Below are 113,781 nucleotides of genomic sequence, written 5' to 3' on the forward strand. Positions count from 1 at the left end.
GCTTCGCGTTTCCGCCGGTTGCTCACACCGCGCCACTTGGCGTATTCAAAACCACCGGGGCTCTAATCGCCACTGGATGAAAGTTCAGTGGCAGGTCAGGCGGCTTCGGGAACCTGCTTTCGAAGGATTTCGTCAGGAATGTTTTGACTGACAAGATTGCCGGGATTTTTGGTGCGGGTCGTAAAGTTGTTGGCCTTGCGCATTGCCTGAATGACATCCTCACCACCTTTTTCAGCGGTTGCAGTCATATCGTCGGTCAAAGACTTGTAGAGATTGCGATAGAGTTGACCCTCTCTCGTGGGGAGATTTCTATCGAAGGCAATATCACCAATAGCCGTTCTGGCCTGCTTTAACGTATCAAATGAAGCACCCGCTTGAACGTCCGAGAGGATTGCCTCGGCTTGTTTTATCGTCGTCTCGTAGGCCGATCCGGCATTCATTTTGGCTGACTGGCCGAGTTGTTTATATTCTTCCTTGGTGTTTTTCAGAAATTGCGTGGTGTTCGGGGCCTCTGCGCCGATCCCTTGGGTTAGTCGACCTACATCGTCATAAAGTTCATTCTGTCGGCCTTTTACGATGGATTTGAAATCCTGTGCGCGCTGCTGGATTGCGTCACCAGCCTCGGCTGCAGATAGATTGCGGCCACCAGTGGTGCGGTCGATCACATCATCAAAACGCTTGCTTACATCATCGTAGATCTCGCCAACGCGATTAGACATTACGGAGTTGCCGGACAGACGGGATTGCTCTCTGGTTGCAGCGACTGGACCACCAATCATTCCGGGGGTTGGCTGAATACCGATATCACCAAATGATTGCAGGCGTTGTGCTGCCTTGGCTGCGTCGTCAGCAGGCGTTAAACCACCAATCAATCTCGATGGGCGTACGGCATCAACAGCCTTGCCTATACCGCGTGCTACTGCACCACCGACAATGGTGCCGCCTAATTCACCGGTTGCACCGATGCCAAAATCCTGAGCGGCATCGATTACCTGCTCGCCAGCGGTTCGTGTATCTTCATTTCCGAAAATCAAATTTGCGCCGCGTTGGTATATGTCGCGACCTGCAGCATATCCGGTGCCGGCACCAGCTGCTCCGGCTGCAAGCGCGCCTGTGGTGGTCCCGACAACCGGTACAACTGATCCAGCACCTGCGCCTGCGACACCACCAAGAATACCGCCACCGATTGCACCAGCCGTACCGACGATCTCAGGTGCGGCATCGCCTACATCACCCCAAGAAGGTATCCAAGATTTAACATTGAAAACCATTGCCCTGTCGGTCTCCGGGTCGCGCATAACGAACTGATCAGTGCCAACCGGCTGCGCATCAGGATAATATTTGCGAAGGGCTGTCAGGCGGTCTTCTGGTTTCGATAATGCGCCGATTTCGAAGCGCACCGAGGTCGGTACCTCTAACTCTACATCCGAAACATTGATGGGTGTTTGGTCGTCGTAATAGACGACATCACCTTCTTGTTTTGTCCAAGGCGATACTGATGCGGCGCTTGCTGGATCATATCCCGGCACATACTCGTAATCATCGGGATTGAGACCCTGGTCGATCAGTAGTTGTCTATCGGCGTCGGCCAATGTGCTATTTTGTGGAGCAGGCGTGTCGTCAAACATCACCGATTTAATTTCTTTTTTCTTCTTATTATCGGCCATCTTAAATCTCGAATTATGCTCGGCGCGTAAATCCGCCAAAACCTGCCATTCCGCCACGGCGCTTGCGTGGATCGTCGTCATCATTATTTACAAGGCTGCTGGCAAACTGGATCTCAACCGGCGCTGATCCACCTGTGCGGCCACCTTGTAGAGGCGCGACGGTCGGCGTTTTCTCGCCTGCAGCAAATGCTTGAGTAAATCCGGCCAAACCATCCACGATGCTATCTTTGCCATCGAGATCGAATCCCCATAACTGGCGCGTACCGTCCTTGTCGGTGGTGACGCCAATGGCATCATCAATACCGTTGCGAATACCACGTCCAAAACCTGCAATACCCGTTAGTTCATCGCCGTCTTTGTCGAGCATACGCGGGTCGATATTTGGATCAGTAGGAGCAGGAGTGGTTGTTGCTTGTAGCTGCGTTGCCGTGTTTGTGTTTGCCGGTTTGTACGAAGCAACTATCTGTGCTCCATCATCGCCACCAAATGTACGTGCGGCATCGGCTGCATATCGTTCGCGATTGTTATATCCGTGGCCAGCCGTGGGGTTTTCCCATTTAAAATCTTGCGGGCGCTCGTAGGAAATCATTGCGCGTGTGGCCGAAGGGATATCCGTCGCGTTGCGAAGTAAATCACCTGATCGCTTCTCTGCGCCATTTAACTCGTGATGTATGAAATCAAGTTGCGTATCCAGACTGTACACATCACGATCACTTGCTTTGGCAAATCTATGTAAATTAACTGCGCGATCCTGATTCCACTGGCCGATACCGATACTGTCCGACCCGTCTCGTCCATCGCCACGATTACGTGCGCCTGTATTAAGACTGGATTCCTGCATCAAATTACCGACGATACCTGCTGCCTGCGCGTCGGAATATCCGTGTTTTTGTTTTAGATAATTATACGCATATTGTGCGTTTTGGTTCTTCGCTATCGCCATAACCGATTACCCCCTAGGCCTTAGATGCGCAGGAAGTTGGCGCTGTCTGGATAACGGCATATTGGATTGAGGGCGATTGCCGTTGTCGCCAAATACGTTATTCGAAATATCGTCAGCCGATAGATAGTTTCCTCGGAAACCCTTTAATGTCCCGTTCTGATCGAAATAATTAAGTTTATTGATGTTTTGCTGACTGTTCGATTTGAGCATTTCTGCAAGTGCTCTAACGCGCTTGACGTTCTCATCAACCGGCAAATTCGGATTAAATGCGCGGGCCATAATCATTTCGCCCTCCCGTTCGGTAAACTGTGCACCAAGAACCTGACGCAACGTACCCTGCACAACTTCATAGGTCTTTTCTCGGGCGATTGTACCGTCAGTGTTGATGTAAGGTTTTAGGAAAGCAGGAGCGTTTTCGAGGACGATGTTGCCGGATGCATTCGGTGTCGTCTCAAGGATTCGGATTGTTTCATCAAGCTGCGCAATTTGAACCTGATTACGGTTATAATCGTTCGCAGTTGTTTCGTAATTTTTGCCGAATTCCTCGTCGCGCTTCTCCTCGCCCTTTGTTAGCTCGGGCATTCCACCTGCGCCACCGGCTCGCTTCTTGTCATCAATACGAAGCGTATTAATGACGGACTGATCGGTCACAACATTACCTGATGTATCAAGCATTGCTGTACGACCGGTCGCGGGATCGAATACCTGCGTATACAGCGCACCTTCAGGCGAATAATATGTTTCGCCTTTTTGATAATTGACTGGTTTAACGTTTGTGCCGAGCAGTTCTTGTGCTGCCTTGAATTCACCAATACCTGCGTAAAGGCTGGCAACTTGCTGTTTTTGTGTAGATGACAGACCATTAGGACCGGCATCCTGATAGATGCGGGCGATTTGGGCCTGTACCGACTTCGACTTCTCGCCTTCAGCAAGTGCGATTTCATTCGCACGTCGTTTCTGATCGATTAGAGTGCGGTCCTGCGCCGCCTTATCATAATCATCGCCCGCCTTGGCATAGGCCCCAACACCTTTTCCGAGGGCTTCGGCCCAATCCGGTGTACCTGCGCCAAGGATAGCGCCACCGGCGCGCAACATACCGTTGCTCCAACGCTTGCGATCCTCTTGATCCTGTAAACCTAGGAAATCCCAAAACGCATTCGATTTGGATTCAGGTTTTGCTGCAGCAGGCGCTTGCGACGGGTCGGTATAGGTCTCGCCAGTCAGGACGTAAGCCATAGGCGACGGGGTAGGATCAACCTGCTCATCCTCCACGACCAGAAAGGGATCGGACGTAAGACGTGCCTTCTTATCCGCCACATATGGCGCTGGTTCGGTTCGATATTGCGTAGATGAAGGACCTGCAGCGACGTTCTGGCGACCTATTTCGATAGCGGAAGCGGTGTTCGTTCGTGCCTGATCCTGCTGCTTGCGATATTGATCTGCAGCATATGCATCATCGATATAACCGGCCTGTTGTGCTTCGAGATCGGCCAAGCGTTGCGCTTCGATCAATCGCTGACGTTCAGCGGCTTCGGCTTCTTCTCGCTCTCGTTTTCTGCGTTCGTCGGCTGAGATGTTGCCGTTAAAAGTCCGGTCGGCACGGTCGCTTAGCCAGTCCCATACTGATGCCATTAATTTATGCTCGCATTGTTATTGTTATTATTTAGATCGCCAAACGCTGATGGGTGGACCCATTTGTAGCCGTCAATTTCAGTGACGAGGTCAGGTCTGAATTCTTCAATTTCCTGCGCCATCGGGCCGACATAAATTTCGCCATCACCGATGTAATTGTAGGAGTACATTTCCCAACCATTCGGGCTTTTACCTATACGGATGATGTTTTCCTTGGTACGTCGATCCGATAAGAAACCTGCGAATAACGATCCAAGTCCAAGAATATTAGACATTGCAGAGTTGCCGGGTTGTGTCGTTTGCGAGGACTGACTGTTATATCCACCGCCGTTGAGGATGTTCGCAAAATTGCTCAACTGGATAAGCGGGCCTTGCTGCTGTGCATCCCACTGCGCAATCTGGCCGTTTAGGATTTGCTGGTTGTACGCATCCTTAGCGCCACCAATCTGGCCGATTGTTTCAGCCGGAAGCAGGCTATTTTGATAGATATTACCGGCACCTTGTGCTGCTTGTAGCTGCGTATTTGCTGCGTTCTGACTTGCTGATGTACCAGCATTAGCCGCGTTAAGTGCAAGGTTCGCATTGTTCAGGTTGTTGCTGACACCCTGATTATATGCGTTTGATTGCTGGCCGAGTAGCGATGACAGATTACTGATCGACTGCTGATAATTATTGCCGAGACCTTGTGCACCCGCCATCTGCGTATTTGCATTTTGCGCGTATGAATTACCGAGATTATTAGCTGCCGATATCTGATTATTGACACCTTGATTATAGTTGGTCGACATCTGATTATTCGCCTGCAACATCGAATTGACGTCGTTGTTGTATTGGTTGGCGTACATATCAGTGGCTACCTTGCTCATCTGATTGGCAGCGGTATCGGTTGCACTATTAATCTGACTTGCAAACGCGCCAGAGCCATTGCGTCCGAGTGCTGCGGCTTGTCCAGAGAGAGTGGGTAGGGTGCTGTTCTTCAACATATCAGCGATGGATTGCTGATTATTGGCTATGGATTGCTGCAGATACTGATTGTTACCGATGTTCGCACCGGATGCCGTGGATGCAAGGAACGCATCCGTGGGGTTGGCACCCTGCGCTGCGCCAAGTGCAGACTGTGATGCACCCACGCCGGGATTGTTGCCGTTGGCTATGTTGCTGTAGATATTATTGGTCGGGTTCTGGCCATTTTGCACCTGACCGATCAACGAAGCCAGACCGCCTGCCGATGGGTCTGCACCTAGATTAAGACCGCCCATAAGATTGCTATAGGTCTGATTGGCCTGCTGGTTGGCCCCGCCGGTCTGGATCAGGTTGTTTGTCGCGGTCGCGGCATTACCCAACATTGCATTGTTGGTGGCGTTGTTCGCAACGTTCGACGCCATCTGCTGCGCTTGGAGCGTCTCACTTGACTGATTGGCAACGGTTGGGCCTTGCCATACCTGCGGTTTGCCTTGCTGGAGTGCCGTATCGTATTGTGCGTATACCGATTGTAGGTACGGTTTTGCTCCAGACCAAGGCTCAGTCTGGGTCGTCTGCGTCGTCGTTTTTGGTGATGATTGCATCGAAAAATCTCGTGAGCAGGTAGACCCTGCCTTCTTGTTTATTATTATTTATAGAGAATCCGAGCGGAGCCAGAACGCGTATCCATCCCTTTCTCCCAATCAAACAGATGCCGATAGCGCCGTGGGATTTCGCCCACTCAGCGACTATGGATTGTCCTACTAAAACGTCTGACAGATCGCCGGATGCGATGCGCACAAGGCACCATCGACTGCCGTCTGTAAGATCGATAATGATCTGGACTATCGCGATGGATTCGTTGTGGACCCACATCACGGCTTCACGACTATCGAGTAATTTCAGGATTTCTGTTTCGGTCGTGTCGTCATTTGCGATATCAATCACGTGCAGGATTTTGTCGCGGAATTTACCGTAGGTTTCGATTGCGTCTTCTGCCGTATCGACTCTGCGGATCATCAACGCACCCCGCAAAGTTGATAATCAAATACGCCAGAACCGGTTACAACAACTGACGCGGAACCTTCCGAAACTGATGATACGTAGTATGTTGCACTGGATGCCGCTGCATTGCGTGGTGATAAAACGATAACGGTTCCGCTGAAAATCTTAGGATTTTGAATCGTTATGGTGCCTGATGCGGCTACAGTAATTGATCCTGAAACATCGGATACCTGTCGTATCGTCTGGTTGATGATGGAGCGCAGATTGCTCTTATCATCGATATTGCTGATGGGATTAATGGTCGTCATCAGCGACCTCCCGCAGCTACTGCATCCACTTGCAGGGCAGAGATTTTGTCCCAATTGCCTGACACCGTTACGCGGATCGAATGGTAGCGTGCCTGTGATCGGACATAGGCGTAACCGGTAGCGACGGTCGTGGGGTAGGCGCTACCCCAATTGAGTCCCTCATTTGGCAGTTGCTTACTGCCAATCGTAATTTGTGCCGTGCCGTCCGATTGATAGACTGGTCGTACAGCCGTTATTGTAGCGCGGTCGTGCTTGGCGTCTTCAAGACTTGCCGAGATCTGCATTTCAGCGGTCTCGATGGCAGCGGTCATTACAGGACCGCTCAGAGTGTAAACCTTGCCAGATACGTCTAAGCCCCAGACAATCTCGTTCCCGCCTGCCCAAATGTTGGAGTCGAAGGAGGCTGGTACATTGTCAATGGAGCCGTACGCATTGAGTCCATCGATAGTCCACGGCTGAGATTGTGACTGATATAGATACGCGGATCGAGCGTCCGCTTGCGACCATTCTCCGGTCACGTAATTGTAGATAATGCTCTTATCGGGTTGCGAGTTCGTGGCTGACTTTGAGGCGTAAGTCCATATGATCAACGGTTCCGTTGGATCGGAGACGACAGTCATCAAATGCCAAGCGGATGTATCGGCATCATCGCTAAAATAACGGTCTACCTTGCCTGCGCCAATCGGTGCAATCTGCCCGGATTTAAAACTATAAAACCCGTCGCCTGCGTAAAAATAGGTGATGCCATCAACGGTAATAATGGATGATGGTACAGAGCAACCACGACCTTCAACGACCGTCGAAAATTCGAAAATCCACGGCGTCCCGATATAGTGCTGCCGCACAATGGCGTTCTCGCAAAATATCCAGATGTCTTCATCTGCGACGAGGCCGGTCACCGCGCCGACGTTTCGCAAGTCCTGATAATCAGACTGTGTGGCCTGCGAATATGACCAGTCGAAAGGATTATTAATGGCGCTCCATCTAACACGGCTCGGCTGTGCAGCATCGAAAGCATCCATCGTATTTGCGACGACGACAAAGCCCCGATGGGAGACGATATACCGGGCGCGAACGAGTGTCGTTAAATCGGCAAAATTGCCGGTGTCATCCATATTAATGTACTGGATGTTATCACTGTAGTTTGTCGTGATAATCGAAGCGGAATATTGGATTGAATTCCAGCGCTCTTGCTCGGTCGTTGTGTAGCCAGCAGGACGAGATTTATTCAGCCAAGTGTTGGTCGCAGGATTGAAGAGATTTAACCTCGCCGATGTACCGCAGTACACGCGGGCATTACCGAGGCTGTCCGCTCCTATCATCAATCCACGAGCGGGCGTGTCGAGTGCGGTTGATGCATATAGCGCAGCGGATTTTAACGGCAAATACGTTACCGTTCCTTGTGCATTACCCATCGATGGCGCGACATTATTCGCAGTTTTCAAACCGGGATTGCTGATGTCCGCAGCGTCAGGTCGCCAGTGCGGTAAAGGTATATCTATTACCACTGCGTTACCTCCCTCTGGATCGGATTGGTGACGGACGTTCCCTGCTTATGATCTTCGAGAAGCGCGTTGATGGCCTCCATCATCGAGGCTTTGGCGTCGGCTTCGGCCTCTGCATCCTTTGCCCATTTGTATAATCGGGACAGGACGCCGTAGAGATATACGGACGGATAATATGTCAGCAACCAGTTGCTATTAGCGGTCGACGTAAGGGCAGGGACACGCGCATAATATGCGATGGTCGCTTTGCTAATCGGATTGACCGACCGGAAATTTAATAGATTGCCGGATTGATAATAGGTGATCTGGTCGGGATAGATTTTTTTATCAAAAATACCGACTGGTGTGGGTGTTTTTCCATCAACTGCAATTGCGCGTGTTTTTATGTGGTCAGATGGAAGGGTGACAATACCGCTGCTATTGATGTTGATTGTGGCTTCGGTTTCTGCACGATAGTGGATCAGAAATGGTGCGATATCGGACTCAGATAACCGGAGGAGGGTTACTAACAATTGAATACGCCAAAAAGCGCTCTTTTCCATCACTACATGGGCATTTCGCGGCTGCTCGCCGGGCAGCTCGAATTCAACGCCATCATTCAGGCGGTCGCTACCGAAATCACCCATATCATTCCTCACGTCCACATGGATGTCTGCATCAAGCAGCTGGATGACAAATTTCACATCGCCTATGAAAGCGGTCTGGCAAGCGCCTGGAGCCGCCAGCCGCCCGCCCTTCTGTCCGGCAGTCCCATCCGTTCCGTGCTCTCGGGCGAGGTGGAATATCTTTTGAGCGGCGATGCCTGCGTCGATCCGCGCTTCCATTTCGAAGGTGCATTTTCCAGCCCGATCATCGAGCTTGATCTGCATAGCCGCCTGCACGTGCCGATGAAGGTGCATGGCGACATTATCGGTGCGCTCAGTTGCTCCTCGCACCAGTCGGATGCCTATACGATGGAGGATGTCGCCAATGCCCGCGCGGTTGCGGATTTGCTGGCGCCCTATTTTTACGCCATCCGCGCCGCCGAACAGGCCAAACGGTCTGCGATCGAGGAGGCGCGCGCCAATGCCCGCGAGGAGGGGTTGCGGCTGGGTGCCCTGCAATTGACCGAAGCGCTGGAGGCCGAGCGGCAGCGGATCGGCATGGATTTGCACGACCAGACGCTGGCGGACCTGACGCGGCTTGCACGGCGCATCGAGCGGATGAGCCACGCATCGGACGTGTCGGGCGAGATGCTGGAACCGGTGGTGCGCAGCCTGCAGCACTGCATGCAGGATCTGCGCGAGATCATTGAGGAGGCGAAACCCTCCATCCTGCAATTGTTCGGCGTCGTGCAGGCCATCGAGACCTATGTGGATCGCTCCGTGCGCGACAGCGGCTCTTCTATCGACTGGTCGGTTACAGACGAGACGGACGGGCTTGTTGAGACACTCGACAAGACGGTTGCCATCTCGCTGTTCCGCATCGTGCAGGAGGCGGTCAACAACGCCATCCGTCACGCGCAGCCGGAAACGATTTCGGTGACACTGTCGTTGACGGATGGCGGGTTGCGGGTGACCGTGAGCGATGACGGTAGCGGCCGTGGCGAGGGGGCTGTTTCTGGTGGACTAGGCATCGGCAACATGAAAACGCGGGCACGGCTGATTTCAGCCAGATTCGATATTGGTGGCAATGGCAAAGACGCTGGAACCCGCATTACCGTGACGTTGCCGGAAGGCGCTTTCGACCGGCGGGAGGAAATATGACATGGATGTGCTGATCGTTGAGGACGATGCGCTACACCGCGCCTATCTGAACGAGGCGGTGAGAGCCGCCCTGCCGGAATGTGACAAGGTGCTGGAGGCGGCAAACGGCAGAACCGGCGAAAAGCTGGCGCGGGAAAATCGCGCCGCCCATATCGTCATGGATTTGCAGATGAACGAACGCAACGGCATCGAGGCGGCGCGCACCATCTGGAAGGAGCGGCCGGACACCCGGATCCTGTTCTGGTCCAACTATTCCGACGAGGCCTATGTGCGCGGCGTTTCCCGCATCGTGCCCGAAGGTGCTGCCTATGGCTACGTGCTGAAATCAGCATCTGACGACCGGTTGCGGCTGGCGTTGCGCAGCATCTTCATCGAGGCGCAATGCGTGATCGACAGGGAAGTGCGCGGCCTACAGGAAAAAAGCCTCGGCAAGGCGCATGGCTTCACCGATTCCGAATATGAAATCCTTGTTGATGTTGCGCTGGGCCTGACGGACAAGGCGATTGCTCGCCGCCGTAACCTTTCGTTGCGCAGCGTGCAGAACCGGCTTCAAAGCCTCTACGAAAAGCTGAACGTCCATCAGGCGGCCGGTGATGACGAGGCGGAAGGCCGTTATAATCTTCGAACCCGCGCCGTCACCGTCGCTTTCCTGCGCAAGCTGTTGAATTACAGCGCGCTCGAAAGGGCCGAGCGGGAATTGGGCGAATGGGCGACTGGCCGCTGATTATCACGGCAGGAAGGCAAGCAGACGTCTTTCATCGGCCCTAAGGCCCGAGACCGGCTTTGCGCCCACCTTCAGAATACGGCCAAGCTTCTTCTGCGCCTTCTCCTCCGTTGCTATATCGAGAACGGCGGGATGTACGTAGCTCTTGCGGCAAATGGCGGGTGTGTTGGACAGTTCCGTCGCCGCTGCCTGACACATACCCTTGGTGCTGGGTTTTTCGCCCGCAGCCACATGTTCCATCGCATGACAGAAGGCCGCAAGCGTTCCGCCCCAGGTACGGAAAGTCTTGGCGGAAATGCCTTGTCCGCCGACGCGGGAAAGATAGGCGTTGAGATCGCTTGAATCGACGGAGTGAACCTGGTTTTCACTGTCCTGCCAGACGAACAGCTCCTTGCCGGGCAGATCGGCGATTTCCTCGAGGATTTTTTGGAGGCGCGGGTGGCGCAATTGACGCTTCACCTTCTGCCCGCCCTTGGCTGCAAAGCGCAGTTCGATTGTCTCGCCGAAGGACACGTGGCGCTTGAGCAATGTGGTTGCGCCATAGGTACCGTTGGTTTCGAGATAAGAACGGTTGCCGACACGCAGATAGGCGGCATCGAGAAGCAGCGTCAGGGCCGCCAGTGTCATGTCCTGACCGTGATCCTGTTTTGCAATGTCAGCCATCGCGCGTCGCCGGATGGCGGGCAGCGCCTTGCCGAAGCTTTTCAGCTGAAAGAACTTCGTCTCACCGCGCAATGCGTGCCAGTCGGGATGGTAACGATATTGCTTTCGCCCGCGCGCATCGAAGCCCGTTGCCTGCAAATGCCCGGATGGGTCGATGCATATCCAGACATCTTTGTAGGCAGGCGGGACGCCGAGCGATTTGATGCGCTTCAACTCCACGTTATCGGACAGAAGTTCGCCGCCCGGCAACCGGTAACAGAAACCGCGCCCGCGCCTTTCTCGGGCTATGCCCGGCTCCTGATCGTTGACATAGGCGAGTCCGATTTTGGCAAGAAGGCGGGTGGGCGGTTGTGGCATCGTTTTTTCCGGCAGGTTTAAGGTTGCAGGAAACGAGAAACAGGCCGCCTTCGTTCCGGCGGCCTGCTGTTCCGGTCATGACTTTCTCAGCCGGCCTTGGCGATCCGCAAAATTTGCGAGTTGCCGCCGCCGCGCTCTTCGGTCACGGCATAGACGGCCCCATCCGGACCCACTTTCACATCACGAATGCGCGCTTCCAGCGGCAATCGGCTTTCCGTCGCAACCTTGTCGCCGTCAATGTGCAGGATGACGAGGCCCTGGCTCACCAGACCGCCTACGATGAAGGCTCCCTTCCACTCGGAAATCTGGTCGGCGTCGTAAAAGGCCATGCCGGACGGGCCGATGACGGGGTCCCAATAATAAACCGGCTGTTCCATGCCTTCCTTGGCGGTGGCACCTTCGCCAACGGACCGACCGCTATATTCGACACCGTAGGTGATGACCGGCCAGCCATAATTGAGGCCCGCCTTCGGCAGGTTCATCTCATCGCCGCCTTTCGGGCCATGTTCCACTGTCCAGAGCCTGCCCTGCCCATCCAGTGCTGCCGACTGGAGGTTACGGTGGCCATAGCTCCATATCTCGGGGAGGGCGTTCTGCTGGCCGGCGAAGGGGTTGCCCTCGAAGGCCTTGCCTTCGGCATCAATGCGGAAGACCTTGCCAAGCCCGCTCGACAGGTCCTGCGCCTGCACACGCGGCGTTGCGTCTGAACGTTCACCGACGGTGACGTAGAGCTCGTTGTTCTGGCCGAAGACCAGGCGGGAGCCGAAATGCTTATCACCATCATAGGTCGGCATCTGGCGGAAGATCACCGAGACGTCTTCCAGTTTTGCTGCTCCACCCTCTTCGGTCAACTTGGCCGATGCGACGGAGGTGCCGTTGCCGCCATCCCGTGGCTCGGAAAAAGAGAAGAAGATTTTACGGGAGGTTTCGAAATCGGGAGCCAGCGCGATGTCGAGCAGACCGCCCTGTCCGTCGGACGCCACCTCCGGCACGCCCGCGATGGCAGGGCTGGCTTTCCCGTCTGCGACGATGTGCATTGCGCCTTCCTTGGCCGCTACGATCATGCGGCCATCGGGCAGGAATTCCATCGACCAGATATGCGGTAGGCCCTCGGCAATGACGGTTTTTTCGACATCCGGCTGAGTGGCGGCTTGCGGCGCACGGGTCTGACCCTCGAAAGCCGGTTTCTGATCCGGCGCATTGGGCCGTTTCGTCTCGACTGCCGGGGCGGTCTGTGCGTGGGCGGCGCCGGCAAGTGGTACGGCCAGCAGCGCGAATAGCATCGTCGAACTCAGAAATCGGTTGTTGCGGAACATGGGTCTCCCTTCCTTTGTCTGCATCGGGCAGAGAACCATTTGGGGAGGAATTCGTTTCTTGCGATAGTTTCAAGAAAACTTGATGAGGCCGTGTACGGGCGGCATCCTCTTTTTTCATCCATGTAAACTTACAGGGAACCGCAAGCCCACGCCTACGTTTTCCCCCTGGTTACACGGAGGGCGCCGCCATGCAGATCATCGACAACAAGAACATAGACGGGAACAGAGCCAAGCCAATTCTCAATGTTGCGGAGTTTTGCCGCCGTTACCGGCTGGACAAGGCCGAAGAGACACGGTTGAGAAGGCTGTTCGGAGAATTCGCATCCCGGCACGAGCTTTTAATGAACGCTCAGCGCAAGCCGAATTTCCGCTGATCATTCCTCCGGATCGAGAGATTTTCCGAAAATCATGAAAACATCATATCGGGTGTTCTTTCCCGTTATCTGGTGCGAAGGCTTGCGAATGCCGGGCATAGGTTCGGCGCGCAGAGGCCATTTTAGAACCACCCGCTTCGTCGCATGTTCAAGCGCAGCCTCCATAAGCTCTACCTGATCGGGATCGGATCCCACCAGTTCCCGCAGCACCCGCATCTCCTTTTTCACCAGCGCCGTGTTGTGGCGCGGCGGATGCATTGGGTCAACGATCACCACCTCCGGTGAAAGTTCTTTCAGCAGAAGCCGGGAATCGCCCTGCAGCAGCGTCATGCGGGAGGCAGCCTCGGCATAGGCTCCACCCGCCTCCAATGCGCGGCGAATGCCGTCAGCAAGGTGGGCGTGCATACCGGGTGAACGCTCTATCAGCGTAACTTCGGCTCCGAGTGACGCCAACAGAAAGGCATCGCGCCCGAGCCCTGCCGTAGCATCGACGATTTTTGGCGTGCGGCCTTTGGTGAAGCCCGCGGCCTTCGGCAGAGCCTGTCCGCGCCCCTCGCCGGAGCGGAAACGGTGACCGACCGCACCGCCAACAAAATCCACCACGAAGCTTTCGTCTTGTTCTTTCATCGCAGGCCTCAGAAGGGGCAGGGCACGGTATAGGTGACGTCGCGGCCATCCGGGTGACGAAAGCCCACCGCCTCGGCATGCAGCATAAGACGCGGCGCGGCGGCGAGCGCTTCACCTTCTGCATAAAATTCATCGCCAAGGATAGGGTGGCCGAGAGCCTTCATATGCACCCGCAATTGATGGGTGCGGCCGGTGAGAGGGGCAAGTGCGAGCCTCGTGGCGGGAAGCGGCAATCTTTCCAGCACGCGCCAAAGGCTTTGCGCCGGCTTGCCATGGTCGTGGTCCACCCGGTGGCGGGGCTTGTTCTCGGGGTCGATCGCAAGTGGCAGGTCCACCTTGCCCTCTTCACCCTCGACTTCACCCCAGACGACGGCAACATAGGATTTGCGGGTCTGGCGGTTCTCGAACTGGGCGGCGACGGTCGCGTGCGCCTTGCGGTTCAGGGACATCAACACGATGCCTGATGTATCCTTGTCCAGCCGGTTGATCATCAGTGCTTTTGGAAACTGTTTCTGCACGCGCGTCAAAAGACTGTCGGAGAGCGCGGGATCGCGTCCCGGCACCGAAAGAAGTCCGCTCGGCTTGTCCAGCACCAGTAGATCGTCATCCCGGTGCACGATAGTGAGCCACGGTTCGAGCGGCGGATTATAGACGGGGTTGGAAAGCTCAGATGACATTGCGCTTCCTTAGCACAAATCGGGCATGGGGCCAGATGCCCACCGCGCAATATGATTAGTCCGGAATATGAAGATTGACGCGGCCACTGGTCAGATCGCTGATGAGCCGTGTCAGACGCTCGGCTTCCTCTACGGGAACCGAAAGCTGCATATCCGCGCCGGTGCCGGTGAAGTCCTCCTTTTCCACTCGCAGGTTTTGCGTGGCGGCGAGGCGCGATTTTACCAGGGCCAGATCGGAGAACGGGCAGCTCAAGGTCGCGCTGACATAGGCGATGACCGGTGACGTCTCGCCAAGCCGAAGGCAGGCCGCCGCCGTGCCGCCATAGGCGCGCATGAGGCCGCCGCTGCCGAGCAGAATGCCGCCGAACCAGCGGATGACGAGGACCGCGACATTGTCCAGGGCCTGACCGTCGATAGCCTGAAGGATTGGCTTTCCCGCCGTGCCGGAAGGCTCGCCGTCGTCACTGAAACGATAGGTCTGGCCGGTTCGCCATGCCCAGCAATTGTGGTTTGCGTCGAAGTCAGAATGCGCCGCAAGGAAGCTTTTCGCATCCTCCTCGCCAGTGACAGGTGCTGCAAAGGCAATGAAGCGGCTTTTCTTGATATCCTGCGAAAAGGTGACGGGTCGGTCGAGCGTGAACATGCGCGCTTAAATATCGCATATATTCGCGCGCGGAAATCGGTATAAGGCCACAATGGCGAAGATGCGATGGAGCGGGTTTTGAAGAAGGCAAGGCAGGTCGCGATTGTCGGCGGCGGGCCAGCGGGCCTGATGGCGGCCGAAGTGCTGTCTGCGGCTGGCCATGCCGTAACGGTGTTCGAGGCCATGCCGACCGTCGCGCGCAAATTGCTGATGGCCGGAAAATCCGGTCTCAACATCACCCATGCCGAAGACTACGACATTTTCCTCCACCGTTTTGGCGACGCGGAGCAAAAGCTGCGCGCCGCCCTCGATGATTTCACGCCCGGCGCGCTGCGTCACTGGGCGCAAGGTCTGGGGCAGGAGACCTTCGTCGGCACGTCAGGTCGGGTGTTTCCGACGGTCATGAAGGCCTCGCCGCTGTTGCGGGCATGGCTTGCCCGGCTGGAGGCACACGGCGTTATCATCAAGACGCGGCATCGCTGGATGGGTTTTTCCGCAGACGGGCTGGTTTTCGCGACACCGGAGGGCGATGTCTTCATGAAGGCCGATGCCGTTCTTCTGGCGCTCGGCGGCGCAAGCTGGCCGCGTCTGGGTTCGGATGCGGCATGGGTGCCGGCACTCGCGGCTGAAGGCGTGGAGCTTAACCCTTTCCGCCCCGCCAATTGTGGCTTTGATGTCGATTGGAGCGATGTCTTCCGGCAGCGTTTTGCCGGTGAGGCGTTGAAATCCGTCACCACCATTTCCCCGGCCGGAGCGTTTCAGGGTGAGTTCGTGGTGACGCAGCACGGCATTGAGGGCAGCGTCATCTATGCCCATTCCGCCGCACTTCGCGACCAGCTGGAACACACGGGAAAGGCGACACTCGCTGTCGATCTGGCGCCGGGACGTACCGTGGAGCGCCTTGGCCGGGATCTGGCAAAGCTTGGCCGCAAGGAGAGTTTTGCAAACCGGTTGCGGAAGGCCGTGGGCCTCTCCGCCGTCAAGGTCGGACTTCTGCGGGAAATCTTTCACGATATCTCGGCGATGCCGGATGATCTGGTCGCCGCAAGAATCAAACATGCGGAGATACCGCTTGCACGGACGAGACCGATTGCCGAGGCGATTTCATCGGCTGGGGGCGTTGACTGGCAAGGTATCGATGAGAACTACATGCTGAAAAAACTCCCCGGCATTTTTGCTGCCGGGGAAATGCTGGACTGGGAGGCGCCGACCGGCGGTTATCTGCTGACCGCCTGTTTTGCCACTGGCAAGGCCGCCGCCAAGGGCATGACCAAATGGCTCGACGGCTTGGCCTAACCGGCCTCGGCCAGTTTTTTTTCCGCGCTTGGCGTGGTCCTGACGAGGCAGCGCATGATGGCATCCGTGGTGACGGAGCCGAGTGACTTGCCGTTTTCGCCGATGATGACGGCACTGCCGACATCCTCCCTGACGAGCGCGCGCAAGCCTTCCTCGACGGTCATGTCCGCATCGAGCTGAAGACGCGACTGGCCGGTAAACTCCGGCTGGACGATGGCGCCGAGACGAATGACCCGGCCACGATTGACCTCTTCCACGAAGGCTTCGATATAGCTGTCTGCCGGACTCATGACAATTTCGGCGGCCGTACCCTGCTGGATGATCTCGCCGTCGCGCAGAATGGCGATCTTGTCTCCCAGCCGAAGGGCCTCATCCAGATCGTGGGTGATGAAGACGACGGTCTTCTTCAGCTCTTTCTGCAATTCCAGCAGCACTGTCTGCATGTCGACGCGGATGAGTGGATCAAGTGCCGAATAGGCCTCGTCCATCAGCAGGATTTCGGCGTTGTTGGTCAGCGCGCGGGCGAGACCCACGCGCTGCTGCATGCCGCCTGAAAGCTGGTTCGGATAATGGCTCGAAAAGCCTTCCAGCCCCACCCGCTTGATCCAGACGTCGGCTTTTTCTTCCCGCTCGCCCTTGTCGACGCCCTGCACCTCAAGGCCATAGACGACGTTTTGCAGCACGTTGCGGTGCGGCAGCAGGCCGAATTTCTGGAATACCATCGCCGTCTTGTGGCGGCGGAATTCCAGAAGTTCCGCTTCGTTGAGGCGACAGACATCCGTTCCGCCATAAAGGATTTCTCCCGCTGTGGGGTCGATCAGGCGGTTGACGTGGCGGATCAGCGTCGATTTTCCCGAGCCGGAAAGGCCCATGATCACGGTGATCTGCCCGCCCGGCATGGTGATGTTGATGTCGCTGAGGCCGAGCACATGGCCGTGCTTGGCGTTCAGTTCCGCCTTGGACATGCCGCCCTTCACGGCGTCGATGTAGTTCTCCGCCTTGGAGCCGAAAATCTTGTAAAGGCTGCGGATTTCGATCGATTGACTAGCCATGCGCCACTTCCCGGTGTTTTTGCAGGCGAAGGCCGTAGGCCTGGCTGATGCGGTCGAAGATGATGGCGATGCCGACGATTGCCAGGCCGTTGAACACACCGAGCGTGAAATACTGGTTGGCGATGGCCTTCAGAACTGGCTGGCCAAGGCCCTGAACACCTATCATGGAGGCGATGACGACCATGGCGAGCGCCATCATGATTGTCTGGTTGATGCCTGCCATGATGGTGGGGAGTGCAAGCGGTAGCTGCACCTTGAAAAGCTTCTGGCGCTTCGAGGAACCGTAAGCGTCTGCCGCTTCCAGCACGTCCCGGTCAACCATGCGGATGCCGAGATTGGTAAGCCGGATCATCGGAGGAATGGCGTAGATCACCACGGCGATGACGCCCGGGACCCGGCCGATGCCGAGCAGCATGACGACGGGAATGAGATAGACGAAACTCGGCATCGTCTGCATGACGTCGAGAACGGGGTTCACGATACTCTGCAGGCGGTTGGACCGCGCCATGGCGATGCCAATCGGCAAACCGATCACGATCGAGAGCACGGCGCAGACGAAGATCATCGAGATCGTCTTCATCGTGTCTTCCCACATGCCGAACCAGCCGATGGCAAAGAGAATACCGCAACATAGTCCAACAATGGTGGCGCTGCGGCTGGCAAACCAGGCGAGTACGCCGACAATAAGAATAACGACCGGCCAGGGGGTGCCGATCAAAAGCCTTTCCGCCCAGATGAGGAAGCTCTGGAGCGGTGTGAACAGCCCCTCTATCGTGCCGCCATAGGCTCTGGTGAAACCCCGAAACCCCTCGTCGATCACTTTCTTCAGCGCACGCAGGGCATCATCATTCATGGTCGGAAATTTGAAAAGCCAATCCATATCCTGTTCTCCACGACGAACCGGGGCCGGCGGGCAATATCCGCCGCGCTCCGGAACTTAAAAACGGCCGGGCGCCGCCATTGGCGGGCCAAGCTGTCGACCACATATGTCGTGCCGCCCTTTTAGAGGGCAGCCTTGACCTTTTGCGCGACGTCGGGGGAAACCCAGCCCGTCCACAGAGCCTCGTTTTCCTTCAGGAAGTGTTTCGCACCATCTTCGCCGGTTGCCTGATTGTCGGTCATCCAGGCGATCAGCTTGTTGACGGTGTCGTTGGTCCAGGCGCGTTTGTTCAGATAGTCCATGGCCGGGCCGGCGCGGTCGGCAAAGGTCTTGCTGACCAGCGTCTGCACGTCGTCAACCTGCCATGCATTGGGCTTCGGGTCCGCGCAATCGGCAACCGAGGTGCAGCGCTTCCATTCGGCAGAGTCATATTCCGTGCCGAAGCCGAGCTTCACCATCTCATATTTGCCGAGCAGCGAGGTCGGAGCCCAGTAATAGCCTACCCACGGCTGTTTCGCTTCGTAAGCCTTGGCGACCGAGCCGTCGAGACCTGCGGCAGAACCGGTGTCCACCAGGGTGAAGCCAGCCTTTTCACCACCAAAAGCCTTGAAAAGCTGGGCGGTGACGACGGTGCCGCCCCAGCCCTGCGGGCCGTTGAAGACGGCGCCCTTTGCCTTGTCTTCAGGCGAGGGGAAGAGCTCGGGATGCTTGAAGAGATCAGGAATGGTCTTGAGATCGGGGTTTGCATCGGCGACATATTTCGGGATCCACCATCCCTGCACAGCGCCGTCCGACAGGATCTTGGCGGCCGCCACGACCTTGCCGCCCTCAAGTCCCTGTTTGACGATTTCCGGCTGCAGGCTGACCCAGGCCTCCGGCGCGATATCAGGCTGGCCCTTTTCGGCCATGGAGGTCAATGTCGGTACGGTGTCGCCTGTGACGATTTCAGCGCTGCAACCGTAACCCTTTTCCAGAATGATCTTGTCGAGATTGGCGGCGACTTCAGCGGATTGCCAGTTCATGCTGGCGATCGTGACGTTTCCACAGTCCGCAGCAAAGGCTGCACCGCCTGTAAGGGCGAAGCCGGCGGAAAGAATTGTGGCACCCAAAAGTATTTTCATTTTTGTTCCCTCTGGTCGCGGTGTGCGAAGACCCGGGCGCTGACGGCACCGCGACCGCCAGCACCCGCATTGAGCGTTAATAATTACTTTGTTGCCGTTCCGTTTGCGGCAGTTTTTGGCGTATTGAGGATGGCAATCGTCAATCAATCATCACGCTTGTGGGGTGCTTCTGCGAAATTTGCGGCGTGCGAATTCCCCAGTCTTGCCGGTCGCGCTTCTGAAAAGCCGTGAACAACAAGCAGAAGTTTCTGTTTTCTTGGACATTTATTCCGTTCTGTACTACGGAAAATTTCGTCTCTTTTTTGTGGTGATATTGAATGACCAATCTTCGTGCTGCCCCGGTATGGCCGATCGGCGGCGGTGAAACGGGTGAGCTTGTGCGTGGCTTCGACTGGTCGAAGACATCGCTCGGTCCGATTAGCGACTGGCCGCAGAATTTGAGGCAGAAGGCCAATTCCGTCGTCAACTCTCCCATTCCGCAGGTGCTGATGTGGGGTGCGGATCATGTGATGATCTACAATGACGGCTATGCGGAAATTGCCGGCAATTATCACCCGCGGGCGCTGGGCGGAACGGTGCCAGGTATCTGGCCCGAGATCTGGGACTGGAACAGCCGCATTCTGGAGGCTGGCTTTCGTGGCGAGGTCATGGCTTATCGCGACCAGCCGATGACGCTGATGCGGCACGGTCAGCCGGAAGAGGTGATCTTCGATCTGTTCTATACGCCGATCTACAATGATGGCGGCGCGGTGGACGGCGTCCTGTGCACGGTGCTTGAAAACACCGAAAAGGTGAAGGCCGTGGAGGCGCTGGAGCAGAGCCGCAAGGAGCTGAGCCGGCTTACCAATGCCCTGCCGATCCTGGTGGGATATGTCGATCGCGACTATGTCTATAAATTCGCCAATGACGGTTATCTGGAGTGGTTCGGCCGCAGCGCCGAGGAGGTGATCGGCCGCAGCGTTCCGGAAATTGTTGGAGACGCGTTCTTCAGTTCGCGCAGGGCCTATCTCGATCGTGCGCTCGGCGGCGAAAAGATCGTTTCGGATACGGTGATCAGCAGACCGGATGGCAGCAAGCGAGCCGCCGAAATCCGTTATGTTCCCCGCTATATCGCCGATGGCTCGGTTGACGGCATTTATGTGCTGATCATCGATATCGAGGACCGGAAACGTTCCGAGCACGAAATCGTGCTTAGCAATAACCGTTTCCGCGCCGCTGTTGATGCGGTCCACGGCGTGCTTTGGACCAATACCGCCGACGGCATGATGCTGGGTGAGCAGCCTGCGTGGGGTGCACTTACCGGGCAGAGCTTCGACGAGTATCAGGGGTTCGGCTGGGTCGAAGCGGTTCATCCCGAAGACAGGGACCATTCGCTGGAAAGCTGGACAAAAGCCGTTTCCGCGCGGGCGACCTATATTTGGGAGCATCGCGTTCGCCGCCATGACGGCGTCTACCGCACATTTGCGATCCGTGGCGTTCCGATTTTCGACAATTCCGGTGATATTGCGGAATGGGTGGGTGTCCACACGGATATCACCGAACAGCGGCTGGCCGAGAACACGCTTAAAGAACATGCCAGCAATCTGGAACGCGAGATTCGCCACCGCATAAGAGCGGAAGAGCAGCTTCGCCAATTGAATGAAGGGCTGGAAGCGCGGGTCGAGACGGAAATCGCCGAGCGCCGCCAGACCGAAAGAGCGTTGCAGCAGGCGCAGAAAATGGAATCCATCGGCCAGTTGACCGGTGGCGTCGCGCATGATTTCAACAATCTTCTTCAGGTAATCGCGGGCAATCTGCAATTGCTGTCAAAGGACGTGATTGGCAACGAGCGTGCCGAACGGCGGCTGGAAAATGCGCTGGCCGGCGTTCATCGCGGTGCCAAGCTTGCAAGCCAGCTTCTGGCCTTTGGCCGCCGTCAGGCGCTGGAACCGCGCGTTATCAACATCTCCCGCTTCGTTACCGGCATGGACGATCTCCTGCGCCGTTCGCTTGGTGAGGCGATCGAGGTTGAGGTCATCACCTCCGGCGGCCTGTGGAATACCTATGCCGACCCCAACCAGGTGGAAAACGCTCTCCTTAATCTGGCGATCAATGCGCGTGATGCCATGGAAGGGCACGGCAAGCTGACAATCGAGGTCGGCAATGCGGTTCTCGATCGCGATTACGCGCGCAAGCATTCGGAAGTCTCGCCGGGGCAATATGTCATGCTGGCTGTTACCGATACCGGATCGGGCATGTCGCCGGACATTCTGGAAAAGGTGTTCGAGCCGTTCTTTTCGACGAAACCGGAAGGCAAGGGCACCGGTCTCGGCCTTTCGATGGTCTACGGTTTTGCAAAACAGTCCAGTGGCCATGTCAACATCTATAGCGAGGTGGGGCAGGGCACGACGGTGAAGATGTATCTACCGCGTTCCGCCGCCGACGAGGACAGGGAAGTGGTGATACCGACTGGCCCCGTCGAGGGTGGCACGGAAACGATCCTTGTGGTGGAGGATGACGAGGAGGTGCGCAGCACCGTCGTCGAGACACTGAGCGATCTCGGTTACCGCGTGCTCACTGCCCGCGATGCGCAGGCTGGTTTGACGGTGGTCGAAAGCGGCATTCCGATTGACGTCATCTTCACCGATGTGGTGATGCCGGGACCTTTGAAAAGCCGGGAAATGGCGCGCCGGGCGCAGGAAAGGTTGCCTAATCTCGCCGTTCTCTTCACATCCGGTTATACGGAAAACTCCATCGTGCATGGCGGCAAGCTGGATTCCGGGGTGGAACTGCTCTCCAAGCCTTACACGCGCGAAGCGCTGGCGCGGCGCATCCGCCATGTCATCGCCAATCGCAAGCAGGTTTCTCTCGCCAAGACGAGGCCGGTATCATCACCGCGTCATTCCAAAACCCCCGAACCCGCGGAGGTCGTCGGAGACGAGACCAGATCGGTTTGCGTGCTTCTTGTTGAGGATGACGAGTTGATCCGGATGAATTCGACCGAGATGCTGGCCGATAACGGCTTTGCCGTCGTCGAGGCCGGAAATGCTGTGCAGGCGCTAAAGGCGATCGAGACGGAAGAGATCGATGTTCTCGTTACCGACATAGGCCTGCCGGACATGAAGGGCGGCGAGCTGGCGGTTGAGGCATTGCGCCGGAAACCAGGACTAGCCATTGTGTTTGCCACGGGAGACAACCAACTGCCGAACGGGGCGCCGGAAACGGCAGTGCTTTTGACCAAGCCCTATGACGAACAGCAGATCGTCTCAGCTGTCGAACTGGCCCATACGGCAAACACGATGGCGGGCGAATAAACCGCCCGCCATCGTGTCTCAATAACCGCGCGTCATATCGACCGTTTCCGGTAGCGTGCCTGTTTCACGCCATGTCTTGACATTGCCTGCCACTATTTTCGCGGAACTTTCCCGGCTTGTCGGCGCGGAAATATGTGGCAGGACGGTCACTTTCGGGTGCTGCCAGAATGCGGAGGCGGGAGGTAGCGGCTCCTGTTCGAAGACATCGAGAACCGCATGCGAAAGCTGGCCGGAATCAAGCGCCGCGATCAGGTCATCGGCGACGACGACGGCTCCGCGGGCGAAATTGATGAGTGCGGCTCCCTTTTTCATGGCGCCGAGACGGTCGGCATTCAGAAGGCCGCGCGTCGCATCGGTCAGCGGCACCAGACAGACGAGAATGTCGCTTTTTTCCAGCAAGTCCTCCAGCCCGTCATCGCCCGTCAGCGTTGCCACTCCCTCGATTGCCTTGGCCGAGCGGCTCCAGCCGGAAACGTTGAAGCCTGCATGAAGCAGGCGTTGCGCCGCAGCCGTTCCAAGCGCGCCGAGGCCGAGGAGGCCGATGGTCATCTCGCCCGGATGCCGATAATCGAGTTCCTGCCAGAGGGCTTTTTGCTGGTTTTCGCGATAGGCCGGCATGTCGCGTTGCAGGTAATAGGTCCATGCCAGCACGGCTTCCGCCATCACGCGTGAAAGCTCCGGGTCTTTCAGCCTGACGATCGGCGGCGCCTTGTCTCCCAGTTCCAGCACGAGCCGTTCGACACCTGCCCACAGGCTGTGAATCCACGAAAGACCCGGCAAGGCGGCAATGTCGACTGGATCGGGATTGGCGACGATGGCGAAGTCCACCGCGCGTTTCTGCTCCCCGCTCAATTCGGAAAAGGAGAGGATTTCCTCTTCCGGCATGGCGTCGCGAAGCGCTTGCTTCCATATGGCCTCCGCTTGCGCATTCATCCGCGAAACAAGGGCGATGGGTGATGGCATGAAACTGGTCCTGCTTGCTGGCGATTGGTTGGTCTCCATCAATGCGTAATTTTGCGGGCAACGCCATAGGCTGGATGGCAAAATTTGAGCTGCAAAAAAAAAGCGGCCCGGTTTGCACCGGGCCGCTACACCATTCAGGCGTTTTCCTTCACCGGCGGTTTGGCGTCGCCGTAATAGGCCGCGAATGTCTCGTGATAATGCTCAGAACCACCGGGGCCTGCATAACGCTGCAATTCCGTCATATCGGTCTTGTTGAGCACGATACCCAACGTCTTGTTGGCAATCTGTGGTTCGTTGGCCATCAGGTTCTGCACCATCTGGATCGGCGTCTTGCCCCATTCCGTCACGAAGACGAAACCATCGACCTGCGGTGCGAAGGCTTTTGCGTCGATGACGGGAACGACGGGTGCAAGGTCGACAATGATGTAGTCGCAGGCCTCACGCGCCGATTCGATGAATTTGCGCATGCCGGAGGAGGCAAGAAGCTCGCTTGAATGGGCAAACTGGTTGCTTGTGGAAACCGGAAGGATGCCCATTTTCGTGCGGGTATCGACCTTCACTGCCTGCGTCCACGGTATCTCGTCAAGCACGACCTCCACCAGACCGGCGGATTGCCGCGTTGTCAGCATGCGGCTGAGGCCGGGGTTGCGGATGTCGGCATCCACCACAAGCGTGCGCTTGCCGGTGGAGGCGATCAGACCGGCGAGATTGAGCGCCACGACCGATTTACCCTCGTTCGGCAGGCACGAGATGACGCCGATTACCCGGCACTGGCGTTCCTGGATAACGACATCAGCCGTCAGCTTCACGTTGCGCAGCGTCTCGGCAAAGCTTGAGCGCGGGCTGTCGACGGCAAGGCGTAGCATTTTCTGGAACGAGACCTGACCGTTTTCGTCGATGGTCGTGCTCTCGCTGCCGGGGGTGGCGGCAGGGGTACCCGACTTTGCGGTTTCTGCACCCCGTTCCCCGATAAAGGGCAGGTAGCCCAGAAAACGCATGCGCAGATTGTCGCGCACATCGTTGCCGGTGTGGAAAAAGCGATCCCGGAACTCAAGAAGCGCTGCGATGCCGCCGCCCAGCATAAGGCCGAGAATGACGGAAAGCGCCATGGTCATCGTCTTTTTCGGGCTGGACGGAGCTGTCGGCAGACCCGCTTCGGAGATGATGCGGGCCTTGGCGATCGGCAGCGACTGTTTCTGGGATGCTTCTTCGAAGCGGCCGAGGTAGGACTGGTAAAGTGTGCGCAGAGCGGTTGCCCGCTGCTCCAGCTCACGCAATTGCACCATGGTGATATTGGCCTGCGAATTGCGGCCCGCCACGCGGTCGATATTGTCGCGAAGCGATTGCACACGGGAATTGGAGACGTCGTATTCGTTCTTCAGGCTGCCCGTAACCTGCTGCAGTTCCTGGAAGATCTGCCTTGCAATCTCTTTCTTCTCACTCTCCAGCGCTACCGCCTGAGGGTGGTCGGCGCCGAATTGCTGGACGACGCCCTGCAATCGGTCAGAGATCGTGATGTAGCGCTTGCGAAGGTCCTGAATGACCGAGTTATCGGCATCCCGCGCGGAAACGACTGCATTGTCAACGGCTGCATCCGGTCCCCGGTCGATGATGGATTTGTACTGGCCATAACGTGCAGCAGCCGTCGCGACATCCGCCTGCGCGGCAATCAGCTGGCCGTTGAGATCGGCCAACTGGCCTTCCGACATGAGCTCGCCGCGCGAAGAAACGATATTATTGTCCGTCTTGAATTTTTCGACGGCAAGCTGGGCGGCCTGCGCACGCTGGTTCAGGTCGCTCATGCGCTCCTGAAGCCACACGGAAGCGCGCTCGCTGGCGTCGAAATTGGCGTTCAGCTGTTCGGTCAGATAGGCCTGCGCATAGGTCTTGGCGATGAGCGCGGCAAGCTGCCGATCCGTCGAACGGGTGGAAATGGCGATGACCGAACTGCGGCCGACACGCTCTACGATCAGCGATTGTTGCAGCACGGCGGCTGCCTTTTCGCGGCGTCCGGCGCGGATTGCCGCTTCGGAGGCCGGCGGATCTCCGGGCAGGATGAGATCGACGATACCGCGCACGGAAGATTTCACGAGATCGACCGGCGACAGCGACGGATTGACGATGGTGTCGTTCTCGTCGAGCTTGGCCTTGTCGACCACGGTCAGCGCCATTTCCTTGGATTTCAGAATTTCCACAGCACTGGCGATACGGTTGTCGACGATCTGGGCGGCAGGTATCGGCGATTCCTCTTCCGCGTAACGGGAAAGGCTTTCATCCAGAAGCACCTGAGTCATCGCGGTGTAAACGGGGGTTGCAAGCACCAGATAAAGGCCGGCCAGAACCACAGCGGCGATGACCGAGGCGGCAATGACATTGGCGCGGCGCACCACGGCTGCCCAGAGGCGATCGAGGTCAATAAATGTGTCGGCATCCTTGCCGGGATCCGGAAAACCGATGCTGGATTTAAAGGTCTTGTGGTGCATGGACCTACCTTGTGAATTAAAAATGGTACGCGGGAAGCCGAGCAACGCTCGGCTTCCCGCCCCCCGTTATTGATGTGCCGACCGCCTCCCCGGCAGCACGATTAAAGTCAGGCCGCCTGAACGCGGCTTTCATGGTTTGCGACGAGTTCCTTGACGGAAGCGAGAACCTGCGCCTCCATGTCGGCACGCATCAGCGAGAAAGCGACATTGGCGGCGATGAAGCCCTGCTTGCTGCCGCAGTCGAATGTGCGACCGCTATACTTCTGCGCATGGAAGGCCTGCTTCTCAGCGAGCCGCTTCATGCCGTCAGTCAGCTGGATTTCGTTGCCCGCGCCACGCTCCTGTTTGGCGAGAATGTCGAAGATTTCCGGCTGCAGAATATAACGGCCGTTTAGATAATAATTCGAAGGCGCCCTGGATGGTTCCGGCTTCTCGACCATTTCGGTCACCGCAAAGCCGTGATTGACCTTCTGGCCGACACCAACGACGCCGTAGGATGACACTTCTTCCGGCAGGCATTCCTCAACACCGAGGATATTGCCGCCGACTTCGTCGTAGAGTTCCATCAACCCGGCAATGCAGCCGCGTGCGCCATAGGAAACCATATCAGGCAAAAGCAGCGCAAAAGGCTCCTTGCCCACCAGTTCGCGCGCGCACCAAACCGCGTGGCCGAGGCCGAGCGGCACCTGCTGGCGCGTGTAGCTGACTGTGCCTGCGACTGGCAGCATCTTTTCAAGCTGCAGCACCTGCACCGTCTTGCCGGAGCGGGTGAGCGTGTTGATAAGCTCGGGCGCGCTGTCGAAATAGTCTTCGATGGCGGTCTTGTTGCGGCTGGTTACGAAAATAATGTGCTCGATGCCGGCCTGCATTGCCTCATCGACGGCATATTGCACGACCGGCCGGTCGACGATCGTGAGCATTTCCTTCGGCATCGCCTTGGTGGCGGGCAAAAACCGCGTGCCGTTGCCGGCTACGGGAATGACGGCTTTTCTGACAGTTTTGTTCAGGTCCATCGCGTTCTCCTTCATCAAGGTTTGATCTGTCCCCAGTCCGCTTGCAGATTTTTCGCGCACAGATTTGTCCGCTCACAAATTTTACGAAATCTGCCTTTTCACCCCAGTATTTGCTGCGGGCGCAAACATCGCGTTCCGCAACCTCTTCAGCCGCACGGCAATGGGCATTCTCAAATGGCCCAGCACGGCGGGATCTCTGATCGTTGTCTTCAGCGCGCCGATAATCGAGCGGCGCTTGATGTCTTCCACCAATGTCAGGAAGTTACGGGCCAGTTGCAGGCTACGGCTTCTGGCCTGCTGCGCATCCATGGCGGCGGGCAACAGCGCGTAGTGGCTCAGAAACTCCTGGTCCGCCCGCATCATTCCTTCGACGTGGTGGATTTCAAGGACGCGCGAGATCGAACCTTCGCGAATATTATAGATGTAGCCCGGTTTCGGCTCGATGACGCAGAGGCCGCCGGCGGCAAGCGCCGAGGCAAGCAGGATGTAATCCTCGCCGATGCGGATGTCCTCGCGAAAACGCAATCCCTCGCTATTTAGGAAATCGCGCCGGAACATCGGCTTCATGTAGCCGAAGTTGAAGGTGGAGCGGAAAAGGATGTTGGAGGAAATGAAGTCCTCAAGGGTAAGGACGGGTCTTTCCTCCAGAAACTCTTCCGAGAACATCGTTTCCATCGGCCTGCCGTCCGTATAAGCGACATCGAGATTGTCTACAGCGATCACTGCATTCGCCGCATCTGCCCGGCACATCATGCAGGCGGAACGGTCGGGGCGGATGACGTCGTCCGAATCGAGAACGGCGATAAAGCGTCCGGTTGCTGCGTCGATACCGGCATTGCGCGCGCCTCCCGGTCCGAGGTTCTGTTCAAGGGCAAGCAGCCGGACACGCGGATCGTTGGCCGCAATGGCCTCGACGAGCGAGATCGTCTCGTCGGCGGAGCGGTCATCCACGACGATCACCTCCAGCGTCACGCCCTGCTGGTCAAGCGCACTTTGAATGGCGGCTTCGATCGTCTCGGCGGCATTATAGGCGGCAATGACGAAGCTGATATCGGGCTGAGGGTTAAGGTTCTCCATCAGGTTGCCTCCACCGCGCCGTATTGGCGGATTTCGCGCACTCCGAAGGCGCCGCTTACCGAGCCGAGATGCAAGGCGCCGCGCAGGGCATAGCGGTTGCGGCGCACGGCGTTGAAACCGTTCAGGGCGGCAAAGACGGCGCAATAGAGAACTTTCGATCCTGCCTTCAGCACCTGCATCACGCGTCTTGCGCCGGGTTTCTTTTCGGCAAGCACACGGCCATGGGTCTGGCCGGAGCGGAAGCGACGTTTGGCAAGCCACATGAAACGGGCGCGGTTTTCCGGCACCGGCTCGGAGAGCACGGCCTTTTGCGCAAAGACGATGCGACCGCCCGAAGCATGGAGATGCGAGAAGAAATGCGTGTCCTCACCGCCGCTCTGGCCGAGCGCCAGCGCAAAACGCCGGTCCTTTACCGATGGGGCGTCCATCTTGAGAAGCGTGTTGCAGGTGTAGCCGGTGATGATCTCGCCATTCACCCAGACGGGCACGGTCGAGTGAAAATCGCCACGTTTCATCCAGCCCGGCGCATTCTCACGGTAAACCGCCGTCACTGGGCCAAGAACGACATCCGCGCCGGTTTCGCCTGCCTTTTCCAGAAGTGCGGCCAGCCAGTGCGGCGGGGCGGTCTCATCATCGTCGATAAAGGCCAGATAGTCTGCCCGGCATTCAGAGAGGCAGGCGTTGCGGGCAATCGAGATATTCGATTTCGGGCAATGGACATAGGCGATCTCGAAAGGCGAAGTTTCACGCAGCCGATCCACACTTGCCTTGGCACTCGGTTCCTCATCATTGTCGGCAACGATCAGGCGAACTGTCACGCCTTCGGGCACTTCCAGTTCGAAGAGTGACAGAAGTGTGGCGACCAGCGCCGGACGTCTGTAGGTACAGATGCCGATATCGACGGTCTTTGAATTGTGTGGTTCGGTGACGATGAGGTCGGTCATGAGACAGCCTTTTTTCCCCGGAATTTCAGGAGTTCCAGCCAGAAGCCGGTGGACCACGCCAGATGCATCACCATTGCGGAAAAGGCGGCGAGCGGGCCGTATGGGTTTTTCTGACCTATTGCCATCCACAAGCCATAACCCACACATGCGGCGATCCAGAGGCCGAGCGGAATAAGTGCTGCCCAATGCACAAGCGACAGCAGGGCAAGCACGAAGACCGGCAGGACAGCCAGCGGAATCATCTGGCGGATCTTCGGGATCGAGCGATGTTTCAGCAGGTTCTTTGCCCGGCCACGGCCATAGGCGAGATATTGCTTGAACAGAGGCATGACGCTGGCGCGCGGATAATAGGTCATGCGGGTCTTGTCGGTCATCCATATACGGAAACCGGATTTGCGCAGCCGGAAATCCAGTTCGGCATCCTCGTTGTGGCTGAAGCTTTCATCGTAACCACCGACCGCGTCGAAGGCGGCGATCCGCATCAGCGCGTGGTGGCCATGGTCGATCCAGTGTCCCTTGGCGCCTTCGCGGTGCTTGGAGCCGCCATTGCCGAGTTTGGAATTCTGCGCAATCGCCGTCGCTTTCTGGAACAGGCCGTGCCCGACCGTATCCATGGCGACCACGACGGAATCCGCGCCGGTGCGATCCGCGTCCTCGATTAGCCGCTGGCAATAATCATCCGGATAATCGCCATGGGCGTCGATGCGGATGAGGTAGTCGAAATCCTCGCCGAAAGTGGATACGGCCAGGTTTATACCGGCGCTCTGGATGCGCTTGGGATTGGGAAGGAGCGTAACGCGGTCATCCGTTACGGCGAAGGCGGAAACGATGTCGCGCGTGCCGTCCGTGCTGCCGCCATCGGCAACAACGATGCGGAAAATACGTCCGTCCATCGCGCCGGTGAATTTTCGCAGCAAGGCCTCGATCGTCTTTGCCTCGTTGAGGCAGGGAATGACGATCAGAGTTTTGATGCCGGAATGACCAAGACCTTCCATGATTTGCCCCCTACGCACTACACGGGTGAAAACGCAGCTTCACGGGCATGGCCGGAAGCGGATTTTGTAAGAGAGGACAATTGCTGGACCAGCTGACGGCAATCGTCGCGGTCGGTCAGCCATTGTTTCTTATCGAGTGCCGAGAGGGCGTCGAAGGCGTCCGTATACGTTTGTGGAGTCATAGTGTTGAAAAGAGCGGCCAGATCATCTGCGCCGGCATTTTGCAGAACAAAACCGATATTGCGCTTTTCGATGAAACGAGCCGTTTCCGTGCCTGCAAGTGCAATCGGCAGGGTGCCGTAAAGGCATCCCTCATAGAGCCGATTGGGCAGCAGCCAGCTTGAATTCTGGCCTTCCTCGAAGAAGTCGATCGCCCAGGTGAACTGCACTTCATTATAGATGGTGGCCAGATCTTCAGGGTTCTTGTAGGCCCCGTGGAAATGCACATGCGGCGCGGCAGCCACGAAACCATCGAAATCCGCAAATTCCGAATAGGCCGGCCGGCCGCGCAGGATGATCTCGACCTTGCCATCCATGCGCTTTGCAAAATCGGCGAGGATTTCGAGCGATTTGCGGCATCGAAGCGCCCCAAACCAGCCGATTTTCCACGGTTCGCCGGAGGCAGGCGGGCGCGGTTGTGGGGTGGCTGCTACAGCGGCATCAAGCGCCAGCACCCTGTTTTCCTGCAACAGCACGGGAAGGTTCAGGCCGGAAACGGGTTTGAAATAATGCTCGACGAAAGCTGGAGAACTCGTCATCAGCAGCTTGGCATCCCGGGCGAAATAGCGCTGGGCCGCATTGAGAAGCTGCCCCGGCTTGCCCTCATTGAGAAGCAGGCGGTGAATGTCGAGACATTCGTAAACCAGTGCCGGCTGGCGGTCGTAAAGCGACATGGCCCGTTTTGCGAGAGCCAGCATTTCCAGGTTTCTGGCAAGAATGACGTCGGGCGTGGGGGTGCCGCGTAATGTTTTGCCGAGCGAGAGGCTGGCTTTGGCGACGGCTGCCATGCGCTGAAGAAACTGCCCATCGGCGGTTTCTCCGAGAATGACCGGCACCACGCCCTCGATCTCTGCAAGCCGGTTCTGTCCGCGCCGGAAGCCCGCCAGCGTGACCCGCGCGCCGCCCGCAACCAAGGTCAACACCCGCCGGCGAATGGCGGGGTCCGACAGATCATGCGCGAGATAAAGAACATGGATCATGCATGGGTTCCGGTTGGTTTCATGCGTCAAGGACGCCGAGGCTCAGGTTTAAAAAGGCAATCAGTTAAGGGCGCAGGCGATGGATTCGGGAAACTGGCATTTGTCGCCGAGCGCCGTGAAGGCGAAGCGGTCAACAATCATCTGTGTTGCGCCGGAATAGGAAAAGGCACCCATCCAGTCCTTCAACGTGTCGGTTCCCCACAGGCTGAAGAAAATCTTCTGGGCATTCTGCGGAATCTTGGTCTCATCCGTGACTTCGTGAACGAGCTTGCCGTTGACGTAGTAACGCAGGCGCTGAGGCTCCCACACGAAGGCGTAATCGTTGAAGCCAGCATCAGCTCCGCCTTCTACCGGCACCAGTTTCTCATTGCCGCCCTTGGCGGAAATATACTGGTTCAGCTGCACCTTGCCCGTATTCTTGCCCAAAACCTCGAAGTCGATTTCATCATGGGGCTTTTTGTCGGTCGGGCCGATATAGGTGAAAAAGGCGGAGTTCAACCCGGAGCCGGTAGCGGCTTTCATCCGTGCTTCATAGGTGCCGTAGCGATAACGCCCCTTGGTCTGGATTTCACCGCAGGCGAAGTTGCGGTCGCCGGACTTTGCTTCCTCAAAACCAAGCGTCAGCTGGCCGTTTTCCACCGTGGCCAGTTTCTTCGACCAGGTGCAGTTCTGATGCGCACCGTTGTTCCAGCCGTCGGAGACGTACCAGAACGACCGGTCCATCTGATCGAAATTCTCGATGAAGGATGCACCGTTGCCTTCTTGTGCCTGGCTCGGTGTCGTGAAGGGTGTCGCCAGCAGGGCGGCGGCGAGAAGAATGCGTGTCTGAACGCGGGTGACAAATGTTGTCATTGGTTCACCTCTGTCGTTGCGAATAAAGTGTTTCGGATGTGGGCGGGCCGATCATGGAGGCCCGTTTTGCAGCGAATTCGGACGTTGTCTTGCGTTTGCCGTTCCGGCTTCCGGTCAGCACGGCATAGACGGCCGGCAGGTATTTGCGGGTTTGTGCATTGCTCACCACCAGAATGACAAAGGCGGACAGCGTGGCGATGACATAGAAGGCGGGGTAGAAATCGGGTCCGCCCTTGTTCCAGACCATCCACATGATGACGAGCAACGGATAGTGAGCGCAGAATATCCAGAAGCTGAGGCTTCCGGTCTCGGAAAGCCGCTTGCCGAGCCTGCTCCGGATCAAAAGCGCCGACGACGCCCAGAAACCGAGCGCGCCAAAAACAGCGAGCAAATTGCGCGACATGTTCAGCCAGAAGGTGAACTCCGGGCCGGTGAAATAGAGGCCTGTTGCCAGCATGGCCGCAGCGACAAAGGTCAGCGCCATGATCGGGAAGGCGTAGGGATCGAGTGCCTTGACATCGACGCGGTGCAGCGCAAGTGCGATGCCCAGCGAGAAGCTGAACAGGATCGATTTCTTCTGGACGATGAAGATCGTCAGATCAGGCATGGCGGTTATGAAGAGCAGGATAGCGAGGGTTGGCAGCGCAAAGCGGCGCATGAGAAATGCAAGCACCGGCGACAGCAGGATGCAGACGAACAGGTCACGCAGGAAATAAAGCGGCACGTTTACCGGCAGTTCTTCGAGCGCCGTGCCATGGCTGATGATTTCACGCGGGCTGGCGTTCCAGAGGTCCGGGAAATAACCCACACCAACGTCAAACAGCTGGATAAGCAAAATTGCGGCAAACAACGCGCCATTCCACAGCAGGAAGGGCAGCAGTACCGTTTTCGACTTCGAACGGATCGTCGCCGGATAATCGAACCCGCTCATGCCGCGACGAAACAGCAGATAGCCGGATATCGCGCTGAGACAGGGCACACCGATGCGAAACAGGGCGTCGCCCAGAAAAACACGCAGCCAGTCGAAGAAGCCGTAAAGGCCAAGAAAAGGGCTGGTTTCGGCATCGTGCGGCACATGGACGAACACGATTCCAGAGATCAGCAATATACGCATCAAATTGATACGGGAGGATAGGTTCTGATCGACAGTCACATCAGTCACCCCTATTGGGCGGCGTCCACCCACGCCGCGTTGCAACCAGAGCGAACTTAAGCCCGCACTCGTAAGTCTGGTTTCGACTTTAGGGTAAAATGTGGCGACGCGGGAAAAACACAAGCTTAGATATTGCGGGTGATTGTCTGGCGTTCCGGCATTCCGTGCGACTTAAAAAAATTAAGCAACTGAAAATATTTAATTTTTTCTAGATTTAAGTCGTCGCTAAAAATCGCCAGAGGAAGCGTTATTATCATTGTACGCGATATTGCATCGCAAAAAAATGGTTTTGCCATGCCGTCACGGAACACATATCCGTGACGGGTGAGACCTGTTAACGGCCGAAATGAGGCGCTTTCAGTGACGAGCCGCTAACCTTGGGTTGCGTTTTCACGCATTCGCCGCGATTTGACCATCCCGAGGATTTTTCCAAGCAGGGCGCGTTCCGTCAACAAAATCAGCACCGCATAGATGATACCGCCGACTGCGGCGCCAACGAGGACCTGAAGCGTTGCGCTAGGGATGCGTTCGGCAAGGATGTGAAGCAGGTAACGCACCGAAACGGCCATGACCAGCGCTGCAATCATCGGTCTGCTGCTGACATAGAGGCCGCTAAGAAAGGGTGTATCGCTTGCCTTGAACACCGCCCATGAGTAGGCAACCAGCGTCACCGCATTGACGATGCAGAGCCAAATCATCGCGTCGATCAGGCTGCCGTAGACGGCTGCAGCCCAGACGGCAACCGTGGTGACGATGGCACGGATCGTGGCCGACCAGAACAGAACACGCCCATAGCCGGCACCCTTGAGATAGGGGATAAAGGTGCTGCATGGGGTCAGAATGGCTTTCGAGAGGGCAAGGAGACCGAGAACCGGCCAGGCATAAGCCCAGTTCTGCCCGAAAATCACCAGCATGGCCGGTTCGGCTACCGCCCAGAGGCCGAACATCATTGGCGCAAGCAGCACGGTCAGAACCTGCGTGCTGAACATCAGGGCATCACGCCGGCGCTGCGGATCGTCCATCATACGGCTGAAGGCGGGAAACAGCACGCCCATGACGGCCGACAGCACGACCTGATTGGGAATGCTGGCAAAACGGTTGGAGGCGGAATAGGCGCCCGCATCGGCAAGGCCGAGATGCCGGGCGATCACCACCATCGGCGACTGGAAGGTGACGAAATTGGCGATTTCCGATCCCATCAGGCCGGAGCTGAAACCGAGAAGCGGCACCAGACGGCGCGGTTTCATGACGAAACGCGGGCAATAGCGGGAAACGGCATATAGCCCGACAAGCCTGATGAGTGCGGCGGCGAAAAGCTGGATGATGAGCGCCCAGACTCCGAAGCCGAGAAGCGCCATAGCCACGGCCACAACCGCCGCGATGCTTTCAGACGCCATGCTCCACAGCGCGTCCTGGCTGAAGTTCATGCGCCGGGCAAGCAGTGAATAGGCGACATCACCCGCAAGTTGCAACGGAATGAGAAAGGCCATGATACGCAGCAGATAGGCACTTTCCACCGCACCCAGAAGCTCACCGAAGAACTCCGCGAAAATGTAGAGCGCAGCGGCCATGGTGCAGGAAATCGCCAGATTTGCCCAGAAAACGGTATGGATTGTATCCATATCCTCTTCTTTCTCGACGATCAGCGCCGAGGTCAGCCCCGCTCCGGCTATCATGGTCAGGAATTGTACAACCGTTAAGCCGACTGCAACCACACCAAATTCTTCCGGTGTCAGCAGTCGTGCAAGAATGGGAACGGTGACAAATTTAAGCCCGAATGTCCCTGTCTTAGACAAGACGCTCCAGCCGACATTCGTGGTGATGGTCTTTACATTTGGAGCTGGGGGCATACAAGCATCCTGTTTCTGGAGGCCGGCGGGGAGGAACGCCGGTGGGGAGTTGCCGATACCATCGGGGCCGCTTTTAGGATCGGGCCCGACACTTCTTGATCAACGCAAGGGGCGAAACAATGGCAAGATTTACTGTCGTCATTCCCTATTACCAAAAGCAGCACGGGATTCTTGGACGTGCGCTCGCATCGGTTTTTGCGCAGACTTACCAGGATTTCGATCTTGTCATCGTCGATGACGAATCGCCATACCCGATAGACAATGAGCTTGCAGAACTTTCGCAAGCGCAGAAAGAGCGGATTCTCGTCATTAAGCAGGCCAATGGCGGGCCGGGTGGTGCGCGTAATACCGGTCTCGACCACGTTCCTGCTGGCAGCGATTACGTCGCATTTCTTGACTCGGACGACATCTGGACGCCCGATCATCTCCAGAATGCGGCCTTCGCGCTGAAGACATTTGGCGGCGAGTGCTATTGGGCATCCATGCAGACAAGTGACGAATTTTATTATCATTTCGCCATTTCCGAGCTGGAAAAGAACGAGGGCGCCGCAAGGCTTTCCGAGCGGCCTCTGGTGATCGAGCTGCCGGATCTGGCAAGCGTGATGCTGCGCAACTGGAGCTTCCTGCATCTCTCCTGCATGGTGATCGGCCGCCCGCTTTTTGAAAAGATACGCTTCGATCCGGCGCTCCGGCTTGCGGCGGAAGATGTGCTGTTTTTCTGCGATTCCATCCTCGCATCCAAGCGCACGCTTCTGTGTGACGATGCCGGTGCCATGCGCGGAATGGGCGTCAATATCTTCCACAGCATCGACAATACCTCGCCGGAATTCCTGCGCCAGCAGTTCAATACCTGGGTTGCGCTCGATACGCTGGAGGGGCGATTTTCGCGGCGGCCGGACGATGTGGCCTCGATCGCTTCCTATAAAAATACGGCGCGCAAACAGGCGCTCTGGAGCCAGGCGGGCAATCTGAAACGGCGCAAGGTGCCCGAATTCGGACTGCTGCTGAAGTGGGCGATGCGCGATCCGGCACTCCTGCGAGCGGCTTTCGAGCTCGGCGCAGGCAAAATAGTGCGGACAAGATGATCGAATTCTTGCCTGCAAGAATTTATATGTTTTTCACCCAGGAGTGACTTCATGAAACCTTACCACTGGGAATCGCATCACGGAAATTTTGGCGACGATCTCAATCTGTGGCTGTGGGACTTTCTGCTGCCCGGGCTGCGGGACGTGCATGACGATGTGATGCTCGTCGGTGTCGGCACGGTTCTCAATGATACATTGTTGCCCGCAAAGCAGCGCAAGCTTGTGATCGGCAGCGGTTATGGCTACGGCGCGGTGCCGGATACAAGCACCGGATTTTGGGACATTCGCTGCGTGCGCGGCGAAAAAACCGCAGCCAAATTGGGACTTTCTCCCGAAAAGGGCATTGTCGATCCCGCCGTGATGGTGACCGAGATGCCAGAGTTCAAAGGCCTGCCGAAACTCTACAAGAAAACCTTCGTTCCCCATTGGGAATCGGCGGAATTCGGCATGTGGGAAACGGTTTGCGAACCGGCGGGACTGACCTATCTCGACCCGCGCGGCGAGGCGATGTCGGTCATCCGCGCCATCGCCCAATCTGAATTTATCGTGGCCGAATCCATGCATGGCGCCATTCTTGCCGATGCGTTCCGCGTGCCATGGGTGGCGGTGAGCACATCTCCCTCGATCAACAGTTTCAAGTGGAGCGATTGGGCAGGCACGGTCGGTGTGGAGTATCAGCCGCGTTACGTGCCAGTCTCCACCCGCGCCGAGGCGGCGAAAAAGGGGTCGCGTTTCTGGGGTATGAGCTTCCCGCCGCCGCCAGCCCCCGTCATTGCCGAGGCTGGATCCGGTCCGGCGCATGAGGGCGATGTGCTGGTGCGGCCGCAGGCAAGCCAATCCCTGTCGCTGCGCAAACTGGCCAAGCAAGTGCTGGCAGCACCTTCCACGCTGGCGCTCTGGCAGGCAAGCCGTGCCGAACCGCGTCTCAGCCCGGATGGCAGGCTGGAGGAACGCAAGGAGCGTTTTTCCGCTGTTCTGGAAACGGTCAAACGCGATTATCTCTGAAGGCGGGTTGCCTCAGCAATTCCGCACACAGTCACCCCGGACTAGATCCGGGGTCCAGCGCGCTCAAGTCCTTGATCGCAAAAGACTCTCTTCATGGCGCAGACGCGCCATGACTGGATGCCGGATCTAGTCCGGCACGACGAATGAGAGAATATCGAACTTGCCATCATCGTCGCGGCTGGAGGTTTTCCCTCAGGAAACCGGCGTGCCGTCCAGCAGATAACGAATATCCCGAACCGGCGCCGGTTTGCGAAAACGGGCGGTCTTGTCGGTCCAGATGCCGCGCGTGATGGCCGGCAGGGCAGGCAGGCGCGCAAGAGCGTGGCTCAACGCGCCGCCCATCCCTTTCTGCTTTTTCGCATCGAGAAAATGGCGAAGCTCGAATTTCGCGCGGATGTGCTTTTCGTGCTCGAGCAGGATCGCCGTCTCGCTGGCCGACAGCTTGCAGCTGGTGAGAATATCCTTGTCCGCTTCGTATAAACGGCGAAGATCTTCCGTGCTGTGACGGCCGCTCAACGAATTGCCGCGGACAATCGCCCCGTAACCGCAATGACGGATGACCTTGTAACGGGCAGCGGCGGCAAGCGCGCGGGTATAAAGTTCGTAGTCTTCGCCGAGACGCAGGCGCTCGTCGTACCGCAACGCATGTTTGTCCAGAAAGGCGCGGCGGATCACCGGTTTCAGAAAGCCGGTTTCCCCGCGTTCCACGCCGGGTCTGGAAATATTGCCTTCCACGAACTCCGTCAGCGACAGAAACCGGGCCTGTGGTTCGAAGCGGGCCGGCTGCATGGACGACGCGCCCGGAACCGATTGCTGGATGAAGGCGATATTGTCGGCCACCAGATCCCAGTCGTCATTTTCCAGCATGGCGGCAAAACGGCCTCTGAAAAAAAAGTCGTCCGCATCGAGAATGCTGATGAGCGGCGCGGATGAAATCGAGATCGCATGGTTGCGGGCGGCCGAAGGGCCACGATTGACATCGAATCGCACGACCCGCAAACGGCCGGTGCCGTCATCCGCCGCATGCGCGACATCGCTGGTCGTATCGGTGGAGCCATCGTCGATCACCATGACTTCGGCGACCTCCGGCTCCACAAGGGCGGAGCGGATGGCGATATCTATCGTATCAGATGCATTTTTCGCAGCGATGATGACGCAAATGGGCTGTGAACCGCTCACCATGTGTTGTCCTTCTGCTGTGACGAACCGTCAGGATTTGCTCAGCAGAAAGTGTCAGGGGTGTGGATGCAAGTGATTTTTTTGCGGCGCAATAAAAGAATGTGCGTGAGAGGTCACATATCGGTCAGTTTCGCGCCATGTGGCGGGGCGCTGCTTACCGTGTCCGGCGTCATGATCTCGGCGCTGCGATCAAGCGCGAAGGTTTCGCGCATCCGGCGTTTCTCCCGGGCGACCAGAACCAGAAGTGCAATAAAATAACCGGTTTGCAGAATGACGGCGCAGATGAGGGTCTGGATGAATGCCGTATAGAACGACCCGTGGATGAAATATGTAGCGACCGCAAAGGCAAGCAATGCACCAATCATGCTGAAAAATACACGAGGTGCATACATGGTGCTCTCCTCCCGAGAACGATTTCTCCGTTTTTGGCTGCGCTGCGGCATTTTTTTTCTTTGCAAGAATATACGATGAGACCGGTGTTGTTTCAACACACATATACTTCTTCTATCTCCCACGGCATGAAATTTCGGTAATCTTGATTGGTAAATTCCTTGGTAATCGGCGATTTGCCCGAATCGGTGTCCTCCGCCAGCGCAGATTCTTGCGTCTGACAGGCTGCAGAACCCGTCCCTGCAAGGCGTTAGCGGCCTTCTCTCCTGCATAGCAGACTTCGTTAACCATCCAGCCTTTAAAAAGTCGGTATTGATTCCTCGAAGAGCAAGGTGCCCGCGTGACGACGAATTCGGAAGTAATCGCCTTTCCGGCAAAGAACCGTATTGCCAACGTAAAACGGTGCGCAACCATGCTCGACCGGCTGCATGGTGTGGAGGCGAATGATTTCTGGCGCAGGGAATGCCGTGAACTGGCCGCCTATCTGACGGGCCTCGGCTATGAGGACGCCGCCATGCGGCGCGAGGTCATGGAGTTTCAAAATGCGGTGCAGGCGGAGTTGTGGGCGGGGGATGCCACGCCCGAGGCGCGCCGCGACAGCCATTGAGGCTTTAAAAGTTTCGCATAAAAAAGCCGGCAGGTGTCGCACCGCCGGCTTTTCTGTTCGTATCTGTTTTTGATCAGGATGCGCCGGCACCGCGCGTGCGGGCAATGCCGTCGAGCGCGGGCTTATATTTCGGATCAAGCCGTGCCGCATGCGAATAGGACTTTGCGGCTTTCGCCATCTCGCCGCGGCGCTCATAGACCAGTGCCTGGTTGGCCCATGATTCTGCGACGTTGCCATCAAGCGAAATGGCGTGGTTGAAATCGGCGAAAGCGTTTTCGTCGTCATTCAGCGCGACATAGGAAAGACCACGGCCGTTATAGGGTTCCGGCGAGGTTGAGGACAGCGAGATGGCCTTGGAGAAGTCCTCGATGGCCTGGGCATGCTGGTTACGCAGCTGGTAGATCAGGCCACGATTGTGCCACGCGCGGCCATCGGTGGTTTCGAGTTCGATGGCGCGGGAGAAGTCGTTGAAAGCTTCGTTGACGCGGCCGGACTGGCGGTAAAGATTGCCACGGCCGATCAGGGCTACGTCATAGCTCGCATTGATCTGCAAAGCGGCGTTGTAATCCTGCAAGGCCTGCTGCTGCTGGCCGGAATTGCGATACACGAGCGCGCGGTTGGCATAGGCCTGATAAAAGCGCGGGTTCAGTTGCAGCGCCTTGTTGAAATCCTCGATGGCGCGGCGCGAATCGCCGGCGCGGCCGTAAGCGGAGCCACGGACGTTATAGCCTTCCGGATCCTGCGGATTGGCGTTGATGACCGAGGTGAGCGAGGCAATGTTTTCCTGCGAGCCCTGGGCACGGTCGATCCTGAAGACATCGTCAGTCTGGTTGGACGTAGCGCAGCCGGAAAGACCGGCAAGGACGGTACAGACGACAAGGGAAACACGGAATCTCTTGTTGTTTTTCAGGAGCACCCGGCGCGTGGAGGCATCGGAGTTTTTCACAACACAGGCATCAACAGCGGTCATTCGGTGGGGGTTCCCTCGCAGGCCGGTCTCAAGATCATTCTCCGGCCACAAACACAAAGAGCGGCGGCGAATTGATCGCCCCCGCCCAACAAGCATTCAAAAACGTCCAAAAGACGGCCTATTAACGGCCTGCGCGCGGAGCTGCAACCAGACCTTCGCGCTGTGCGCGCTTGCGTGCCAGCTTGCGAACGCGACGAACAGCTTCAGCCTTTTCGCGGGCGCGCTTCTGGGAAGGCTTTTCGTAATAATCGCGCATTTTCATTTCACGGAAAATGCCTTCGCGCTGCATCTTTTTCTTGAGAGCGCGAAGCGCCTGATCAACGTTATTGTCGCGGACTAGTACCTGCACGTGAAACCCGTTCCTTTTGTTTGGTTGTCTTGCTGTGAGAATAAAGGCATTCGCACGCAAATAAAATCGTTCGTTCGGCCGTCGAGCCTAGCGATTGGTGACGTGCAATATCAGAACATTTGCAGCAAGTCCATACGGTACCGCATATTCAACAGCCAAAATCCAGCTATCCCGGCATTCTGCCTGCAATGTCGAAACAAAAGCATTGCGGCGTCGCAAAATGGATATTGCCTCCGATGCCGATTTGCCATGTGTATAATATGTGCCGGAGCTATGCTTTCGGCTTCTGGCCGGTTCTTGAGGAGCAGACTGCGAATGCGCAAATATTCCGTTTTTGCCGTGGCGCGCGAGGCGTTGCGGAGTCATAAGGGGTGGGATGCGCAATGGGCGTCGCCCGAGCCGCGCAAGGAATATGACGTCATCATCATCGGTGGCGGCGGCCACGGTCTTGGGGCCGCCTATTATCTTGCCAAGGAACACGGCATTACCAATATAGCGGTGTTGGAAAAGGGCTGGCTAGGCGGCGGCAATACCGGCCGCAACACCACCATCATCCGCTCCAATTATCTCTATGAAGAGAGCATGGATATCTACGAGCATTCCCTGAAATTATGGGAAGGCCTGAGCCAGGATCTCAATTACAACGTCATGTATTCGGCGCGCGGCGTTATGATGCTGTCGCACAATATTCACGACCAGCAGTCCTTCAAGCGCCATATCAATGCCAACCGTCTCTATGGAATAGACAATGAATGGCTGACGCCGGAACAGGCCAAGGCCTATTGCCCGCCGCTCGAGATTTCCGGCAATGCGCGTTATCCGATCAACGGTGCTGCCCTCCAGCGGCGCGGCGGCACGGCGCGTCACGATGCGGTGGCCTGGGGATATGCGCGTGCGGCTTCCGATCGCGGCGTGCACATCATCCAGAATTGCGAAGTCACGGCCATCAGGCGCGGACCTGATGGCGCGGTCACGGGCGTCGAGACCAATCGCGGTTTCATTGGCGCAAAGAAAATCGGCGTTTCCGCCGCCGGCCACTCCTCCGTTCTGATGAAAATGGCGGATGTGCGTGTGCCTCTGCATTCCAACCCGTTGCAGGCGCTGGTATCAGAGCCGCTGAAGCCGATCTTCCCCTGTGTCGTCATGTCCAATACGGTACATGCCTATATCTCCCAGTCGGACAAGGGCGAGCTGGTCATCGGTGCTGGCACCGACCAGTATAATTCCTACTCCCAGACTGGCGGCCTGCAGATCATCACGCATACGCTTGACGCCATCTGCGAGCTGTTCCCGATTTTCCGCCGCGTCAAGATGATGCGCCAATGGGGCGGCATTACCGACAATACACCCGATCGCTCCGCCATTCAGAGTGTGACGCCGGTGCCAAATCTCTTTGTCAATTGCGGTTGGGGCACGGGCGGTTTCAAGGCGACACCGGGCTCGGCCAATCTGTTTGCGCATCTCATCGCGCGCGGCGAACCGCACCGTCTGGCGGCGGGGCTGACGCTCGATCGTTTCCGCACCGGACGCCTCATCGACGAGGCCGCTGCCGCCGCCGTGGCGCACTGATGCTGGCGGCGGTTATGCTTTCGGCAAACATGGGTGTTGCGGCGGCGGTCGTGCCGGCGGGCAATCTCATCCCCGAGATGGGGGATTTTCGTAGCCAGAAAATCCAGAGAATGCAGGGTGAACGCGACTGGCCTTTCGTGGCGGAAAAAGGCCTTTTGCTCTGCGCCCCGAGTCTCGCGGACAAGCTGGTCTATTTCGTCGGCGAGAAGGAAAATGGTGCGCAGGACCAGCCCTTCGCGATCGACACCGACATGATGGCGGTTGCCATCATCAATATGGGTCGGGCCTCGGCGCTGAAACCATTCGATAATTTCGAGCAGCTCTTGAAGCGGCTTTCCCCCTTCGTTGCGATGGGAAAGCGGCTGTGTGACCAACCCGCCGGAAGCATGCTTCCGGAAAGTTCTCTTTGAAGGTGGAGCCACGATGCTTCTGATCCATTGCCCTTATTGCCGGGAAGACCGTTCCGAACTCGAATTTCGCTGGGCGGGCGAAGCCCATATCGCCCGGCCGGAAAACATTGCCGATATTTCGGACGAGGCCTTTGCCGAATATTTCTTCATTCGCGACAATGACAAAGGTCTCGTTTTCGAGCGCTGGCGCCACATTCACGGTTGCGGCCGCTTTTTCAACGCCGCCCGCGATTCCGTCAGCGATAAATTCCTGATGACCTACAAGGCAGGCGAGCCGAAACCGGATGCCGACGCGGTTCTTTCCGCCCAAAAGGGAGCTGCGCAATGAGCGGCGATTATCGTATCAAGGGCGCCGGTCGCCTGACACCTGCCAGAACGGCACGCTTCACCTTCGACGGCAAGATCTATCAGGCGCTGGAAGGCGACACGGTTGCATCCGCACTTCTGGCGAATGGCGTGCATCTGATTGGCCGTTCGTTCAAATATCACCGCCCGCGTGGTTTCCTTTCCGCCGGCCCGGAGGAGCCGAATGCGCTGATCGACGTATCGCGTGACAGCCTGCGCAAACAGCCGAATGTGCGCGCCACGGTGCAGGATGTATTCGACGGCGCCATCATCGCCTCGCAGAACCGCTTTCCGTCGCTGTCCTTCGATATCAGTGCGATCAACGATTTCCTGTCGCCGATGTTTGCGGCTGGTTTCTACTATAAGACCTTCATGTGGCCGAAGGCCGCGTGGCACAAGATTTATGAACCGATCATCCGTCGCGCAGCCGGTCTCGGCAAGGCGCCGACCGAGCCGGATGCGGATCATTATTCCGGCCGCTATGCCCATTGCGACGTGCTGGTGGCCGGCGGCGGTGTGGCCGGGCTGACAGCGGCGCTCGCCGCTGCAAAAACTGGCGCCAGCGTCATTCTGGTTGATGAGAATGCCGAAGTTGGCGGCGCGCTGCGTTTTGATACCGGTGCGGTCATCGACGGCCTGTCCGGATATGACTGGGCGCAAAAAGTTTTCACCGAACTGAAATCGCTGCCCAATGTGCGTGTTCTGACCCGCACGACAGCGTTCGGTTATTACAACCACAATTTCGTGGCGCTGGCCGAGCGTGTGACCGATCACCTCGCCACGCCGGCCAAACACCAGCCACGTGAAAGACTGTGGCAGGTCCGCGCCAAGAAAGTCGTTCTGGCGGCAGGCGCGATCGAGCGGCACATGGTCTTTGCCAATAATGATCGTCCCGGCATCATGCTGGCTTCTGCTGCGCGCATCTATCTCAACCATTACGGCGTGACCGTCGGCAATAATGTCGGTGTCTACACTGCCCATGATTCTGCCTATGAGACGGCATTCGATCTCAAGAAAGCGGGTGTGAAGATCGCCGCTATCGTGGATTGCCGCGAGAACCCCGATCGGCGGCTGCTGGACGAGGCGCGGGCGCTGGGCATCGAGGTACTGGCGGGTCACAGTGTTTACGATACGTCAGGGCGGCTGCGCGTTTCTTCCATGAGCGTTGGCCGCAATGGCGGCTCTAACAAGCGCAAGATTGCCATCGACGCGCTCGTCGTTTCGGCGGGCTGGACGCCTTCGGTGCATCTCTTCTCGCAATCGCGCGGCAAGCTGAAGTTTGACGCGGCAAACCAGCGGTTCCTGCCTGACATCCATGTGCAGAATTGTGTGTCAGTCGGCGCCTGCAACGGCACGGACGATCTCGCCGCATTGATCGCCGAGGCTGCTGCCGCAGGCGGCGGTGCAGCGGAATTCTCCGGCGAGAATGCGCGCGCCTGGACCGGCGGCATGATCGGCGCTGCGGAAGGGGCAGGCGAAGGCACCGGCGTCAAGGCCTTCATCGATTTCCAGCACGATGTCTGCGCCAAGGATATTCGCCTGGCCGTGCGTGAAGGCATGCATTCGGTCGAGCATATCAAGCGCTTCACCACCAATGGCATGGCGTCCGATCAGGGCAAGATGTCCAACATGCATGGCCTTGCCATTGCCTCGGAAGCGCTTGGGCGGGATCTGCCGAAGGTCGGTCTCACCACTTTCCGCCAACCCTACACGCCGGTCACCTTCGGCACGCTCATCAACCATTCGCGCGGTGCGCTGTTCGACCCGACCCGCAAGACGCCGATGCATGACGAAGAGGCTGCGGCAGGCGCCCTTTTCGAGGATGTCGGCAACTGGAAGCGCGCATGGTTCTTCCCGCGCGGCGGAGAGGATATGCACGAGGCGCTCAACCGCGAATGCAAGACGGTGCGGACAAGCGTCGGCGTGTTCGATGCCTCCACGCTCGGCAAGATCGAGGTGGTCGGCCCCGATGCGGCTAAGTTCCTGAACCTCATCTACACAAATGCCTGGGACACACTGAAACCCGGCCGTTGCCGCTATGGCATCATGACGCGCGAGGACGGTTTCGTTTACGATGACGGTGTTGTCGGTCGTCTTTCCGAGGACCGTTTCCACGTGACGACGACGACGGGCGGCGCACCGCGCGTTCTCCAGCACATGGAGGATTATCTCCAGACCGAATTCCCCGAGCTGAATGTCTGGCTGACATCGGCGACCGAACAATGGGCGGTGATTGCGGTGCAGGGACCGAAAGCGCGCGAGGTGATCGCGCCTTTCGTCGAGGGTATCGATATTTCGCCCGAAGCCTTCCCGCATATGGCGGTCGCGGAAGGCACCTTCTGCGGTGTGCCCACGCGTCTCTTCCGTGTATCATTCACGGGTGAGCTTGGTTTCGAAATCAACGTTCCGGCCGATTACGGCGCTGCCGTCTGGACCGCGATCCGTGAACGGGCCGAAGCGGTGGGCGGATGCCTTTATGGCACCGAGACCATGCACATCCTGCGTGCCGAAAAGGGTTACATCATCGTCGGACAGGATACCGACGGCACCGTGACACCTGACGATGCGGGGCTTGCCTGGGCCGTTTCCAAGAAGAAGACGGATTTCGTCGGTATTCGCGGTCTGAAACGCCCGGATCTCATGCGCTCCGGTCGAAAGCAGCTTGTGGGCCTCAAGACGAAGGACCGGCTGACTGTTCCCGAAGAGGGTGGCCAGATCGTTGCTGATCCAAACCAGCCGAAACCCATGACCATGCTCGGCCATGTCACTTCCGCCTACTGGTCGGAAAATCTCGGCCACTCCATCGCCTTTGCGCTGGTGGCGGATGGCAGGGCGCGCATGGGCGAAACGCTCTACATCCCGCTTGCCGATAAAACAATTGCCGTCGAAGTGACCGACATGGTCTTCCTCGACAAGGAAGGAGCCCGTCTCAATGGCTGACACACTTCACGCAAAACGCAAATCCGTACTCGAGGATTTCCACGGTGGTTCGCCCTTCGTCTCGCTGAAGCCCGCCGCCTCGGCGTCGCGGCTGTCGCTGCGCGCAAGGGAAAGCGCACTGCCGGCCCTCTCGGATGCACTCGGCCTGTTATTGCCCAACAGCCCGAAAAGCTCTGTCACATCGGGTTTGCGCTCCGCTCTCTGGCTTGGTCCGGACGAATGGCTGGTGATCGATCAGGGCGAAAGCGACCTGATGGCGGCGCTCGCCACCGTTCCCGGCCTGTTTTCGGCGACCGACGTTTCCCACCGCAACACGGCTGTCATCGTTTCCGGCCCCGGCGCGGAGGCAGCTCTGAACGCCGGTTGCCCGCAGGATCTGTCTATCGCACAGTTCCCGATCGGCGCCTGCTCGCGAACGGTTTTCGGCAAGGCGGAAGTGGTGCTGCTGCGCGTGGCTGACGATACGTTCCGGGTAGAGTGCTGGCGCTCCTTCGCCGAATATGTCGGCGGCCTGTTGCAGGAAGCGGCGCAGGACGTGGCGGTCTAGCTTTTCCACCCCTGCCATTCCACCCATCGCCCATGGAAATCGGCGCGGCCGATTTCCTGTTTCTTACCGGTCGGCCAGATTTGCAGGGTGATTGCGGCGCTTCCCGGCGTCGTATCTGCCTCCATCTGCAGGCGGGCAAGCGGAGCCTCAGGGGTGGCACGGCTTCCAGCCTCGGCGATCAGCGTTTCGCCGGCCTCTTTCAGCGCATCGGGCAGATATTGCCAGGCGACGGAATGGTAGACCACATGGGCAGCGCCCGAATGTTGCGCGGCAAGGCGGCGTTGCAGCCAGTCAATTGCGTCAGCCTTTTCAACGTGCAAGCCGTTCTCCACCGCAATACGCAGGGCGGCCGCCGTGCGCTCCAGCCTGTCGGTCTGATCGGCCCAGACATATGACATCAGCCGCAACCGGTCCTCGGCAGACGACGGATCGAGTGGGTTAAGATCGCAGCCGGCGCGCTCGATGACCTCTATCCGCTTGTCGGGCGGGGTGTCTCCGCGCCATTCCGGCGACATGGACACTTCGGATTGCCTGCCCCAGGCAAGATCGCCAAGACGATACTGGTAGCGGTCAAATTGCAGGTTCAGACCGGCGCTGGCGCCGACCTCTGAAAGGACCAGCGGCTTGCCCAAAAGCTCCGCAATGGAAAGAAAACCCGGCAGCAGCACAGCGGAACGGCGGACTTCGTTGGTCTGCGGCGGCGATTTCAGCCTTTCGAGGATGAAGCCCGAATGGAAGCGCAAGGCACTTGCGCAAGCCTGCCAGAGCGCATTCTCGTCTTCGGGTGCTATATCGACAAGAGGAGTGATCTTGTCCTCGATGACAAGCGCATGCAGGGCACCGGCAAGCCGCAGTGGAACGGAATCGCCGGACGGGCCGACATCGCCAGGCCAGGACAAAATCATCTCGCCAACGTCCGTCTGGCGATCCAGCCGCGCCGCCACCGCGCGGCAAAGCCGTGCGGTAAAGGGCGAACCGAGGCTGTCGCAGGCTCTTGCCTGTGCGAGAAACGCGTCTCTTACGGCTTCATCATGCATTGGGCCGTCTCCTTTGCGCAGTCCGGCGTTACTTTGCCAGACTGGCCTCGCCGTTGACGAGGGCTTGATCATTAAAACCAAAATTGCGCATCAGCACACGGTGCTCGTCTGATCCGATATAACAAAGAAGCGCCGCATCGACCGCGCTCTGGAGTTCCCGGTCGGATTGGCGGAAAGCAAATGCGCCTGAGGCTGCTGGTCTCTCTTTCGGTAAAACAGAGACAACTTCCAAATCGAGCTCTGGATTTTGCTGCATAAAACCGAGATGGGCCATGGCCACGCTGGCATAGGCGTCGGCACGCCCATCCAATACGGCCTGAGCGGCCTCGTCGTAAGTCTCGCAAATGAGAATGCGGTCATCGGGCACGCCCGCTTCCATAATTGCGCGATGTTGTATCTGATCACGGATCGCGACCAGCGTACATTCCGGATTTTTTGCTGCCGATGCGTATCCGCCCAGATCTCTGAGGTTGCCCTTCCTCACCAAGAGTCCATCAGGCAACGCCCAGATGGGATGGCTGAACGTCACGATCTTTCTGCGTTCAGCGGTATCGAAGAGGCCAGTAGTCATATCCCAAAGGTTTTCGTTCAGCCCAGGCAACAATTGCGAGAATTCGGTTTCGATGAATTCAATGTCATGAATACCAATCATGGCTAGAATGACTCGCGCCAACTCCACATCGCACCCGGTCACATCGCCGCATTCGTTCCTGTAGTTGAACGGAGGTTCTATCAAATATGCGAATCTCACAGACACTCCGATCTCAAATTGGGATTTACTTCGCCATCAGGCGTCTTGCGGCCTGTCCTCGGGGTTGAATTGGGTGATGGTTGTCCAGCGGGCAGTGAGCGCCGGTTTTTTCTCGTTTTCTATCTCCACCGTAACATCATAGGTCGTTACCAGCATGGCGGCGCCGCGAAACCGCGCCTCGGCCAAAGTGAAACGGCCACGCACCCGTGCTCCGCTTTTGACCGGCGTGACGAAGCGGACGGCGTCAAAGCCGTAGTTGATGCCCATGGTCGTTTCGCGAATGCGGGGCAGGGCATCGTAATTCAGAGCCGAAAGCAGCGAGAGCGTCAGGAACCCATGCGCGATAGTGCCGCCAAAGGGGCTTTCCGCCTTGGCGCGTTCCGGGTCGGTGTGGATGAACTGTTCGTCCAGCGTCGCTTTTGCGAAGGCGTCGATCATTGTCTGGTCGACGGTGATCCAGTCGGAAACGCCCAGCTCCGTGCCGACGAAATTTTTCATTTCCGCCAGCGCTATTTCCTTTGCCATGTTACCTCTTCTCGATTGCCTTTCGGAACTTATAAAGGTGCCGGGGCCAAGCGATCAACCGCGCAGATAAAACACTACCGAGCGGGCAGGCAGGAAGGCCGGATTGCCGAAATCCGTGCCGATCGCTTGCCAGTCGTCGCCCGGCAGGGTGAAGGGCACGATCTCATGGCTGCGGTTGATGAGCACGGCAAGCTCCGCGTCGTTTTCGGTCTCGTGGTCCGGCGTGGCAAGCACCATGGCGAAAGCCGGCATGTCCGGCCTTTCCCATTCCGCGACGATCATCGGTTCTCCGCCGGGGGCAAGCCATGTCACATCGCCGTTGCCGGAGAAAAACTCGGTTTGCGAAAACACGCCGAAGCGTTTGCGAAGTGCTGCAAGAAATGCCGTGTGGTCAGTCAGCTCCTGGGAGAGCGACGACCAGTCGACCCATGTTATCTCGTTGTCCTGGCAATAGGCATTGTTATTGCCATGCTGGCTGCGGCCACCCTCATCGCCGGCGGTCAGCATCAACGTGCCGCGACTGACGAAGAGCGTGGAAAGCAGCGCTTTCACATCCGCGTGGCGGGCGGCCACGACGGCAGGATCGTCCGTCAATCCCTCCAAACCATTGTTCCAGGAATGATTTTCATTATGCCCGTCGCGATTGTTCTCGCCGTTTTTCTCATTGTGCTTGTGTTCGTGGCTGACGAGATCGAACAGGGTGAAACCGTCATGGGCGGCAAGGAAATTGACGCTGCGGCTTTTCGAACGTCCATGGCGGGAAAAGATCGGCGAAGAGCCGGAAAGCGCATTGGCCAACGCCCCGGTCGTTCCCGCATCGCCGCGCCAGAACCGGCGCATGTCGTCGCGGGCGCGGTCGTTCCATTCCAGAAAGCTCTCCGGAAAATTGCCGAGCTGATAGCCGCCGGGGCCGATATCCCATGGTTCGGCGATCAGCACGCGGTCGTATAGTACCGGGTCAGAGTGCATGGCGGCAAGCGTTTCGCTGGCCATGTCGAAGCCACTAGCCGTTCGTCCCAATATGGGCGCGAGATCGAAACGGAAGCCATCGATACCGGCATTGAGAACGAAATGCCTGAGGGAATCGATAATGAGCTGGCGCACATAGGGATGATCGCAGGCCACCGTGTTGCCGGTGCCGGTGTCATTGACCAGCACGCCCGGCTTTCCTTCCGGGTGACGGAAAGCGGTGAGATTGTCCAGTCCGCGCAAAGACAGGATGGAGCCTTCGCTGTCGCTTTCACCCGTATGGTTGAAGACCAGATCGAGAATGACGCCGATGCCTTGCGCGTGCAGGGCTGCAACCGTGTCGCGCAGCTCCCGCACTCCGCCGGGGCAGAGGCGCGGATCGAGCGCCATGAAGCCAACGGGGTTGTATCCCCATGCATTGGAAAGGCCAAGCGGCGGCAGGTGGCGCTCGTCGATCCAGGCGGTGATCGGCATCAGCTCCACCGCATCGACACCGATTTTTTTCAAATGCGCGATAATGGCAGGATGAGCCAGCGCTGCCACCGTGCCTCTCAGCTCTTCCGGCACGGCAGGATGCAATTTGGTGAAGGATTTAACCGCGAGTTCGTAAATCAGCCCGCCTTCGGCAAAGCGTGGCGGCTGGCGCCTGACCTGCTCATATTGCGACAGGATCGCCTTCGGCATGATCGCGCCCGTGTCTTCGCCATAGGCCAAAAGCGCGGCATCATGCCGGAATGGCCGGTCTATCTCCGTGGCATAGGGGTCTAGCAGCAGTTTTGCGGGGTCGAACCACAGGCCATGTTCGGGGGCATAAATACCGTCGGCGCGGTAGCCATATCGCGCACCGGGGCCGGTCTCGGCAACTGTCAGCCGGTGAATGTCATTCTCATCGCGCCTCATTGGCAAACGCGCCGTCTCTTTTTCGCCCGTCGCATCAAAAAGGCAAAGGTCGATTTGTGAGGCGTGCCGGGAATAGACCGCAAATTCCGTTCCGTTTTCCGTCTGGGTTACGCCTTTGGGGAAAACGGCTGGTTTCTGCATGGTCTCTCTCTCCGGAAGATGATGATATCAAGTCTGGCGGGGAGGTTAGTCAGTAACCTCAGGCGGCCTCCTGGCCGCCTGCCAAGTTTTTCGCTATGCCCGTTGCCGGAAACGGTGCGTGCAATGCAAAACCTTACGTGATGACGGTCGGTTCGTTGCGGCCGGTATGGGCCTTGATGCCGGCGATCGTATCGGCAACGGAAATAAGGTCGGCAAGCGCCGCCTGCGTTTCGATGCCGTGACGGGCCGCATCCGGCTCATAGCGCTCGACGTAAAGTCTGAGCGTTGCGCCCGCAGTGCCCGTGCCGGAAAGGCGCAGCACGATGCGCGAACCACCTTCGAACAGGATGCGGATACCCTGGTTCTTGCTGACGGACTGGTCGACCGGGTCGAGATAGGCGAAATCATCAGCAGCTGCGACCTTAAGATTGCCGTAGCTGGTGCCTGGAAGTGTTGCGAGTTTTTCGCGCAGGATGGCCACCAGCGTGTTTGCTGCGTCCGAATCCACTTCCTCATAATCGTGGCGGGAATAATAGTTGCGGCCATATTCGGCCCAGTGCTTGGTAACGATGTCCTTCACGCTTTCCTTGCGGGCGGCGACAATGTTCAGCCAGTAGAGCACGGCCCACAGGCCATCCTTTTCGCGCACGTGGTTGGAGCCGGTGCCGAAGCTTTCCTCACCGCAGATTGTAACCTTGCCGGCATCCATGAGGTTGCCGAAAAATTTCCAGCCGGTTGGCGTCTCGTACATGCCAAGCCCAAGCTTTTCGGCGACGCGGTCGGCTGCGGCACTTGTCGGCATGGAACGGGCGATGCCGGAAATGCCGGCGGCATAACCGGGCGCGAGCCGCGCATTGGCGGCGATGATCGCCAGGCTGTCGGACGGGGTGACAAACATGCCCTTGCCGACCACCATGTTGCGGTCGCCGTCGCCATCCGACGCCGCGCCGAAATCGGGACCTTCCGGGCTCATGACATCGTCGTAAAGCTCCTTGGCGTGCACCAGGTTCGGGTCAGGGTGGTGGCCGCCGAAATCGGGCAGGGGCGTTGCGTTGCGGACCGAGCCCTTCGGCGCGCCGAGACGCTTTTCGATGATTTCCACGGCATAGGGGCCGGTGACGGCACTCATTGAATCGACGACAACCTTGAAGCCGCCGGCAATCAGGGCGCGAATGGCGGCAAAATCGAACAGTTCTTCCATCAAAGCGGCATAATCGGCGACCGGATCGATGACGTCGACCGTCAGTTCATCCACCTTGAAGCTGCCCACCTTGTCGAGATCGACGTCTGCAGCGTCGGAAATCTTGTAGCTATCGATGACCTTCGAGCGGGCATAGATCGCGTCGGTGATCTTTTCCGGCGCTGGGCCGCCATTGCCGATATTGTATTTGATGCCGAAATCTTCGTTCGGGCCGCCGGGATTATGGCTGGCGGAAAGCACGATGCCGCCGAAGGCTTTGTATTTGCGGATGATATTGGAGGCGGCGGGAGTGGAGAGAATGCCGCCCTGACCGACCAGCACCTTGCCGAAACCGGCGGCGGCCGCCATCTTGATCGCCTTCTGGATGACTTCGCGGTTGTAATAACGGCCATCGCCGCCGATCACCAGCGTCTGGCCCTGAAAGCCCTCAAGCGAGTCGAAGATCGACTGGATGAAGTTTTCGGCATAATTTTCCTGGGCGAAGACGGGTACCTTCTTGCGCAGGCCGGATGTGCCCGGCTTCTGATCCTGAAAGGGTGTCGTCTGAACGGTCTTGATCATTGTTTCAATGGCCTCTCGAAATAAGCTGGCTGTAAAGCGCGGCATAGAGCGCAGCGCTTTTTTCCCAGGAAACATCGGATTTCATTCCGAGTTTCTGCATTTGTGTCCATAGTTTCGGGTCGTTGTAATAACGGATGGTTCGACGGATCGCCTGTTTCAGACCGTCGAGCGTGACGGGTGAGAATTGTACACCGGTCGCCGATTTATTGGCGATGGCGGCATGGTTGGCGTCGATCACCGTATCGGCAAGGCCGCCGGTTCGGGCAACCACGGGAACGCAGCCATAACGCAGCGCGTAAAGCTGGGTAAGGCCGCAGGGCTCGAAGCGCGAGGGGATGATGATCGCATCGCAACCCGCCTGCATCAGATGCGACAGCGGCTCATTATAACCGATGGCGACACCGACGCGGCCATGGTGGCGGGATGCCGCCGCCAGAAGCGCGCCTTCCAATGCCACATCGCCGGCGCCCAGCACGACCAGACGGCCGCCGAGGGAAACGATTTCGTCCACGGCTTCCGCCATGAGATCGATGCCCTTTTGCCAAGTCAGCCGGGAGATGACGCAGAAGAGCGGACTGTCATCCTGGTCGATGCGGAAATGTTCTGCGACGGCCTTCTTGTTCAGCGCGCGGTTCTTGAGATTGGTGACGGAATAGTTGTCGTGGATCAGATGGTCGGTGGCCGGGTTCCAGACATCGGCGTCAATGCCGTTGACGATACCGTGCAGCACATGGGCGCGGCTGCCGATCACCCCTTGCAGCCCCATGCCGAATTCCGCGGTCAGGATTTCTTCCGCATAGGATGGGCTGACCGTGCTGAGTGCGGTTGCCGTCTGCAAGCCGCCCTTGAGGAAGCTGACATCGTTATAATATTCGATGCCTTCCATGCCGAAGGCGTGGGCGGGCAATTCGAGCTTGCTGAAGATATTGGCCCCGAACTGACCCTGAAAAGCAATGTTGTGGATGGTGAGAAGGCTCGGAATCTCTGGCGTTTCGGCATAACGCATATAGACCGGGGTCATCGCTGCCTGCCAGTCATGGGCGTGCACCATATCCGGCCGCCAGCCGGGAAGCACACCGGCGCCGATTCGTGCCGCTGCCAGCGAGAGCGCCGCAAAGCGCTTCCAGTTATCGGGATAATCCTTGCCGGTCTGGCCGAGATAGGGGCCGCCGGAACGCTCGTAATAGGCGGGCGCGTCAAGGATCAGAAGGTCTAGCCCCTCATGTTCGACTTCAAGCAGATCGGCCTTTTCGCCAAGCAGATCGGTGAACTCAAAACATTTGACGGGATCCGTCACGGCGGCTTTCACCGCCGGATATCCGGGTATCAATGTGCGCGTTCTCACACCATAGGCTTCGAGAGCGATGGGGAGGGCGCCGGTAACGTCGGCGAGCCCTCCGGTCTTGATCAGGGGATAAATTTCGGATGAAACCGAAAGGACATTCATGGGCTCTACAGGTCCAGCTTGTCGATCATCGATTGGGTGATAAGGCAAATGCCGTTTTCCGTGCGGCGGAAACGTTTGGCATCCAGTTCGGGGTCTTCTCCTACAATCAGTCCTTCCGGAATGACCACTCCATGGTCGATGACGACGTTGCTGAGCTGGGCGTGGCGCCCGATCTTTACACTCGGCAGTACTACGGCATTCTCAAGGCGGGAGTATGAATTGGCGCGCACGCCTGTGAACAGAAGGCTACGGTTGAGGGCGGCGCCGGAAATGATGCAATCGCCCGACACAACCGACGACACGGCAGAACCGCGGCGGTCCTCATCGTCATGCACGAATTTCGCCGGCGGAGTGATTTCCGCATAGGTCCAGATCGGCCAGGACTTGTCATAGATATCGAGGTCAGGCACCACATCCGTCAGGTCGATATTGGCCTGCCAATAGGCATCGATGGTTCCGACATCGCGCCAGTATGGTCCGTGCTCGAAATCCGAACGCACGCAGGAGTCCGCAAAACGGTGGGCGACGGCTTTGCCGTGCTGGACAATGTAGGGAATGATGTCCTTGCCGAAGTCGCGGCTGGAGGTGGGGTCGGCGGCATCGCGACGCAGCGCTTCCATCAGGAATTTCGTATGGAAGACGTAGATCCCCATCGAGGCAAGCGCGAAATTCTCATTTCCGGGAATGCCGGGCGGATCAGCCGGCTTTTCGATGAAGTCGATGATCTCGTCTTTTTCGTTCACATGCATCACGCCGAAGCCCGACGCTTCCTTGCGTGGCACTTCAAGGCAACCGATCGTTACATCCGCGCCGGAATCGACATGCTGTTGCAGCATGTATTCGTAGTCCATCTTGTAAATATGGTCGCCGGCCAGAATGACCATATATTCAGGCGCATAGGGCTCGATAATGTCGATGTTCTGGTAAACGGCGTCGGCGGTGCCTTCGTACCATTGCGTTTCGGACACGCGTTGCGAGGCCGGCAGAATGTCAAAGCTTTCGTTACGCTCTGGACGGAAGAAGTCCCAGCCGCGTTGCAGGTGGCGGATGAGGGAGTGAGCCTTGTATTGCGTGGCGACGCCGATGCGGCGAATGCCGGAATTCAGCGCGTTCGAAAGTGCAAAATCGATAATGCGGGCCTTACCGCCAAAATAAACCGCTGGTTTTGCCCGGCGGTCTGTCAATTCCTTCAAACGGCTTCCTCTACCGCCCGCGAGAACATAGGCCATTGCATCACGCGCCAGGGGCTGAACTCTTTTTTCCGACATGGTTGTCCTCCCGTTCTGTCTGTCAGTTTTCCGGTTCGAGCATGATCGTTGCCAAGGGCGGCAGGACGAGCATCGCCCCGATTTCCCCACCGGCATTGACCGCCTGAACGCGTCCGCCATTTCCCTTGCCGCTGCCGCCATAAATTTCGGCATCGGTGTTGAGAATCTCCCGCCACCGCCCCGCAACAGGAAGCGGCACATAATAGTTTTCCCGGTAGACCGGGGTCAGATTGCAGATGACCGCCACCGGTTTTTCGCCGGGCGCCGAGCGCAGCCAGGCGAAGACGGAATTCTCGTGATCGTCGACCACCAGCCATTGGAAACCTTCGGGTTCGCAGTCACGGGCGTGCAGAGCGGCTTTCGAACGGTAGGTGAGGTTGAGATCGCGCACGAGGCGGCGCATACCCTCATGCATCGGATATTGGCGAAGGTTCCAGTCGAGCGATCCCTTTTCGCTCCATTCGCTCCACTGGGCGAACTCCTGCCCCATGAACAGCAGCTTCTTGCCGGGATAACCCCACATGAAGCCGTAATAGGACCGGAGATTGGCAAATTTCTGCCAGTCGTCGCCGGACATCTTGGCGATCAACGATCCCTTGCCGTGCACTACTTCGTCATGGGAAAGCGGCAGCACGAAATTTTCGGTGAAGGCATAAAGCAGCCCGAAGGTCAGTTCCTGATGGTGGAACTTGCGGTGCACCGGCTCACGCGAGAAATAGCTCAGGGTGTCGTGCATGAAACCCATATTCCATTTGAAGCCGAAACCGAGGCCGCCCTCGTGAACCGGCTGCGACACTTTCGGCCAGGAGGTGGATTCTTCAGCAATGGTCATGACGCCCGGATGGGTGCCGTAGACGAGCGAGTTCATCTTCTGCAGGAAGCGGACGGATTCCAGGTTCTCGCGCCCGCCATATTCGTTGGGGATCCACTCGCCTTCCTTGCGGGAATAATCGAGATAGAGCATCGAGGCGACGGCATCGACGCGCAATCCATCGAGATGGAATTTTTCGGCCCAATAAAGCGCGTTGTTGACGAGGTAGGACAATACCTCAATGCGGCCGAAATTGTAGATGGCCGTGTTCCAGTCGGGGTGAAAACCCTGACGCGGGTCGGCATGTTCGTAAAGCGCTGTCCCGTCAAACAGGCCTAGGCCGTGCTCGTCGGTTGGAAAATGCGCGGGAACCCAGTCGAGGATCACGCCGATGCCGACCTTGTGGGCGCCGTTGACGAAGCGGGCGAAACCTTCCGGATCGCCGAAACGGGCGGTCGGGGCATAAAGCCCGGTCGTCTGGTAACCCCAGGACGGATCGTAGGGATGTTCGGTGATCGGCAGAAACTCGATATGGGTGAAGCCCATATCCGTGCAATAGGGAATGAGCTGGGTGGCCATTTCGTCCCAGCTGAGGAAGGTGCCGTCCTCGCGACGCCGCCAGGAACCGGCGTGCACCTCGTAAATGCTGATCGGCTGCCGGCGCTGGTCCACTTGCGCCCAATGTTCCCGGTGGGCCTGATCTTCCCATTTCTGCGCCAGTTCTGGTGCGGTGACGGAGGCGTTCTTCGGCCGCAGTTCACCACGCCGTGCATAGGGGTCGGCCTTCAGCGGTAGAAGCTCGCCGTTTGCGCCGAGAATCTCGAATTTATAGGCGCAGCCGGCATAGACGTCAGGTGCGAAAATTTCCCAGATGCCGGTATCCTTGCGGAAGCGCATCACATGCCGTCGACCATCCCAATTGTTGAAATCGCCGACGACGGAGACGCGCCGCGCATTGGGAGCCCAGACGGCGAAGTGGAAACCTTCGACGCCTTCAAGCTTGAGCGGATGAGCGCCCATCTTGTCGAACAGTCGCAGATGCGATCCCTCGCGGACGAAATAATCGTCCATCGGTCCAAGAACCGGACCAAAGCTGTAGGGGTCGGTCACTGCCCATTCCGCATCGTCGCGACAGGCGCGATAACGCACCGGCTGACGCATGGTGAGATCGACCGGGCCTTCGAAGAAACCCTCAGGATCGAGCTGCTTCAGTTCGCCGACGAAAGATCCGTCCAGTGTGAGGACAGACACTTCTTCAGCCCCCGGAATGAAACACCGTGCAGAAAAACCTCCCGGCGTTTCGTGAACGCCGAGAAGTGCAAAGGGGTTGGAATGCAAACCGCTCTTGATCGCCTCGATTTCAGCCTTCGTGATTTCGCCAGTCTTTTTCTCTTCGGCCGAATTGAGCGGTTTTTTCATCAGGCTCTCCAGATATCGGCGGCGTATTGCCGGATCGTCCTGTCGGACGAGAACCAGCCCATACGCGCCGTGTTACGGACTGTTTTCGCATACCAGCTTTCCGGATCGCTCCAGATCGCATCCACCTTGCGCTGCGCTTCGGCGTAGGCGTCGAAGTCGGCCGCGACCATGAACCAGTCGCTGTTGTAAATGCCGTCGATCAGCCCGGCAAAGCGGGAGCGGTCGTCGGGTGAGAATACGCCAGAGGCGATGGATGACAGCGCCTGCGACAGTTCCACCGACTGTTCAATAATCGCGCGGGGGTTGTGGCCCTCGGCGCGCGCTTTCGACACCTCTTCCGCCGTCATGCCGAAGATGACGATGTTGTCCTCGCCGACATGTTCGAGCATTTCGACGTTCGCACCATCCAGCGTGCCGATGGTGAGCGCGCCGTTCAGCGCAAACTTCATGTTGCCGGTGCCCGAGGCTTCCATGCCGGCCGTCGAGATCTGTTCGGACAGATCGGCGGCCGGAACCATGATTTCCGCAAGCGAGACGTTGTAGTTCGGAATAAATACCACTTTCAGAAGCCCGCGCACGGCCGGATCGTTGTTGATGACCCGGGCAATATCGTTGGCAAGTTTTATGATCAGCTTCGCGTTGTGATAACTCGGCGCTGCCTTGCCTGCGAAGAACTTAACGCGCGGTACCCAATCCAGTTCCGGGTGAGAACGGATCTGGTCGTAAAGCGCCACCGTTTCGATAAGGTTCAGAAGCTGGCGCTTATATTCATGGATGCGCTTGATCTGGATGTCGAACATGGCCGAGGGATCGACACGGATGCCCATGCGTTGCGCCACCGTATTGGCAAGCCGCACCTTGTTCAGACGCTTCACTTCGGCAAATTTTTCGCGGAAACCGGCATCGTCGGCGAAGCGGTCGAGCGCTGTCAGCTTTTCCGCATCGTCGAGGAAATCGTCGCCGATCGCTTCCCGGATCAATCCGGTCAGGCCGGGGTTGCACTGCATCAGCCAGCGGCGCGGGGTGATGCCGTTGGTCTTGTTGTTGATGCGCTCGGGATAAAGGCTGTGCAGGTCGGCAAAGACCGTTTCCTTCATCAGTTCGGTATGAAGTGCCGAGACACCGTTGATGGAATGCGAGCCGATAAAGGCGAGATTGCCCATGCGCACGCGCCGCTCACCGTTTTCGTCGATCAGCGAGATGGACCGGATCTGCTGATCCGGCATCTTCTTTTCCTTGCGTGCGTAGACCAGCGTATTGGCATTGATCGCATAGACGATCTGCATGTGCCTCGGCAAAAGCCGCTCGAGCAGCGGGACGGGCCAGCTTTCCAGCGCTTCGGGCAAAAGCGTGTGGTTGGTGTAGGAGAAGGTGCCCTGCGTGATCTTCCAGGCTTCGTCGAATTCAAGGCCGTGGACATCGCATAGCAGGCGCATCATTTCGCAGATGGAAATGGCCGGATGCGTGTCGTTGAGCTGGATCGAAACCTTGTCGGGCAGCGAGGTGAAATCCGGATATTGCTGCAGGTGACGGCGCAGAATGTCCTGCAGGGAGGCGGAGGAGAAGAAGAACTCCTGCCGCAGACGCAATTCCTGGCCGGCCGGGGTCGCATCGGCGGGGTAGAGAACGCGCGTCAGGCTTTCGGCCTTGTTGCTTTCCCGCAGCGCGCCAATGTGGTCGCCGGCATTGAAGGCGGCAAGCAGAATGGGGTCGATAGGCTGCGCCGACCATAGGCGCAAGGTGTTGACGCGGGTGCCGCGCCAGCCGACGACAGGCGTGTCGTAAGCCATGGCAATGACGCGTTCGGCCGGTTTCCAGACGAAGCGCTGCGGCTCCTCATATCCACCGATGGTTTCCACCGATCCGCCAAAGCCGATTTCATACGAGCTTTCGCGGCGTTCGAATTCCCAGGGATTGCCGTGCGCCAGCCAGGTCTCCGGCAATTCCACCTGCCATCCGTCCGCCATCTGCTGGCGGAAAAGGCCGTGCACATAACGGATGCCGTAGCCATAGGCGGGAATATCGACGGTTGCCATCGATTCCATGAAACAGGCAGCGAGACGGCCAAGGCCGCCATTGCCAAGTGCCGCATCCGGTTCCAGTCCCGCAATGACATCGAGATCGACGCCGAGCGAAGAAAGCGCGTCCCTGATTTCGTGCATCAGCCCGATATTGGAGATCGCATCGCGCATCAGGCGACCGATCAGAAACTCGAGCGACAGGTAATAAACGCGCTTGGAATTGTTGGCATAGGCCTTGCGGGTGGAGGCCATCCACTTGTCGATGATGCGGTCACGGACGACGAGAATGGTCGCGGTCAGCCAGTCGTGCGGCTTGGCAACTTTTACGTCCTTGCCGATACGGTAGGTGAGGCGCTCGATGATTTCCGCTGCCATGATTTCCGGGTTGGAACTGCGCGGGGCGGGACGGGGAAGATCGGCGGCGTTTAGATTATTGATCATTGGTCGGTCAGCACCTTGGTGGGAGGAGAGGGTCTGATGAGGTCGATCCGGTTTGCCTTTACTGATGCCAGTTTATGCATCGATATGGAGGCGTGGCAACAGCATTTTTTGTGGAAATTTGAACGGCTTAGGGTAATGAAAAATAACACTTTTTCTTCAGCGTCCCGAGGATCGCCAAAGGCATTGCCTGCCCATTGTCCGTCATTCATGAACGGGTTTACATGGTCGTTGCGATGCAGGGCATCGTTCAAGAAAGGGAGAGGGGCTGCAACACTTCTGAAATGGTTCACCGGTCCTGAAATCTGTTTCGGTCTATCGGATCACACACTAGCCTTCGCGGCGGAGATAATTCAATGAAAATAAACACGACGCTGCCGCAGCCGCGCCCACCGGTGGCGGCCAAACTGAAAAAAATGGCCTCGGTCGTCATGAAATGCGACGTTTACGGCAGGGAAAAAGGTTCAGTGGTCATACCGCCGGCGCGGATCGTCACCCGGGTATTTGGCGGCACCGCACACCACGGGGTGCAATCGAAGGAAAAGGGTTCCGAGCTTAGCGCTATGCCCTCTTCAAGCCCACGCCAGTAAAGCGTTGGCGGCTTGTCGTCGCTTGACCAGCGGAAGGCGTGCAGGCAATCGCCATCCATCAACACGGCGCTGAACCGCAACGCGGAAGAAACACCCGCCGCGATCATCTTTTCCAGGCAGAGGCGCAGCGCGGTGGAAATGGCCCGAACCGGGTCCGCATCAAGGCCGTGGCCGGCGGCAATCAGGAAGATGGCTTCGCTGTCGCCGGTGCCGCGCCGGGCGGAATAAATATCATCGGGTATGAGGGAATCAATGTCGCGCCTGATCTGCTCGTAGCCGCCGATCTGGCCGTTATGCATGAACAGATATTGACCATGCGCAAAGGGGTGGCAATTGGCACGGGATACTTCGCCTGATGTGGCGGAGCGGACGTGGGCCATGAACATGCCCGAGCGAAGCTGGTGGCAAAGGGCGGCCAGATTGGCGTCGGACCAGGCGGGTCTGGTGTCGCGAAAAACGCCGGGCGTTCCGCGCTCGCCATACCAGCCAAGACCGCAACCGTCGCCATTGACGACGGTTTTAGCTTCCCTTGCGGCCATGGACTGGCTGACCAGCGACGCTTCCGGCTCGATCAGAAGACTGTCGAGCCAGACCGGTTTACCGGAATAGGCAAAAAGGCGGCACATTCATGCAGCTCTGTTCAGGGCCTTGTTTCCGAGCGCGAAGCCGACAGCGGCCTGGGCGTGAATGGCGGTCGAATCGTAACCCGGCAAAGGCAGGGCATCGGGATCGATCAGCAGGGAAATTTCGGTGCAGCCGAGAATGACGGAATCGACGCCGAGCGCACGGGCTTTCTCGATGACCGACATGTAGCGCTCGCGCGAGCACGACTTGATCTCGCCCTGGCACAATTCGCCAAAAATGATGTCGTGGATGGCGGCCCTGTCTTCCTCATCCGGCACGACCACATCGACGCCGTGGCGGCGCATGCGGTCGGTGTAGAAGCCATGTTCCATCGTGTAGCGCGTGGCGAGCAGAAGCGGCTTGCGGCGTCCATCCGCCTTCAATGCGGTGGCAGTTTCGTCAATGATGTCGATGAGAGTGACGCCCGACATTTTTTCAACGGTTTCCGCAACGAGGTGCATGGTGTTGGTGCAGATCAGCACACAATCGGCACCCGCATTGGCAAGACGCGCACCCGCAGCGCCCAAAAGCGCGCCGGCCTCATCCCAGCGGTCGGCCTTCTGAAGGGCGACAACCTCGGAAAAATCGAGCGAATGCATGACGATATCGGCCGATACGAGCCCACCGCGGCTGTCACGAACGGCCTCGTTGATCATGCGATAATAGGTTGCGGTGGATTCCCAGCTCATGCCGCCGATCAGACCGATCCGTTTCATAGACGTTCCCTTATAAAAGTTTGATTGATGACAAGAATGCCATTGCCGCGATGAAAACGGCATGCGTTTTTTCAGGGATTTAGAAGACAGATTGCAAATTATGGGCGTGCATTATGCTCAGCTCGCAAATTTCTTGCGCCACTACGTTAACCGGTGCATTCTGAAACAATGATTGACGACCGTGACCGCCGAATCCTTGCAATTCTCCAGGAGAATGCAGAAACACCTCTCGCCGATATCGCGGATGAGGTGTCGTTATCGCTTTCCGCCTGTTCCCGCCGTATCACGCGTCTGCGTGCGGAAGGATATGTGACCGGCACGATGGCGCTGCTCGACCGGCGGAAAATCAACCTGCCGACCACGGTTTTCCTGCTCGTGAGAACCGGCCTGCATGCGGAGGACTGGCTGGACCGGTTCCATGCCGCCGTCAGCACCATACCGGAGATCGTCGAGGTGCACCGGCTGACCGGCAATTTCGATTATATTCTGAAACTCGTGCTTCCAAATGTCGAATATTACGACACCATCTACAAACAGATCCTCCGGCGGGTCGAGCTTTACGACATGTCCGCCTATATCTCCATGGAGACGGTGAAGCTGTCGTCTTCACTCCCGACGACGCATATCTGATCGCAATATTTGGTCTTTTTTCAGCGCTCGGCTTCAAAACGGAAACCAAAGCGGAAACTTCGGGTCTCGCCCGGTTGAAGGGTGATGTCCGCTTCAAGTTGCGGCTGGTTGAAAGCGTTTGTCGGTGTTTCCACAGGTTCGAGCGCGATGGATTTTCGCCTGTCGCGGGCAAGCGTATCGCCGGTAAAGACATGCATGTGGCCGCGCTCCTGCCAAACGGTCAGGCTCGAACCATCGTTCCGGTTTTCGATCCTAGTCTCGTAAAGCCCGTTTGCGGATGGGATCAGATCGGTAAAGCAGACATCCAGCACATGGCCTGCGAGCGGCGCGGCAGAAAGAAACGCTGCATCGTCCCGTTTGAGAATGCCCGTCTCACTGTCGGTGAGTGGTATCAAATTCTCGTCCGTTTCGATCGCTGTTCGCGACGGTAGGGTGAGAAGGAGATCGTCGATGGAGGATATGCCGGGCAGACGGAAATAGGGATGCCAGCCGGCCGCAAAGGGCAAAGGCCGGTCGTCGCCATTGATGCCGCGTATATCGATGGTAACCGCATGGCCGGCAAACCGGTATTCCACCTCGATGGCGAGATGGTAGGGATAGCCCTTGAATTCGGCCGGCAATATCTCGGCACGAAAGACGATAATGTGCGCGTCGTTTTCCTCGAAAGATCGGTCGAGGGCGAAGGGCAGGGCACGGGCAAATCCGTGGAAGACGAGGTCCTCGTGGGCAAGCACCGGCTCGATACGGTGCATCTCCCCGCCAAATTTAAATTGGCCCTGAGGAATGCGATTGGTGAAGGGGGCGAGAATGCCGTTTCTCACGCCGTTCTGCGACTGCAATTCCTGAAGCGACGAATAGCCGTCGACAAGGTTTTTTGCATTGCCATCGGCAAGTCGTGGCCGCCAGCTCAGAAGGGTCGCGCCCTCATAAGCGATCTCGGCGCTGAAGCCGTTTCCGGAAACGGTCAGGCTGGCAATCCCCGTGCCTGTTGCGGAAGTGGTCATCGGGAAATTGTCCTTCATGCAAGCGTCTGCGGCCGTCGGGCCGATTGCGCCGCCGATTCGCCCGATCATCTTCGCTGCGGAGACATTTCGCAATGGCCATGACGGTGGCACACCTTAATGACCTCGCGTCAGCTCGGCCTCTAAGGTTTTATTGCCCTGGCCATGGCGCAAATCATTCCGTGAAGGTGCGTTTCGCGCCGGTGAAAAATTCCATTAGGGCGGCCTGATCCTCGCCGCCAAGTCCCGCCGCTGTCAGCATGCGGTGCACCTCGGCGCAAACCGCCGTCAGCGGCATGGCCGTGTTGGTGCGTCGAGCCAGATCCTGCGCGCCGTTCAGGTCCTTGACCATATTGTCGATGCGGCCAGTGCGGCGGTAATCCTTCGCCACGTAACGTGGCATATATTCCTGAAGGATTGCGCTGTCGGCGCGGCCGCCTTTCAGCGCCTGCGGAATTTTGGTGGCATCGACGCCGGCATCCAGCGCAAGCTGCGTTGCTTCCGCTACGGCAAGGAAGTTCAGCCCGCAAAGAACCTGATTGATGAGCTTCGTCGTCTGGCCTGCGCCGCTTGGACCCATATGGGTGTAGTTGCTGGCCACGTGCCGCAGCACGCGATGGGCATCGGCCACATCCTTTTCGGTGCCGCCGGCCATCAGGGTCAGTTGCCCGACGAGTGCCTTCGGCGCGCCGCCGGAAAGCGGGCTGTCCACCCAGCGCAGCCCCTTTTCAGCCGCATCCGCCGCCAGTTCTTTTGTCGCTTCCGGATCGATGGAGGACATGTCGATGATCAGCGTGCCGGGCCTGGCCCCCGCCGCCACGCCATCTTTGCCGAAAACGGCGGCGCGGACGATTTTCGGCGAATTGAGGCTGAGGATCACGACATCGGAGAGCGAAGCCGCTTGCGCCGCCGTCTCGGCGCTATGCGCACCAAGGCTGGTCAAAGCCGCCACCTTTTCCGCGTCCAGATCGAAAACCGTCAGGTGATTGCCGGTCTCGATCAGCCGCGTACCGATCGCGCCGCCCATCGCGCCAGCGCCAATGAGGGCGATTTTGTTCTTCTCGGTCATGGTGCTCACGGTCTCCTCCCAAAGCGTCGTGGTTACGGCTTCTTCAAAGCGAGGCGGTAATGCCGCCGTCGACGTAAAGAATATGTCCGTTCACGAAAGACGAGGCATCGGACGACAGGAAAATGCAGGCGCCGACAAGCTCTTCGACCTTGCCCCAGCGGCCGGCGGGCGTGCGTTTTTCAAGCCATGCTGAAAACGTCTCGTCTGCCACCAGGGCCGCGTTGAGCGGCGTGTCGAAATAGCCCGGCGCAATGGCGTTGCACTGCAGGCCATATTTCGCCCAGTCCGTCGCCATGCCCTTCGTCAGATTGCCGACGGCGCCCTTGGTGGCGGTGTACGGCGCGATACCGGGGCGGGCGAGAGCGGTCTGGACGCTGGCGATGTTGATGATCTTGCCACGTCCACGGCTGATCATATGACGCGCGACGGCTTGCCCTGCGTGGAACACCGAGGCGATGTTTGTCTGTAACAGGCGCTCGAAGGCGTCGGCCGGAAAATCCTCCAGCGGTGTGCGGTGCTGCATGCCGGCATTGTTGACCAGAATATCGATGGGGCCGACTTCCGCCTCGAAACCGTCGATGGCCTTGCGCACCGCGTCATGATCGGTGGCATCGAAGGCGAGCGTCTTGGCACCCTTGATGCCTGCGGCGGCTGCTTTCAGCTTTGCCTCGTCGCGGCCGTTCAGCACCACTTCGGCTCCCGCCTCCACCAGGCCCTGCGCCAGCGCAAAGCCGATGCCCTGCGACGAGCCGGTGATCAGGGCGCGGCGGCCGGAAAGATCGAACAAATTAAGGCCCACTGTTTCCTCCAGTCTCTCGACATTGCTTTCATGCCGGTTTATGTTATCGATAACATTCATCCCTTTCAGACGTGGATGTCAAGGCTTAAACGCCTGTTTCCGGTACGCAACATGCGCGCGGGGAGGCTGCAGGGCGGCGGAGACGCGGCCGGCGGCAATGATTGGGATAGGGATTATTTTGTTGCGCCGTTTAAGGCGCGATATCGAACGGGAGATATTTATGAGAGCGATTGTCGCCCACGGGGCAAAGGATGTGCGCATCGAGGAGCGGCCGGAGGAGGCGCCGGGGGCAGGAGAAGTGCGTCTTCGTCTGGCTCGGGGCGGGATTTGCGGCAGCGATCTTCACTATTACAATCACGGCGGTTTCGGCGCGGTACGGCTTCGCGAACCAATGGTGCTGGGACATGAGGTCTCCGCCATTGTTGAGGAGCTGGGCGAGGGCGTCGAGGGGCTGAAGGTTGGCGGTCTGGTCGCGGTTTCGCCGTCCCGTCCGTGCAGGACCTGCCGCTTTTGCCAGGAAGGCCTGCACAATCAGTGCCTCAACATGCGCTTTTATGGCAGCGCCATGCCGTTTCCGCATATTCAGGGCGCTTTCCGCGAGGTTCTCATCGCGGATGCCCTGCAATGCGTTCCGGCCGACGGTTTGAGTGCCGGTGAGGCAGCTATGGCGGAACCGCTGGCGGTAACACTCCATGCCACCCGCCGCGCCGGCGATTTGCTCGGAAAACGCGTGCTCGTAACCGGCTGCGGCCCCATCGGCATTCTCTCCATCCTGTCTGCCCGCCGTGCCGGTGCCGCTGAAATCGTCGCGACCGATCTTTCGGACTTCACGCTTGCCAAGGCGCGGGAAGCGGGCGCGGACCGCGTCATAAACAGCAAGGATGAGCCTGATGCGCTGGCGGCGTACGGCGCGAACAAGGGAACCTTCGACGTTCTCTATGAATGCTCCGGTGCCGCCGTTGCACTTGCGGGCGGGATTACGGCGTTGCGTCCGCGCGGCATCATCGTCCAGCTTGGCCTTGGTGGCGATATGAGCCTGCCGATGATGGCGATTACTGCCAAGGAACTCGATCTGCGCGGCTCTTTCCGGTTCCACGAGGAATTCGCGACGGGCGTCGAACTGATGCGCAAAGGCCTGATCGACGTCAAGCCGTTCATCACCCAGACGGTGGACCTCGATGACGCCATCTCGGCCTTCGAATTTGCCTCCGACCGCAGCCGTGCCATGAAGGTGCAGATCGCTTTTTCGTAAGCGCCTGTTGCGCACGCCGGTTTGTCGACGTCTTGATCGGCGGTGGATTAATCCCCGCCGATTTTTCATGCGCGCGCTTCCATCTACAACATGACGTCTTTGATGTTATCGATATCATTTCGTGCGTCGCGGGCCGGGAAAGTGTGCCAGAGGGCGCAGCCCTGATTCCCGGCAGACGCTGCCTCTTCTGATTTGCACATATTGACGCAGGTCAAAAAGGTGATTTGCCGATTGCCATTTTTTGCTTTATCGAAATTTCAGAAATTACTGAAAATACAGGAAGCAAAGAAATGCCCACCAATCTTTCTCCGCTCGTTCAGTCCTTCGTGCTGCATTTCGGCGAGATGGGCAGCCGCTGGGGCATCAACCGCACGGTCGGCCAGGTCTATGCTTTGCTTTACATCTCGCCGAAGCCGCTCTGCGCGGACGACATTGTCGAGTCGCTCGGCATTTCCCGTTCCAATGTGTCGATGAGCCTGAAGGAGCTTCAGGCATGGAACCTTGCAATTCTCAAGCATTTCCCCGGCGACCGGCGCGATTTTTTCACGACGCCGGAGGATGTGTGGCAAATTCTGCGCACCCTTGCCGAAGAGCGCAAGAAGCGCGAGATCGACCCGACACTCAGCGTGCTTCGTGAAATCCTGATGGAGAAGCCGGAAAACGAAGAGGAGCGGCATGCGCAGAAGCGCATCGATGAGATGAAAACGCTGATCGAGCAGCTCACCGGCTGGTATGACGATGTGAAGAAGCTGGAGACGGAGCGGTTGGCTTCGCTTCTGGCACTCGGCTCGAAGGTCACGAAGCTTCTGGAGGCCAAGGACAAGATCGTCTCTCTTGCCAGACCCCGTGCCAAGAAGGACAGGTGAGGAGATCGTCCGTGAGCATGTCCGCAGAAATCCGGCAATCCGCCAATGGCGATGATGCAGACTGTCCAGTTCCAGCGGCGGTCTCTACCGATAAGGCACGGCGGCGCTTCTTCGGTAAATCCACCAATGACAAGGGTGTCGGTATGGCGGAAATCGAAAAGGCACCCGCGGTAGGAAGATCGGTCGCCCTGCTGCATGTCCTGCCGGCTCTGCTCTGGTTGCCCCAGGCGGGTTTGCTTGCATTTTCGGTCGGAAATATTGCCGACGGTGCGCCGATGACGGCGATCCTGCCGGCGGCCGTGGCTGTTCTCATTCTCGGTCTCATCAAGGCATGGCTGGAAAAAGTTGCTGCGAGACTGTCGTTTCGCGCCGCGCGTGCCGCCCTTTCGCGGCGGCGGCTGCAAGCGCTTCATGCCGTTGCGGAGGTGTCGCCGCTTGATCTGGCGCGCACGGCCTCCGGCGAGGCGGCAAGCGTCATCGCGGAGGCAGCCGAAGCGCTGGTACCTTATCTCTCCAGGTTCCAGCCTGCGCGGATGAAAGCTACCATTGTCCCCTTGGTTTTCGTGCTGGCAATCCTGCCATTTACCTGGATTGCGGCGCTTGTTCTGCTGCTTTCCATGCCCACTATCCCGCTTTTCATGGCGCTGATCGGCTGGCAGGCGAAAGCTGCCAGTGAAAAGCAGCTGGCCGAGGCCGGCAACATGAATGCTTTCCTGCTCGATCGCCTGCGCGGCCTGGAAACGATCCGCGCACTGGAAGCCGTTGATCTGACCGCTGGACGCCTGCGGACGGACGCAGAGAACCTCAAGAAGCGGACGATGGCTGTCCTGCGGATCGCCTTTCTGTCCTCGGCGGTGCTGGAGCTTTTCGCTGCCCTCGGCGTTGCCATGACCGCCGTTTATATCGGTTTCCATCTCCTCGGCTTTCTCGATTTCGGCGCGTGGGGCGAGAAGCTGACACTTGCGGAGGGGCTGTTCATCCTGCTTCTGGCGCCTGCCTTTTTCGAACCGCTGCGGGAGTTGTCCGCCGTCTGGCACGACCGCGCATCCGGCGAGGCGGCGCTGGGCGCGCTCGACACATTGACGCGGGCTGGCAAAGCCATCGTGGGTGAGGGTAAGGAGGTCGCAATGGCCCCTTTTCCGACGCCCGGTCTGGTGGAGTTGGCTAATCTCTCCTTCGCCTATCCGAATGCTCCGCCTGTCATTCGGAATCTAAACCTTACGGTCCAGTCAGGTGAGACAGTCGCGATTCTTGGGTCTTCCGGTTGTGGTAAATCCACTGTACTCTCCTTGATTGCCGGCTTGGCCGAGGCTGACGGCGGTACAATAGGGATCGGGGGCGTAACGCTTGGTCATGCGACTGCCGATGGACTGCGCAAGACAATCGGCTGGGTCAGCCAGAAGCCGTTCTTTTTTGCCGGTTCCCTGAAGGCGAATATTCGCTTTGGCCGCGCCGGTGTCAGCGAAGGCATGGTCGAGGAGACGCTGCGCTGCACCGGGCTGGATGCATTGTCGAAAGCACGCCGGCATCTGCCTATAGGAGACGGCGGCTACGGTATTTCGGGCGGGGAGGCGGTGCGCCTCGCCATTGCGCGTGCTTTCGCCGATCCGGCGACGCAGCTTGTGCTGGTCGATGAACCGACAGCGCATCTTGACCGGGAGACGGCTGCGCTCGTCACCGAAAACCTGCTGCAACTCGCAAAAGGCAGGACATTGATCGTCGCAACCCATGATCCTGTGCTCGCCGCGCGCATGGACAGGGTCGTGGATATGACGACGATCCATTCGAGGGGGCAGTCATGATCGCGCGTTTTGCCATATTGAAACCTGTCATTTCCCTGTTCTGGTCGGCGCGTCGCGGCATGCTGCTCGTTGGCGCGGTTCTGGCAGCAACGACGGTGCTGGCGGGTATAGGCCTTCTCGGCGTTTCCGGTTGGTTCATTACTGCGACCGCGATTGCCGGTCTGGTCCCCGCGACAGCCTATGCTTTCGACGTCTTTGCGCCATCGGCGGCCATCCGTCTGCTGGCGTTGTCACGCACCGCTGCCCGTTATGGCGAACGCATGACCACCCATGAGGCGACGCTGTCCGTGCTTGCAGCGCTTCGCGAAAAGCTGTTTCGTGGCTTTGCCGCACCGCAGGAGGCGAAACATCTGGAGGCGAGGCCCGCCCGCCTGCTGAACCGGCTGACTGCGGATATCGACGCGCTGGATTCGCTTTATCTGCGCGTGCTGGTACCCGCCGCCGTCGCAATCCTCGCCGCAATCGCAACAGGCATCGGTCTTGCCCTCCTCAATCCGCTTGCGGGCGTTCTGGTTGCCCTCTTCCTCGTTGCGGCGGGTATTGGCATTTCAGTGCGATCGGCGTTGACGGCGGAAAAATTTGCGCGTCGCCGGGCAATCGGGCTTGAAGCGCTTCGTGCCCGCACGGCGGACTTGGTCAACGGGCAGGTGGAATTGCTCACGACTGCCCGTCTCTCCGCGCAGGTTGCGGCGATTGAACGAGCCGACAATTATCTGCTCGCCTGCGATGACCGCTTGAACCGGATCGAAACCAATGCCGGTTTTTCATTCGGCATCTCAGCGGCGGTTCTTTTGAGTGCGGCTCTCCTCGGCATGGCCTGGCTTGCGGAGCAGGGCGTTGTGACCGCGCCGACTGCCGCCCTCGGCCTGCTCGTCTGTTTCGCCGCGCTGGAGCCCTTCACGGCGCTGCGCCGTGGTGCAATGGAACTCGGGCGCACGCTTTTTTCGGCAAGACGCATTGCGCCGCGTCTTTCCGCCGAGGCAGCCGCCAACTGTCCGCGCGTGCCTGCCATGGGCCTGGTGGCTGAACTTGATGGTGTGCGGCTGGAGCGGGATGGGAACGAAAATCCTGTCCTGACGAATATCAACCTTGCAATCGCCGCCGGAGAGACGATTGCGATTATCGGGCCGAGCGGTGCAGGCAAGACCAGCCTCATCCAGCTTCTGGCTGGTGAAGTGCAACCGGCGGCGGGCAGGGTCAGCGCTTTGCCTTGCTCGCTCATGACGCAGAGAAGTCAGCTTTTCCGAGACAGCATCGCTGATAATCTGAGGCTGGCAAAACCTGCCGCGACCGAGCGTGAACTGTGGGATGCCCTGCAATCGGCAGGCCTTGGCGAGCATGTCAAAACCCTCGCCGCAGGGCTGGATACGAGACTTGGCGAGGCGGGGCAGGGTCTCTCCGGCGGGCAGTCACGACGGCTCGCCCTTGCCCGTTTCCTTCTACGCGACAAACCACTCTGGCTTCTCGACGAGGTGACGGAAGGGCTGGACGGCGAAACCGCCCGTGACGTGCTCGGCCGGCTGTTTGCAAGGGCGGAAGGCAAGACTGTCGTGATGATAACCCACAATCGCCGTGAGGCGGAATTTGCCGATCGCATCATCGTGCTGAGAGAGGGGCGCCAACTTGATCAATGTCAAAGCGGCACCCCGGAATACGACGTAATGCTGCAAACATTGCGTCCGGACTGAGTGATTTTTTAGGGCCGGCGCCGTTTCGTAACAGAAGGCCGGCCTTTCCTGAAAGGTGGGGTAAAAACATGGAACTCGACATCGTGGCGCTATCGCGCCTGCAATTCGCTGTTACCGCTTTATATCACTTTCTATTCGTTCCCCTGACGATCGGACTGTCCGTGGTGATCGCCATCATGGAAACGGTCTATGTCATGACCGGCCGCACCATCTGGCGGCAGATGACGAAATTCTGGGGTACATTGTTCGGCATCAACTTCGTGCTTGGTGTTTCCACCGGCATCGTCATGGAATTCCAGTTCGGCATGAACTGGAGTTATTACAGCCACTATGTCGGCGATATCTTCGGTGCGCCGCTGGCGATCGAAGGAATGATGGCTTTCTTTCTGGAAGCCACCTTTGTCGGTCTGTTCTTTTTCGGCTGGGACAAGCTGTCCAAGCTCGGCCATCTCATCGCAACATGGTGCGTGGCGATCGGCTCGAACTTCTCGGCGTTGTGGATATTGATCGCCAATGGCTGGATGCAGAACCCGACGGGATCGGCCTTTAACCCCCAGACCATGCGCATGGAGGTGACGGATTTCTTCGCGGTGCTGATGAACCCGGTCGCCCAGGCGAAGTTCGTGCACACGGTTTCTGCGGGTTATGTCACTGCCTCCATCTTCGTGCTCGGCGTTTCCGCCTGGTACGTGCTGAAAGGCCGCCATGTCGATCTCGCCAAGCGGTCGATGACGGTTGCCGCTTCTTTCGGCCTGGCTGCTGCACTGTCGGTCGTCGTGCTGGGTGATGAAAGCGGTTATCTTTCGACCGAACACCAGAAGATGAAGCTCGCCTCGATCGAAGCCATGTGGGAAACGGAACCGGCACCCGCCCCCTTTACTGCCATCGGTTTTCCTGATCAGGAAGCCCGCGAGACGCATTTCGCCGTGAAAATTCCGTGGGTGATGGGCCTTATCGGCACGCGCTCGCTGGACACGGAAATCCCCGGCATCAACGATCTGGTGGAACTCGCAAAGACCCGCATCCGCGATGGCATCAAGGCCTATGATGCGCTGATGCAGATACGTGCCACCGGCAAGGGCGCGGAACTGCCCGAAGAGGTGCGTGGCACCTTTGCGGAACTCGGCCACGAGCTTGGTTACGCCCTGTTGCTGAAACGTTATGTCGACGATCCGCGCCAGGCAACGGAGGAGCAGATTGCCAAAGCCGCCGCCGATACCATCCCGCATGTGCCGACGCTGTTCTGGGCGTTCCGCATCATGGTCGGTCTCGGCATGTTCTTCATCCTGTTGACGGCGACCTTCTTTTATCTCTCCGCCCGCCGCCGGCTGGATCACTATCCGTTCTTGCTGAAGGTGGCCGTCTTCGCCATTCCGCTGCCGTGGATTGCTGCGGAAATGGGCTGGGTGGTCGCGGAATTCGGCCGTCAGCCATGGATCATCGAAGGCGTGCTGCCGACGGCCGCCGCCGTCTCCAGCCTCAGCGCCTCAACGGTTCTGATTACGCTTCTCTGCTTCATCGCCATCTATACGGTGCTGTTCATCGTCGAAATGGGGCTGATGCTGAAGGCGATCCGCAAGGGGCCGGATCCGGATCACGAGCCGGAAGCGCCGCTCGTTCCTGAAAAACTCGTCGCTGCGGAGTAAACGATCATGATATTGCATCAACTCATCGACTACGAAGTCCTCCGCGTCATCTGGTGGCTGCTGCTTGGCGTGGTGCTGATCGGTTTTGCCGTGACCGGCGGTTTCGATCTTGGCACGGGCGCGCTGCTGCCTTTCGTTGCGAAAACGGATCTCGAGCGGCGTGTCGTCATCAATTCCATCGGCCCGGTATGGGAAGGCAATCAGGTCTGGCTCATCCTTGGTGGCGGCGCCATCTTCGCCGCGTGGCCGCCGCTTTATGCGGTGTCGTTTTCAGGTTTTTACCTGGCGATGTTCGCCACACTATTTGCGCTGATCCTGCGGCCGGTGGGGTTCAAATACCGCTCCAAGCGCGAGAGTACGACATGGCGCAATACCTGGGATTGGGCGCTGTTTGTCGGTGGCTTTGTTCCCGCCCTGATTTTCGGTGTGGCGATCGGCAATGTGCTGCAGGGCGTACCCTTCCGCTTCAACGATGACCTCAGGATTTTTTACGACGGCACGACTTTGTTCGAGCTTCTCAACCCTTACGCAATCCTTTGCGGCCTCGTTTCTGTTTGCATGCTGGTGATGCATGGTGCGGCCTGGCTGGTGCTGAAGACCGAAGGGCCGGTCGCTGCGCGTGCCCGCAGTTTCGGCAGCATTGCAGCACTTGCCACCACAGTTCTCTTTGCGCTTGGTGGCGTATTGTTGTGGCTCGGTATCGATGGGTATCGCTTCACCTCGGAAGTTGTGACCGACGGTCCGTCCAATCCGTTGTCAAAGACGGTCGAGGTCGCAAGCGGCGTCTGGTTTGCGAATTACGCGGCCCATCCATGGATGATGCTGGCACCGGCGCTCGGTCTTGCCTTCCCGCTCGTCGCCTTCCTGTTGTTAAGGGGCGGGCGTGAGGTGCTGGCGCTGCTTTCCAGTTCGCTTGCCATATTCGGCATCATCTCGACGGTCGGTCTGACGATGTTTCCCTTCATCCTGCCCTCTTCGATCGATCCGAAATCGAGCCTGACGGTCTGGGACGCATCGTCGAGCCATATGACGCTGTTCATCATGCTGGTCGTCGCCCTCATCTTCATCCCCATCATCGTCGCTTACACTTCATGGGTCTATCGCGTGCTGTCGGGCAAGGTGGATGAAAAGGCGATCCGTGAAGACAGCGGCCACGCTTATTAATATCGAACAAATACAAGGAGATCGAACATGTGGTATTTCGCCTGGCTGCTCGGCCTGCCTCTCGCCGCCATTTTCGCCGTCATGAACGCCATGTGGTATGAGCTGATGGAAGAAAACGCCAGAAAGGCCGAGGCCAAGCCGGAAAAATAACGCTTCGGGGCACGGGGCAAAAAAGGGCGGCGTCCTATCTGGATGCCGCCCTTCTTGTAGAAATCGCCGCGATTGACACGCGCGGTTTCAGTGGATCGCGATACCGCGCTTGTCCGCTTCTTCCTTGATGATGTCTTCAACCAGCGCTCTCTTGAGATTTGGGTTTCCCAGAAGATAGTCGTCGGCAATCTCGAAAATCGATTTCGGATTCTCGGTCCTGTGCAGGGTGTCGAGGTCCTGGCCGATCTGCTCTCGCAAGTTTGAATAGTCGTCCATCGCGATTCTCCCGGTCACTAGTTCAATGCAGAAGTTCTGCCGGAACCTTGCCGCCGTTTTCAGACAGCTTCTTGATGACAGCCTTGTGCAGCCAGATGTTCATTGTGGCTGAGTCCGAGGTATCACCGGTATAGCCGAGTTCGCTTGCCAGTTCCTTGCGAGCGGTTAGGCTGCTGTCCAGATCGAGCGCTTTCAGAAGATCGACGATCGAATGTTTCCAGTCGAGTTTCTGTCCGTTCTGCTTGACCGCCGCGTCCAGAATGGAGGCGACATCGACGCTGCCGGTGGATGCCGGAGCAGCGGCTGTCGGTGCGGGTGCTGCTGGCTGAGCCGGAGCGGCCGGGCTTGCGTCTGTCGTGGGCGCGCCAGCTGGCGCCGAAGTCTGCGGTGCAGCCTCTGCCTTGCCAAAAATCGCGTTCCTGATCTTGTCGAAAAAGCTCATTGTGTCCTCCCTCTATCGGCGAAATGCGCGCCCGATGGCAATGAGAATGCATGCGCCGATGAAACCGGCGATAAGGTATCCAATCCAGCCTCCGAGCGAAATGCCCACAAGCCCAAGCAGGAAATTGGCGACGATGGCGCCAACGATGCCGAGAATTATGTTCATGAAAAGACCCATGTTGCTTTTCATGAACTGTTCGGCAAGCCAACCGGCTACGCCGCCGATGATGATTGCTGCAATCCAGCCGATTTGTGCGTCTTCCATAACAGGCCTTTCCTTTGTGAGAGAGGTCCGCAGGCATATGGACAGGCTTTTGCGCGCACTGATCCCCCCGCCTCTTGACCCCAGGCAGGGAATTAACGGCCAATCGAGGATTTTGTTCCGGTCTCCTTGCTTTCGTCAGCTTTGGCTTTGAAAGTCCAGCCCGATATCCAGAACCGGCGCGCTGTGGGTCAGCCAGCCGACGGAGATGAGATCGATGCCGGTTGCTGCAATGGCTGCTGCGGTTTGAGGGGTGATGCGTCCGGAGGCCTCGGTGATGGCGCGTCCGGCGACGATCTGCACCGCCTCGCGCAGCTGTTCCGGCGGCATGTTGTCGAGTAGAACCGCGTCGACCCCTTCCTCCATCGCTTCGCGCAATTGCAAGAGCGTATCGACCTCCACCTCAATCTTGACCAGATGTCCGACACCCGCCTTGGCGCTGCGGATAGCGTCACGCACGCCGCCGGCCACGGCGATGTGGTTGTCCTTGATGAGAACAGCATCATAAAGGGCAAAACGGTGGTTCATGCCGCCGCCGGCGCGCACGGCATATTTTTCCAGCGCCCTGAGGCCCGGCGTCGTTTTGCGGGTGCAGGCAACCGAGGCTTTGGTGCCGGAGATGGCGGCAGCGATTGTGGCGGTGACGGACGCGATGCCTGAGAGATGGCCGAGAAAATTAAGGGCGGTGCGCTCCGCCGTCAAAAGACCGCGCGAGGGACCCTCGATCGTCGCGATAATATCGCCCGGAGTGACCGCCGCGCCATCCTGCACCTGCCGCCTCATCACGATTGTCGGGTCCACCAACTCGAAAGCCAGTTCTGCGGCGTCAAGACCGGCGATGACACCCGGTTCACGCGCCGCCATGACGACGACTGAGCGATGACCGGCGGGGATGACTGCGGCGGACGTGATGTCGCCCGCCAGACCCAGGTCTTCCAGAAGGGCGTTGCGGACAAGCGGCTCCACGATAATGCGTGGCAGAGGGGTGAGGGTCATGTCAGGCGCTCCGCGCAATGCTGGAAGAAAAAAGATTGGACGATGAGAGGTCATGGGCAATGGCGATGACATCGGACAGGCAAAGCCTGCGCCTTGTGGCGGTCGCGTCCTTTTCCGAGAAGTCGTTGCGGAAATGGGCCCCGCGCGATTCTCTTCGCAAGGCGGCGAAGACGGCGATTGCGAGCCCGACGATGGCGGGATCGGATGCCGGGCCGTTCTGTTCGGCCAGTGGGAGAAGTTCGCTGATCGCGCTGATCAACCCCGCTTCATGTCTGGCGATGCCGAGATGGCGGGAGACGATGGGCCGGACGATAGACGGGTCTGCTGCCGAAAGAACAGGCGTTGCGAATGGCGTGACAGCTGTCACCCGTTTTGATGCCGGTCGGGCGGCAATATCTTTTGCCGCACGCATGCCCATGGCAGCCGCCTCCAGCAGGGAGTTGCTGGCCAGCCGGTTAGCCCCGTGAAGACCGGTGCAGGCGGTTTCGCCCGCAACCCATAGGCCCGGCACGGAACTACGGCCATTACCATCCGTGGCGACGCCGCCCATGTGGTAGTGCACGGCGGGACGGACGGGCACGAGTTCGCGGGCGGGGTCTATACCAGCCTCGCGGCATAGCAGGTCGATTGACGGGAAACGCGCCGAAAAACCGCTGCCGATCGCCTTGCGGGCATCGAGAAAGACTTTGCCGCCGCGCAGGATTTCCCGGTCGATGGCGCGGGCGACAATATCGCGGGAGGCAAGTTCTGCACCCGGAACGGTCGCCATGAAACGTTCGCCGCTTTCATTGAGAAGAACGGCACCTTCGCCCCGCACCGCCTCGCTGACCAGAGCCAGCGGCCGCCGGGGAGAGGAAAGCGCCGTTGGGTGGAACTGGACGAATTCCATATCAGTGAGGATGGCTCCGGCGCGCGCGGCGAGCATGATCCCCTGTCCGAAATTGCCGGTGGGATTGGTGGTGGCCTCATACAGCCCGCCGAGGCCACCGGTTGCAAGAATGACGTTTGTGGCCGGCAGAACAAAGCTGCCCTTTTGCCCGGCGCAGATGAGACCGGTTATGGCCCCGCCCTCTGTCAGCAGCCGGCGCACCTCCGCACCTTCCAGGACTGCGATGGACGGCGTGTTGAGAACGGCGGCTGCAAGAGCCCTCACAATGGCCGCACCCGAGCCGTCACCTTCGGCATGCAGGATGCGCCGGCGGCCATGGGCGGCTTCCAGCCCGAAAACGAGCCTGCCTTGTGCATCGCGATCGAAACGAACTCCGGCTCGTTCCAGGGCATCGATGACGGCGGGGGCGGTGGAGACGATATCCGCTGCCATAGCCGCGTCACAGAGGCCGTCGCCTGCGGCGAGCGTATCGGCAAGATGCAGTGCAGTGCTGTCGTCAGCGCCAAGGCTTGCGGCAATGCCGCCCTGCGCCCAGGCGCTGGACGTTTCGCCACCGAGCGCGCCGCGGGTCAGAAGCAGGACCGGTTGCGGTGCGAGCGTCAATGCTGCCATCAGGCCGGCAATACCGCTGCCGACGATGACCGTCCTGCCCGCATATTGCGACAGAGCGTCACTCATACCGCCAGCATCCTTTCCACCGCGCGGCGGGCGGCGACCGCAACAGCCGGATCGATTGTCACCTCGTGGCGGTTTTCTTCAAGCGCTGTGCGGATATTGCCGAGCGTGATGCGCTTCATGTGCGGGCAGAGGTTGCAGGGGCGGATGAATTCGACATCGGGATGATGCACGGCGACATTGTCGCTCATCGAGCATTCCGTCAAAAGCACCACGCGGGCCGGTCTTTCCCGGCCGACGTAATCCGACATGACAGCGGTCGAGCCGGAAAAATCTGCGGCCTCGACGACATCGGGCGGACATTCGGGATGCGCGAGAACGGTGATGCCGGGATGGCTTTCGCGCAATTCCCTGATGTCGTCGGCGGTGAAAAGCTCATGCACCTCGCAATGGCCGCGCCATGCGATGAGTTCGACATTGGTCTCCCGCGCCACATTCTTCGCCAGATATTCGTCCGGCAGCATCAGCACGCGCGGCACGCCGAGCGATTCCACCACCTGGCGGGCATTGCCGGAGGTGCAGCATATGTCGGAAGCCGCCTTCACCGCCGCCGAGGTGTTCACGTAAGTGACGACAGGAACGCCGGGATAGGCCTTGCGCAGAAGTGCGATGTCTTCGGGCGTGATGGAATCGGCGAGCGAGCAGCCGGCGGCCATATCCGGAATAAGCACGGTTTTTCCCGGATTGAGCAGCTTTGCCGTCTCGGCCATGAAATGCACGCCGGCGAGAACGATCACATCCGCTTCTACTTCCATTGCCTTGCGCGCAAGGGCGAGGCTATCGCCAACGATATCGGCAACGCCGTGGAAGATTTCCGGCGTCTGGTAATTATGGGCGAGGATGACGGCGTTGCGCCTGCGCTTCAGATCGAGGATCGCCTCCACATCATCCTGAAAACCCATCCATTCCGCCTTGGGAATGACGCGGCTGACGCGGTCGTAAAGGCTTGCGGCAGATATCTGTTCGTTCACGGCACTCTCCCATTTATACTCTATTTGAGTATATCTACGGCAAAGAGATATTCTCATTGTGAGCATATGTCAATTGCGGGAGAGTGGCAGTTTGGTTCCGGAAAGGGCGCGTTCATCCACAACGGTCTGGCGGAATCGGAAGAGTTTTGCAGGGCGTCCGCCGGTTTCGGTCGCCATATCGCCAGTTTCTTCCACCAGCTGCTGCTGTTCTATCAGCCGGCGGAAGTTCTGCTTGTGCAGCGTCAGACCGGCGAGCGCCTCCACCGCGCGCTGCAATTGCAGCAGGGTGAAAGCGTCGGCCATCAGTTCGAAAACTACAGGCCGGTACTTGATCTTCGCCCTCAGGCGCGCGATGCCGGTGGCAAGAATGCGGCGGTGATCGGCAAACATCGGTCTGCCGAAATTGATCCGAGGCTCACTCTGGGCTTCTTCGACCAGTCCGGCCTCATAGAGCAATTCGTAGCGCTGAAGTGTCAGTTCCTCGTTCCAGCCGCCGCCATCAAGGCCGAAGGTGAAGTCGGCCCGTAAATGGCGCTGGCCTTTGCAGGCAGGGTCGGAATCCGCCCAGCAGCGCAGCTTTTCGATGATTGTGTCCAGAACCGCCGGCCGGCCCTGCCGATGGTCTTCCCAGGGAAAATACTCGTACCAGCCATGCCAGAGAGGGCGGCCATTGCCAGGCGGCTCCTGTTCGCGAACCAGCCCGAGATAACCGATCGATATGGTTCTTCCGCCAAGAATGTCATTGTTGCGGTCCCGGTCGGCGAAGGTGTAGAGCTGTTCGAGATAGCCGACGGGATGATGTGTCTGTTCGTGTATCCACTCTCTCAACCCGCTCTGAAGCGTCCTGTGTCCGAATTCAAACGGCCCTGATGGAAGTGCCGCGCCCGCCCGCACGGTCATTACCCGCGGCTCGTCCGTGGTGATGGCGGTGACGACGGCGATGAGTTCGGCGTGGGCAAGCCCTATGGTCACGGCGGGTCCTCTGGTAGATGGCGTCGGTATCGACCTTCTTTGGCACAGGAATGCCTGTTCGCCAACAAGCGGGCGGGGAAACGCGGATGCCGACGCGCATGTAAAACTTTACGTAGCGATCAGACAAAAGAATAAGTGCTTGTGGTTAGTCGCGTATCGTCCTTTATGTTAAGACCCGCGTCAAAAGCATCCATAATGTAGAAGGCCGATGTTAGAGGATATATATCTCGAAGAAACACTTGTGGGTTATTACACCTGGAACGTGGGGCAGAATCTGGTTTATCTGGATGCTGTGGCGGCTCGCCTGCGCGAATTTTCCGAAGAGAAAGCCGCCCGCGGCATTCCCGTGGAGGATTTCATAGATCAGATCGAAAGCGGCTCGCGCGCGCGCGTGGCCAAGGCGGTTTACAACTCGCTGACGAACGGCGTGTTCTATGATCAGCAATACCGCATCGAACTCAAATCCGGCGATTTTCGCTGGCTGCGGACAACGGGCAGGGTTATCCTTGATGGTGACCGCATTCCAATCATGGCGATGGGCACGGTGCGAGACATCACCTCGCGCAAGATTTTATTGATGTAATATTTATCGCGTTCGGTCTGTCTTGAAAAACGCCGATCTATTTCTTGTCGATTTTTTTGATGTTGCGGTGACATGGTTCGGCAGGTTTTCATTTTGCTGTTTCAGATCGTGCTGGTCGCGGGGCTTGGTATAGCCGGCATCCGCATTGCCTCGCTCATGAATGGCGAGGCGGCATATCCAGCGACTGGCCTCTCCGCAAACACGGAAACGCTGTGGACGACCTCTCCGGTCCGGGTCGATCCCCGCCATCAGAATTATGAGCGTATTCCGACCCCGCCCGATCCATACCCCCTGAAAATATACGCGGATCAGCGCCTGCGCGTTGCGTCCAACAATCGCTTCACCTTCAAAGGACAGGAGTTCCGCCTCGCCGGCGTGGAAGACATCGACCGCAACCGGGTTTGCGCCGGACCTGACGGCCGCCGTTATGCCTGCGGCCTGAACGCCTTCAAGGCGCTAGAGAACCGCCTGCGCGGCAAATATCTGGAATGCCGGGTGCTGGAAGAAGGCGGCGGCGTTCCGTCGGTGGAATGCCGGATCAACGGGCAGGATGTGCGGGCGCTCTTGCAATAGTCAACGCGAAGAACAGACAATGCCGCACGAAAGCCCGTGCTGGACAATGGAAATTTGTATTTTAGAAGGTTTGGTGGAGCTAAGCGGGATCGAACCGCTGACCTCTTGCATGCCATGCAAGCGCTCTCCCAGCTGAGCTATAGCCCCATAAGGGTTCCGGCATTTCGTCCGGTTCCGGGAACCGAAGCGGCTGTTGTTCCGTTCGGTGGCGGCTTACTACTTCGGCTAATCGAAGAGTGCAAGCACAAAAAACAGCCCGGCTTCATTTTTTTGTCGCCGGGCTGGTTTATCCAATAAGATCAAGCTTCTTCGTCGTCGCCCGGTACGCCGATGATGCCGGACATGTCGTCGTCATCGTCGTCTTCGTCGGCTTCGAGGAAGGTGTCGTCGTCGTCGCCGATTTCCACGTCGTCGTCATCGTCGCCCAGGTCCGGGATATCGTCGCCGCTGTTGTCGCCGTCGGCGTCTTCCAGCGATACGAGTTCGACTTCCGTGTTTTCGGCATCGACTTCCGCGACTTCTTCTTCTTCAGCCTGCTCGAGCTTTGCCTGAGCGGTGCTTTCTTCAAAGAAGGAGAGCGGCCAGGACTTGCCGCTATAGGGAGAAACGACCGGGTCGCGGTTCAGATCGTAGAACTTCTTGCCGGTATCGGGGTCTGTGCGCTTGGTACCAAGGTCCGCTTTTGCCACTGTCTAAGCCTCAAATTGTCGAATGAGTTTCGGTGTGTACGCCGTAAAACCGGCATAGACGGTAAAATTTCTAGCCGGTCCCCTTAATCGTTGCGGTCTTTCGTGTCAAAGACAAACTTTGGAGGCCGCCCTCCCATGATGCGACTTGTATGTCAGGCTGCTCATAAAGATTGGAGGCCGACGCACTCTACTGTATTAATGATGGACGCACAGGCAGAAAGCTTCATGACCTTTACGATTGCCATAGATGGGCCAGCTGCGGCGGGCAAAGGGACCTTGTCACGCAAGATTGCGGAGGCCTATGATTTCCATCATCTCGACACCGGGCTGACTTACAGAGCCACGGCCAAGGCACTTCTTGACGCCGGCCTGCCGCTCGATGACGAGAAAGTCGCTGAAAAGGTGGCGCTGCAACTCGACCTTGCCGGCCTCGACCGCGCGGTGCTTTCAAGGCACGATATCGGCGAGGCGGCGTCCAGGATTGCGGTGATGACCCCGGTGAGGCGCGCGCTCGTGACAGCGCAGCAGCGATTTGCGGCAAAGGAACCGGGCACGGTTCTGGATGGCCGCGACATCGGCACGGTGGTGTGCCCGGATGCGCCAGTGAAACTCTACGTCACCGCTTCGCCGGGCGTGCGGGCGCGCAGGCGCTATGATGAAATCGTCGCCAACGGCAGCGTTGCCGATTACGACGCCATTTTCGCCGAGGTGAAGAAACGCGACGAGCGCGACATGGGCCGAGCCGACAGCCCGTTGAAACCGGCTGAAGACGCGCACTTGCTAGATACGTCGGAAATGAGTATAGAGGCGGCGTTTCAGGCCGCGCGGATGATTATCGACGCCGCCCTGAAGAAACAGGTTTTTCGCGGAACCGCTTGAATCGGTCCGCGTTTAGTCCGGAATTGCCTGAAGACATGTCCTTGCGCCGGGAAGCCTTTTGAAAAGGCGGGCATGGGTTCGGGTATCAACAACGCTAGCCCACCGGCGCTTTTGTATTCGCTCTCGCGCGGATGCAATCAGGAGATTTCATGTCAGTATCTACCCCCACGCGCGAAGATTTCGCAGCGCTTCTCGAAGAATCCTTTGCCTCTAACGATCTTGCCGAAGGCTATGTTGCCAAGGGTATCGTAACGGCAATCGAGAAGGACGTTGCCATCGTCGACGTTGGCCTCAAGGTTGAAGGCCGCGTACCGTTGAAGGAATTCGGCGCGAAGTCCAAGGACGGCACGCTGAAGGTCGGCGACGAAGTCGAAGTTTACGTCGAGCGCATCGAAAACGCACTCGGCGAAGCCGTTCTGTCGCGCGAGAAGGCTCGCCGCGAAGAAAGCTGGGTCAAGCTCGAAGCCAAGTTCGAAGCTGGCGAGCGCGTCGAAGGCGTTATCTTCAACCAGGTCAAGGGTGGTTTCACCGTCGATCTGGACGGCGCCGTTGCCTTCCTTCCGCGTTCGCAGGTCGACATCCGTCCGATCCGCGACGTTACCCCGCTGATGCACAACCCGCAGCCCTTCGAAATCCTCAAGATGGACAAGCGTCGCGGCAACATCGTTGTCTCGCGCCGCACGGTTCTCGAAGAGTCCCGCGCCGAGCAGCGTTCTGAAATCGTTCAGAACCTCGAAGAAGGCCAGGTTGTTGACGGCGTCGTCAAGAACATCACCGATTACGGTGCGTTCGTTGACCTCGGCGGCATCGACGGCCTGCTGCACGTTACCGACATGGCATGGCGCCGCGTCAACCATCCTTCGGAAATCCTCAACATTGGCCAGCAGGTCAAGGTTCAGATCATTCGCATCAACCAGGAAACCCACCGTATCTCGCTCGGCATGAAGCAGCTCGAGTCCGATCCGTGGGATGGCATCTCCGCCAAGTACCCGGTTGGCAAGAAGATCTCCGGTACGGTCACGAACATCACCGACTACGGTGCATTCGTCGAGCTGGAGCCGGGCATCGAAGGCCTGATCCACATTTCCGAAATGTCCTGGACCAAGAAGAACGTACATCCCGGCAAGATCCTGTCCACGAGCCAGGAAGTTGACGTTGTCGTTCTCGAAGTCGATCCGTCCAAGCGCCGTATCTCGCTCGGCCTTAAGCAGACGCTGGAAAACCCGTGGCAGGCATTTGCCTTCAGCCATCCGGCCGGCACTGAAGTCGAAGGCGAAGTCAAGAACAAGACCGAATTCGGCCTGTTCATCGGCCTCGAAGGCGATGTCGACGGCATGGTTCACCTGTCGGATCTCGACTGGAACCGTCCGGGCGAACAGGTCATCGAAGAGTTCAACAAGGGTGACGTGGTCAAGGCCGTCGTTCTCGATGTTGACGTCGAGAAGGAACGCATCTCGCTCGGCATCAAGCAGCTCGGCAAGGATGCTGTCGGTGAAGCCGCAACGTCCGGCGACCTGCGCAAGAACGCAGTCGTTTCGTGCGAAGTCATCGCCGTTAACGACGGTGGCGTGGAAGTGAAGCTCGTCAACCACGAGGACATCACCTCCTTCATCCGCCGCAACGACCTCGCACGCGATCGTGACGATCAGCGTCCGGAGCGTTTCGCAGTTGGCCAGGTTTTCGACGCTCGCGTCGTCAACTTCTCGAAGAAGGACCGCAAGGTCATGCTTTCGATCAAGGCTCTGGAAATCGCTGAAGAGAAGGAAGCCGTCGCACAGTTCGGTTCGTCCGACTCTGGCGCTTCGCTCGGCGACATCCTCGGTGCGGCTCTGAAGAACCGCAGCGAATAATCGCTAGAGATCGTTTGATATAAAGAACCCGCCGGAATTTTCCGGCGGGTTTTTTGTTGGCTACAGTGTTCGTCGCACAGGCCAATGGGCGGCGCGGAATTCAGTGCATGCCACTCATCTTGAGGTAATAATTTTCCGCACTGTCGTCGAAAGCCGCTGTCCGCGGATTTTCCCCATCGCCAATCTCGTCATTGGCGGCCACCCGCTCTTCCATCTCGTCCTGACCGTCGGGATTTTCGCCCTCCGCCTCGCCATTCGCTTCATCCTCGGAAAATGGACCACGCCCGCGATGCGGCGTTTCCGATTCGTGGTCCTCTTCCGCCGGTGGGTATGCGACGAGCGGTAACGGCGTGCCGTCTTTTGCCAGAGCCGCAGCGATCAGCGATTGCGAAGCCGTTTGTTCCAGCATCGCCATTCTTGCTTCCGGGTCGAGAGCGGCGCGCGGCATGGGCTGGGCTTCTGGCCGGTTGGTAATCGTCTCCGTTTCCTCCCCGGTCGGGTGGGTGGGCGTTGCGAGGGCAGTTTTTTCGGCAGGCTGTTCTTCGAGTGGTTGCGGTATGGCGCCCGGTGGCGTGGCGGAAAGCTGGGCAGCGGTGGTGGCCTTGGCGGGAAGTTTGCCGGCCACTGCAGCAAGGAGCAGGTTTTCCATATCCTTGACGCCAGCCGTGGACTGGCCGGATGGCGGGTTCAAGGTAGTGCGGGTTTCCCGCGGCTCCAGCTTCATCGTGTCCCGATGCTGAAGTGCAGGGCGCATCTCGGCGTTCTCAGCCCGTGGCGGATTCGCCGGGCGGGCATCTGTCGAAGCTTCTTTTGTTGTGCTGCCCGTTTGCGGCTGAGGCGAGCGTACGGTGCTTTCGGCGGCTTTCCCTTCCGGTTTTGCCGCATCGTGCGGAGAGTCGGACATGTCGGCAGGTGGGGCGGGAAGATTGGCCTGCGGGCCTTGCGGCGCTGCCTGCGCCGCAACCATGGCTTTTATTGCGGCGGCGCTTTGGGCAAGCGGGCCGATGAGCATAGGCAACAGCCGGCCGGGCGCGGCGGCGGTTGCCGGTTGTGCTGTTGTTGTGGTGGTCGTTGCCGGGTTTGGGCGGCCGTCAGCACTCTGGCTCGGGCCGTTCTGCTGTCTCGCTTGTACTGGCTGCGCGGTCACCGGATTGGCCGAATTGTTCTGCTGATAAGAGGACACCACAGCCTTCGCCGCAAGATCCGTTCCCTTGTAGCGGGAAAGTTCGATCAGCAGCGCAAGCCTTGCGGCATCCGGCCCGGTTGGCTGTTTCAGGATTTCTGCGAGCATCGAAAGGCTCAACCCCTGCAGGACTTTGCTGACCTGTTGTTCCAGCGCCAGGCGCTGCGGTGCGGGCAGGGCGCGCAGCGCATCCGTCAGACGCATCACATAGGTTTGAATGGCTTCGCCGTCGCGCCTTGGGAGGTTCATCAGCTTGCCAAGCGCCTCCGCCAGAACGGCGGTGCTGCGGGAAAGCTGATATTCGCTGGCGAGAGAGGTGACTGCGGCTTTGGCGAAAAGACTGCTGCCATTGTCGGGAGCAAGATTGCTTGCCTGCGGCTGCACGGCCTCCTTCGGCTCTCCGCGCTGCGTCTGCGAGGCTGCGGCTCCATAGGCGGCATCGGCTGCCGGAATTTTCGGTACAGGCGGTAACATGCTGCGCTCCGTTCCTATCGATTACCGCCGCTGGCTGCGAAAGGGCCAGTCCCTTGGCTCTCTGATCCGCATTTGGCCAATGTTGAAAGATTGCCGCGCCGGTGATGTACAGGTGTCATCTCGCCCGCTCATGCGGGAGCGCCGTGTGCGTCGCTGGCAGGAATGCCAGCTCTTCGCGATGCACACAGAATCATCAACCCTGAGTCTGGGCCGTAGATATTAAGAATTCGCTAACCATAAAAATCGTGTCGATATGGCAATCAGGGAGAGACGCTGATGAACATGCGGTAAAGCCCGTTATCGTCGGAATTGACCGATGAAATATGGTCCGGTTCGCTGTCCGCTGCCTCAAAGGCTTCCGGCGGCATCGCGTCGAGCCAGCTCGCCTTGGGAAAACCTCTCTCGGGACGATTTTCAACGGGGGCGATGAGGTTGTCTTCCTCGCTTGCGGCAACGAAATTGTCGTCATTCGGCGCCAGTGGCGGAGCGGCGATGGAGAGCAGCGCTTGCGCCGCATTTGGTTCGGCATCGAGGCCGGCGCTGCCGGATATGCCGGAAATTTGAGACATGTTTGAACTCACATCATGTTTCGCTCAAGTGACTATCGGTAGCGGCGAGATCATGCCGCCTTCTTCTTCAGCAGTGCATAAATTCCATTGTCGTCTATCGAGATCGGCAAAATGGCGCTGCGGGCGTTATCGACGACTGCCTGAGCATCAAGCAGTTTTTCGGCGTCGTCTTTCTGATCGGCTTCCGTCTTGGTTGCGGCGTCCGTCTCTGCGGGTTCGTTGTCATTTTCAGCCGGGGCCGTTTGGCTAGATGGCGTTGCCGCGAGCACGGAGATAAGGGCGATTTCCGATGAAATATCGACCGGGCCTTGCCCGTCAGTGCCTTGCGCTTTTTCTTCGGCGGCAGCGTCTATGTGTTCCTTCACGACGTCCTGAAGTTTTTGCACATCCTCCAGCTTGCCCTGTGCGTCTCGGGTCTGGATATCCTCTTCCCGCTCCGCCGCAACTTCGGCATCGTTGATTTCGCCCATGCGGTTTTTGCCGCGTTCGGCCTGCAATTCTTCCTTGGTTTTCGGATCGGCAACGTCTTCCAGGCGCTGGATGACCTTCATCGTTTCCCGTGTCATGAATTGGGTGCCCTGCGCCTGATCGTTCAGCGCATTCTTCACGGCGCGTGCCGCATCGCCAAATGGGTTTGCGATTGCGGCGATCATCTGCTGCGCGGAAATACCAAGTTCCTTGAGGCCAGTCGATTCTTCGAGATCATTGACATTTTTGGGTGCGGTGGCGCGCACTGCCATGATTGCTTTCGACATCTGCACGCCGAAATCTTCTTCCTTGCCGCTCAGGCCGGCATTTTGGGCAATGCGTGCGGCAAGTGCTGCCATGGGCGCGGTCTTGGCAGTTACGCCGTTATTCAGGACTTCCACGACCTGCGCTTCCGAAACGCCGAAGGATTTCAGCGAAATCGTCGTGGCTTTTCCTGCCGCATCGGTTTTTTCAAAGCCGTCGGTCAGGGTCAGCGCGTCCTGAAGCCTTTGCGCGAAAGCCGCGTTCGATTCATCGTTTTCCTGGGTGATGCCAAGCGCAGACGAGAAACGGGAGACAAGCGAGGCGAAGGCATCGCCATCAGGCTTCATGGCGCCGAACAGATAGGCGCTTATCTTTTCATTGGCAACGCGATGGCTTTGGTCCGGCTGCGGCTGGGTCTTTATCGTCTCGTCTTTTTTGGTGCCGTTCGCTTTTTCCTGCTCTTCGCGATGGCGTTCCTCAATGGTTTCCACCATCGACCGCATGAGGTCGCTGACTGCAATGCTTGCCGTCTGCTGCAACGGTGTAATCATCTGGAAGTCCCCGGCCACCCAAAGTTGCGGCCGAGAATAGGCAGTTTCGGTAAATCAGTCCTTAAACGAAGCGTGAAACCGCTCAGCTATGGGCGAAGATATCCGTTTCGTCCCAGCCCAGAAGATCGAGCTTGGCACGGGTCGGCAGAAACGCGAAACAGGCATCGGCATGATCGAGGCGACCATCACGCACGAGGCGGTGGGTCAGCTTGTCGCGCAGCGCATGCAAATGCAGCACATCGGATGCAGCATATTCGAGCTGTGCGGGTGACAGTTTTTCTGCTGCCCAGTCGGACGATTGCTGCGCCTTGGAGATGTCGACTTCAAGCATTTCCTTCAGATTGTCCTTCAGCCCGTGCCGGTCGGTATAGGTGCGGGTCAGGCGGGAGGCGATCTTGGTGCAGAAAACCGGCGTCGTCGTCACACCGAACGTGTGGAAAAGAACGGCGATATCGAAACGGCCATAGTGAAAAATCTTCTGCCGGGCAGGGTCTGCAAGCATATGGGTGAGGTTTGGAGCCTCCTTCTGGCCGGCGGCGATGCGGATGACATCCGCCGTACCGTCTCCAGGAGAAAGCTGAACGACACAGAGACGGTCGCGGCGTGGCACCAGCCCCAGCGTTTCCGTATCGATTGCGATGGCGCCAAGGTAGCGTGCGGCATCTGCGGCGGAAATATCGCCTTCGTGATAACGGATGGTTGCTGCCATTGTCTTGCTCCGGGAATGTCCAGTTTGTTGCTCCGGCTATAACGGAAAGACAGGTTCGACGATACCGTTTTGTAGGTCGCTCCGACGCGCCTTGGCGCATGTCCGCTTGGTACTTGCGTTTGCGAAAGTCTCCGGGTTAGGTTTGCGGAAATCCTGTTTCTCCAAATTGTATGAAATTTCCTATGACAAAGAAAATCTATCTCGCCGGGCCGGAGGTCTTCCTCCCGAATGCCCGTGAAATGCTCGACCTCAAGGCCTCGCTTGCACGCGAGGCCGGGTTTACGCCGCTTTCGCCGGGCGATTTGGAAATTCCGCCCGCGGACACGAAAATCGGCCACGGCTGCAACATCAATGCCATAGACGAGCGGATGATGCTGGAAGCGGATGCGGTCATCGCCAATCTCACGCCGTTTCGCGGCATCGCCGCCGATACGGGAACGAGCTACGAACTGGGGTTCATGTGCGCGCTGGGCAAGCCGGTTTTCGCCTACACCAATGTCGCGGCCAATCACTTCACCCGCATCAAGGCGCAATATAACGGTGTTGCCGCAATCGATGAAACAGGGCGCTATCGCGGCCCGGACGGTTTGTCGATCGAGAATTTCGACATGGTCGACAATCTCATGCTGCACGGCGGAATTTTGCGGCGTGGCGGCGTCGTCATCGTTGGCAACGCGACGGCAGAGGCCCTTTATACGGATCTCGAGGCGTATAAGCGCTGTCTGGCGGCCGCCGCTGAAAAATTACTGACACAGACTGATCCCGACAGAACGAATTTAGTGGAGACATCATCATGAGCGGTACCATCCTCATCACCGGCGCCACGTCCGGCTTCGGACAGGCCACGGCGCGGCGTTTCGTCAAGGAAGGCTGGAAGGTCATCGGCACAGGTCGGCGGGCGGAACGGCTGGAGGCGCTGGCGCAAGAACTCGGCTCCGCCTTTCACGGCGCTGCCTTCGATGTTACCGACGAAGATGCCACTAGAAAGGCACTTGCGGCTTTGCCGGAAGGTTTCCGGGACATCGATATTCTCGTCAACAATGCGGGGCTTGCGCTCGGCACCGCACCTGCACCGCAGGTGCCGCTGAAAGACTGGCAGACCATGGTGAACACCAACATCACCGGTCTTTTGAACATCACCCACCATCTTTTGCCCACGTTGATCGACCGCAAGGGCATTGTCATCAACCTTTCCTCGGTAGCTGCGCACTGGCCCTATGCGGGCGGCAATGTCTATGCCGGAACGAAAGCCTTCCTGCGGCAATTCTCGCTCGGTCTGCGCTCCGACCTGCATGGCAAGGGCGTGCGCGTCACCTCGATCGAACCGGGCATGTGCGAAACGGAATTCACGCTTGTTCGCACCGGCGGCAATCAGGATGCCTCGGACAATCTTTACAAGGGCGTCAATCCGATCACGGCCGAGGATATCGCCAATACGATCCATTGGGTCGCCTCGCAGCCCAAACATATCAACATCAACAGCCTCGAACTCATGCCGGTCAACCAGTCCTTTGCCGGTTTCCAAGTGCATCGGGAAAGTTGATTTCCAACGTTTTCTGCGGGAGTGCTAAAAAACAAAGCAGGAATTTTCGAGCTATGCAAAAATGCAATGCTGCATTGCGAGACTTGCTCTGTTAAAAATCGCGGATACCGCTATATTCAAATCATCGAAGCGACGCACTCCTCCTCCCAGTGTCGCTCGATGCGGATCGGTGGTACTCCTCCTCCCAATCACCGATCAAGTTTGAAGCCTGCCGCACCTCCTCCCGCGGCAGGCTTTTTCCTTTTCTGGGCTTCTTTTTCCGATGCATCTTGCGGTGAGGTTTCTGCGCGCCGTCTGCGCCCGGATGACCGATACCCCGCTTTTCCCCTTAAGTTTCCGGGGGATTTCTGATTTTCCCGTCAAGGCGATGATTGTCGAAATCGGGCGCGTGTCGATCACGATTTCGTTATGTCTAGATGAATATGCACAGTTTTGTGGCGGTGCGTGGTGTTGGCCCATTGCTTAGGCCCCGGCCTGTGTTTAAGCATTGGCAAAAGAACGCTTGGGAGTTGCTGACACGCTTGTGTCTGTGCGCCTGAAAGCGGCGGGGAGAGAATGGCAGACTTTCAAGAGGCGCTGAAGCGGTTTCAGCCGATCGCGGTTTCATCGATCGCTGAAGACGAGCTCGGGTTGCGGTTGCGCGGCCTGCAAGCGCAGCTAATCCAGCAAAATATCAAGGCGGTCTGGCTCGATGCATCATCGTCGCTGACCTATTATACTGGCCTGTCGCTTGGTCTTTCGGAGCGCATTCACGGCGCCCTGGTGCCGGCAGAAGGCAAGCCGGTCTATGTCAGTCCGGCATTTGAGGAGCCGAAACTACGGACGATGATCCGTATCGAGGGCGAAGTTGCCGTCTGGGAAGAGGATGAAAGTCCTTTTGACCTGATGGCAAAGCGCATCGAAGCGCTCGGCTGTCCCGGCCACCTTGTCGCGATCGATCCTGCCACTCCTTTCGTTTTCGCATCGGCCCTGATGCAGCGTCTGGAAGGCCGCATCATTTCCGCCCAACCGATGATCGTCGGCCAGCGGCAGGTCAAATCCGCAGCCGAGATTGCCATCATCCAGGCGGCGATGGATGCGAGCTACGGCGTGCAGAAGGCCGTGTTCGAGGGGCTGCGTCCCGGCATATCCACCACGGAAGTGGGCGACTTCGTTAACGCCGCACATGTTGCGCTTGGCATGAAGCCGCTTTTCGTGGCGGTTCAGTTCGGCGAGGCGACGGCTTATCCGCATGGCGTGCCCTATGCGCAGACGCTTGTTGACGGCGACATGGTGCTGGTCGATCTCGGCGGCATCCTTCATGGCTATCGTTCGGATATCACCCGCACCTATGTGTTCGGCCAGCCGACGGAACGGCAGCGTTTTCTCTGGAACGCCGAGCGGGACGCGCAGGCTGCTGCCTTTGACGCGGCCCGGGTCGGGGCTGCCTGCTCGGACGTGGACAAGGCCGCGCGCGACAGCCTGAAAGCGGCCGGTTTTGGGCCGGATTATCAGGTTCCGGGTCTACCGCATCGCACCGGCCATGGGCTTGGACTGGATATTCACGAAGAACCCTATATCGTTGCAGGAAATGCCACGGCACTTCAGCCGGGAATGTGCTTTTCCATCGAGCCGATGCTCTGCGTTTATGGGGAATGCGGCGTCCGTCTCGAGGATATAGCTTATATGACGGAGGCGGGACCACGCTGGTTCTGCCCGCCGGAAAAGAACCTCGACCGGCTGTTCCAGCCGGTCGCCGGGTAATTGGTCGGGAGGCACAGGACCGAACGGCGACACGGGGCTCCGCGTCGTCGCTGACCAGGACAGGTAGGCCCCTTAAAACGGGGTCGCATAAACTCAGAAAAAGAGGGAAAGGACCACCAGATGAAAACGCTGACCCGCAGTTTGCTTATAGCCTCTGCGCTTGCGATGGCTTCCGCCGTGCCCGCCATGGCGAAGACCTTCGTTTATTGCTCCGAGGCATCTCCGGAAGGCTTCGATCCTTCGCCTTACACCGCCGGCGGCACCTTCGATGCCTCCGCGCATCCGGTCTACAACCGTCTGACCGAGTTCAAGAAGGGCACGACCGAAGTTGAGCCAGGCCTTGCCGAAAAGTGGGAAGTTTCGAGCGATGGCCTCGAATACACGTTCCACCTGCGCAAGGGCGTAAAGTGGCACTCCAACGAGAAGTTCACGCCAAGCCGCGATTTCAACGCCGATGATGTGATCTTCAGCTACAACCGCCAGGGTGACACAAAGAACCCGTGGAACCAGTATATCGCAGGCATCACCTACGAATATTACAACTCCATGGAAATGCCGTCGCTGATCAAGGAAATTGTCAAGGTTGACGATTACACCGTGAAGTTCGTGCTGACCCGTCCTGAAGCACCGTTCCTTGCCAATATCGCGATGCCTTTCGCTTCGATCGTTTCGAAGGAATATGCTGATACGCTTGATAAGGCCGGCACCAAGGAAGACTTCAACAACCTGCCGATCGGCACCGGCCCGTTCAAGTTCGTCGCCTATCAGAAGGACGCGGTCATCCGCTACCAGAAGAACGCCGACTACTGGGGCGAAGCTCCCAAGATCGACGATCTGATCTTCGCAATCACGCCGGACGCTGCCGTTCGTCTGCAGAAGCTGAAGGCTGGCGAATGCCACCTTATGCCTTATCCGGCCCCGGCCGACCTCGCCACCATTCGTGCCGATTCCAACCTCAAGCTCGATGAACAGCCGGGCCTGAACGTTGCCTACTTCGCCTACAACACCACCGTTGCACCTTTCGACAAGCCGGAAGTCCGCAAGGCGCTGAACATGGCGATGAACAAGCAGGCGATCATTGACGCCGTATTCCAGGGTGCCGGCACGGTTGCCAAGAACCCGATCCCGCCGACGATGTGGTCCTACAACGACAGCATCAAGGACGATCCTTACGATCCGGAAGCTGCCAAGAAGGCTCTCGAAGCCGCTGGCGTCAAGGATCTGACGATGAAGATCTGGGCGATGCCGGTTCAGCGTCCATACATGCCGAATGCCCGCCGCACCGCCGAGCTGATCCAGTCGGATTTCGCGAAGGTTGGCGTCAAGGCCGAGATCGTCTCCTTCGAATGGGGTGAATACCTCAAGAAGTCGACTGAAGTGAACCGCGATGGTGCCGTCATCCTTGGCTGGACCGGCGACAACGGTGACCCTGATAACTTCATGGGCGTTCTGCTTTCCTGCGCTGCAACCGGCGAAGGCGGTGCAAACCGTGCTCAGTGGTGCAACAAGGAGTTCTCCGAACTGCTTTCCAAGGCAAAGCAGACCACTGACGTTGCCGAGCGCACCAAGCTTTATGAGCAGGCGCAGGTGATCTTCAAGGAACAGGCTCCGTGGGCGACGCTTGCGCACTCCACGCAGTTCGTTCCGATGTCCGCCAAGGTTTCCGGCTTCACCATGAGCCCGCTTGGCGACTTCACCTTCGAATCCGTCGATATCGCTGAGTAATCCCAAACAACAGGACGCGCGGAAGAACTCAGGTTCTTTCGCGCGTCTTTTCAGGAAAAAACCATGATCCGGTTCATTTTCGGCAAACTTCTCTATCTCGTTCCGACATTTCTCGGGATTACCATCGTTGCCTTTGCCTTCGTTCGCGTCCTGCCGGGCGATCCCGTGCTGTTGATGGCGGGTGAGCGCGGCATTTCGCCCGAGCGGCATGCACAACTTGCCGAACAGCTCGGCTTCAGCCAGCCTATCTGGCAGCAATATCTCCATTTTCTGGGGCGGCTGCTTCAGGGTGATCTCGGCAATTCGCTGGTCACCAAGAAACCCGTTCTGACCGAGTTCCTGGCGCTCTTCCCCGCGACAGTCGAGCTTGGCCTCGTCGCCATCATCCTCGCCACACTGATCGGTGTGCCGGTCGGCGTCATCGCAGCCATCCGCCGTGGCTCGTGGTTCGACCAGATCTCCATGACGACGGCGCTGGTTGGCTTCTCCATGCCTATCTTCTGGTGGGGCCTGCTGCTCATCATCATGTTCTCCGGCATCCTGCAATGGACACCGGTGTCGGGCCGTATCTCGTTGATGTATTTCTTCCCTTCCGTCACCGGTTTCATGCTGATCGACAGCCTGATTTCGGGGCAGAAGGGTGCTTTCGCTTCGGCTCTGTCACATCTCATCCTGCCTTCGGTGGTGCTTGCCACCATCCCGCTTGCAGTTATTGCCCGCCAGACACGGTCGGCAATGCTCGAAGTCCTCGGTGAGGATTATGTGCGGACAGCGCGTGCAAAGGGCATGTCGCCGTCCCGTGTCGTCGGCGTTCACGCATTGCGCAACGCCATGATCCCGGTCATCACCACCATCGGCCTGCAGATCGGTGTGCTGATGGCGGGTGCAATCCTGACCGAAACCATCTTCTCCTGGCCGGGCATCGGCAAGTGGATGATCGATTCCATCTCGCGCCGCGACTATCCGGTCGTGCAGAGCGGCCTGCTTCTGATCGCGGGTCTGGTGATGATCGTCAACCTGCTTGTCGATCTCACCTATGGCCTCATCAATCCAAGGATCCGTCACAAATGAGCGATGTGACCACAGCTCCCGGCGTCAGGCTTTCCGACGCCGCCATCCGCCGCCGGATGATCGCCGATTTCTGGTTCTACTTCCGCCAGAACCGTGGCGCCGTCGTCGGCCTTGCCGTCTTCCTTCTTCTGGTTCTGATCGCGGTTTTCGCAGCCGTGATTGCCCCGCATGACCCGACCCAGCAATATAGAGACGCGTTGCTCGTCCCGCCGGTCTGGCAGGATGGAGGCCGTACCGCATTCCTGCTCGGCACCGACGCTGTCGGCCGCGACATGCTGTCCCGACTGATCTATGGCGCGCAATATTCACTGTTCATCGGCGTCGTCGTTGTTTCCATCGCCCTTGTCGGCGGCATTGTCATCGGTCTCGTCGCCGGCTTCTTCGGCGGCTGGGTGGACACTGTCATCATGCGCGTGATGGACGTCATCCTGGCGTTTCCATCGCTGCTTCTGGCACTGGTGCTGGTTGCGATCCTGGGTCCGGGGTTGACCAACGCCATGATCGCGATTGCCATCGTCTATCAGCCGCATTTCGCGCGGCTGACGCGTGCAGCTGTCATGAGCGAGCTTCGGCGTGAATATGTCACCGCCGCCCGTGTGGCGGGTGCCGGCAATTTCCGGCTGATGTTCAAGACGATTTTGCCGAATTGCCTTGCGCCGTTGATCGTGCAGGCAACGCTCTCCTTCTCATCTGCCGTTCTCGATGCGGCGGCTCTCGGCTTCCTCGGCATGGGCGCGCAGCCGCCCGCATCCGAATGGGGCACGATGCTGGCCGAAGCCCGCGAGTTCATCCTGCGCGCCTGGTGGGTCGTTACCCTTCCCGGCCTGACGATTCTCGTATCGGTGCTCGCCATCAACCTGATGGGTGACGGGCTGCGCGATGCGCTCGATCCCAAACTGAAGCGGAGCTAAGCGATGAGCCTGCTGAAAATCAAGAACCTCACCGTCAAGTTCGCCACCGCCACCGGCGCGTTCACGGCCGTCAACGGCATCGACGTCTCCGTGGACAAGCATGAAGTGCTGGCCATCGTCGGCGAGTCCGGTTCCGGCAAGTCGGTATCCATGCTCGCCGTCATGGGGCTTTTGCCCGATACGGCGACGATCACCGCCGACGAGATGATCTTCGACGGCATAAACCTGCTGGCCATGTCGCCGCAGGAGCGCCGCAAGCTGATCGGCCGTGAAATCACCATGATCTTCCAGGAGCCGGTTGCCTCGCTCAACCCGTCCTTTACGGTCGGTTTCCAGATCGAGGAGGTGCTGCGCCTCAATCTCGGCATGGGCCGGTCTGCGGCGCGTGCACGCGCACTGGAGCTGTTCCGGTCCGTCGGTATTCCCGATCCGGAAACCAAGCTCAATGCCTATCCGCACCAGATGTCCGGCGGTCAATGCCAGCGTGTGATGATCGCCATCGCCATCGCTTCCAAACCGCGTCTCTTGATCGCCGACGAGCCGACCACCGCGCTCGACGTGACGATCCAGAAACAGATCCTCGATCTGTTGATGGATCTGCAGGAAGAATACGGCATGGCACTGATCCTCATCACCCATGACATGGGTGTCGTGGCCGAAACAGCAGACCGCGTGGTCGTGCAGTATAAGGGCCGCAAGATGGAGGAAGCGGATGTGCTGAGCCTGTTTGAGGCCCCGCAACATCCCTATACCAAGGCATTGCTTTCCGCGCTGCCGGAACATGCGACCGGCGACCGCCTGCCCACGGTTTCCGACTTCTTCGGCAAGGAGGGCGTTCAATGAGCATCGTTGTCGAAGGCAAGGGCATTACCCGCCATTATCACGTTCCGGGCGGCCTGTTCGGCGGAGCAAAGACCGTGCAGGCGCTGAAAGGCATCGATTTTGCCGTCGAGCGCGGCAAGACGCTCGCCATCGTCGGCGAGTCCGGTTCCGGCAAATCGACGCTTGCGCGCATCATCGCGCTGATCGACCCGGCATCCGGTGGCGAGCTGAAGATCGACGGCCAGCCGGTCGATATCGCAAAGCGCCGTCCCGGCACGGACATGCGCTCCAAGGTGCAGATGGTGTTCCAGAACCCCTATGGTAGCCTCAATCCGCGCCAGAAGGTTGGCGACGTGCTGATGGAGCCGCTTGTCATCAACACCAAAATGCCGGCGTCCGAGCGTCGTGAGCGGGCTGAAGCCATGCTCGTGAAGGTTGGACTGGGTCCCGAACACTTCAACCGATATCCGCACATGTTCTCTGGCGGCCAACGGCAGCGCATCGCGATTGCGCGGGCGCTGATGCTCAACCCCGCACTTCTGGTGCTGGACGAGCCTGTCTCGGCACTCGATCTTTCAGTGCAGGCGCAGGTGCTGAACCTGCTGAGAGACCTCCAGGAAGAGTTCGAGCTGACCTACGTCTTCGTCAGCCACGACCTTTCCGTCGTTCGCTATATCGCCGATGACGTCATGGTTATCTCGAAGGGTGTAGCCGTGGAGCAGGGCACGCGCGAGGAACTATTTGCCGGTCCGAAGCACGCCTATACGCGTCAGCTTTTTGCCGCCACTCCGGTAACGGATGTAGACGCCATCCGCGCCCGCGTAGAGCGCCGGAAGGCGGCACGGCAGGCTGCGACGGCTTGAGATCGACGATTGACCGATGAATAAGTGGAACAGGCCGGATTTCCGGCCTGTTGTTTTTTCAGGGCTTCAAAAGATTGCGGGGGGTACGCTCAGGCGCCGGCCTCTCTCAGCAGACGCACCTGCCGCAGCGTATTCTGCCGGCTACGCTCCAGATGGCGCCATAGGGCGTCGATAATCTGGGCCTTGCTGCGGGCGGCTATGGCGTCGGCAATATTCTGGTGTTCCTCGACAGAGCGGGCGTAGTCGCCAAGGATCGATACGAAAACCGTGTGGGTCTGGTCGAGAATGCGCCCATGCGTGCCGGAAATGACCGGAATGCGCGCGGCCGAAACAAGGGCCGTGTGGAAGCTGCGATCGTGAAACAGCGCTTTGGAGAGATCGTCCAGCGTCGCGCTCTTGGCAAATTCGCGGTGTTTCGCAAGGCTTTCCAGAAGCTGCGTATGCAAGGCTTCGTCCAGCTGCCCGGCATCGAAGGCCACTTCCACAGCGCCTTTTTCCAGCAGCATTCTGGCGGCGTAGAGTTCTTCCACATCCTCCACGGTAAAATCGCGCACTACCATGCCGCGCCTTGAGGAATTGACCACCAGCCCGTCTGCCTCGAGTTTCAGGCATGCTTCCTTGACCGGCGTGGGGCTGATGCCGAGATCGGCGGCAAGTTCGTTGGGCAACAGCCGTTCGCCGCCGCGCAATCTGCCGCTGACGATGCGCGCCCGCAGTTCCTGATGCGCTTGGTCGGCGAGCGTGACTTTGATCAGTGTGTTCATGGCAACACCATCGCCTACCCGCGAGTGACAGGCAATGACAGAATATAAAAAATAAAAAATTTTTTATTTTACAATGGTCGATTTTGCTTTAGCTGTATCCGTCATCGGAAGCTGGCTGCTGGAGGAGGGTGGCCGGGCAACCCCTGAGGCTTCATCTCCTGCGGTCATTGATCGCGGGGCAGTGGCGACATTCCACTGGTTGATCGGTGGAGCTTCGATCAGAACGGAACTTCCGTTTATTCCTCCCCAAAGGCTGCTCAAGCGTCGAGGAATTGACCGATCATGAAAATAACCGCTGTCGAACCTTTCATCCTGCATCTGCCGCTGACATCGGAATCCATTTCCGATTCCACCCACAGCATCACCCATTGGGGCGTCGTCGGCGCAAAAATTACGACGAGTGACGGCCTTGAGGGTTACGGCTTCACCGGCACCCATGCGCACCTGCCGTCCGACCGGTTGATCACATCCTGCATCAGCGATTGCTATGCGCCTCTGCTGATCGGCGAGGATGCATCCGAACATTCGCGGCTGTGGACAAAACTTGCCCGTTATCCGTCCCTGCAATGGGTCGGCCGCGCGGGCATTACCCATCTGGCGCTGGCTGCGGTCGATGTGGCGCTCTGGGATCTGAAGGCGAAGAAGGCCGGCGTGCCACTCTGGCAATACCTCGGCGGCGCGCGCACCACAGGGGTCGAAGCCTACAATACCGACATAGGCTGGCTTTCCTTCAATCTCGAAAATCTGCTGGCGGGCAGCGCCAGGGCAGTTGAAGAGGAAGGTTTTACCCGCCTGAAACTCAAGGTCGGGCACGATGATCCAAATATCGATATCGGACGCCTCGCGGCGGTGCGCAAGCGTCTCGGCTCCGCCGTACGCATCGCTATCGATGGCAACGGCAAGTGGGATCTGCCGACATGCCAGCGCTTCTGCGCGGCGGCAAAGGATCTGGATATTTATTGGTTCGAAGAACCGCTCTGGTACGACGATGTGACCAGCCATGCGCGGCTGGCACGCAACACATCCATTCCCATCGCTCTCGGAGAGCAGCTTTATACGGTGGATGCGTTCCGGTCATTTATCGATGCGGGCGCGGTTGCCTATGTCCAGCCGGATGTAACCCGGCTTGGCGGCATCACCGAATATATCCAGGTCGCTGACCTCGCGCTCGCCAATCGCCTGCCTGTCGTTCCGCATGCCGGTGAGATGAGCCAGGTGCATGTGCATCTGAGTTACTGGCATCCGGCATCGACCATCCTCGAATATATTCCGTGGATCAAGGACCATTTCGAAGAGCCGATCCATGTTCGCGATGGTGTTTACAAGCGCCCGGAGCATCCCGGCGCCAGCACCACGCCTTTGGCCGAAAGCATCGCCCGCTACGGCAAAGCGGTGAAATGAATCAGAGGCGTTCAGCCCGGATTGCATCGGCCACGGGGCGTCGGCGCCGTCAAAGGAATCGTGCGCTATCGAAGACTTGATCGCACCGTCACCCAGAACCTAATCCGGGGTGACGGTGTGGGCATGATGCAGGTTTTGCCAGACTTAGCGCCAGCCGAGTGCAGGAGCCACCTGTTTGAGGATCGTCTCGATAACATGGGCGTTGTAGTCGACGCCCAGCTGGTTCGGCACGGTCAGCAACAGTGTGTCGGCCTCGGCGATGGCTTCGTCGGCTTTTAGCTGCTCGATCAATGCTTCCGGTTCGGCGGCGTAGCTGCGCCCGAAGATCGCGCGCGTCTTGTCGTCGATGTAACCGATCTTGTCGTCACCCTCGCTGCCGTAACCGAAATAGGATCGGTCGCGATCGTTGACGAGAGCGAAGATGCTGCGGCTGACCGACACGCGAGGCTCGCGGGCGTGTCCAGCCTCTTTCCATGCGGCGCGGTAAGCACGGATCTGTTCGGCCTGCTGCACATGGAAGGGTTCGCCGGTCTCATCCGTTTTCAGGGTGGAGCTTTGAAGGTTCATGCCAAGCTTCGCCGCCCAAACGGCCGTCGCATTGGAGCTGGAACCCCACCAGATGCGCTCGCGCAACCCTTCGGAGTGCGGCTCCAGCCGCAGCAGGCCGGGCGGGTTGGGAAACATCGGCCGAGGGTTCGGCTCGGCGAAACCTTCGCCCTTCAGAAGCTCGAGGAAGACTTCGGTGTGCTGGCGCGCCATGTCCTCCTCGGTCTGGCCCTCGGCAGGGCGGTAGCCGAAATAGCGCCAGCCGTCGATCACCTGTTCGGGAGAACCGCGACTGATGCCGAGTTGCAGGCGTCCGCCGGCGATGAGATCGGCTGAACTCGCATCCTCCACCATGTAAAAGGGGTTCTCATAACGCATGTCGATGACGCCGGTGCCGATCTCGATACTTTTCGTTCTTGCGCCAACGGCGGCAAGCAGCGGAAAAGGTGATCCCAACTGGCGGGCGAAGTGGTGGACACGGAAATAAGCGCCGTCGGCGCCGAGTTCTTCCGCAGCAACGGCCAGGTCTATCGATTGCAGCAGGGTGTCTGCAGCAGAGCGGGTCTGCGACTGGGGCGAGGGCGTCCAGTGTCCGAAGGATAGAAATCCGATCTTTTTCATGATGACCTTCCAAATGTTTAGGCTGCAGCTGACTTGAGCCGGCATCGTTATTGTCAGTCATATAGGCTGCAGTGCGGATTCTCCAATCCGCCACGCGTAGACACGGTGTCGCCGAAATGTGAACGACGGTCGTTTCAGGCGATCGTCTTGCGGTCGAGGATGAAGAGATTTTGGTGGGCGCGCGCCGTCGTGAGAATAAAATCCATCAGCGAGCGCACGCGCGGCACATTGGCAAGGTCCTGATGGCTCGTCAGCCAGTAACCCCGCCGCAGTTCCACTTCACCTGCCAGCACCATCTGCAGGTCCGGAAAGCGTGCGGCGATGAAGTTGGGCAATATGCAAAGGCCACGTCCGCTCAGCGTTGCAGTCAACTGCGCAAAAATGCTTGATGACTGGAAGTTGGGTCGGAGGCCGGGCATTACGTCGCGCATGTAATCGAGGCCAGGCGAGAAGATCAGATCCTGCACGTAACCGATAAAGAAATGATCGGGCAAATCTTCGCGCCGGGTGATTTTCGGGTGGCTGGCAAGATAGGAACGCGATGCGTAGATATGCAGCGTGTAATCGACGATCTGTTCGTTGATGTAGGGGCCTGCTTTCGGCGGATCGAGTGTGACCGCCACATCCGCTTCTTTCTTCGACAATGCCATGATCTGCTGGATCGTAACCATCTCCACCATGATGTGCGGATGGGTGACGGCGAAGTCTTTCAACCTTTCCACGAAGAAAAAGTTGGAAAAACCTTCAGGCGCACTGAGCCTGACCACGCCGCGCAGCAGGCTGCCGCTTTCGGAAATATCCGATTGCAATCTTTCCGCTTCCGCCTCGATGCGCTCGACGGTATCGACCAGGCGCCGCCCGACCGTCGTCAGTTCGTAACCACGTGGATTTCGCTCGAACAGTTTGGTTTTAAGCGAGAATTCCAGCCGGTCGATGTGGCGGGAGACGGTGGCGTGGCTGGTGCGCAGGCTACGCGCTGCCGATGAAAGTTGTCCGGTGCGGGCCACCGCCAGAAAATATTGCAGGTCGTCCCAGGTAAAAGGCGTGGCCAATTCGGTCTCCATTGCGAGGTCTGTTCAAAAATGAACAGTTCCTGTTCGCAATTTGATGATGCCCCGCTCTTGTGTCAACGGCCGAATTCGAGAAGTCTACATAGGGAGGCGCTGCTTTGAGGAGGGTGGCGCGACCGTTGTGATGCAAAACCGTGGGACGATCGCCATGCGCCTTCGTTCACCGTTGCACAGACCTATCTGAGGCTCGCAATCATCTCTGGGAGGAGAAGTCATGCGCAAGAGTATCGTTTTATCCACGGCCATGGCACTGGCGGCAGGCACCGCCGCTTACGCTGCCGAGATTTCGGACGGCAAGGTCAAGATCGGCATCTTGAACGACCAGTCGGGCGTCTACGCCAATTTTGGCGGCAAATACTCTTATGAGGCCGCGAAGATGGCGGTCGAGGATTTTGGCGGCAAGGTGCTGGGCGCGCCAGTGGAAGTGGTAACGGCTGACCACCAGAACAAGGCGGATGTCGCCTCCAACATCGCCCGGCAGTGGTACGACACCGAACAGGTCGATTCGATCATGGAACTGACCTCTTCCTCGGTGGGCCTTGCCGTGCAGGCTCTCTCGAAGGACAAAAAGAAGATCACCATCAACACGGGCGCTGCGACCACGGAACTGACGGGCAAGCAGTGCAGCCCCTATGGTTTCCACTGGGCCTACGACACCTATTCGCTGGCAGTCGGCACAGGCGGTGCGCTGGTGAAACAGGGTGGCGACAGCTGGTTCTTTCTGACTGCGGATTACGCCTTCGGTTATTCGCTGGAAGAAAACACGTCCAACTTCGTCAAGGCCAATGGCGGCAAGGTGCTGGGTTCCGTGCGCCATCCGCTGGCCTCTACGGATTATTCCTCCTTCCTGTTGCAGGCGCAGTCATCAGGCGCGAAGGTCATCGGCCTTGCCAATGCCGGTCTCGACACCTCCAACGCCATCAAGCAGGCCGCTGAATTCGGTATCGTTGCGGGCGGGCAGCGGCTGGCGGCCCTTCTCTTTACGCTTGCCGAAGTGCACGGCCTCGGTCTCGAAGCGGCTCAGGGCCTGACGCTGACGGAAGGGTTCTATTGGGACCGCGACGATGAATCGCGCAAATTCGGCGAACGGTTCAAAGAACGCACCGGCGCCATGCCGAACATGGTCCACGCTGGTACCTATTCCGCCGTGCTGCATTACCTGAAGGCCATCGATAAGGCCGGCACCGACGATGCTGACGCCGTGGCAAAGGCCATGAAGGAAATGCCTGTCAACGACGTCTTCTCGAATGATGGCCATGTGGCCGCCAATGGCCGCATGATCCACGACATGTATCTGATGGAAGTGAAGAAGCCGGATGAGAGCAAGCAGCCGTGGGACTACTACAAGGTGCTTGCCACGATCCCCGGCAAGGAAGCCTTCATGGACCCCGCAAAAAGCGGTTGCCCGCTGGTAACGCAGTAAAAAGGGGGAACTTCATGATGATCGCTCCCGCCCCTGCCGGTCAGGGGGAACCCCGCGTCGTGCTTTCGGCGCGCGGTCTCTCCAAGACCTTCGGCGCATTCGCGGCCGTGAAAAACGTCGATCTCGACGTCCATCATGCCCGCGTGCATGCACTTATTGGTCCGAACGGCGCCGGAAAAACCACGGTCTTCAACCTGTTGACCAAGTTTCTCCAGCCGACAGGCGGGGCGATCACCTTCATGGGAACGGATATAACAAAGACGCCGCCGGACAAGGTGGCGCGGCTCGGTCTCGTCAGGTCTTTCCAGATATCGGCGGTGTTTCCGCATCTGACGGTTCTTGAGAACGTGCGGGTGGCGTTGCAGCGGCCGAATAACCTTTCAACGCAATTCTGGCTGCCGCTCTCTTCACTCGACAGGCTCAATGCACGTGCCGAGGAGTTGATCGCAACGGTTGGCCTGACACGGGAAAAAAATGCACTTGCGGCCGATCTTTCATACGGTCGCAAGCGCGTTCTTGAAATCGCCACCACGCTTGCGCTCGACCCGAAGGTATTGCTTCTCGATGAGCCGATGGCGGGCATGGGTGGCGAGGATGTCGCGCATGTCGCCGATCTCATCCGCGAAGTGGCCAAAACGCGCGCGGTGCTGATGGTCGAACACAATCTGAAGGTAGTGGCGGATATCTGCCATCAGGTCACGGTGCTGCAGCGGGGCGAAATTCTGGCGGAAGGCGATTACGCCACCGTATCCGCCGATCCGCGCGTGCGTACGGCCTATATGGGCACGGAGGAGGCGTGATATGGCGGCAATGCTCGAAGTCTCCAACCTGAAATCCTGGTACGGCGAAAGCCAGGCGCTGCACGGCGTCGATCTGACTGTCGGCGAAGGCGAAACCATCACCATTCTCGGGCGCAATGGGGTTGGCAAGACCACGACGCTGCGCACCATCATGGGCATCATCCGCAACCGCAAGGGCGTGATCAAGCTCGGCGGCAAGGATCTGATGCCGGTGCCGTTGCATCGCACCGCGAAATACGGCCTCGGTTTCGTGCCGGAAGAGCGCGGCATCTTCGCGACACTGAGCGTCGAGGAAAATCTGAAACTTCCGCCCGTCGTCGCATCCGGCGGCATGACGCTCGATGAAATCTACGAGCTGTTTCCCAATCTTTATGAACGTCGGGCGAGCCCCGGCACCAAGCTTTCCGGCGGCGAACAGCAGATGCTGGCCATGGCGCGCATCCTGCGCACAGGGGTCAAGGTTCTCCTGCTCGATGAACCGACCGAAGGGCTTGCGCCTGTAATCGTGCAGCGCATCGGCGAGGTGCTGAAGACCTTGAAAAGTCGTGGCATGACCGTGGTTCTGGTCGAGCAGAATTTCCGCTTCGCCAGCCGCATCGCGGATCGTTTCTACCTGATGGATCATGGCCAGATGGTCAGCAATTTTCCGGTGGGCGAGCTTTCCGGCCGCATGGGCGAACTCAATAAAGTGCTGGGGGTTTAACGATGACGATGCTCTTCGGCGTTCCGGTTCAGGCCCTGCTCGGGCAATTGCTGATCGGCCTCATCAACGGGTCGTTTTATGCGCTCCTTTCGCTCGGCCTTGCCGTCATTTTCGGCCTGCTGCGCGTCATCAATTTCGCCCATGGCGCCCAATATATGCTTGGCGCTTTCGTCGCCTTTCTCGGCCTGCAATATTTCGGCATCAGCTTCTGGTGGGCACTGTTGGTGACGCCGCTTGTCGTTGCACTTTTCGGCGCGATCATCGAGCGCCTGCTACTGTCGCGGCTTTACGATCTCGATCCGCTGTATGGGCTGCTCTTCACCTTCGGCCTGGCGCTGGTGGTGGAAGGCACGTTCCGCTGGCTTTACGGTGCGGCGGGTCAACCTTATTCGGTTCCGCGGGAGCTTGCAGGCGGCACCAATCTCGGTTTCATGTTTCTGCCGAACTACCGCGCTTTCGTCGTCGTCATCTCGCTTGTCGCCTGCATCGCCACCTGGGCGTTGATCGAAAAGACGAGGCTCGGTTCCTATCTGCGGGCGGCGACGGAAAATCCGACACTGGTGCAGGCCTTCGGTATCAACGTGCCTGTGCTCCTGACGCTGACCTACGCGCTGGGCGCGGGCCTTGCCGGTTTCACCGGCGTGCTGGCCGCGCCGATCTATCAGGTCTCACCGCTGATGGGCACCAACCTCATCATCGTCGTCTTCGCCGTCGTCGTGGTCGGCGGCATGGGGTCGATCATGGGCGCCATCGTCACCGGCTACATGCTGGGTATCGCTGAAGGCCTGACCAAGGTGTTCTACCCGGAAGCGTCCAACATCGTCATCTTCGTCATCATGGCCTTTGTGCTGCTCATCCGCCCCGCCGGACTTTTCGGAAAGGACGCCTGATATGTCCAAAGCCACTCACAACCCGACAGCCGGCGCGATGCCGCAGGCCGAGGTTTCCGCAACCGCTGGAACCATCAAGACCGTGCTGATACTGGCAGGACTGGCCGTGCTGATCGCTGCACCGATGTTCGTTTATCCGATCTTTCTGATGAAGCTGCTTTGCTTCGCGCTGTTTGCCTGCGCCTTCAATCTGCTGATCGGTTACACCGGGCTGCTTTCCTTCGGCCATGCGGCATTTTTCGGCGGCGCTGCCTATTTCACCGCCTATTCGGTGAAGGAATGGGGCGTCACGCCCGAGATCGGCCTCCTCATCGGCATGGCGGGTGCCGCCCTTCTTGGCCTCGTCATCGGCTTTTTCGCCATTCGCCGGCAGGGCATCTATTTCGCCATGATCACGCTTGCCTTGTCGCAGATGTTTTATTTCTTCTGCCTTCAAGCACCCTTCACCCATGGTGAGGACGGGTTGCAGGGCGTGCCCCGTGGACACCTCTTCGGCCTTCTCGATCTCAACGCGCCGCTGAACATTTACTACACGGTGCTTGCCGCCTTCGTGCTGGCACTTCTCGTCATCTGGCGTTTCGTCAACTCGCCCTTCGGCATGATCCTGAAATCCATCCGCGAAAACGAGCAGCGCGCCATTTCTCTTGGATACAGCGTGCAGCGTTACAAGCTTGGTGCTTTCGTCATGTCGGCGGCGCTTGCCGGTCTTGCGGGCGGCCTGAAGGCGCTGGTGTTCCAGTTCGCAACCTTGACCGATGTGGCCTGGCAGATGTCGGGCGAGGTTATCCTGATGACCCTGCTCGGCGGTATTGGCACCATGATCGGCCCGATCTTCGGTGCGGGGCTTGTCGTCGCACTGCAGAACTATCTCGCGACATCCGATTTCCCGGTCACCATCATCACCGGCCTCGTTTTCATGGCCTGCGTTCTGGTGTTCCGGCGCGGCCTGATCGGTGAATTTTACGCTTCGCGGCTCGGGCGAAAACTGGGTTTTCAGCACCGAGGATAAGAATTTTTTGAAACAGGGGGAAGGCTCCTCCGCGTCCGGGGCGACGCGGCAAGGGCGCCCCATGGAGAATAGCATGGCGGAATTTGACTATATCGTCATCGGAGCGGGAAGTGCGGGATGCGTTCTCGCCAACCGCCTCTCGAAAGACCCGAACAATCGCGTCCTGCTGCTGGAAGCGGGTGGCAACGATAATTATCATTGGATCCATATTCCGGTCGGTTATCTCTATTGCATCAACAATCCGCGCACCGACTGGTGTTTCAAGACGGCGGAAGAACCTGGGCTTAACGGAAGGTCGTTGATCTATCCTCGCGGCAAGGTTCTCGGCGGCTGCTCCTCCATCAACGGCATGATCTATATGCGCGGTCAGGCCCGCGACTACGATGTCTGGCGTCAACTCGGCTGCGAGGGTTGGGGATGGGATGATATCCTGCCCTATTTCCTGAAGTCGGAGGATTTTTATCGCGGCAAGGGAGACATGCATTCCACCGGCGGCGAATGGCGGGTGGAGAAGGCGCGCGTGCGCTGGGATGTGCTTGATGCCTTTCAGCAGGCGGCGGGTGAGGCCGGCATTCCTGCGACCGAAGATTTCAACCGGGGCGACAATGAAGGCGCCGGTTATTTCGATGTGAACCAGCGGTCGGGCTGGCGCTGGAACACGGCCAAGGCCTTTTTGAAACCGGCGCTTGGCCGCCGGAATTTGACAGTCATGACCAAGGCCCATGTCAAGCGTCTCATTGTCGAAGAGGGCCTGGTCACAGGCGTCGAGTTTCACCACGACGGAGTCTTGAAAAAGATGCGTGCACGGCGCGAAACGGTGCTTTCGGCAGGTGCAGTCGGTTCACCACACATTCTGGAGCTTTCCGGCGTCGGCCGCGGCGACGTGTTGCAGGCCGCCGGTATCGACACAGTGACGGAAGTTCAAGGTGTGGGCGAGAACCTGCAGGATCATCTGCAATTACGCATGGTCTATAAGGTTTCAGGCGTCCTGACGCTGAATGAGAGGGCCTCCACCCTGTTCGGAAAGGCAAGGATCGGCCTCGAATATGCTTTGACCCGCTCCGGGCCGATGTCGATGGCGCCGAGCCAGCTTGGTGTCTTCACCCGTTCCTCTCCGGAAAAGGAGACCGCGGATCTGGAATATCATGTCCAGCCGGTGTCACTCGACAAGTTTGGTGATCCGGTTCACACTTTTCCGGCCATTACAGCAAGTGTCTGCAACCTGCGGCCGGAAAGCCGAGGCTCAGTGCATGTGAAAGGACCGGATTTCGCCATGCAGCCGGAAATCCGACCGAATTATCTGTCGACGGAAGGCGACCGCCGGGTAGCCATCGATTCCATGCGGCTGACGCGCCGCATCGTCAACCAGCCCGCCTTTTCGCGGTTCAAGCCGCAGGAATACCGGCCCGGCCCTTCTTTTGAGAATGACGACGATCTGGCCCGCGCTGCGGGCGATATCGGCACGACCATATTCCACCCCGTCGGCACCCTGCGCATGGGCTCCGATGCCGAAAGCGTTGTCGATACGCGGCTGAAATTCCGCAAGCTTGCTGGGCTGCGTGTGGCGGACGCCTCCATCATGCCGAGGATCACGTCCGGAAATACCAATTCGCCAACGATCATGATTGCCGAAAAGGCTGCCGACATGATCCTTGCGGATAATCGCTAAGAGGAGCGTTCCCATGAAGACCGTCGCTTTTATCGGACTTGGCCATATGGGCCTGCCGATGGCCGCCAATCTCGTCAAGGCCGGTTATGCCGTCAGGGGTTTCGACCTTTCCGAGGCATGCCGCGCGGCGGCGAGGGAGGCCGGAATTCCCGTCGCTTTTGATTCTGTCGAAGCCATTGATGCGGCAGAAGTGATCGTAACCATGCTGCCGAAGGGGGAACATGTTGTTTCGGTATATGGCGATCTGGTGCAGAAAATAGCTGCCGGAACGCTTCTCATCGATTGCTCGACGGTGGATATGGACAGTGCCCTGAAGGCACACGAGCTTGCCGCTTCCGCCCGTTGCCCCTCCGTCGACGCGCCTGTATCTGGCGGTACGGGCGGTGCCAGTGCCGGCACCTTGACCTTCATGTGTGGCGGAGAGGCCGAGGCTTTCTCGGCGGCCAAGCCGGTGCTGGAAGCCATGGGCAAGAAGATCGTCCATTGCGGCAAGGGCGGCAACGGCCAGGCGGCCAAGATCTGTAACAACATGATCCTCGGCATTTCCATGATTGCGGTTTCCGAGGCCTTCGTGCTGGGCGAAAAACTCGGCCTTTCACATCAGGCGCTGTTCGATGTCGCCTCCACCTCATCGGGTCAATGCTGGTCGCTCACCACCTATTGCCCGGTGCCGGGACCAGTGCCGACATCACCTGCGAACAATGATTATCAACCGGGTTTCGCTGCGGCGCTGATGCTGAAGGATTTGCTACTCTCGCAGGCGGCCGCGAATGGAGCCGGCGTTGCCACTCCACTCGGCGCCGCAGCATCGACGCTTTATGAGAACTTCGTGGGTGAGGGCGGTGGCGCGCGTGATTTCTCCGCAATCGTCGAAATGCTACGCGGAGGCGAGGCATGATGGACGCCACGCCGTCGGATATTCTGTGGGTACCGCCAATGGAAAGGCTGGAGCACTCGGCGCTTTTTGCCTTTGCCAAAAGGACCGCATCGCTGCATGGGCTTTCGGCTGATGATTATTCCGGCCTGCTGCGCTGGTCCATTGAGGCACCGGATGCCTTTTACAATGCCCTGTGGGACGAGCTGGGGATCATCGGCACGCGCGGCGAAAGGGCCTTCAAGCCTGGCGCGACCATGCGGGAAGCCGAGTTTTATCCCGGCGCGAGGCTCAATTATGCCGAAAACCTGCTGCGCGATGCCGATGAACGGTTGGCGATCATCGCCCATCGCGATGATGGCACGCGGCGTAAAATCAGCCGCAGGCAGCTTTATGCGGATGTCTCCCGCATGGTGCAGGCGCTTGTCCACGCAGGCGTGAATGAAGGCGATCGTATCGGCGCTATCGTCACCCACGATATCGAGGCGGTCGTCGGTTATCTGGCAACGAGCGCCATCGGAGCCATCTGGTCGTCCTGTTCACCGGATTTCGGCCCGGCGGGAGCGTCCGACCGGCTCTCGCAGATCGATCCGAAAATCCTCATCGCCGTGCCGGAATACGGTTATGCCGGCAAGCGGATCGATGTCGGACCGACCATCCGCGCGGTGGTGGAAAGCGCTGCCCCTCAAAAGATCGTGCTGATTGGTGACGTTGTTCCCGTCAGCCTTTCCGATCTCGGCTGCGTGACGTTGAATGATTTCGTTTCGCCCTTTGAGCCGGGTGAAATCGCGTTCAACCGGCTGCCGGTCAAGGCGCCGCTGGCGATCCTTTATTCCTCCGGCACCACCGGCAAGCCGAAATGCATCACCCATTCCGGCGGTGGCCTGCTTCTTCAGCATATGAAGGAGCAGAAGCTGCAATGCGATATCAGGCAAGGCGAACGTTTCTTCTATTTCACCACCTGCGGCTGGATGATGTGGAACTGGCAGGTGTCCGGCCTGGCGCTTGGCGCCACCCTCCTCACCTATGACGGCAACCCCGGTTATCCGTCGCCCGCGCGGCTGATCGATCTCATTGACGCCGAACGGATCGCGACCTTCGGAACATCGGCCAAATTTATCGACGCATGCCTGAAGGCAGGGTTGAAACCGCGCGAAACCCATGACCTTTCATCCCTTCGGACAATCCTTTCCACCGGCTCGCCGCTCATCCCGCAATCCTTCGATTATATCTATCGCGACTGGAAGGCCGATCTGCATCTCGCCTCCATTTCCGGCGGCACGGATATATGCGCCTGTTTCCTTGGCGGCAATCCGCTGCAACCTGTTCACCGTGGGGAGCTGCAGGGCGCGATGCTCGGTATGGATGTCGATACCCTGGACGATGAAGGCCATCCCGTTCGCGGCGTGGCTGGTGAGCTCGTCTGCCGCAATGCCCATCTTTCCATGCCGGTCAAATTCTGGGGCGATGAGGACGGTTCTCGTTATCAGGCTGCCTATTTCGATCGCTTCCCAGGCATCTGGGCGCATGGCGATTTTGCCGAAATGCGTGCCACCGGCGGATATGTCATCCACGGGCGCTCGGATACGACGCTCAATCCCGGTGGGGTTCGCATCGGTACGGCGGAAATCTACCGTCAGGTGGAAGCAGTGCCGGAGGTCGAGGAAGCGATTGCCGTGGGTCAGGACATTGACGGTGACCAGCGGGTTATCCTCTTCGTGCGCCTTAAAGAGGGTGCAGCGCTGACGGAGGAACTCGAAAAGACCATCCGTACGCGCATCCGCTCGGGTGCTACGCCACGGCATGTTCCGGCAAGGATCATTGCCGTCACGGCCATTCCCCGTACCCGCTCGGGCAAGATTTCCGAAATCGCAGTTCGCGACACCATTCATGGCAGGCCAGTGAAAAACACCGACGCGCTCGCCAATCCCGAAGCGCTCGAGCTTTTCCGCAACCTGCCGCAACTGAAGGATTAGGATGATGGAGGATCAACCGAAAACCGTTCTGGTCACCGGCTCCACCAGCGGCATTGGCCTTGCCATCGCCAAACGTTTTGCCGAGGCGGGATTTCTCGTCGCCGTCCACGGCATAGAAACCGTGGAGGCGGCGACGCAGGCACTGGAGGCGGTTACGAAGGTAGCGCGGCACCGGCCGGTCTATTTTTCTGCCAACCTCGCCAATTATGACGAGAGTGCACATCTGCCGGAAACCGTCATTGCCGAATTCGGTCACATCGACGTGCTCGTCAACAATGCGGGTATCCAGAAGGTCGCGCCGATCGACGAATTCGATTTCGCCGATTTCTCCCATATTGTCGCGATCTCCCTCGACAGTGCTTTTCATACGATCCGTGCAGCCCTGCCGGGCATGAAGGAAAGGGGTTGGGGGCGCATCGTCAATATTGCTTCCGCGCACGGGTTGCGCGCCTCACCCTTCAAGGGTCCCTATGTGGCGACGAAACACGCCGTGGTGGGCCTGACGAAAAGCGTGGCGCTGGAAGTGGCCGAACTTGGCATTACCTGCAACGCCATCTGCCCCGGTTACGTCTGGACGCCACTCGTCGCGGCGCAGGTTGCCGATCAGGCGCGCCTGCATGGCATGGGCGAGGATGAGGTGGTGAAGAAGGTGATGCTTGCGCCGCAGCCGACTCGACGTTTCGTGCAGCCGGAGGAAGTGGCGGAGATGGCGCTTTACCTCACCGGCGATATGGCGCGCTCCATCACCGGCACCACCATTTCCATCGATGGCGGCTGGACCGCTAAATAATTTTCGCGCATCCGGTTCAAGCGAACGATCTGCCATCCTTCCGGTATTGTGAGGCGATTTCAATACTGTATAGTTTTGCGTGCGGCGGGGTCAGCGCCGTGTTCACGGAACAGCGGTATTATGCACACAGGGTTTTCGGAAGCTCCGTTCGCGCGTTCGCGTTTCGATACACGCCATGTGCCGAAGCGCGACGCCATGGCGCTGTGGCGGGATTCGATCAACGTGCTTTTTGATACCCGCCTGCGCAGATCGCAGGATGACGGGTTTTTTGCCAGTGTCGATGCCGCCTTCATCGGCAATGTCGCGCTTGGCCGCACCCAGTCCTCGGCGCAGGATTTCGACCGCTCGCGCCACAAGATTGCCCGGGACGGGATGGACGGCTTTCTCCTGCAATTTTACGCCAGCGGTCAAAGCATGTCGCGGCGCGGAGCGGGCGAGACTGCCGGCCCGGGCGATCTCTACATCATTGACATGGCGCAGCCGCTGGCCACAGCCACAACCGATCACGATCATCTGAGCCTTGTCGTGCCGCGCCGGCTGCTGGAAGGCAGGCTCATCGGTTCCGGCAATAATCACGAGCGCGTGCTGCCGGCCGGTTTGCCCCTGGTATCTCTGCTGCGGGAAACGATGACCAGCGTTTACCGCCACTTTGACGTCATGAACGCCAATGACGGCGCGGCCACGGTCTCGCCATTGCTGGAGCTTGCCGCGGCTGCCATCAATAATCATGTCCGGGAAGACAATGCGCAGGGTGTTCAGCGGGCGCTGCGAGCATCCATCAGGCGCTATATCGACAATCACCTGCTCGATCCGGCCTTGTCGGTGGAAAAGGTCATGGGCGAGTTCGGCGTATCGCGACGCACCGTCTACCGGCTTTTCGAACCGCTGGGCGGGTTTTCGGCCTGTATCACCCATAGGCGCCTCGAACGGGCAATGGATTTCCTGCGGGCGCCGCAGTCGGCCCATATGACGATAGCCGAGGTGGCGGCGTCCTATGGCTTCACCAACCCGGAAAATTTCAGCCGCGTTTTCAAGAAGGCCTTCGGCCTGTCGCCGCGTCAGATGCGGCATTTCGCATCCGAAAACCGCGATACCATACCGGATATTATCAAACCGGATAGCGCAGAGTGGACACGCTGGATCGTGCAGCTCGGTCGCTGACGCGATTGTTTCGAAGCCGATCTGACACTGTATGACGGAATGTTGGCACAATCCGACCATTCGTTCCGCTTGTACCTCCGCAGGGATGCGCTTGCGCGGCGGGCGTGCCACAGTGCGGACGTTGTTTTTAATAGATATTTCGCCTGACAATCATGATGATACGAATTCTCAATTTTCTGGAGATGCTGCCCGTATGGCGGGTGCGTCGCCGCGACACGACAAGATATCTCGAAGCCGCCGGCGACCAATGCGACTTTGAAACGGCGGGACCACCGCTGTGGCTGTCGATTTCTGAAAACCCGCCGGAAATCCAGTGCGAAACCGAAGACGTCAATCGCCGGCCACCATTCTCGTGGCTTGGGATTGGGCAAAGTTTCAGTGCGGTCGATGAGTTCGACGGTGCCGGTTGCGATAGACTTGCGGTCGCAGAGTACGGCTAAGCTGATTTTGCTGTCTGGAACAAACTGTGTCCCTGTGAATTAAATCATCAGGGTTACAGGGAGTGAGAGACATGGCCAGAGAAAATACCAGCTATCTTGGCGGTCGGCATGATCCGAAAAATGAAACGGCAACGCGGGCGCGGCAAGGGGTAAAAGGACGTCCAGTTCTTGTCATTCTGGTTGTCAGTCTGCTCCTCGCACTGGTGGTCTGGACGGTCGTCGAATATGCGGTTTTCGAACCCGACGAGAACCGGCCGCAAAACGCTCAGACGGAGACTGCGCCGGCGCCACAAAACCCATAACCATCATGCCGTGAAATTTTTCACGGTGAATGTTGAGTTTGTATGGAACCAGATTGCCCCCAATTCCATTTCACGCAAAGTGACAGGAATCGGGGGTTTCATTCATGGCAGTCACCGTTACTGCGGTTATTCTATCGCTGATCGGCCTTGCGCTGTTCGGTTTCGGCTCTCAGCTCGTCATGTTGGGCGGG

General features: G+C 58.5%; 106 protein-coding genes and 1 tRNA gene (1 of these 107 only partly in view). 47 read left to right on the top strand and 60 right to left on the bottom strand.

Features of this window, described 5'->3' with window-relative positions; genetic code table 11:
• Positions 1-95 precede the first annotated feature (95 nt).
• Genes ACQZ45_RS24815 through ACQZ45_RS24850 form a run of 8 tightly spaced genes read right to left on the bottom strand, consistent with a single transcriptional unit; the run spans position 96 to position 8,562 of the window.
• Entirely contained in the window at positions 96-1,751 is a 1,656-nt protein-coding gene (locus tag ACQZ45_RS24815; protein ID WP_448742579.1) for a hypothetical protein, read from the bottom strand.
• A complete protein-coding gene (locus tag ACQZ45_RS24820) occupies positions 1,681-2,610 on the bottom strand; it encodes a phage tail tip lysozyme (protein WP_448742580.1) in 930 nt (309 codons plus the stop codon). Before ACQZ45_RS24820 ends, ACQZ45_RS24815 begins: the two co-directional genes overlap by 71 nt.
• 6 nt (positions 2,611-2,616) lie before the next feature.
• Positions 2,617-4,242 (bottom strand): hypothetical protein, encoded by a 1,626-nt coding sequence (locus tag ACQZ45_RS24825; RefSeq protein ID WP_448742581.1) that lies wholly within the window; start codon positions 4,240-4,242, stop codon positions 2,617-2,619.
• A complete protein-coding gene (locus ACQZ45_RS24830) occupies positions 4,242-5,807 on the bottom strand; it encodes a tail fiber domain-containing protein (RefSeq protein WP_448742582.1) in 1,566 nt (521 codons plus the stop codon). Before ACQZ45_RS24830 ends, ACQZ45_RS24825 begins: the two co-directional genes overlap by 1 nt.
• Complete coding sequence (locus ACQZ45_RS24835; protein ID WP_448742583.1) at positions 5,764-6,222, bottom strand: hypothetical protein; 459 nt, start codon at positions 6,220-6,222, stop codon at positions 5,764-5,766. Before ACQZ45_RS24835 ends, ACQZ45_RS24830 begins: the two co-directional genes overlap by 44 nt.
• Positions 6,222-6,515, bottom strand: a complete 294-nt coding sequence (locus ACQZ45_RS24840; RefSeq protein ID WP_448742584.1) for a hypothetical protein — start codon at positions 6,513-6,515, stop codon at positions 6,222-6,224. Before ACQZ45_RS24840 ends, ACQZ45_RS24835 begins: the two co-directional genes overlap by 1 nt.
• Positions 6,515-8,023: a hypothetical protein gene (locus tag ACQZ45_RS24845; protein WP_448742585.1), complete on the bottom strand. Its 1,509-nt coding sequence runs from the start codon at positions 8,021-8,023 to the stop codon at positions 6,515-6,517. Before ACQZ45_RS24845 ends, ACQZ45_RS24840 begins: the two co-directional genes overlap by 1 nt.
• Positions 8,017-8,562: a phage adaptor protein gene (locus tag ACQZ45_RS24850; protein WP_448742591.1), complete on the bottom strand. Its 546-nt coding sequence runs from the start codon at positions 8,560-8,562 to the stop codon at positions 8,017-8,019. Before ACQZ45_RS24850 ends, ACQZ45_RS24845 begins: the two co-directional genes overlap by 7 nt.
• Before the next feature lie 6 nt (positions 8,563-8,568).
• Here ACQZ45_RS24850 and ACQZ45_RS24855 point away from each other — a divergent pair, with 6 nt between their 5' ends.
• Together ACQZ45_RS24855 and ACQZ45_RS24860 are read left to right on the top strand one after the other, a co-directional pair.
• A complete protein-coding gene (locus ACQZ45_RS24855; RefSeq protein ID WP_448742592.1) occupies positions 8,569-9,765 on the top strand; it encodes an ATP-binding protein in 1,197 nt (398 codons plus the stop codon).
• Position 9,766: 1 nt separating this feature from the next.
• Positions 9,767-10,489 (top strand): response regulator transcription factor, encoded by a 723-nt coding sequence (locus ACQZ45_RS24860; RefSeq protein ID WP_004431697.1) that lies wholly within the window; start codon positions 9,767-9,769, stop codon positions 10,487-10,489.
• Between the two features lie 3 nt (positions 10,490-10,492).
• Here ACQZ45_RS24860 and ACQZ45_RS24865 read toward each other — a convergent pair whose 3' ends face one another.
• The gene (locus ACQZ45_RS24865; protein WP_448742586.1) at positions 10,493-11,509 is read right to left on the bottom strand and encodes a DNA topoisomerase IB; all 1,017 of its coding nucleotides are present in this window, start codon (positions 11,507-11,509) and stop codon (positions 10,493-10,495) included.
• An 86-nt stretch (positions 11,510-11,595) separates the two neighbouring features.
• Positions 11,596-12,825, bottom strand: a complete 1,230-nt coding sequence (locus tag ACQZ45_RS24870; RefSeq protein ID WP_013762046.1) for a PQQ-dependent sugar dehydrogenase — start codon at positions 12,823-12,825, stop codon at positions 11,596-11,598.
• Positions 12,826-13,013: 188 nt separating this feature from the next.
• Between ACQZ45_RS24870 and ACQZ45_RS24875 the strand changes: the two genes are divergently transcribed.
• A complete protein-coding gene (locus ACQZ45_RS24875; RefSeq protein WP_004431706.1) occupies positions 13,014-13,199 on the top strand; it encodes a hypothetical protein in 186 nt (61 codons plus the stop codon).
• On the opposite strand, the gene ACQZ45_RS24880 is transcribed toward ACQZ45_RS24875, so the two are convergent.
• From ACQZ45_RS24880 to ACQZ45_RS24890, 3 genes are read right to left on the bottom strand one after another with little or no spacing between them, the layout of a single operon-like run.
• A complete protein-coding gene (locus ACQZ45_RS24880; protein WP_013762047.1) occupies positions 13,200-13,826 on the bottom strand; it encodes a class I SAM-dependent methyltransferase in 627 nt (208 codons plus the stop codon).
• An 8-nt stretch (positions 13,827-13,834) separates the two neighbouring features.
• A complete protein-coding gene (locus tag ACQZ45_RS24885; protein ID WP_004431711.1) occupies positions 13,835-14,503 on the bottom strand; it encodes a pseudouridine synthase in 669 nt (222 codons plus the stop codon).
• 55 nt (positions 14,504-14,558) lie between these two features.
• Positions 14,559-15,146 (bottom strand): IMPACT family protein, encoded by a 588-nt coding sequence (locus ACQZ45_RS24890; RefSeq protein ID WP_019566553.1) that lies wholly within the window; start codon positions 15,144-15,146, stop codon positions 14,559-14,561.
• A gap of 66 nt (positions 15,147-15,212) precedes the next feature.
• On the opposite strand from ACQZ45_RS24890, the gene ACQZ45_RS24895 reads away from it, so the two are divergent.
• The gene (locus tag ACQZ45_RS24895; protein WP_013762049.1) at positions 15,213-16,442 is read left to right on the top strand and encodes a TIGR03862 family flavoprotein; all 1,230 of its coding nucleotides are present in this window, start codon (positions 15,213-15,215) and stop codon (positions 16,440-16,442) included.
• Here the strand turns inward: ACQZ45_RS24895 and ACQZ45_RS24900 are convergent.
• The 3 genes from ACQZ45_RS24900 to ACQZ45_RS24910 form a co-directional block, all read right to left on the bottom strand.
• Complete coding sequence (locus ACQZ45_RS24900) at positions 16,439-17,494, bottom strand: quaternary amine ABC transporter ATP-binding protein (protein ID WP_025595241.1); 1,056 nt, start codon at positions 17,492-17,494, stop codon at positions 16,439-16,441. The genes ACQZ45_RS24895 and ACQZ45_RS24900 overlap by 4 nt on opposite strands.
• Positions 17,487-18,374, bottom strand: a complete 888-nt coding sequence (locus ACQZ45_RS24905) for an ABC transporter permease (RefSeq protein ID WP_004431720.1) — start codon at positions 18,372-18,374, stop codon at positions 17,487-17,489. The genes ACQZ45_RS24900 and ACQZ45_RS24905 overlap by 8 nt, the downstream gene beginning before the upstream one ends.
• Positions 18,375-18,496: 122 nt before the next feature.
• Positions 18,497-19,495 carry an ABC transporter substrate-binding protein gene (locus ACQZ45_RS24910; protein WP_004431723.1) on the bottom strand — a complete coding sequence of 333 codons (999 nt, stop codon included), beginning with the start codon at positions 19,493-19,495 and terminating at the stop codon, positions 18,497-18,499.
• Between the two features lie 317 nt (positions 19,496-19,812).
• Between ACQZ45_RS24910 and ACQZ45_RS24915 the strand changes: the two genes are divergently transcribed.
• Positions 19,813-22,788 carry a PAS domain-containing protein gene (locus ACQZ45_RS24915; protein WP_333704541.1) on the top strand — a complete coding sequence of 992 codons (2,976 nt, stop codon included), beginning with the start codon at positions 19,813-19,815 and terminating at the stop codon, positions 22,786-22,788.
• Positions 22,789-22,806: 18 nt separating this feature from the next.
• Here ACQZ45_RS24915 and ACQZ45_RS24920 read toward each other — a convergent pair whose 3' ends face one another.
• The 10 genes from ACQZ45_RS24920 to ACQZ45_RS24965 all read right to left on the bottom strand — a co-directional run bounded on the left by ACQZ45_RS24920 (position 22,807) and on the right by ACQZ45_RS24965 (position 35,317).
• Positions 22,807-23,751: a 2-hydroxyacid dehydrogenase gene (locus ACQZ45_RS24920; protein WP_013762052.1), complete on the bottom strand. Its 945-nt coding sequence runs from the start codon at positions 23,749-23,751 to the stop codon at positions 22,807-22,809.
• Between the two features lie 134 nt (positions 23,752-23,885).
• Positions 23,886-26,234 (bottom strand): polysaccharide biosynthesis tyrosine autokinase, encoded by a 2,349-nt coding sequence (locus ACQZ45_RS24925; protein WP_333704542.1) that lies wholly within the window; start codon positions 26,232-26,234, stop codon positions 23,886-23,888.
• Between the two features lie 107 nt (positions 26,235-26,341).
• Positions 26,342-27,247, bottom strand: coding sequence for a UTP--glucose-1-phosphate uridylyltransferase (locus ACQZ45_RS24930; RefSeq protein WP_004431732.1), 906 nt, complete (start codon positions 27,245-27,247; stop codon positions 26,342-26,344).
• A gap of 81 nt (positions 27,248-27,328) precedes the next feature.
• Positions 27,329-28,324, bottom strand: a complete 996-nt coding sequence (locus ACQZ45_RS24935; RefSeq protein WP_013762053.1) for a glycosyltransferase family 2 protein — start codon at positions 28,322-28,324, stop codon at positions 27,329-27,331.
• On the bottom strand, positions 28,324-29,268 hold the full coding sequence (locus tag ACQZ45_RS24940; RefSeq protein WP_013762054.1) for a glycosyltransferase family 2 protein: 945 nt from the start codon (positions 29,266-29,268) through the stop codon (positions 28,324-28,326). Before ACQZ45_RS24940 ends, ACQZ45_RS24935 begins: the two co-directional genes overlap by 1 nt.
• Positions 29,265-30,263 carry a glycosyltransferase family 2 protein gene (locus ACQZ45_RS24945; RefSeq protein WP_013762055.1) on the bottom strand — a complete coding sequence of 333 codons (999 nt, stop codon included), beginning with the start codon at positions 30,261-30,263 and terminating at the stop codon, positions 29,265-29,267. Before ACQZ45_RS24945 ends, ACQZ45_RS24940 begins: the two co-directional genes overlap by 4 nt.
• 17 nt (positions 30,264-30,280) lie before the next feature.
• Positions 30,281-31,462 (bottom strand): glycosyltransferase family protein, encoded by a 1,182-nt coding sequence (locus tag ACQZ45_RS24950; RefSeq protein WP_080849849.1) that lies wholly within the window; start codon positions 31,460-31,462, stop codon positions 30,281-30,283.
• 60 nt (positions 31,463-31,522) lie between these two features.
• On the bottom strand, positions 31,523-32,314 hold the full coding sequence (gene exoK, locus ACQZ45_RS24955; protein WP_004431747.1) for an endo-1,3-1,4-beta-glycanase ExoK: 792 nt from the start codon (positions 32,312-32,314) through the stop codon (positions 31,523-31,525).
• Between the two features lie 4 nt (positions 32,315-32,318).
• Positions 32,319-33,467: an acyltransferase family protein gene (locus ACQZ45_RS24960; protein WP_004431750.1), complete on the bottom strand. Its 1,149-nt coding sequence runs from the start codon at positions 33,465-33,467 to the stop codon at positions 32,319-32,321.
• 371 nt (positions 33,468-33,838) lie between these two features.
• A complete protein-coding gene (locus tag ACQZ45_RS24965; protein ID WP_013762058.1) occupies positions 33,839-35,317 on the bottom strand; it encodes a lipopolysaccharide biosynthesis protein in 1,479 nt (492 codons plus the stop codon).
• 119 nt (positions 35,318-35,436) lie between these two features.
• On the opposite strand from ACQZ45_RS24965, the gene ACQZ45_RS24970 reads away from it, so the two are divergent.
• Both ACQZ45_RS24970 and ACQZ45_RS24975 read left to right on the top strand, forming a co-directional pair.
• On the top strand, positions 35,437-36,402 hold the full coding sequence (locus ACQZ45_RS24970; protein ID WP_013762059.1) for a glycosyltransferase family 2 protein: 966 nt from the start codon (positions 35,437-35,439) through the stop codon (positions 36,400-36,402).
• Positions 36,403-36,453: 51 nt separating this feature from the next.
• Positions 36,454-37,407 (top strand): polysaccharide pyruvyl transferase family protein, encoded by a 954-nt coding sequence (locus tag ACQZ45_RS24975; protein ID WP_013762060.1) that lies wholly within the window; start codon positions 36,454-36,456, stop codon positions 37,405-37,407.
• Between the two features lie 192 nt (positions 37,408-37,599).
• Here the strand turns inward: ACQZ45_RS24975 and ACQZ45_RS24980 are convergent, their stop codons facing one another.
• Together ACQZ45_RS24980 and ACQZ45_RS24985 are read right to left on the bottom strand one after the other, a co-directional pair.
• Positions 37,600-38,589: a glycosyltransferase family 2 protein gene (locus tag ACQZ45_RS24980; protein ID WP_013762061.1), complete on the bottom strand. Its 990-nt coding sequence runs from the start codon at positions 38,587-38,589 to the stop codon at positions 37,600-37,602.
• 110 nt (positions 38,590-38,699) lie between these two features.
• Positions 38,700-38,978 carry an exopolysaccharide production repressor protein gene (locus tag ACQZ45_RS24985; RefSeq protein WP_019566541.1) on the bottom strand — a complete coding sequence of 93 codons (279 nt, stop codon included), beginning with the start codon at positions 38,976-38,978 and terminating at the stop codon, positions 38,700-38,702.
• Between the two features lie 338 nt (positions 38,979-39,316).
• On the opposite strand from ACQZ45_RS24985, the gene ACQZ45_RS24990 reads away from it, so the two are divergent.
• Positions 39,317-39,583, top strand: coding sequence for a DUF6074 family protein (locus ACQZ45_RS24990; protein ID WP_004431768.1), 267 nt, complete (start codon positions 39,317-39,319; stop codon positions 39,581-39,583).
• Positions 39,584-39,656: 73 nt separating this feature from the next.
• On the opposite strand, the gene ACQZ45_RS24995 is transcribed toward ACQZ45_RS24990, so the two are convergent.
• Together ACQZ45_RS24995 and rpsU are read right to left on the bottom strand one after the other, a co-directional pair.
• Entirely contained in the window at positions 39,657-40,553 is an 897-nt protein-coding gene (locus ACQZ45_RS24995) for a tetratricopeptide repeat protein (protein ID WP_004431770.1), read from the bottom strand.
• Between the two features lie 121 nt (positions 40,554-40,674).
• Entirely contained in the window at positions 40,675-40,902 is a 228-nt protein-coding gene (rpsU, locus tag ACQZ45_RS25000) for a 30S ribosomal protein S21 (protein WP_003498359.1), read from the bottom strand.
• A gap of 315 nt (positions 40,903-41,217) precedes the next feature.
• Here rpsU and ACQZ45_RS25005 point away from each other — a divergent pair, with 315 nt between their 5' ends.
• The 5 genes from ACQZ45_RS25005 to ACQZ45_RS25025 are packed head-to-tail and all read left to right on the top strand — an operon-like array spanning position 41,218 to position 46,713.
• A complete protein-coding gene (locus ACQZ45_RS25005) occupies positions 41,218-42,471 on the top strand; it encodes a sarcosine oxidase subunit beta family protein (protein WP_013762064.1) in 1,254 nt (417 codons plus the stop codon).
• Complete coding sequence (locus tag ACQZ45_RS25010; RefSeq protein WP_013762065.1) at positions 42,471-42,881, top strand: hypothetical protein; 411 nt, start codon at positions 42,471-42,473, stop codon at positions 42,879-42,881. Before ACQZ45_RS25005 ends, ACQZ45_RS25010 begins: the two co-directional genes overlap by 1 nt.
• A 13-nt stretch (positions 42,882-42,894) precedes the next feature.
• Positions 42,895-43,209: a sarcosine oxidase subunit delta gene (locus ACQZ45_RS25015; RefSeq protein WP_004431787.1), complete on the top strand. Its 315-nt coding sequence runs from the start codon at positions 42,895-42,897 to the stop codon at positions 43,207-43,209.
• Complete coding sequence (locus ACQZ45_RS25020; RefSeq protein WP_013762066.1) at positions 43,206-46,166, top strand: sarcosine oxidase subunit alpha; 2,961 nt, start codon at positions 43,206-43,208, stop codon at positions 46,164-46,166. Before ACQZ45_RS25015 ends, ACQZ45_RS25020 begins: the two co-directional genes overlap by 4 nt.
• Positions 46,159-46,713 carry a sarcosine oxidase subunit gamma gene (locus ACQZ45_RS25025; RefSeq protein ID WP_013762067.1) on the top strand — a complete coding sequence of 185 codons (555 nt, stop codon included), beginning with the start codon at positions 46,159-46,161 and terminating at the stop codon, positions 46,711-46,713. Before ACQZ45_RS25020 ends, ACQZ45_RS25025 begins: the two co-directional genes overlap by 8 nt.
• Here the strand turns inward: ACQZ45_RS25025 and ACQZ45_RS25030 are convergent.
• The 11 genes from ACQZ45_RS25030 to ACQZ45_RS25080 all read right to left on the bottom strand — a co-directional run bounded on the left by ACQZ45_RS25030 (position 46,710) and on the right by ACQZ45_RS25080 (position 62,132).
• A complete protein-coding gene (locus ACQZ45_RS25030; protein ID WP_112191893.1) occupies positions 46,710-47,750 on the bottom strand; it encodes a DUF2332 domain-containing protein in 1,041 nt (346 codons plus the stop codon). The two genes, ACQZ45_RS25025 and ACQZ45_RS25030, sit on opposite strands and share 4 nt — an antisense overlap.
• A 28-nt stretch (positions 47,751-47,778) precedes the next feature.
• The gene (locus ACQZ45_RS25035; RefSeq protein WP_333704544.1) at positions 47,779-48,507 is read right to left on the bottom strand and encodes a transporter substrate-binding domain-containing protein; all 729 of its coding nucleotides are present in this window, start codon (positions 48,505-48,507) and stop codon (positions 47,779-47,781) included.
• Positions 48,508-48,537: 30 nt separating this feature from the next.
• Positions 48,538-49,026, bottom strand: a complete 489-nt coding sequence (locus ACQZ45_RS25040) for a MaoC family dehydratase (RefSeq protein ID WP_004431798.1) — start codon at positions 49,024-49,026, stop codon at positions 48,538-48,540.
• A 54-nt stretch (positions 49,027-49,080) separates the two neighbouring features.
• Entirely contained in the window at positions 49,081-51,036 is a 1,956-nt protein-coding gene (glgX, locus tag ACQZ45_RS25045) for a glycogen debranching protein GlgX (protein ID WP_013762071.1), read from the bottom strand.
• A 133-nt stretch (positions 51,037-51,169) separates the two neighbouring features.
• On the bottom strand, positions 51,170-52,798 hold the full coding sequence (locus ACQZ45_RS25050; RefSeq protein WP_013762072.1) for an alpha-D-glucose phosphate-specific phosphoglucomutase: 1,629 nt from the start codon (positions 52,796-52,798) through the stop codon (positions 51,170-51,172).
• 4 nt (positions 52,799-52,802) lie between these two features.
• On the bottom strand, positions 52,803-54,245 hold the full coding sequence (gene glgA / locus ACQZ45_RS25055) for a glycogen synthase GlgA (RefSeq protein ID WP_013762073.1): 1,443 nt from the start codon (positions 54,243-54,245) through the stop codon (positions 52,803-52,805).
• A gap of 5 nt (positions 54,246-54,250) precedes the next feature.
• The gene (gene glgC, locus ACQZ45_RS25060) at positions 54,251-55,513 is read right to left on the bottom strand and encodes a glucose-1-phosphate adenylyltransferase (RefSeq protein WP_004431809.1); all 1,263 of its coding nucleotides are present in this window, start codon (positions 55,511-55,513) and stop codon (positions 54,251-54,253) included.
• A gap of 22 nt (positions 55,514-55,535) precedes the next feature.
• Complete coding sequence (gene glgB / locus ACQZ45_RS25065) at positions 55,536-57,743, bottom strand: 1,4-alpha-glucan branching protein GlgB (protein WP_013762074.1); 2,208 nt, start codon at positions 57,741-57,743, stop codon at positions 55,536-55,538.
• Positions 57,743-60,205, bottom strand: coding sequence for a glycogen/starch/alpha-glucan phosphorylase (locus ACQZ45_RS25070; RefSeq protein WP_004431815.1), 2,463 nt, complete (start codon positions 60,203-60,205; stop codon positions 57,743-57,745). Before ACQZ45_RS25070 ends, glgB begins: the two co-directional genes overlap by 1 nt.
• Positions 60,206-60,647: 442 nt before the next feature.
• Positions 60,648-61,418: a class II glutamine amidotransferase gene (locus tag ACQZ45_RS25075; RefSeq protein ID WP_004431819.1), complete on the bottom strand. Its 771-nt coding sequence runs from the start codon at positions 61,416-61,418 to the stop codon at positions 60,648-60,650.
• A complete protein-coding gene (locus ACQZ45_RS25080) occupies positions 61,419-62,132 on the bottom strand; it encodes an aspartate/glutamate racemase family protein (protein WP_013762076.1) in 714 nt (237 codons plus the stop codon).
• Between the two features lie 168 nt (positions 62,133-62,300).
• Between ACQZ45_RS25080 and ACQZ45_RS25085 the strand changes: the two genes are divergently transcribed.
• Entirely contained in the window at positions 62,301-62,762 is a 462-nt protein-coding gene (locus ACQZ45_RS25085) for an Lrp/AsnC family transcriptional regulator (protein WP_003498392.1), read from the top strand.
• Positions 62,763-62,782: 20 nt separating this feature from the next.
• Here the strand turns inward: ACQZ45_RS25085 and ACQZ45_RS25090 are convergent, their stop codons facing one another.
• From ACQZ45_RS25090 to ACQZ45_RS25100, 3 genes are all read right to left on the bottom strand, one after another.
• A complete protein-coding gene (locus ACQZ45_RS25090; RefSeq protein WP_162690651.1) occupies positions 62,783-63,784 on the bottom strand; it encodes an aldose 1-epimerase in 1,002 nt (333 codons plus the stop codon).
• 154 nt (positions 63,785-63,938) lie between these two features.
• Positions 63,939-64,832 (bottom strand): NAD(P)-dependent oxidoreductase, encoded by an 894-nt coding sequence (locus ACQZ45_RS25095; RefSeq protein WP_448742593.1) that lies wholly within the window; start codon positions 64,830-64,832, stop codon positions 63,939-63,941.
• Positions 64,833-64,875: 43 nt separating this feature from the next.
• Positions 64,876-65,631 (bottom strand): SDR family oxidoreductase, encoded by a 756-nt coding sequence (locus tag ACQZ45_RS25100; protein WP_025595224.1) that lies wholly within the window; start codon positions 65,629-65,631, stop codon positions 64,876-64,878.
• Between the two features lie 220 nt (positions 65,632-65,851).
• Here ACQZ45_RS25100 and ACQZ45_RS25105 point away from each other — a divergent pair, with 220 nt between their 5' ends.
• From ACQZ45_RS25105 to cydX, 7 genes are all read left to right on the top strand, one after another.
• The gene (locus ACQZ45_RS25105; RefSeq protein ID WP_004431840.1) at positions 65,852-66,883 is read left to right on the top strand and encodes an L-idonate 5-dehydrogenase; all 1,032 of its coding nucleotides are present in this window, start codon (positions 65,852-65,854) and stop codon (positions 66,881-66,883) included.
• Positions 66,884-67,173: 290 nt separating this feature from the next.
• Positions 67,174-67,749 carry a GbsR/MarR family transcriptional regulator gene (locus ACQZ45_RS25110; RefSeq protein ID WP_013762080.1) on the top strand — a complete coding sequence of 192 codons (576 nt, stop codon included), beginning with the start codon at positions 67,174-67,176 and terminating at the stop codon, positions 67,747-67,749.
• Positions 67,750-67,766: 17 nt separating this feature from the next.
• Positions 67,767-69,551, top strand: coding sequence for a thiol reductant ABC exporter subunit CydD (gene cydD, locus ACQZ45_RS25115; protein WP_448742594.1), 1,785 nt, complete (start codon positions 67,767-67,769; stop codon positions 69,549-69,551).
• Positions 69,548-71,239, top strand: coding sequence for a thiol reductant ABC exporter subunit CydC (gene cydC / locus ACQZ45_RS25120; protein ID WP_013762082.1), 1,692 nt, complete (start codon positions 69,548-69,550; stop codon positions 71,237-71,239). The genes cydD and cydC overlap by 4 nt, the downstream gene beginning before the upstream one ends.
• 68 nt (positions 71,240-71,307) lie before the next feature.
• On the top strand, positions 71,308-72,885 hold the full coding sequence (locus ACQZ45_RS25125; protein WP_013762083.1) for a cytochrome ubiquinol oxidase subunit I: 1,578 nt from the start codon (positions 71,308-71,310) through the stop codon (positions 72,883-72,885).
• Positions 72,886-72,891: 6 nt separating this feature from the next.
• Positions 72,892-74,049 carry a cytochrome d ubiquinol oxidase subunit II gene (gene cydB, locus ACQZ45_RS25130; RefSeq protein WP_333704545.1) on the top strand — a complete coding sequence of 386 codons (1,158 nt, stop codon included), beginning with the start codon at positions 72,892-72,894 and terminating at the stop codon, positions 74,047-74,049.
• Positions 74,050-74,076: 27 nt separating this feature from the next.
• Entirely contained in the window at positions 74,077-74,199 is a 123-nt protein-coding gene (cydX, locus tag ACQZ45_RS25135) for a cytochrome bd-I oxidase subunit CydX (RefSeq protein WP_003498405.1), read from the top strand.
• A gap of 87 nt (positions 74,200-74,286) precedes the next feature.
• On the opposite strand, the gene ACQZ45_RS25140 is transcribed toward cydX, so the two are convergent.
• The 7 genes from ACQZ45_RS25140 to ACQZ45_RS25170 all read right to left on the bottom strand — a co-directional run bounded on the left by ACQZ45_RS25140 (position 74,287) and on the right by ACQZ45_RS25170 (position 79,681).
• Entirely contained in the window at positions 74,287-74,475 is a 189-nt protein-coding gene (locus ACQZ45_RS25140) for a hypothetical protein (protein ID WP_004431853.1), read from the bottom strand.
• A 22-nt stretch (positions 74,476-74,497) separates the two neighbouring features.
• A complete protein-coding gene (locus ACQZ45_RS25145) occupies positions 74,498-74,917 on the bottom strand; it encodes a DUF3597 domain-containing protein (protein ID WP_448742587.1) in 420 nt (139 codons plus the stop codon).
• Between the two features lie 12 nt (positions 74,918-74,929).
• Positions 74,930-75,181 (bottom strand): GlsB/YeaQ/YmgE family stress response membrane protein, encoded by a 252-nt coding sequence (locus ACQZ45_RS25150; protein WP_004431872.1) that lies wholly within the window; start codon positions 75,179-75,181, stop codon positions 74,930-74,932.
• 135 nt (positions 75,182-75,316) lie between these two features.
• Entirely contained in the window at positions 75,317-76,174 is an 858-nt protein-coding gene (nadC, locus tag ACQZ45_RS25155; protein WP_013762085.1) for a carboxylating nicotinate-nucleotide diphosphorylase, read from the bottom strand.
• A gap of 1 nt (position 76,175) precedes the next feature.
• Positions 76,176-77,741: an L-aspartate oxidase gene (locus ACQZ45_RS25160; RefSeq protein ID WP_013762086.1), complete on the bottom strand. Its 1,566-nt coding sequence runs from the start codon at positions 77,739-77,741 to the stop codon at positions 76,176-76,178.
• On the bottom strand, positions 77,738-78,709 hold the full coding sequence (gene nadA, locus ACQZ45_RS25165; RefSeq protein ID WP_013762087.1) for a quinolinate synthase NadA: 972 nt from the start codon (positions 78,707-78,709) through the stop codon (positions 77,738-77,740). The genes ACQZ45_RS25160 and nadA overlap by 4 nt, the downstream gene beginning before the upstream one ends.
• A gap of 69 nt (positions 78,710-78,778) precedes the next feature.
• Entirely contained in the window at positions 78,779-79,681 is a 903-nt protein-coding gene (locus tag ACQZ45_RS25170; RefSeq protein ID WP_013762088.1) for an NUDIX hydrolase, read from the bottom strand.
• Positions 79,682-79,889: 208 nt separating this feature from the next.
• Here ACQZ45_RS25170 and ACQZ45_RS25175 point away from each other — a divergent pair, with 208 nt between their 5' ends.
• Both ACQZ45_RS25175 and ACQZ45_RS25180 read left to right on the top strand, forming a co-directional pair.
• The gene (locus ACQZ45_RS25175) at positions 79,890-80,264 is read left to right on the top strand and encodes a PAS domain-containing protein (protein ID WP_004431894.1); all 375 of its coding nucleotides are present in this window, start codon (positions 79,890-79,892) and stop codon (positions 80,262-80,264) included.
• A gap of 72 nt (positions 80,265-80,336) precedes the next feature.
• Positions 80,337-80,837, top strand: coding sequence for a hypothetical protein (locus ACQZ45_RS25180; protein WP_013762089.1), 501 nt, complete (start codon positions 80,337-80,339; stop codon positions 80,835-80,837).
• A gap of 71 nt (positions 80,838-80,908) precedes the next feature.
• Here ACQZ45_RS25180 and ACQZ45_RS25185 read toward each other — a convergent pair.
• Both ACQZ45_RS25185 and ACQZ45_RS25190 read right to left on the bottom strand, forming a co-directional pair.
• Positions 80,909-80,984: transfer RNA gene (locus tag ACQZ45_RS25185), tRNA-Ala, on the bottom strand.
• A 152-nt stretch (positions 80,985-81,136) separates the two neighbouring features.
• Positions 81,137-81,526, bottom strand: a complete 390-nt coding sequence (locus tag ACQZ45_RS25190; protein ID WP_004431900.1) for a TIGR02300 family protein — start codon at positions 81,524-81,526, stop codon at positions 81,137-81,139.
• 198 nt (positions 81,527-81,724) lie between these two features.
• Here ACQZ45_RS25190 and cmk point away from each other — a divergent pair, with 198 nt between their 5' ends.
• Both cmk and rpsA read left to right on the top strand, forming a co-directional pair.
• On the top strand, positions 81,725-82,405 hold the full coding sequence (cmk, locus tag ACQZ45_RS25195; protein ID WP_041694658.1) for a (d)CMP kinase: 681 nt from the start codon (positions 81,725-81,727) through the stop codon (positions 82,403-82,405).
• A gap of 149 nt (positions 82,406-82,554) precedes the next feature.
• Complete coding sequence (rpsA, locus tag ACQZ45_RS25200) at positions 82,555-84,255, top strand: 30S ribosomal protein S1 (RefSeq protein WP_004431908.1); 1,701 nt, start codon at positions 82,555-82,557, stop codon at positions 84,253-84,255.
• A 100-nt stretch (positions 84,256-84,355) separates the two neighbouring features.
• Here the strand turns inward: rpsA and ACQZ45_RS25205 are convergent, their stop codons facing one another.
• From ACQZ45_RS25205 to ACQZ45_RS25220, 4 genes are all read right to left on the bottom strand, one after another.
• Positions 84,356-85,912 carry a hypothetical protein gene (locus tag ACQZ45_RS25205; protein WP_013762091.1) on the bottom strand — a complete coding sequence of 519 codons (1,557 nt, stop codon included), beginning with the start codon at positions 85,910-85,912 and terminating at the stop codon, positions 84,356-84,358.
• A 260-nt stretch (positions 85,913-86,172) separates the two neighbouring features.
• Complete coding sequence (locus tag ACQZ45_RS25210; RefSeq protein WP_004431913.1) at positions 86,173-86,481, bottom strand: hypothetical protein; 309 nt, start codon at positions 86,479-86,481, stop codon at positions 86,173-86,175.
• A gap of 50 nt (positions 86,482-86,531) precedes the next feature.
• On the bottom strand, positions 86,532-87,764 hold the full coding sequence (locus ACQZ45_RS25215) for a hypothetical protein (protein ID WP_013762092.1): 1,233 nt from the start codon (positions 87,762-87,764) through the stop codon (positions 86,532-86,534).
• Positions 87,765-87,846: 82 nt separating this feature from the next.
• Complete coding sequence (locus ACQZ45_RS25220) at positions 87,847-88,473, bottom strand: ribonuclease D (protein WP_004431923.1); 627 nt, start codon at positions 88,471-88,473, stop codon at positions 87,847-87,849.
• A gap of 182 nt (positions 88,474-88,655) precedes the next feature.
• On the opposite strand from ACQZ45_RS25220, the gene ACQZ45_RS25225 reads away from it, so the two are divergent.
• The 8 genes from ACQZ45_RS25225 to ACQZ45_RS25260 all read left to right on the top strand — a co-directional run bounded on the left by ACQZ45_RS25225 (position 88,656) and on the right by ACQZ45_RS25260 (position 97,151).
• Positions 88,656-89,270: a nucleoside 2-deoxyribosyltransferase gene (locus ACQZ45_RS25225; RefSeq protein WP_041694659.1), complete on the top strand. Its 615-nt coding sequence runs from the start codon at positions 88,656-88,658 to the stop codon at positions 89,268-89,270.
• Positions 89,267-90,016, top strand: coding sequence for an SDR family oxidoreductase (locus ACQZ45_RS25230; RefSeq protein WP_013762094.1), 750 nt, complete (start codon positions 89,267-89,269; stop codon positions 90,014-90,016). The genes ACQZ45_RS25225 and ACQZ45_RS25230 overlap by 4 nt, the downstream gene beginning before the upstream one ends.
• A 555-nt stretch (positions 90,017-90,571) precedes the next feature.
• Positions 90,572-91,759, top strand: a complete 1,188-nt coding sequence (locus ACQZ45_RS25235) for a M24 family metallopeptidase (RefSeq protein ID WP_333704546.1) — start codon at positions 90,572-90,574, stop codon at positions 91,757-91,759.
• 120 nt (positions 91,760-91,879) lie between these two features.
• On the top strand, positions 91,880-93,484 hold the full coding sequence (locus ACQZ45_RS25240) for an ABC transporter substrate-binding protein (RefSeq protein WP_004431933.1): 1,605 nt from the start codon (positions 91,880-91,882) through the stop codon (positions 93,482-93,484).
• 63 nt (positions 93,485-93,547) lie between these two features.
• Positions 93,548-94,555, top strand: coding sequence for an ABC transporter permease subunit (locus tag ACQZ45_RS25245; RefSeq protein WP_004431937.1), 1,008 nt, complete (start codon positions 93,548-93,550; stop codon positions 94,553-94,555).
• Complete coding sequence (locus ACQZ45_RS25250) at positions 94,552-95,466, top strand: ABC transporter permease subunit (protein ID WP_004431940.1); 915 nt, start codon at positions 94,552-94,554, stop codon at positions 95,464-95,466. Before ACQZ45_RS25245 ends, ACQZ45_RS25250 begins: the two co-directional genes overlap by 4 nt.
• A gap of 3 nt (positions 95,467-95,469) precedes the next feature.
• Complete coding sequence (locus ACQZ45_RS25255) at positions 95,470-96,309, top strand: ABC transporter ATP-binding protein (RefSeq protein WP_004431942.1); 840 nt, start codon at positions 95,470-95,472, stop codon at positions 96,307-96,309.
• Positions 96,306-97,151 (top strand): ATP-binding cassette domain-containing protein, encoded by an 846-nt coding sequence (locus tag ACQZ45_RS25260; RefSeq protein WP_333704547.1) that lies wholly within the window; start codon positions 96,306-96,308, stop codon positions 97,149-97,151. Before ACQZ45_RS25255 ends, ACQZ45_RS25260 begins: the two co-directional genes overlap by 4 nt.
• A gap of 89 nt (positions 97,152-97,240) precedes the next feature.
• On the opposite strand, the gene ACQZ45_RS25265 is transcribed toward ACQZ45_RS25260, so the two are convergent.
• Positions 97,241-97,915, bottom strand: coding sequence for a GntR family transcriptional regulator (locus ACQZ45_RS25265; protein WP_333704548.1), 675 nt, complete (start codon positions 97,913-97,915; stop codon positions 97,241-97,243).
• A gap of 282 nt (positions 97,916-98,197) precedes the next feature.
• Here ACQZ45_RS25265 and ACQZ45_RS25270 point away from each other — a divergent pair, with 282 nt between their 5' ends.
• Complete coding sequence (locus tag ACQZ45_RS25270; RefSeq protein ID WP_333704549.1) at positions 98,198-99,316, top strand: mandelate racemase/muconate lactonizing enzyme family protein; 1,119 nt, start codon at positions 98,198-98,200, stop codon at positions 99,314-99,316.
• 144 nt (positions 99,317-99,460) lie between these two features.
• On the opposite strand, the gene ACQZ45_RS25275 is transcribed toward ACQZ45_RS25270, so the two are convergent.
• Positions 99,461-100,483 (bottom strand): LLM class flavin-dependent oxidoreductase, encoded by a 1,023-nt coding sequence (locus ACQZ45_RS25275; protein WP_013762100.1) that lies wholly within the window; start codon positions 100,481-100,483, stop codon positions 99,461-99,463.
• Between the two features lie 134 nt (positions 100,484-100,617).
• Positions 100,618-101,547, bottom strand: a complete 930-nt coding sequence (locus ACQZ45_RS25280; RefSeq protein WP_004431950.1) for a LysR family transcriptional regulator — start codon at positions 101,545-101,547, stop codon at positions 100,618-100,620.
• Positions 101,548-101,767: 220 nt separating this feature from the next.
• Here ACQZ45_RS25280 and ACQZ45_RS25285 point away from each other — a divergent pair, with 220 nt between their 5' ends.
• The 13 genes from ACQZ45_RS25285 to ACQZ45_RS25345 all read left to right on the top strand — a co-directional run.
• A complete protein-coding gene (locus ACQZ45_RS25285; protein ID WP_333704550.1) occupies positions 101,768-102,976 on the top strand; it encodes an ABC transporter substrate-binding protein in 1,209 nt (402 codons plus the stop codon).
• A 14-nt stretch (positions 102,977-102,990) separates the two neighbouring features.
• Positions 102,991-103,776, top strand: a complete 786-nt coding sequence (locus ACQZ45_RS25290; protein ID WP_448742588.1) for an ABC transporter ATP-binding protein — start codon at positions 102,991-102,993, stop codon at positions 103,774-103,776.
• 1 nt (position 103,777) lies between these two features.
• Positions 103,778-104,479, top strand: coding sequence for an ABC transporter ATP-binding protein (locus tag ACQZ45_RS25295; RefSeq protein ID WP_004431956.1), 702 nt, complete (start codon positions 103,778-103,780; stop codon positions 104,477-104,479).
• Between the two features lie 2 nt (positions 104,480-104,481).
• Complete coding sequence (locus tag ACQZ45_RS25300; protein ID WP_013762104.1) at positions 104,482-105,369, top strand: branched-chain amino acid ABC transporter permease; 888 nt, start codon at positions 104,482-104,484, stop codon at positions 105,367-105,369.
• Between the two features lies 1 nt (position 105,370).
• Complete coding sequence (locus ACQZ45_RS25305) at positions 105,371-106,378, top strand: branched-chain amino acid ABC transporter permease (RefSeq protein WP_019566513.1); 1,008 nt, start codon at positions 105,371-105,373, stop codon at positions 106,376-106,378.
• A gap of 73 nt (positions 106,379-106,451) precedes the next feature.
• Positions 106,452-108,047 (top strand): GMC family oxidoreductase, encoded by a 1,596-nt coding sequence (locus ACQZ45_RS25310; protein ID WP_333704551.1) that lies wholly within the window; start codon positions 106,452-106,454, stop codon positions 108,045-108,047.
• Positions 108,048-108,060: 13 nt separating this feature from the next.
• The gene (gene mmsB, locus ACQZ45_RS25315) at positions 108,061-108,945 is read left to right on the top strand and encodes a 3-hydroxyisobutyrate dehydrogenase (RefSeq protein ID WP_333711331.1); all 885 of its coding nucleotides are present in this window, start codon (positions 108,061-108,063) and stop codon (positions 108,943-108,945) included.
• On the top strand, positions 108,942-110,897 hold the full coding sequence (locus tag ACQZ45_RS25320) for an acetoacetate--CoA ligase (RefSeq protein ID WP_333704553.1): 1,956 nt from the start codon (positions 108,942-108,944) through the stop codon (positions 110,895-110,897). Before mmsB ends, ACQZ45_RS25320 begins: the two co-directional genes overlap by 4 nt.
• 4 nt (positions 110,898-110,901) lie before the next feature.
• On the top strand, positions 110,902-111,687 hold the full coding sequence (locus ACQZ45_RS25325; RefSeq protein ID WP_111802071.1) for a 3-hydroxybutyrate dehydrogenase: 786 nt from the start codon (positions 110,902-110,904) through the stop codon (positions 111,685-111,687).
• A 117-nt stretch (positions 111,688-111,804) separates the two neighbouring features.
• Positions 111,805-112,848 carry a helix-turn-helix domain-containing protein gene (locus tag ACQZ45_RS25330; RefSeq protein WP_333704772.1) on the top strand — a complete coding sequence of 348 codons (1,044 nt, stop codon included), beginning with the start codon at positions 111,805-111,807 and terminating at the stop codon, positions 112,846-112,848.
• Positions 112,849-113,000: 152 nt separating this feature from the next.
• Positions 113,001-113,288 (top strand): hypothetical protein, encoded by a 288-nt coding sequence (locus ACQZ45_RS25335; RefSeq protein WP_233283685.1) that lies wholly within the window; start codon positions 113,001-113,003, stop codon positions 113,286-113,288.
• Between the two features lie 71 nt (positions 113,289-113,359).
• A complete protein-coding gene (locus ACQZ45_RS25340; protein ID WP_004431981.1) occupies positions 113,360-113,590 on the top strand; it encodes a hypothetical protein in 231 nt (76 codons plus the stop codon).
• A 104-nt stretch (positions 113,591-113,694) separates the two neighbouring features.
• Positions 113,695-113,781 carry the beginning of a glucose/quinate/shikimate family membrane-bound PQQ-dependent dehydrogenase gene (locus ACQZ45_RS25345; protein ID WP_111802023.1) on the top strand. It continues 2,250 nt past the right edge of the window, so the window shows 87 of its 2,337 coding nt (coding positions 1-87); its start codon is at positions 113,695-113,697; its stop codon lies beyond the right edge, outside the window.

This window comes from Agrobacterium sp. 16-2014-1-2a, assembly GCF_053522705.1.

Bases quoted from the DNA above. Each gene is read 5' to 3' on its own strand.
- ACQZ45_RS25210 (WP_004431913.1), bottom strand. From the start codon at position 86,481: ATGTCTCAAATTTCCGGCATATCCGGCAGCGCCGGCCTCGATGCCGAA.
- ACQZ45_RS24875 (WP_004431706.1), top strand. From the start codon at position 13,014: ATGCAGATCATCGACAACAAGAACATAGACGGGAACAGAGCCAAGCCA.
- ACQZ45_RS25005 (WP_013762064.1), top strand. From the start codon at position 41,218: ATGCGCAAATATTCCGTTTTTGCCGTGGCGCGCGAGGCGTTGCGGAGT.
- ACQZ45_RS25090 (WP_162690651.1), bottom strand. From the start codon at position 63,784: ATGAAGGACAATTTCCCGATGACCACTTCCGCAACAGGCACGGGGATT.
- ACQZ45_RS25275 (WP_013762100.1), bottom strand. From the start codon at position 100,483: ATGAAAAAGATCGGATTTCTATCCTTCGGACACTGGACGCCCTCGCCC.
- ACQZ45_RS24975 (WP_013762060.1), top strand. From the start codon at position 36,454: ATGAAACCTTACCACTGGGAATCGCATCACGGAAATTTTGGCGACGAT.
- ACQZ45_RS25265 (WP_333704548.1), bottom strand. From the start codon at position 97,915: ATGAACACACTGATCAAAGTCACGCTCGCCGACCAAGCGCATCAGGAA.
- ACQZ45_RS24895 (WP_013762049.1), top strand. From the start codon at position 15,213: ATGGAGCGGGTTTTGAAGAAGGCAAGGCAGGTCGCGATTGTCGGCGGC.
- ACQZ45_RS24940 (WP_013762054.1), bottom strand. From the start codon at position 29,268: ATGACCGACCTCATCGTCACCGAACCACACAATTCAAAGACCGTCGAT.
- ACQZ45_RS25020 (WP_013762066.1), top strand. From the start codon at position 43,206: ATGAGCGGCGATTATCGTATCAAGGGCGCCGGTCGCCTGACACCTGCC.
- ACQZ45_RS25280 (WP_004431950.1), bottom strand. From the start codon at position 101,547: ATGGAGACCGAATTGGCCACGCCTTTTACCTGGGACGACCTGCAATAT.
- ACQZ45_RS25335 (WP_233283685.1), top strand. From the start codon at position 113,001: ATGATGATACGAATTCTCAATTTTCTGGAGATGCTGCCCGTATGGCGG.
- ACQZ45_RS24945 (WP_013762055.1), bottom strand. From the start codon at position 30,263: ATGGAAGGTCTTGGTCATTCCGGCATCAAAACTCTGATCGTCATTCCC.
- ACQZ45_RS25180 (WP_013762089.1), top strand. From the start codon at position 80,337: ATGGTTCGGCAGGTTTTCATTTTGCTGTTTCAGATCGTGCTGGTCGCG.
- ACQZ45_RS24935 (WP_013762053.1), bottom strand. From the start codon at position 28,324: ATGGAGAACCTTAACCCTCAGCCCGATATCAGCTTCGTCATTGCCGCC.
- ACQZ45_RS25030 (WP_112191893.1), bottom strand. From the start codon at position 47,750: ATGCATGATGAAGCCGTAAGAGACGCGTTTCTCGCACAGGCAAGAGCC.
- cmk (WP_041694658.1), top strand. From the start codon at position 81,725: ATGATGGACGCACAGGCAGAAAGCTTCATGACCTTTACGATTGCCATA.
- ACQZ45_RS25260 (WP_333704547.1), top strand. From the start codon at position 96,306: ATGAGCATCGTTGTCGAAGGCAAGGGCATTACCCGCCATTATCACGTT.
- ACQZ45_RS25025 (WP_013762067.1), top strand. From the start codon at position 46,159: ATGGCTGACACACTTCACGCAAAACGCAAATCCGTACTCGAGGATTTC.
- ACQZ45_RS25310 (WP_333704551.1), top strand. From the start codon at position 106,452: ATGGCGGAATTTGACTATATCGTCATCGGAGCGGGAAGTGCGGGATGC.
- ACQZ45_RS25215 (WP_013762092.1), bottom strand. From the start codon at position 87,764: ATGATTACACCGTTGCAGCAGACGGCAAGCATTGCAGTCAGCGACCTC.
- mmsB (WP_333711331.1), top strand. From the start codon at position 108,061: ATGAAGACCGTCGCTTTTATCGGACTTGGCCATATGGGCCTGCCGATG.
- cydC (WP_013762082.1), top strand. From the start codon at position 69,548: ATGATCGCGCGTTTTGCCATATTGAAACCTGTCATTTCCCTGTTCTGG.
- ACQZ45_RS25040 (WP_004431798.1), bottom strand. From the start codon at position 49,026: ATGGCAAAGGAAATAGCGCTGGCGGAAATGAAAAATTTCGTCGGCACG.
- ACQZ45_RS25320 (WP_333704553.1), top strand. From the start codon at position 108,942: ATGATGGACGCCACGCCGTCGGATATTCTGTGGGTACCGCCAATGGAA.
- ACQZ45_RS25085 (WP_003498392.1), top strand. From the start codon at position 62,301: ATGATTGACGACCGTGACCGCCGAATCCTTGCAATTCTCCAGGAGAAT.
- ACQZ45_RS25255 (WP_004431942.1), top strand. From the start codon at position 95,470: ATGAGCCTGCTGAAAATCAAGAACCTCACCGTCAAGTTCGCCACCGCC.
- ACQZ45_RS25230 (WP_013762094.1), top strand. From the start codon at position 89,267: ATGAGCGGTACCATCCTCATCACCGGCGCCACGTCCGGCTTCGGACAG.
- exoK (WP_004431747.1), bottom strand. From the start codon at position 32,314: ATGACAACATTTGTCACCCGCGTTCAGACACGCATTCTTCTCGCCGCC.
- glgA (WP_013762073.1), bottom strand. From the start codon at position 54,245: ATGAATGTCCTTTCGGTTTCATCCGAAATTTATCCCCTGATCAAGACC.
- ACQZ45_RS24930 (WP_004431732.1), bottom strand. From the start codon at position 27,247: ATGGACCTGAACAAAACTGTCAGAAAAGCCGTCATTCCCGTAGCCGGC.
- ACQZ45_RS25160 (WP_013762086.1), bottom strand. From the start codon at position 77,741: ATGAGTGACGCTCTGTCGCAATATGCGGGCAGGACGGTCATCGTCGGC.
- ACQZ45_RS25305 (WP_019566513.1), top strand. From the start codon at position 105,371: ATGTCCAAAGCCACTCACAACCCGACAGCCGGCGCGATGCCGCAGGCC.
- ACQZ45_RS24870 (WP_013762046.1), bottom strand. From the start codon at position 12,825: ATGTTCCGCAACAACCGATTTCTGAGTTCGACGATGCTATTCGCGCTG.
- ACQZ45_RS25015 (WP_004431787.1), top strand. From the start codon at position 42,895: ATGCTTCTGATCCATTGCCCTTATTGCCGGGAAGACCGTTCCGAACTC.
- ACQZ45_RS25150 (WP_004431872.1), bottom strand. From the start codon at position 75,181: ATGGAAGACGCACAAATCGGCTGGATTGCAGCAATCATCATCGGCGGC.
- ACQZ45_RS24905 (WP_004431720.1), bottom strand. From the start codon at position 18,374: ATGGATTGGCTTTTCAAATTTCCGACCATGAATGATGATGCCCTGCGT.
- ACQZ45_RS24915 (WP_333704541.1), top strand. From the start codon at position 19,813: ATGACCAATCTTCGTGCTGCCCCGGTATGGCCGATCGGCGGCGGTGAA.
- nadC (WP_013762085.1), bottom strand. From the start codon at position 76,174: ATGACCCTCACCCCTCTGCCACGCATTATCGTGGAGCCGCTTGTCCGC.
- ACQZ45_RS25050 (WP_013762072.1), bottom strand. From the start codon at position 52,798: ATGATCAAGACCGTTCAGACGACACCCTTTCAGGATCAGAAGCCGGGC.
- ACQZ45_RS24980 (WP_013762061.1), bottom strand. From the start codon at position 38,589: ATGGTGAGCGGTTCACAGCCCATTTGCGTCATCATCGCTGCGAAAAAT.
- ACQZ45_RS24995 (WP_004431770.1), bottom strand. From the start codon at position 40,553: ATGACCGCTGTTGATGCCTGTGTTGTGAAAAACTCCGATGCCTCCACG.
- ACQZ45_RS25105 (WP_004431840.1), top strand. From the start codon at position 65,852: ATGAGAGCGATTGTCGCCCACGGGGCAAAGGATGTGCGCATCGAGGAG.
- glgC (WP_004431809.1), bottom strand. From the start codon at position 55,513: ATGTCGGAAAAAAGAGTTCAGCCCCTGGCGCGTGATGCAATGGCCTAT.
- ACQZ45_RS25245 (WP_004431937.1), top strand. From the start codon at position 93,548: ATGATCCGGTTCATTTTCGGCAAACTTCTCTATCTCGTTCCGACATTT.
- ACQZ45_RS24885 (WP_004431711.1), bottom strand. From the start codon at position 14,503: ATGTCATCTGAGCTTTCCAACCCCGTCTATAATCCGCCGCTCGAACCG.
- ACQZ45_RS25080 (WP_013762076.1), bottom strand. From the start codon at position 62,132: ATGAAACGGATCGGTCTGATCGGCGGCATGAGCTGGGAATCCACCGCA.
- ACQZ45_RS24835 (WP_448742583.1), bottom strand. From the start codon at position 6,222: ATGATCCGCAGAGTCGATACGGCAGAAGACGCAATCGAAACCTACGGT.
- ACQZ45_RS24970 (WP_013762059.1), top strand. From the start codon at position 35,437: ATGGCAAGATTTACTGTCGTCATTCCCTATTACCAAAAGCAGCACGGG.
- ACQZ45_RS24890 (WP_019566553.1), bottom strand. From the start codon at position 15,146: ATGTTCACGCTCGACCGACCCGTCACCTTTTCGCAGGATATCAAGAAA.
- glgX (WP_013762071.1), bottom strand. From the start codon at position 51,036: ATGCAGAAACCAGCCGTTTTCCCCAAAGGCGTAACCCAGACGGAAAAC.
- ACQZ45_RS25250 (WP_004431940.1), top strand. From the start codon at position 94,552: ATGAGCGATGTGACCACAGCTCCCGGCGTCAGGCTTTCCGACGCCGCC.
- ACQZ45_RS24910 (WP_004431723.1), bottom strand. From the start codon at position 19,495: ATGAAAATACTTTTGGGTGCCACAATTCTTTCCGCCGGCTTCGCCCTT.
- ACQZ45_RS25125 (WP_013762083.1), top strand. From the start codon at position 71,308: ATGGAACTCGACATCGTGGCGCTATCGCGCCTGCAATTCGCTGTTACC.
- ACQZ45_RS24825 (WP_448742581.1), bottom strand. From the start codon at position 4,242: ATGGCATCAGTATGGGACTGGCTAAGCGACCGTGCCGACCGGACTTTT.
- ACQZ45_RS24830 (WP_448742582.1), bottom strand. From the start codon at position 5,807: ATGCAATCATCACCAAAAACGACGACGCAGACGACCCAGACTGAGCCT.
- ACQZ45_RS25110 (WP_013762080.1), top strand. From the start codon at position 67,174: ATGCCCACCAATCTTTCTCCGCTCGTTCAGTCCTTCGTGCTGCATTTC.
- rpsA (WP_004431908.1), top strand. From the start codon at position 82,555: ATGTCAGTATCTACCCCCACGCGCGAAGATTTCGCAGCGCTTCTCGAA.
- ACQZ45_RS25295 (WP_004431956.1), top strand. From the start codon at position 103,778: ATGGCGGCAATGCTCGAAGTCTCCAACCTGAAATCCTGGTACGGCGAA.
- ACQZ45_RS24840 (WP_448742584.1), bottom strand. From the start codon at position 6,515: ATGACGACCATTAATCCCATCAGCAATATCGATGATAAGAGCAATCTG.
- ACQZ45_RS25075 (WP_004431819.1), bottom strand. From the start codon at position 61,418: ATGTGCCGCCTTTTTGCCTATTCCGGTAAACCGGTCTGGCTCGACAGT.
- ACQZ45_RS24860 (WP_004431697.1), top strand. From the start codon at position 9,767: ATGGATGTGCTGATCGTTGAGGACGATGCGCTACACCGCGCCTATCTG.
- ACQZ45_RS25070 (WP_004431815.1), bottom strand. From the start codon at position 60,205: ATGATCAATAATCTAAACGCCGCCGATCTTCCCCGTCCCGCCCCGCGC.
- ACQZ45_RS24950 (WP_080849849.1), bottom strand. From the start codon at position 31,462: ATGATCCATGTTCTTTATCTCGCGCATGATCTGTCGGACCCCGCCATT.
- ACQZ45_RS24865 (WP_448742586.1), bottom strand. From the start codon at position 11,509: ATGCCACAACCGCCCACCCGCCTTCTTGCCAAAATCGGACTCGCCTAT.
- ACQZ45_RS25270 (WP_333704549.1), top strand. From the start codon at position 98,198: ATGAAAATAACCGCTGTCGAACCTTTCATCCTGCATCTGCCGCTGACA.
- ACQZ45_RS24850 (WP_448742591.1), bottom strand. From the start codon at position 8,562: ATGGAAAAGAGCGCTTTTTGGCGTATTCAATTGTTAGTAACCCTCCTC.
- cydD (WP_448742594.1), top strand. From the start codon at position 67,767: ATGTCCGCAGAAATCCGGCAATCCGCCAATGGCGATGATGCAGACTGT.
- ACQZ45_RS24880 (WP_013762047.1), bottom strand. From the start codon at position 13,826: ATGAAAGAACAAGACGAAAGCTTCGTGGTGGATTTTGTTGGCGGTGCG.
- ACQZ45_RS24925 (WP_333704542.1), bottom strand. From the start codon at position 26,234: ATGCACCACAAGACCTTTAAATCCAGCATCGGTTTTCCGGATCCCGGC.
- ACQZ45_RS24920 (WP_013762052.1), bottom strand. From the start codon at position 23,751: ATGCCATCACCCATCGCCCTTGTTTCGCGGATGAATGCGCAAGCGGAG.
- ACQZ45_RS25175 (WP_004431894.1), top strand. From the start codon at position 79,890: ATGTTAGAGGATATATATCTCGAAGAAACACTTGTGGGTTATTACACC.
- glgB (WP_013762074.1), bottom strand. From the start codon at position 57,743: ATGAAAAAACCGCTCAATTCGGCCGAAGAGAAAAAGACTGGCGAAATC.
- ACQZ45_RS25340 (WP_004431981.1), top strand. From the start codon at position 113,360: ATGGCCAGAGAAAATACCAGCTATCTTGGCGGTCGGCATGATCCGAAA.
- ACQZ45_RS25285 (WP_333704550.1), top strand. From the start codon at position 101,768: ATGCGCAAGAGTATCGTTTTATCCACGGCCATGGCACTGGCGGCAGGC.
- cydB (WP_333704545.1), top strand. From the start codon at position 72,892: ATGATATTGCATCAACTCATCGACTACGAAGTCCTCCGCGTCATCTGG.
- ACQZ45_RS25235 (WP_333704546.1), top strand. From the start codon at position 90,572: ATGGCAGACTTTCAAGAGGCGCTGAAGCGGTTTCAGCCGATCGCGGTT.
- ACQZ45_RS25300 (WP_013762104.1), top strand. From the start codon at position 104,482: ATGACGATGCTCTTCGGCGTTCCGGTTCAGGCCCTGCTCGGGCAATTG.
- ACQZ45_RS25140 (WP_004431853.1), bottom strand. From the start codon at position 74,475: ATGGACGACTATTCAAACTTGCGAGAGCAGATCGGCCAGGACCTCGAC.
- ACQZ45_RS25240 (WP_004431933.1), top strand. From the start codon at position 91,880: ATGAAAACGCTGACCCGCAGTTTGCTTATAGCCTCTGCGCTTGCGATG.
- ACQZ45_RS24820 (WP_448742580.1), bottom strand. From the start codon at position 2,610: ATGGCGATAGCGAAGAACCAAAACGCACAATATGCGTATAATTATCTA.
- ACQZ45_RS24855 (WP_448742592.1), top strand. From the start codon at position 8,569: ATGGGCATTTCGCGGCTGCTCGCCGGGCAGCTCGAATTCAACGCCATC.
- ACQZ45_RS24965 (WP_013762058.1), bottom strand. From the start codon at position 35,317: ATGCCCCCAGCTCCAAATGTAAAGACCATCACCACGAATGTCGGCTGG.
- ACQZ45_RS24900 (WP_025595241.1), bottom strand. From the start codon at position 17,494: ATGGCTAGTCAATCGATCGAAATCCGCAGCCTTTACAAGATTTTCGGC.
- ACQZ45_RS25290 (WP_448742588.1), top strand. From the start codon at position 102,991: ATGATGATCGCTCCCGCCCCTGCCGGTCAGGGGGAACCCCGCGTCGTG.
- ACQZ45_RS24815 (WP_448742579.1), bottom strand. From the start codon at position 1,751: ATGATGACGACGATCCACGCAAGCGCCGTGGCGGAATGGCAGGTTTTG.
- ACQZ45_RS25225 (WP_041694659.1), top strand. From the start codon at position 88,656: ATGACAAAGAAAATCTATCTCGCCGGGCCGGAGGTCTTCCTCCCGAAT.
- ACQZ45_RS25095 (WP_448742593.1), bottom strand. From the start codon at position 64,832: ATGACCGAGAAGAACAAAATCGCCCTCATTGGCGCTGGCGCGATGGGC.
- ACQZ45_RS25205 (WP_013762091.1), bottom strand. From the start codon at position 85,912: ATGTTACCGCCTGTACCGAAAATTCCGGCAGCCGATGCCGCCTATGGA.
- ACQZ45_RS25220 (WP_004431923.1), bottom strand. From the start codon at position 88,473: ATGGCAGCAACCATCCGTTATCACGAAGGCGATATTTCCGCCGCAGAT.
- cydX (WP_003498405.1), top strand. From the start codon at position 74,077: ATGTGGTATTTCGCCTGGCTGCTCGGCCTGCCTCTCGCCGCCATTTTC.
- ACQZ45_RS24985 (WP_019566541.1), bottom strand. From the start codon at position 38,978: ATGTATGCACCTCGTGTATTTTTCAGCATGATTGGTGCATTGCTTGCC.
- ACQZ45_RS25145 (WP_448742587.1), bottom strand. From the start codon at position 74,917: ATGAGCTTTTTCGACAAGATCAGGAACGCGATTTTTGGCAAGGCAGAG.
- ACQZ45_RS25010 (WP_013762065.1), top strand. From the start codon at position 42,471: ATGCTGGCGGCGGTTATGCTTTCGGCAAACATGGGTGTTGCGGCGGCG.
- ACQZ45_RS25325 (WP_111802071.1), top strand. From the start codon at position 110,902: ATGGAGGATCAACCGAAAACCGTTCTGGTCACCGGCTCCACCAGCGGC.